The organism is Polynucleobacter sp. UK-Gri1-W3 (assembly GCF_018881595.1).
Classification (GTDB): Bacteria; Pseudomonadota; Gammaproteobacteria; order Burkholderiales; family Burkholderiaceae; genus Polynucleobacter.
Map to the genome: position 1 here is coordinate 168,854 of NZ_JACVQA010000006.1, position 112,983 is coordinate 281,836.

Below are 112,983 nucleotides of genomic sequence, written 5' to 3' on the forward strand. Positions count from 1 at the left end.
GCCTCTGCTGGCAACGGCACTATTAGTCATTTATTGGGCGCCATGCTCAATGCTAGCGCTGATATCGAGATGCAGCATGTTCCTTATAAAGGAGTGGCTCCAGCTATCAATGATGTACTGGGTGGACAAGTACCTTTGGCATTTGCAAGTTTGCCATCTGCATTGAATTACATCAAAGCGGGTAAGTTACAAGCAATTGCAATTAGTTCTGCAAAGCGATCAAGTGCTGCTCCAGACATTCCGACTATTGCAGAAACTTATCCTGATTGTGTGGGTGAGGTATGGGTGGCGATGTTCGCACCTAACGGCGTAAGTGCAGATGTTGTTAAGAAAATTCAGATGGCAATGGATAAGACTATGTCTAAATCGGAGGTGCGTGAAAAGCTAACTGCACAGGGCTTAGATCTTGCCTCCGTACCGACCGCTAAGTTAGGTACTTTACTTAGAGATGAGTTGGTAAAGTGGGCAAAAATCGTGAAAGCATCTGGCGCTCAGTTAGATTAACCAAATCCTGCCGCTTGACCTAAAATAGATACATGACAATTGCTGGCCTTGCCCCCACGTTAACCCCTTTAAAGCAGATTGATCAGGCTTTGCGTAATGACGGCTTTGCAGTGGTGTCTGCTGAGACAGTTGCTGAATTTAGTCATGTTTCATTAGCTAGTCTTCAAAGTCTCACACAGTTTTGGGAAAATTTACCGCGTGACCCCTATTTGAAGGATGGTGGACGCTATCGTTTTCGTCGTCATGCTAGTTATCAGATTAAAGGTAATGACCTTGCCTTAGTTCCCCACCGTGCGCATTGGCAGTCGCTTGATTACAACGCATTGCATGGTGGTATCGAGCGCTGGTTTGAGCCTATTCAAGGTGAGTTGTTAAACAATCCGGCCTGGCAAGCTGTATTACTTGGGCTTGCTCATATCCTCAATGGCCTCAAGCCGGTAAATACCTGGTTTGTTGAGGCGCATCAATTTCGGATTGACACTACTGATGGAATCGGACGTCCAACACCCGAGGGTGCGCATCGTGATGGCGTTGATTTTGTAGCAGTCTTTTTACTGGATCGTTCAGGCATTAAAGGTGGCGAGACAAGAATATTTGATACCTCTGGTTCTGCAGGCTTGCGCTTTACACTGTCTCAACCCTGGTCTGTATTGTTGATGAATGATCAACGCATGATTCATGAATCTACGCCCATACAGCCTATAGCAAATTATGGCTATCGAGATACCCTAGTTCTTACATACCGCTCTAACGGTTTTCAAGACTCTCCGAATCGCAGTCAGCAATAATCCCTTTGGGTTTACTCTGGCTCCATGCCAGCTTCTATAATAGCCTTTGCCCACTTCGCAGTTTCTAGCTTAATTTTTTGTCCGAGCGCCTCAGGTGTGCCGGGCTGAGTTTCAAAACCATTTGCGGAAAGTCTCTCGACGAGATCTTTTGATTTGGCGGCATTATTAATGGCTTGATTGAGTTTGAGAATGGCATCCTTTGGCATACCTGCCGGCCCAAATGCTGCAAAGAAGGCAATCAGCTCATAGCCTTTAGTGCCAAGCGCCTCATTCACCGTAGGCAATTCAGGAATCGCTGGAGAGCGCTTCAATGAAGTAACTGCTAGGCCGCGGATCTTTCCCGCTTGCACTTGCGGTAAAGAGACTCCAAAGTCAGATGTAAACATATTGACTTGACCACCTATTAAATCAGTCATTGCATTAGGGCCACTCTTGTACGATACCCCAGTCATTTTGATACCAGCAAAGCTCGCTAACATTTCTGAAGAAACACGTTGCGATGTACTTGCATAAGCAAAAGTCATTTTTCCTGGATTGGCTTTAGCTAGCGATACAAATCCATTGAGTGACTTTACGGGCACATCATTGTTGACGGCAACAATAAGTGGAGCTGACCCAAAGTAGCCAATGGGGGTAAATGCAGTATCTTGGTTGTAGGGTAGATTTTTGACCAGACTTTTCAGGGCTGCATTGGTGCTGTTGGTGCCAAACAATATCGTGTATCCATCTGCGGGTGCTTTGGCCACAAAATCTGCGCCAATGAGTCCATTTGCTCCAGGTCGATTTTCAATAACGACGGGCTGACCTAATGTCTCAGACATTTTTGCAGCAAAAGCGCGGCCAATTTGATCTGTAGTGCTACCAGGGGCAAAAGGGACAATCGCTTTGATGGGTTTTGAAGGGTAGTTATCAGCAATAGCTAGTGGACTTATAAAGCCGATAAATAGACTGATACCGATCTTCAGTAGGCCGCAGGTAAATATTTGACTGTTCATGCTGTTTCCATCTTATTTTTTAGTAGTGTAACGGGTCTCTTTTGTTCTGGGCGAGTAGAATGAGTTCACGTTTCTACTGACTATTTATGCGCTTTCGTTCAGCAGGTTATACCCCTCTTATGCTTATGGCACAAACCTGTGCTTTATTGGGCTTTGCTTGCTACGCCGTCGTATTAACCACTTTGCAAGATGAGTGGCGCCTCAGTAATTTGCTGTCCGGTTTAATTGCTAGTGCCTTTTTCTTTGGCTATATGCTTGCCGTCCCTCTGGCAACAGCATTAACTGATCGGGTTGATGCTCGTAAGGTCTATTTAGTAGGCGGCATCACTGCTGCTTGTGGGCTTTTAGGCATGGGCTTATTGGCTTATAACTTTTGGACTGCACTAATTTTTATGGCTTTAAATGGTGCTGGACTTGCCGGCACCTATATGCCCGGCCTCAAAATTTTGTCAGATCGGATTCAGTCTGGTGAGTTAACGCGTCACATCGCTTTTTATACCGCCTTCTTTGGTATTGGTACTGGCTTTTCGTATTTGTGCTCAGGATGGATTCTGAATGCGCTTGGTTGGCACTATGTATTTGGCCTCATTGCCTTAGGTCCATTTATCGCATTTCTAATTGTCTTGCTATTAATTCCAGCCCTGCAGCATGAGAAATGGAAGGGCCCCATTCAAATTCGCTTGCACGATGTTTTTCCTGTAGATAAATGGAAATTGGTTTTGCAAGACAAGAATGCATCTGGCTATATTTTTGGGTATACCGCTCATACGCTAGAGCTATTTGCCTCTAGAAGTTGGATTGTTGCTTTCTTTGCTTTTTGTGCAATTGCCTCTGGAGAAGTATTCTTTTTGACAGCCACTACCTTGGCGGGCGTGATTAACTTCTTTGGCGTGCCCGCTTCCATAATGGGGAACGAAATTGCCTTAAGAATCGGTCGTCAAAAATGGGTATGTTTTGTGATGCTGACTAGTGCTGTTTTGGGTATAGCATTTGCATGTTCTACAGGCCAGTCGTGGTGGTTAATTGTTGCCCTAGCTATTGGTCACGCTATTTTCATCATGGCAGATTCCTCAACGCTCACAGCAGGCTTGGTAATTAGTGCACAAGAAAATATCAAGGGAGCTGCTATGGGTCTGCACTCCTTGATGGGTTTTGGTGGTGGCTTATTGGGCCCGGCTATTTTTGGTTTCGTTTTGGATATCTCTGGCTCTCGCGCTTCACAGCTTGCTTGGGTATGGGCGTACGTTGCTGTAGTCATGTGGGGGGTCCTATTTGTGATTTACGAGCGTCGCAGGGGCTGGGGCAGTTCAGTGCGCCCATGAGCCATTAGATGAATCAAATGAATCAGAAACCTTCCTTGATTTGCTATCACTGCTCGAGCCAGATTCTTCCGGGCGAATTAATCGAGGCCGAATTGGGTGGAGTACCCAGAGCATTTTGTTGTCCAGGTTGTATGGCGGTTGCACAAACCATTCATGGCGAAGGCTTAGAAGTTTTTTATGCCAGGCGTTCTCAGTCCGGTGACAAGCCTGCTGCTTATCTCGCTAGCAATGACATTCCTGAAAAACTCAGGCCTTATGATGATCCATCATTACGGGGTCGCTTTACTCGCTCCTTTGGTGAGGCGGGAGGTCTTGAGACAACACTGCGCCTAGAAAAAATCCGCTGTGCTGCATGCGTATGGTTATGTGAGCAACATTTGCGTCGCAATCCAGGTGTCCAGGACGTGCAAATCAATTACGTCACGCAAAAAGTGATGGTACGTTTTTCACCGGATAAAACGAGCTTAGCAAGATTACTTTTTGAAATTGAGCGCATTGGCTATGAAGCTTGGCCTTTTGAGCCCTCTCAATCTTTGGATAGGGCAAAAAAGGAACGACGTAGCCTTCTTCTACGGCTTGGTGTAGCGATACTAGGCATGATGCAGGTCATGATGTACGCATGGCCGACTTATGTTGGTGCTGATATCACTCCTGAATTTGAGGTCCTTTTGGGGTGGACGAGCTGGGCCTTAACGGTGCCAGTAATGGTGTATTCGGCAGGACCAATATTCCAAGCGGCTTGGCGTAGCGTGCAATCATTCAAACAAACCCATATGTTGGGTATGGATGTTCCAATCGCATTGGCTCTTGCTCTGGCATTTACTGCGGGCACAATTAATTTAGTTGCTGGCGCAGGCCATAGCTATTTTGATTCCATCACGATGTTTGTTGCATTTATCTTAGGAGCAAGATACGTCGAATTGTTAGCAAGACAAGATGCGCAGGGTGGAGCAGAGGCTCTAGCAAAGCAATTGCCTGCAACGTGTGAGCGTGCATTGCATTACCCGACCTCCCTAGAGATTGAAGTTGTCCCTGTTGTTAATTGCAATCCTGGTGAGGTGCTGCGTGTTTCCCCTGGTGAAGTTTTGCCTGCGGATGGCGTTTTGATTGAGAACCCTAGCGCCTTAGATGAATCTTTGTTGACTGGCGAGTCCAAGCCTGTTGAGAAAAAGATTGGGGATCGCGTATACGCTGGAACCCATAACATTCTTAATCCATTATTCATGAGAATCGAGGCGGTTGGGCAGTCTACGCGCATTGCGGGTATTGCTTCATTGTTGGATCAAGCATTACTGGCTAAGCCGGTGATGATTAGTCTTGCAGAAAAGTGGACTGCATACTTTGTTGCTTTCTTATTGTTTGGGGCATTTGCTTCCTCAGCTATTTGGTTGTACTTTGACCCCAGCCGTGCATGGACTGTTTTAGTCTCCGTTTTGGTTGCTAGTTGTCCTTGTGCTTTATCACTTGCAGTGCCTACTGCCATGGCTGCAGCACAAGGTGCGGTAACTAAATTAGGCTTACTCATCGTACGCGGACATGTGATGGAGGGTTTGGTAAAGGCAACTGATTTAGTGCTGGATAAAACAGGCACCTTAACGATGGGTCAACCAGAATTACAAGAAATCATTAATTTACGCGTGGGCTATCGTCGTGAAGATGCTCTGGCTTTAGCTGCTGCTTTAGAGGCTGGGCAAAGGCATCCACTTGCACTTTCTTTGTTGCGCGCTGCGGAAGTTGAAAACATTTCATTACCCTTTTTGCAAGAGCCAGTGATTAATCAGCTAGGCAAAGGTTTGAGTTCGGGTGCCTATCGCCTAGGAAGTGCTTTGTGGATTGGGGTAGGGCAGAGCACCCAACTAGGTCAATTCGGTCAAGTGCATTTAGCGGATGCGCGAGGCTTGATAGCCAGTTTTATTTTTTTAGACACACCAAGACCAGGACTAGAACAGTTTTTAAAAGTAGTGAAGTCCAGAAACATTGCAGTGCATTTGGTTTCGGGTGATGATCGCGCTACCGTTGCATGGTGGGCTAAGCAGGTTGGTATTGAGCATTATCAAGGCGGGTTTATACCTGAAGATAAATATGATTACATCGAGCGTCTACAAAAAGAAAATCATTTTGTCTGGGCCATTGGCGATGGTGTGAACGATGCACCTTTTCTTGCACGTGCCGATGTTTCTATCGCGGTTGGTGCAGGTGCGCCTTTAGCTGCAGCAGGAGCGGATGCCATTCTGACTGCCATTTCATTAGAGTCTCTAGCTAAAACTTTGCAGCTGGCCGATAAAACACAAACCATCATTAAAGAAAATTTATGGTGGGCCTTAGCGTATAACTTACTAGCCATTCCTGCTGCAATGATGGGTTTAGTCAATCCCTGGGTTGCTGGAATTGGTATGTCGCTTTCTTCCCTTGCTGTGACTTTAAATGCCTGGCGTTTGCGAAAAGCTTAGACTATAGGAATGGAAAGTCTATTTCTCCTCATCCCTCTGTCGCTAGTTCTAGTCGGCATCTTGGTATGGATTTTGCGTTGGTCCATTAAGAGTGGGCAATTTGATGATTTAGATGGTCCTGGCCATGCCATTTTGATGGATGACGATACCCCGGAATCCAAATAAGTTAGTAACAGCTAACTAAAATAGCCATATAAAACAATGGCTCATGAATTCTGGGCATTATCTTCGGGGCCAGTCTGAATATGCCCCAACCTTTTTGATATAGATCAAAACCCCCTGATAGCCTTACTTTGATAATCAATTCAGTCTATTTGGATTATGTCGCTGTTTGGTCACAAAAAAGGAGAAACCATGGGACTTACCGTGGGGAGTAATCAAGATACCTTCAATTACAAGGTTGTCAGCCAATTTGCCATCGTTACTGTGCTTTGGGGAATTGTTGGCATGCTCGTGGGGGTTATCCTCGCAGCTCAGCTCATCTGGCCTGAAATCACTTTTAATATTCCTTGGTTAAGCTATGGTCGTTTGCGTCCACTGCACACCAACGCGGTGATTTTTGCTTTTGGTGGCTCTGCACTGTTCGCAACGTCCTATTACATCGTGCAACGCACCTGTCAGGTACGACTCTTTTGTGACAAGTTAGCAGCATTTACCTTTTGGGGTTGGCAGGCAGTGATTGTTTCTGCTGCTATCACATTGCCATTAGGAATTACTACTTCTAAAGAGTACGCTGAACTTGAGTGGCCAATCGACTTATTAATTACGGTTGTTTGGGTCGCTTATGCCGTTGTGTTCTTTGGCACCGTGATCAAGCGCAAGACTAAACATATTTACGTTTCTAACTGGTTCTTTGGTGCTTACATCCTGACGATTGCTGTATTGCACATTGTTAACAATATGGAAATGCCAGCAAGTCTCTTCAAGTCTTACTCGGCTTATTCTGGTGCTCAAGACGCGATGATTCAGTGGTGGTATGGTCATAATGCAGTAGGCTTCTTCTTGACAACCAGCTTCTTGGGCATGATGTACTACTTCATTCCAAAGCAAGCTGAGCGCCCAATTTATTCATATCGTTTGTCTATCGTCCACTTCTGGGCTTTGAACTTTACTTATATGTGGGCAGGTCCTCACCACTTGCAACACACTTCATTGCCAGACTGGACACAGTCCTTAGGAATGGTTTTCTCATTAATCCTGTTGGCGCCATCATGGGGCGGCATGATCAACGGCATCATGACTTTATCTGGCGCTTGGTACAAATTACGTCGTGATCCAATCTTGAAATTCTTGGTAGTGGCATTGTCCTTCTACGGTATGTCTACCTTCGAAGGTTCGATGATGTCTATCAAGACAGTGAACAGCTTGTCTCACTACACTGACTGGACTATTGGTCACGTTCACTCCGGCGCTTTAGGTTGGGTAGCCATGATCACCATTGGCTCCTTGTATTACCTCATTCCACGCTTGGTTGGTCAAAGAGATATGTACAGCACAAAGTTAATCGAATTGCATTTTTGGATTGCAACGATCGGCGTGGTGATTTACATCGCTGCCATGTGGATTGCTGGAGTAATGCAAGGTTTGATGTGGAGAGCATTTGAGCCAGACGGTACCTTGACTTACAGCTTTGTTGAGTCTGTTAAAGCAACTTATCCATTCTATGTCATTCGTTTGATAGGCGGCCTGTGCTACTTAAGCGGCATGTTTGTAATGGCTTACAACGTCTACAAAACAGTGATCGGTAAAAAATTCATTGACGCCGTAATTCCACAAGCGTCTGTAGCAGCTCATTAAGGATAAGAACATGTCAGAACAACGTCGATTTTTCTCCCACGAAACGCTTGAGCGTAATGTTGGTTGGTTGATCATTGCTACTATTGCTGCAATCTCGATTGCCGGCTTGGTGCAGATCGTGCCTTTGTTTTTCCAACACTCAACTACTGAACCAAGTCCAGGTGTTGAGCCTTATTCAGCTTTGCGTTTAGCTGGTCGCGATATCTATCAGCGCGAGGGTTGTATGGGTTGCCATTCGCAGCAGATTCGTACTCTACGCTCTGAAGTAGAGCGTTACGGTCCTTACTCTTTAGCTGGTGAGTCTGTATATGACCATCCATTTTTATGGGGTAGTAAGCGCACAGGTCCTGATTTGGCTCGTGTAGGCGGTCGCTATTCCGATGATTGGCATCGCATCCATTTACGCAATCCGCGTGATGTGGTGCCTGAGTCCAATATGCCTGCTTATCCATATTTGCAAACGCCTGCTGCTGCAGATACGATTTCCTCGCATATGACAGCAATGCGTCGCTTAGGCATTCCTTACTCTGACGAGCAAATCGTAAATGCACCTAAAGAGTTGGAAGGCAAAACTGAAGAAGACGCGCTGATTGCTTATCTACAGGGTCTTGGTGTAAATCGTAGATACATTATTGTGGATGAGGTGGTTGCTAAGTAATCCTTAGTGACAGAGAACTATGCAAAATATTGCCCCTTATCTCTCAGCAATTTCTACCGTGCTTGGCTTGGTATTTTTTATAGGAATCGTTTGGTGGGCTTGGTCTGCAAAAAGACAGCCTGCTAATCAAGAGTCCGCCGAACTTCCGTTCGATCTTCCCGATGAATTCAGTAAGGATAAATCATGAGTGACTTTCTTGGTGCTGGTTGGAGTGCCTATATCGCCTTAGTAACATTAGTCGGTATCTTTTGGTGCATCTGGCTACTATTTTCTCAACTCAAAGTTAAAGTTAAGCTCAAGCCAGATGGTGAAGTAGCAGACACTGGTCACGTATGGGATGATGATTTGCGTGAACTGAATAACCCATTGCCACGTTGGTGGATGTGGATGTTCTTACTCTCATGCATCTTTGCTTTGGTTTATCTGGTTCTGTATCCAGGTCTAGGATCCTATCCTGGCATCTTAGGCTACAGCACTGACGGTGCTTTGATGCAGTCCATGACAAATGCAAATGATGAGTTAAAGCCTGTCTATGCTAAGTACGTCAAGATGGATATTGAGCAAGTTGCTGCCGACCCAAAAGCACGTGAAATGGGCCAGCGTCTCTTCTTGAATTCTTGCGCACAGTGCCATGGCTCTGACGCTGGTGGTGCTAAAGGCTTCCCAAATCTGACTGATGGTGACTGGCTCTATGGCGGTTCACCAGAAAATATCAAGGCATCGATTGTTAATGGCCGTGGCGGTGTAATGCCTCCTTTCCCGCAATTGGATAATAAGCAAATTGTGGATGTTGCTAATTATGTTCGTAGCCTTTCTAGCTTGCCAAATGACGAACAAAAATCGGCTCGTGGGGCAGAAGTATTTAAAGCAAACTGCGTAGCTTGTCATGGTGCTGACGGCAAAGGCAACATTGCTTTAGGTGCACCGAATTTGACTGATAAAACTTGGCTATATGGTAGTTCAGAAGCAACCATTGTTGAGACTATTACTAAAGGTCGTATGGCAATGATGCCTGCTCAAGATAAGGTATTAAGTCCTGAGAAAATTCAGTTGTTAACTGCATATGTATGGGGTTTATCTAACAATAAACAACCTGCAGCTGCTAAGTAAGAAGTAAGCTAAGTAACTAGTGTCAGATATTTCGCCGGGTGGAAAGCCTGTTCCAATAGAAGTTATTGAGGAGTCTCTTTACGAGGTCCGGCGAAAGATTTACCCTCGTTCTGTATCAGGGCTCTTTGCTCGTTGGCGCTTCATATTGGTCTTTGCAACGCAATTGCTATTTTATGGCTTGCCTTGGTTAAGCTGGAATAACCGTCAAGCAGTTCTCTTTGACTTAATTCAGCGTAAGTTCTATATCTTTGGTCTCGTGCTTTGGCCACAAGACGTGATTTATCTCACGCTCTTATTAATTCTCTCCGCGTTAGCCTTATTTCTATTTACAGCAGTGGCTGGCCGTTTATTTTGCGGTTATGCCTGCCCGCAAACGGTCTATACCGAGATCTTCATGTGGATCGAGCGCAAGGTTGAAGGGGATAGATTCGCACGAATTCGCTTAGATGGTGAGGAGTGGCCTTGGGGTTTTCGTAAATGGCGTTTAAAGATTACTAAGCATTTCCTCTGGCTATTAATCGCCTTCTGGACTGGCTTTACCTTTATTGGTTATTTCACCCCAATCGAAACTTTGGGCGCATCACTAATCCATCTTTCGCTTGGGCCATGGCAAATTTTTTGGCTGTGCTTTTATAGCTTTGCTACTTGGGGTAACGCTGGTTTTATGCGTGAGCAGGTTTGCAAATATATGTGCCCATACGCACGTTTCCAAAGTGTAATGGTCGATAAAGATACCTTCTTGGTAACTTACGATAAAGTGCGTGGTGAGCCTAGAGGTAGTCGCAGCAAGTCTGCCGACCATAATTCCTTGGGCTTGGGCGATTGTGTTGATTGCAGTATTTGCGTACAGGTCTGTCCTACCGGTATCGATATTCGTGATGGCCTGCAATATATGTGTATTGGTTGCGGTGCTTGTATTGATGCTTGCAATCAGGTCATGGAGAAGGTGAATTATCCCAAGGGCTTGATTCGTTATACGACTGAGCGTGCAATCGAAGATAAAGAATCCAATCAAAGTGCGATTCGTCATATCCTGCGTCCGCGCGTATTAATTTACACAGCCTTTATTACGGTTTTGACCTCAGCATTTCTCGTTTCCTTGGCAACGCGCAATCCATTAAGGGTTGATGTGATGCGTGATCGTGGTGCTTTAGCTCGTGAGGTTGAGGGCGTCCGCATTGAGAATATTTATCGTATTCAGATTATGAATGCCTCCGAGCATCCAATGAAGGTTCGGATAAAAGCTGTAGGCTTGGATGATTTGAGTGTTTTGAACTCACAAGGCAGAGAAATTCAAGAAATTGAAGTTGCGCCAGCAAGTAACCAGTTGCTACCAATTAAGGTCAGCACTACCATTGGTAAAAATGAATCTGGAAATTACCCGATTCACTTTGATGTGATTGCTCAAGAATTATCTGGTGATGAAATTAATATTAGAACTCGCGATGAAAAATCCACTTTTATTATTCCCCGTTAAGCTAAAACAATGGAGAGAAAGCATATGAGAGAAGAGCAAACTACTAAACCCTGGTTTAAGCAGTTATGGCCGTGGTTATTAATCAGTGGTCCTGCGGTTGCCGTGATTGGTTGCATCATCACCATTTACCTGGCGGTAAATTTATACGCTGATAAACCTTTACGCGAAGGTGTAGTCAAGCAGGGCTTAAAGGTAGAGCAGCTTCAAGACGTGCAAGCAGATGGGCAGGCAAAAAAATGAAGTTCCGCCTGCTCATTTGGATTTTGTGGCCATCCTTCTTGGTGGCCGGCATGGCAGAAGGTCTTTTGTTTACCGTAATAAACCCACAGGATCTTTTATTCTTTGGACATCATCCAGAGATTTCCGATGAAGGTATCTACACTATTGGATTCTTTGTGATTTGGATTTTTTGTGCAGCATCCAGCGCACTTACCGCTTATATCCTGCCGGGTATTGAAGCGCCTGATAGTAATGAAATCGATCGCGGCTTAATTTAAGCGTGCTTTACAGGGATGTCAGCGCTGACGCAGACCGCTCTATCTGGATTCGGAACTCCAGCGAGTTCATATAGACCATCCATATCAATGAGTTTGATATGGCGTTGCTTAATTTGAATGAGGCCTGACTCGGCGAAGCGTGACAGCATGCGACTGACGGTTTCAATTTGAATACCGAGATAGCTGCCAATATCATTACGGCTCATACGTAAATCAAATTCATTATTGAGATAGCCACGCGCTGCTAAGCGTTGTGAGAGACTCAATAGAAATACTGCCAATCTTTCTTCTGCGCGCATTGTGCCAAGAGAAAGTAGGTGACGCTGATCTTGAGTCAATTCTCGACTCATGATTTTATGAAATTGATTTTGTAGGGCTGGAATCTGGCGCGCCAAGTCTTCAAAGGCTTCGTAGCGAATGATGCAAACTTCACTTTCTTCAAGGGCGATTGCATCGGATTGATAGTGACCTTCACCGATGCCATCAAGACCTAAAATCTCACCAGGAATATGAAAGCCGATGACTTGTTGTCGACCGTCTTGAAGACTAAATTCTGTTTTGAGGGTGCCAAAGCGAACGCTATAGACAGAGGTAAGTGGGTCACCATGACGATAGAGGCTTTCCCCTTTTTGTAGGTGAACTCGCTCTTTTACTAAGGTATCAATTTTTGAAACTTCAGTGCTATTGAGGCCTACTGGTAAGCAAAATTGACCCAGTACGCAGACTGAGCATTTGCTGGCTGGACTATCGGTAGGTTTGTAATTCATATTTGATTGGGTCTATAAGAGCAGTTTATTCTATTAATATGAAAATCATCGCTTTCACCTACTTTTTGCCGATTTCATGCTAACAACCAGTCTGCTGCTTGCTGTATTTCTAGGCGCCCTAGTTAGCGGCTGGCACTGCGCTTTGATGTGCGGTGGTATAGCTGCTGCCATTGAGCGACCTATAGCCTTGGAGACCCCTTTAAGAGCTAAATCTGAGCTGTTTTACCTGCAGTTGATTATGCATTTGGGGCGCGTAACGACTTATGTCTTATTGGGCACTTTAGCTGCTGCTGTAGGGGTTGTGGTTTGGCAACAAAGCCTGATTCCTATCCAGCGACCCTTATTCGCTCTGACCTCTCTCATCTTGATTTTTATGGGTATCCGTTTGCTGAGAATAGGGAAGTCAGAGGGCTTGCTTGGAGGTAAATGGCTAAGCGCCAAAATTGCGGCTTACTGGGCTAAATACTTAGGCCGTATGGCTAGCGGCCCTTCACGTTGGTTTAGTGGCATGTTGTGGGGTTTGGTTCCCTGCGGATTGGTTTATAGCGTTTTACCACTCGCTTTTTTATCGGGCGATGTGCTTACCGGTGCCGCTCTCATGTTGGCATTTGGTTTAGGCACATTACCTAATTTATTGCTGATCTCTAAATTTTCCGCAGCACTGACTCAATTTGGGCAATATCTTTGGGTACGCTATTTAGCAGCCTCGCTGCTGTTGATTGCTGGTGGCTTTGGTTTGTATCGCGCTTGGGTTTTGCCTGGAGCGTTGCTAAAGGGCGGTTTCTGTATTTCTTAATCCATTTAATCAGTTCTTAAGTTACTGCCGCTTCTATTCCAGAGGCAAGATCTGGGTAAAAGGAGCCTTGAGGTAGTGAAGCAATAAAGGTGCTGCGCTCTGCCATCTCCAGAGGTTGATGTGCCAGGCCACAAATGATTAATCGAATGTTCCGAATCTTACAAAGATGGGCTAGTTCCATAATCGTATCCATGCCAGAAGTATCAATGTAAATCACATTCTTTAAATCGAGTAATAGCACTTGGGAAGGTAGATTTGCCTCAATTTTCTCCAGAAGTTTTACCGCTCCAAAAAAGATGGCGCCATGTATGCGGTAAGCATCAATTCTTCCTTGTTGATTACTTAGTCCTGGGAAGTCGCTGACTAAAGCAGTCTCACAACGCGACAAACTGGAGATGCGATAAATGAAAGTGATGAAGGCTAGTAATAAACCCACTTCAACTGCGATGGTGAGATCCAAGACCACGGTGAGAGTGAAAACGCTCAAAATAGTAATGCGATAGGGTAGGCGGAACTGTTTGAGATCGATAAACTTCTGCCACTCACCCATATTCCAGGCTACATACATCAAGATGGCAGCAAGGCTGGCTAAGGGAATATTTTTAGCAAGTGGTGCCGCAAATAAAACGATGATCAGTAGGGTGGCCGAATGGACAAGACCAGCTATTGGTGTTGATGCGCCACTTTCTACATTAGTGACCGTACGAGCAATCGTGCCTGTAGCAGGCATGCCGCCAAAAAATGGAATAGTGAAATTGGCGATGCCCTGAGCAATGAGTTCTTGATTGGATTCATGGCGATCATGAATGAGGCCATCAGCAATGCGTGCGCAGAGTAAAGATTCAATTGCGCCTAATAAGGCAAGCGTTAAGGCTGGCGCAACCATATATTGAGCGCTACCCCAGCTAACTGGAATCCATTCAAAAGAGGGGAGTCCCGATGGGATACCGCCAAAGCGACTGCCAATCGTATCTACAGGCAAGTTAAGAGTGCTAGTAATGATCGTTGCTACCACCATGGCCACTACTGTGCCTGGCAGGTGAGATAGCCAACCCAGGCGATTCTGAAATAATTTCCAGAGAATTAATAAAGCCAGACTTCCACAAGCTATGCCTAGTGCAATTGGGTTAAAGGTATCTGCCGCCAAGTAGAGTGTATGAACGGATTGAAAAAACTGTGCAGGCATTTTTTCAATCTGAAGACCAAAAAAGTCTTTGATTTGAGATAGGCCAATCAAAAAGGCAATACCGTTGGTAAAGCCAATAATGACTGCAATTGGTATGAAGCGCACTAGCGTTCCAAGTCGAAACACTCCCATCAGAAATAAAAATACTCCCGACATAGCCGTAGCTAGTAATAAGTTGGGGACGCCATAGCGCTCGACAATGCCATAGACAATCACAATGAAGGCGCCAGCTGGCCCGCCTATTTGAACGCGGCTTCCACCGAGTAGAGAAATAAGACCACCAGCAATAATCGCAGTGAATATTCCGGCTTCAGGCTTTAGTCCACTAGCAATCGCAAATGCCATCGCCAAGGGAAGTGCGACGACGCCAACCGTTAGCCCAGCAAAAACATCCTTTGTGAAAAGCGTGCGGTTATAGCCTGCAAAGGAATCTAGAAGCCGAGAGCGAAAAAACATGGCTATGTCTTAATGAATTAAGAGGTGTTTATTCAAGAGATACGGCTACCAACCCAGTAGGCAAAGCTGGCGCATAAAGCGGTAACAAAGCTACCCCATGCAATATCAATGAAGGCTAGTTGTATTGGAAAGTTTCTGACCACTGCCAAATTAGTGAGGTCGTACGTCATGTAACAAAATAGACCAAACAAGGCGCCATATTGCAGTGCATATATCCATGACTGTTTTGATAGCGCCGGCACTATTACAAAGATACAGACACCTACCGCGTAAAGGAGGTAGAACGCGAGTCCAGCAAGAAGTTTAGGTTCACTGGCCATCAAATCGCCCATCTCATTGCGATAGAGGTTTTTTGCGATACCCAAGAGCCATACCAAATCGATTGCAATTAGGGCAGCTAAAAATGAGAGGTAGATAGCAAAATTCTTGATCAATTTAGTTACCTTTATTCTTTTATAGACTAATAATAGGCATTATGATGGAAAGAGTAGATTACTAGTTCAATTTAAGAGGAGTCAATATGTTTAAGCATTTATTAGTACCGGTAGACGGTTCAGATGTCAGCAAAAAATCCTTGAAGAAAGTAGCGGCACTTGCAAAGGCGGATGGCGCTGCGGTGACCCTGGTATATGTTTCTGATCCAACGCCTCCAATGGTATATTCAGATAGCACTATGGGCTATGGAATTTCAAAGAAGCAGCATACAGAAGCTTGCCAAGCATATGCGCTGGATGTATTTAAGAAGTCGACAACAGCTTTGGGGCTTGGCGCCAAAGTGAAAAGCCTTCATATTGAAAATAGCAATCTATCTGAAGGCATTTTGGCTGGTGCGAAAAAAGCAAAAGCAGATGTGATTGTGATGGCATCTCATAAGCGCACCGGGATTAAAGGTATTTTGTTGGGTAGCGAGACTCATGAAGTGATCGTCCATGCAACATTGCCAGTTTTAGTTCTTGGTTAATTTAATCAGCGCTTAACAAAAAGGGTCCAAGCGGACCCTTTTTTATTGCAACGAAATAAATGCGAACTAAGTAGCCGATTTAAGGAACTTCATTGGTTAGATTTGATCGGACTACCCAGTAGGAGTATTTCTCTAGTGAGCTGTCCGCTCTCGCTATCGCGCATAGACCATAAATCAAGCTGTGTCTTAGAGCCATAAGGATCTACATAAATCCCATTTTTTCGTAATTCAAAATGAAGGTGTGGTCCAGTCGATCTACCAGTGGTTCCTACATAGCCAATTTCTAAGCCGCGTCGTACTTCATTTCCAAGCTCAAGTTCAACGTTGTAATTACTTAAGTGAGCATAGTAGGTATGGTAATTACCTGGGTGTTCCAAAATGATCAAGTTACCAAAGGCGCCGCTGTAGCCAATATGTGCCACTCTGCCATTGGCAACACTAAAGACTGGTGTGCCAATAGGCGCAGCGTAATCAATGCCCATATGGGCGCGATATCGTTGCTTACTTCCTGGCGCTTGGGTGGGGGCTGCTGGCGCAGGACTCTTGCTACGCTTATTCGAAGAGGCTCTGACCATACCAACACCGCGTGAGATACGGCGATAGCTCAATGGGTTAGTCCAGAAGGAGCGCTCAAGAGATTCGCCAGTTCCTGTAAAGAAGCCCCCGGGGATATCATTGCGCTCCATCCAAAAGCCGTTTGCATAAACCTCTTTAGTGTTGGGATCAATAATTTCAACTGCCCAAATTTGCGCCCATTTTTCTCGATCACCAAAATCAACAATCAAGCGCACGACGCTGTTTGTATTCTCGAGCGAATTATTTTCTTCCGGATAAATTTGCTTGATCAGAGAATTTAATTCCCAGACAAGTTCAACAGGTAATTGATCGCTGACTTTGCGTGGATCATATAAAACATCTCTTAGGGGGATGCGAATCTCAGTTAAGCGTTTGGACTCATCTTTTAGATAGTCTTGTTGAATCAGAAAGCCGCCAACGGCTGAAGGTGTAAATGTCCACACCTCCGTTTTACTATCCTGTATGGGACCATTCATGATGCTCAATGAATCGAAGCGATTTCGACTACCAAATGCAACTGCGTAAGGAATGCAATCTCCACGCATGCGGTCAAAAAAAGTTTTGGTCTGATTTTTGAAGAATTCAGAAAACTGGCGGTTATCAATACCAATGCTTGCGGGTAGATTGTTTTCATTAAAGTTGCGTCGTAAGCAGCCTTGAGCAACCCGGTAGTCTAAATTGGCATCGCTATCAAGCATGAGCTCATCCGGAGCTTTGCGCTGAAATAGGGATGGGTTTAGGCTCATGCTGTTGGTTTTTGAGCCAGCGCCTCCGGATTTATCTTTGAACCCAACCTGCTTGGAGGATTGAACAATGACCTTTTGACGGTTTTGGTTGGCGCCTTGGGCTGCAGATGCCAAGCCCGGGGTTGAGCTAAGAAAGGCGCAACCAGACAAAATAATTATTCCCCTAGTGAGCAGGGAGCCAAGGGATGCTTTTTTATTCACCCCTCAATTATCTAATAATGTGAGGGCGAACCCGAATAAATATGTTGTACTGCAGCAATATAAATTCATTCTTGATCTGGGGCTATCTTCAGAACTGCAAAAGCTGCTTTTAGTCTTTCTTCGTAATTCTGCTTCATGATGGCCGCCTCATCGGGAGACCAGTCTCTAAATCCAGCGCCTTTGGCTATGCCAGTTTTGCCACTTTTTACCAAATTAGTGACACAGCTTGGGGGTGCTGAGATATTGGATAAAGATGGGTAAATCAACTCAGCGGCTAGGGTCATTCCCTCCCAGCCGGAAATCTCTTTTTGAGTCATAGGCCCAACGGCCGCATAACGAAAGCCAAAGCTATAACGAACTGCTGTATCTATGTCGTCTGGCGTGGCGATGCCTTCCTCAACAAGTGAAAGTGCTTCACGCATTAAGGCATGCTGAATGCGATTTGCTAAAAACCCAGGGATATCTTTTTTTACAAGCGCTGGTTTTTTGCCGTGGGCGCGATAAAACTCACAAACTTTTTCTGCTAAGGCAATATCCGATCGTTGTCCAGCAACAATCTCTACAAGTGGCACGATATGCGCAGGCATAAAGTAATGTGTATTAAACATGCGGCGCGCTGTAGCTAAATCTTTTGCAATCTCGCTAATCGGAAAGCCAGAGCTATTGCTGCCAATCGGAATATGAGGGGGTACACGTTGATCTAGCGAAGTAAATATTTCACGCTTCAGTTGCAGATGTTCAGAAATCGTCTCAATGACAAGATCTACCCCGGACCAATCCTGCCACTCATCAATACTGCCGCTTTGGAGTTGAGGGTTTGACTTGGGCCATTCTGGATTGATTGAATGTGCGCATGATCGAATAGAGTCTAGGCAGGCTAATGCCTTTTCAGTACTACGCCCAAGGATGACGGTATCGGCGCCGCTAGCTAAAAAGCCTACGGCTATTCTAACTCCCATGGTGCCTGTCCCGATAACAACAACCTTGCTCATTTTTGACCTATTGGATCTGTAAATTCATAAAGGAATGATTGGATTATTCCTTATTCATACTCCCGCCGGCAAATTAAATTCTCGATACAATCAATTTTTGATTAAGGAGTTTAGATGCCGATTATCGAATCCGTCCAAGTTGCTTCAGTGGCAGTACCTTTAGATAAAGTCACCTCATTTTCTACCCGCACTGTTTCTGAGCGTCACTACTGCCTTGTAAAAGTGCGCGGTAAGGATGGTAATGAAGGTATCGGCTTTTGCTACGTTGGAAGTGCTGGTGGAGATATCGCCAAGATTGCTGTGGAGCAATTGCTGGCTCCAAAATTGATTGGTCAAAATAGTCACCGCAGCGAAGGTCTCTGGATGGAGATGTACAACGAGTCCATTCTCCAAGGTCGTGCAGGTGCGGTAATGCGTGGCATCTCGATTTTGGACACGGCCATATGGGATTTAAATGCGCGTTCAGTCGGCTTGCCCTTGCACCAATACTTAGGATCAGTTGTGGATGATCGTGTACCAGCCTACGCCAGTGGCGGCTACTACTTAGAAGGTAAAACACCTGCCAAGTTAGGTCAAGAAATGGAGTCTTACGTAAAGCAGGGTTTTAAGGCAGTCAAGATGAAGGTAGGGCGCCTATCTCCTTCTGAAGAAGAGGCACGCGTGAAGGCGGCTCGTAAAGCAGTAGGTGACGATGTATTGCTAACGCTGGATGCCAATAATGCTTGGCGTGACTTGCCGACCGCCCTTGAGTATGTGCGTCGCTTTGAGGCTTATAACCCCTATTGGATTGAAGAGCCATTCTCTCCAGATGCGATTGATTTACATGCGGCATTAGCACGTCAAACAAAAATCAATGTGGCTACCGGTGAAATGGAAGCAGGTCGCTGGCGCTTTAGAGAATTAATTGATGCTGGTGGCGCTGCTATTTTGCAATCAGATGCTGCGGTCTGCGGCGGCATTACTGAGTGGAGAAGAATTTCTGCATATGCGGATTTAAAAGGCGTCATTGTCTGCCCTCATTGGATGCATGATTTACATGCGCCCTTGGTAGCAGCTACACCTAATGCGCGCTTTGTCGAATTCTTCTTAGACGACCAAGTGCTCAACTTCCGCAGATTAATCAACAAACAACTCACCTTCAAAAATGGGGATTTGATTTTGCATAAAACCCCCGGCTTAGGATTCGAGTTTGATGAGGCTGCTGTGAAGAAGTACGCAGGCAAAGCTGCTTGGAGCAAGATCTCTTAAGGTAAGTCATTGCCAGAAACAATAAGGCCCGCTCAAGCGGGCCTTATTGTTTTTAGGATGAGATCCACCCTCTTATCAGCTGCGCCTTAAGAAGTCCGAGGGTTTAATTTGAAATGGGTAATCGTTTGGGTTATCAGCACCAAACCAAATCCAACAAATCCAACTAAGTCTGCCTCTGTGGAGGGGTAGGCAAGGGCAACGCCAGAGACCACCATGATTACGCGTTCAAAGATCTTGGTTTTCTCAATGAACCAGCCTTGCAGTCCTCCAGCTAAGCAGATGATGCCAACAACAGCTGTAAAGGAAACCCAAGCGATTTGCATCCAGTCGGCTTGCTCTAATGCGCTGGTAGAGCCCATCAAAAGCAAACTCACGCCCGATTTGTCTAATACAAACATGAACGGGACTAGGATGGCAGGGGCAACATATTTCCAGGTTTGCAAGGTCGTCTTATAGGGATTGCCTTTGCAAATTGCAGCCGCCGCAAATGGTGAGAGTGCAGTCGGTGGCGAAACTTCAGAAAGTACAGCGTAATAAAAGATAAACATGTGGGCAGCAAAAGCAGGTACACCTAAATTAATCAAAGCAGGAGCTGCGATCACCGCGCAAATAATGTAAGAGGCTGTCACAGGGACGGCAAGACCAACCACCCAAACTACAAGGGCGGTAAAGATGGTCGTTAGTAAGAGCGAGCCGCCTGCGTACTGAATCACAATCGAGCTAAATTTCAGACCAAGACCGGTTAAGGTGACCGTACCCACAATGAGGCCAGCACCAGCACAGGTGGCGGCAATAGCCAGTACACCGGTTGAACCAGTTGCAAGTGCCTTTGTCAGGTTGGAGTTGTATAGCCCAGAGAGAATCGGTTCTTTGCCTTTAAACCATGCCCAAGGAATGATGGCTGTATCTTCACGCAACATACTTGAGAGGGCTGAGACCACTGTCGCCCAGAATACGGACATGACAGGAGAGAAGCCCATCAGCATAAACACCACAATCGAGATGAGAGAGAAGAAGTGAAACCAATATTTCTTAGTCAGCTGCCAAGCTGTTTCGGAAGACTCAAAGTGAATATTTTTCATGCCATATTTGCGTACATCAATTTCGACCATCACAAATAAGCCAAGATAAAAAAGGATAGTTGGGATGGTTGCCATTAGCAGCACATCTAAATAGGAGATCTTGAGAAAATCCGCAATCAAGAATGCAGCTGCACCCAGTACTGGAGGCGAGATGATGGCACCAAGGCCACCTGCCGCCAAAAGTCCACCAGCAGCATTTTTCTCGTAACCTACTTTATCCAACATGGGGGCTGCAACTGAGCCAACCGTAACGGTGGTAGCAACACCTGATCCAGAAGGGCCGCCGAGTAAGAAGGAGGACATTACGATAGTTCTGCCAACCCCAGAAGATTTTCCACCCATTGCCGCGAATGAGAAATCAATAAAGAATTTTCCTGCACCAGTAAATTGCAAAAAAGCGCCGAAGATGGTGAAGAGAATGATGAGAGTTGCAGAAACATCAACAGCAGTGCCATAGATGCCCTCAAGTGTCATATACATATAGCCTACTAGACGATCAAGATCGTAACCCTTGTGAGTCCAGGGTGCTGGTAAGTAGTTACCAAATAACGCATAGAGCAGAAACAGGACTGTTACTGTAACCAAGATCATGCCATTGGTTCTTCGAACACTTTCTAAGATGAGGACAATTAATGCAATGCCCACCATGACATCGGTAGAGTTAGGCGCAGTATTGCGATCCATAAAGTCATCGCCACCACTCAGAATGTAATACGCGATGGCTACCGAGATAAGTGCGCAGACAATATCCCAAGGCATGAGCCTGTTTTTAAAGCGAGCCGCAATAGGGAAGCTTAGAAATACTAGAAATAAAACCAGAGCAACGTGAATGACCCGTAACTCTTGTGTGGGAACGATTGAATACGCGGCATATAAATGAAAGAGTGACATACCTACAGCCACTAAGGTGATGAACTTGGCCAGTAGGCCCTTGTAGTCATTAGAGTCACCTTCTTCTTGCTTGATAAAGGCGTCTAGTTTTTCTTGGGTTTCGTTATCTATAACGTTTTGATTCATGTCTCAACCTCTGTAATTATTTTTATGCACTACTTTATGGATTCACTGCCGTAAAAGGAAAGGGGTGAGACTGGCTCACCCCCTATAGAGTATCAAATTAATTTAGTTTGACGTTCTTTTCTTTGAAGTACTTGAGTGCGCCTGGATGAAAATCAACAGGGGTTGATTTTGTTTTTTGGTTTTCTAGGCTGACGCTCATAAATTCCTGATGAGTACGCACCAATTCCAATTTGTTATCAAAGATTGCCTTAACAATCTTATAAGCTTGATCGTCAGGCATATTGGCATTGACTACCAAGATATTGGCGACTGCTGCGACTTTATTGTCTCTAGCCATGCCGCTATAAGTAGCCTTTGGAATGGTAGTTACAAAGTAAAGGTTGCCATATTTTTTATTCATGGCAGCTACCTCTTCGCCGGTGTCGACCATCACAATCTTGGTTCCTGGCGTATTGGCTAAGTCAGTTACGGCTGCTGTTGGTAGCCCACCCACCCAGAAGAATGCATCAATTTTGCGATCTTTAATGGCATTAACGGATTCGGCAACGCTCAATCGCTCACGCTTGACATCCTTGTCTTTATCAATCCCAGCAGCTTCCAGTAGGCGAAATGCCATGACTTCCGTTGCGCTACCAGGGGCGCCGGTACTAATACGCTTGCCCTTGAGGTCTTTCATAGACTTGATACCAGTGGAGTCCACTGTCACTAAGTGCATGAGGTTTGGATAAAGAACTACCAGAGTGCGTAAGTCCACTTTTTTGCCAGCAAACTTACCTTCGCCAATCTGAGCATCTTTAGCGGCATCAGCCATCGAAAAGCCGACATATGGCTTACCAGTGCCAATGAGATTTAAGTTATCTACTGAGCCACCAGTAACTTCTGCTGTAGCGGACATTCCTGGAACTTTGCTCGAGAGGACAGAAGCTAGGCCACCACCCATCGGGTAGTAAACACCGCCTGTACCACCCGTTGCGATGGAAATATTTTGAGCGCTCACACTCGCACAAAGAAAGCTAAGCGATAAAGCAATGACTTTAAGTAGTTTCATTGTTGTCTCCTAATTATTTTTTTAGTTTTTTAAATCACAAACCTGGCATGCTGAAGTTAATCGCCTGCAACTCGCTGAGAAGTTGGGCTTGTTGCTCGGCACTTAATTGCATGAGTGGTGGGCGTACTCTGAGCCACTCAGGATCTTTACTGTAATGCGCAACGGCAGTCTTCATTCCTGCAATCATTTGGTACTTGGCGAAAATTCCTCGCACCTGATCTAAGCCTGCTTGACGTTCATCCGCATTAGATTCTGTCCAGTGACTTGCTAAATCCGCAATTGCCTTAGGGTTCACGTTGGCGGTAGCGGAGATGCAGCCAACGCCACCAGCACGTAGGGCGCGCATCAGAAACACTTCGCTACCTGCATAGACGCGGAAGCCCGAAGGTGCTAGTAATTTAATGACCGATTCTGTATAAGCCCAATCACCTGAACTATCTTTCATGCCCACAACTGTCTTTGGATATTCTTTTGCTAAGCGCTCAAGCAAAGAGAGGCTTAAGGTTACTTTGGTGACAGGTGGAATGTTGTAGATATAAACCTGTAATGCTGCGCTACCGACTTTTTGAATTACTTCAGAAAAATAAGCAAATAGGCCGTCATCAGTAACGTCTTTGTAATAGAAAGGTGGCAGCATCAATACGCCCGCACACTGATGGTTCACTGCGTGACGGGTCATGTTCACAGTCGCATCGATAGATGTTGCGCCAGTACCTGGCATCAAGTGCTCAGGCTTTAATCCACCTTCAATTAATGCAGTTAATGTGCTCATCTTCTGTGGAGCGGACATTGAGTTCGCTTCTGAGTTGGTTCCAAAGATGGCTTGGCCAACGCCATTGGCTTCTAGCCATTTGCATTGCTTTAGTAATTTAGGAGCATCGGGGCTACCGTCCGCCTTAAATGGTGTGAGTACAGGGGACAACACCGCAGGTAAGGTGGAAGGGTGCAAGGAAATTGTCATACTAGCTCCGTTGTTTTAATTATTTACTTCCGATGGAAGTGCTTGTTGGTTAAAAAAGGCTTCTAAATTATCTACAGCTAAGTTGGTCATAGCTATCCGCGTTTCCGAGGTAGCGCTCCCAATATGCGGTGTTAACAATACATTATCAAGTGCTAAAAAAGCATGACTTGGGTTAGGTTCATTCTCAAAAACATCTAAAGCCGCACCAGCAATCTTTTTATGTTGCAGTGCATATAAAAGGGCATCCTCATCAACTACGCTTCCGCGGGCAATATTAATTAAATATCCAGAGGATCCCAAAGCCTCGAGCACCGCGGCGTTAATCATTTTGTCGGTATCTGGCGTTGCGGGGCAGGCTAAAAATAAGATGTCACAGGCCTGTGCCAATGATTGAATATCTGGGTGGTGGGCGTAAGGTAAGGATTTTTTATTGGGCCCTGAATACGCTATCTCAACCTTGAAGGGTTCTAAACGTTTAGCAAGATCCTGTCCAATGCGACCCATCCCAGCAATACCTACACGCTTGCCAGCCAGGGTGGTGGTGAGTCTAAAAGGCGCCTTCGACCAGGCAGTGCTTTTAACGTATTCCTGTGCCTCAGGTAGCTGGCGCAGAAGGGCGAGCATCATGCCAATGGCGAGCTCGCAAACCGCATCATTTAAGACGCCCGGGGTATTGCTTGCTTTGATGCCTTGTTCTTTTAAATAGCCTAAGGGCAGATTGTCATACCCAACCCCACAAGTAGCTACCATGCGAATACTGGGGATCTGCTTAAGGAGTTCTTCAGGAAGCTTGGTATTGGAGCGAATCAAGATGGCTTGAAAATTGCCAGCTGGGGGAGGCGCTTTAGGATCTAGATGGTGAAAAGGGGTGAAGCGTCGATCTATCTCTGCCTGCATAATTTCAGGGAAATGGCCGACCTGTAGCACCGAATTGACGGGGATCATGTCTCACTAACTTTTTTATTGAAATAATGACTTCCATTGTAAGAGGATTTTTTAGAAAAAGTCCGCCCCCATTTAGGAGAGTATTCATGTTATTTACCCCAGCAGAAACCAAGGTAGTGATAGTTGGTGGTGGCACGATGGGCGCAGACGTAGCAGCCGTTTGCGCGCGTGGCGGTTGCGCTGTCCAAGTAGTTGAGCCAACGACTGAACGAAGAGCGCTCTTGCCTGATTATTTTGCAAATACCATGACTGAACTTGGATATGAGCATCGCATTCATTTGCTTTCAGTTGCTGGCTCGCTTGAAGAAGTCGATTGGTCTGATATTGACCTTGTGATTGAGTGTGTGCCAGAGCGCTTAGATATTAAGCGCGAGTTATTTACCAAGCTTGAAAAATACGCAAAACCTGAAGCGGTTCTAGCAAGCAACAGTACGAGCTTTCCTATCAGTGAAATTGCTAACGGGCTGAAAACTTCCGCACGAATGATTGGCTTGCATTTTTTTATGCCTGCACATTTAGTTCCTTGCGTCGAGGTGGTGTACGGCGCAAAAACTTCACCAATGGTTGGAGAAAGCCTCTCCCGTTTAATGACCGCATGCGGCATGGTGCCCGTTACTGTCAAAAAAGATCTTCCAGGGTTTTTAGCCAATCGCTTACAGCATGCCTTATCGCGTGAGGCCTTTTCGATGGTTGATGAAGGTATTTGTACGCCTGAAGATATTGATAAGGCTGTTCGTTTTGGTTTTGGCTTTCGCTACATCGCTGCAGGCCCAGCCATGCAACGAGATCATGCGGGCTTAGAGGTCCATGGGGCGGGAGGAGCAACTATCTATCCAACGTTAAACAACTCACCAACAATAGCGAAATGCTTAAGCGACCGGATTGCTAGTGGCAAGTTTGGCATGAAAACTGGCGAAGGCTTTTATACATGGACTGCTGAAACTATTAAGGCGGAGCGTGAGCGTTATCAAGAGGCTTTACGTGCTGGCTTAAAGATTATTCAGAAAGATCTACCGGAAATTAAGTAGCAGAAAGGTAATAAGAGGATAAGGGAAATAAGGCAAGCAGTCTTAAGAGATATCTTTCAGATGTAATTTGGCAAGGTGTGGGGCGAGTCGATAAGTGATTAGGACGATAGCAATCGTCGCAGCCCCACCAAAGACGATGGAGGGTACTAGACCCATCATGCTCGCGGCAATGCCGGACTCAAGTGCGCCTAATTCATTGGATGAGCCAATGAAGATGCCATTAATAGCGCTAATTCTGCCACGCATGTGATCTGGAGTTGTGAGCTGCATGATGCTGCCTCGAATCACTACGGATATCGAATCAAAGCAACCAGAGACAAATAAGAAAAAGGCGCATATCCATAAATTGCTGGAGATACCAAAAGCAATAATCGCTGCGCCAAATCCCGCAACTGAGATCAGGAGATGTTTTCCGGAGTCAGTTAGTATGGGTCGTCTGGCTAGGTAGATGCCTGTAATGACGGCCCCGGCCGCAGGCGCAGCACGCAAAATACCAAGGGTCTCTGGACCTGCATTGAGTACCTCTTTAACAAAGGCGGGAAGTATGGAGACTGCGCCACCGAAGAGGACGGCAAACATGTCGAGCGCCATGATTCCCAAAATGAGTTCATGCTTTCTGACGTAATGAAAGCCTTCTAAAAAACTCTTCAGGAAGTGTCCAGATAAATTGCTCGACTTTTCTTGAACAGCAGTAATAAAGGTAATGCCATACAAGCCGATCGCTCCAAAGAAGGCAGCTAGTAAATAGGTCCATTCAAGACCAGCAAAGCCAATCATGAGTCCACCCAAACCTGGGCCGGCTACTACACAAATCTGAAAGGCAGAAGAGGCGTATGCCGTGTAGCGTGGAAGTTGGTCTCTTGGAATGACTTGTCCAAAAAGCGCTTGGTAAGAAGGTCTTAGTAAGGCGCGGCCAACACCAATAAAGGCTACTGCGGTGTATATCAGTGGTACAGGTGGAGAAAGCCAGCCCAATGCAATCACCGTCAAAAATAAGCCCACTGCAATATGAATCATGCAAGCTATTGCGGCAATCCACTTACGTGAGTGGTGATCAACTGCATGTCCGGAATAGAGTGCGAGTGCAAAGTAGGGGATAAGCTCTGCCAGGCCAATCAGTCCGAGTGAAACCACGCTATTGGTGATTTCGTAGAGATGCCAGCCTACCGCTACCATCGTAATTTGGTAGCTGAGAGTTGCGCCGATGCGATACAGGAGCAGAGTTCTAAAGGCTTTGGCGGGATTCATGAATTCCCTCCATTTTAGTGGAGAAGAGCATTATTCTTAAAGAATGAAGAAAATTATTCGCGTATGGGACTTGCCAATCCGTTTATTTCATTGGTTGTTAGTAGTTTGTATAGCAGGTAGCTTTGTGACTATCAATTTGGGTGATGAATTCATTCAATGGCACGCCTACTTTGGTTACAGTATTTTGACTTTGTTGATTTTCAGAATCATCTGGGGATTTGTTGGATCTACCCATGCACGCTTCTTATCATTCATTCCAAGAAAACAAGCAATTTTCGATTACTTGCGGGGGCGCTCACCCCACGTTCTTGGTCACAATCCAATAGGCGCACTTTCTGTATTCGCTCTACTGTTTGTCTTAAGCATTCAGGTATTTACAGGATTATTTGTTGATGATGAGGTCTCTTTTCAGGGGCCCTTGGCAAATTATGTATCTGGTTCGATATCTTCATTTTTATCGGAGATTCACGAAGGTAATCAAGTGGTAATACTGACGCTGATTGCCATTCACATTGCTGCCATTCTTTTCTATAAGAAATTCAAAGGTGAAGATCTGATTAAGCCAATGATTAGTGGCGATAAAGAAATTGACCCAAGCGAGGAGGCAAAATATTTGCCATCTGACTTGGGTCGGGCCTCCAAGGATGGAGTGCTGCAGCGCGGTTTTGCTTTGGTGTTACTAAGTGTGATCGCGGTAGCAGTGGGTTACTTGATTACGAAGTAACTCTCAATAACAGTAGTTATAAAGGTAGTCACTAAAGCTGGTTATAAGATAGTTATTTCTTTTTGAAATCGTCATGACAACCTTTGCAGGTTGAGCCTACTGCGCCAAAAGATTTCTTGATGCTATCTATATCACCCGACTGAGCTGCTTTATTGAGGTCAATTACCGCTAACTGCATTTTGTCTGCAGCAGCCTTAAACTTTGCGCTGTCTGACCACACTTCAGGTTTTGCTTTACCGCCTTCAGTGCCAGGACCAAAAGCTTGCCAAGGTAAGGTAGACATCATAGTTATGATCTCAGCATTTTTACTCACATCGTCTTTATTATACGGTGCAGCACCTTTAACTACAGCTCCGATTCGTCCGAAATGAGTGTTAATGATCGTCATGACACTTTGACGATATTCAATAGCTTTTTCTGCATTTTGAAATTGAGCAAATGCAGAACCTGTGCCAATCGCTAAAACAATTGCAGTACCTGCTAAAAAAAATTTCTGTAATTTCATGATGGTTCTCCGTTAATCAGGTGGGCAGCGTTGTTTAAGCATATCCCAGACCAGTATTTCTCGCTTAAAAAATCATCCTTAAAGGAGTCATTAGAAGATTGATGATCCCTAAAAAGAGGTTGCTTAGGGGCTCCATCCATAAGGAGCCAATAATTCCTGTAAAGACGAGGCCAAGTACGATGAAGAATCCCCATGGCTCAAGCCGTCCAAGTGCTATTGATTGACGAGCCGGTAGCAGGCTAGCCAAAATTCTGCCGCCATCGAGCGGCGGTAGTGGGAAGAGGTTAAAAACCAATAGGCCAATATTCCACATCACACCTGCTTTTGCCATAGAAGTCAGAAAGGGCTCATCTATGCCAATCCCTTGGATTAGTACCCAAAAAATTGCCCAAATGACGGCCTGCACAAAATTCGATCCCGGCCCTGCCAAGGCAACCCAAATTGAGTCGATTCTTGGATTTCTGAGACGTCCAAAATTAACAGGTACAGGCTTGGCATACCCCACCAAAAAGGGGGATCCCGTCAGAATTAAGACAAGTGGAATCAATAGGGTGCCTACTGGGTCTATATGTTTAACAGGGTTCAGGCTTACCCGACCAAGCATATAAGCAGTGTTATCACCAAATTTGCGGGCTGCATAACCATGGGCTGCTTCATGGATGGTGATGGCAAAAATCAGGGGAATCGCATTAATGGCGACAGCTTGGATAGAATAGTCAGTAATCATGGCAATATGATATCCATAGGAGCTCAAAGTGACTGAAGAAAAGAAACCCGATTCAAAAACCCCAGCAAAAGCGGTTGTAGCTAAGCCGCCAGCACGTCCACCCGTTCCAAAAGGACCCTCGGGACCGGCAGGAAGGCCTCAGGCAGGCTTTGGCGGGGGAAAAGGCATGATGCGCAAGGCCGGACGCGGTCGATAGTGGATAATTACTCTATTCATTAATGTGTTTACAGAGGATTTAGCAATGAACGAGTGGCATAACGAATCTAAAGAAGAAATCAACAAAAAGATCATTACATTGGTCGTGATGTTGGCAGGCGCTACCAGCTTGGCTATTTTGTTTGCCTTAGTTGCGGCTCACATAGGTTACGTATTCGGTTAATCTGCATTAATGACTAGCCATCGCCAACCTGCAATATTTGCTGGCCATGGCAGTCCAATGTATGCCATAGAGCCCAACCGCTACACAGCGGCTTGGTCGGCTCTTGGAAAATCCTTAAAGCGTCCTGACGCTATATTGGTGATCTCGGCGCATTGGGTAACTCGAGGCACCTGGGTTACTGCAATGCCAAAACCAAAAACGATTCACGACTTTGGCGGCTTTCCACAAGCGCTATTTGATATTCAGTATCCAGCACCTGGCAGCCCTGCCCTTGCGGATCGCGTACAAGAATTATTAAGCGTCTCTGTAGTGCTAGAAGAAAATGAGTGGGGCATCGATCATGGTGCTTGGTCTGTTCTCAAATATATGTATCCAGAAGCTGATGTACCAGTAGTGCAATTGAGTCTCGATGGTTCTATGACGGCGCGTGAACACTACGAGCTTGCTAGGCAGCTACGCCCTTTGCGTGATGAGAATATCTTGATCCTCTCGAGTGGTAACGTGGTGCATAACTTACGCACGATCCATTGGCAAGAGGGTGCCGAGCCTTATCCTTGGGCAATAAAATTTAATGATTTTTTTGTGTCAGAAATGTGTGCCAATCATCACGATTCTTTGATTGATTGGGAGGGTTATGGTGATGTAGCGCATCTTGCTATTCCAACTGCTGAACACTATTGGCCTGCTTTATATACCTTGGCTTTACAAGAAGAGGGTGAGCAAGTAAAAGTCTATGCAGATGGAATCGAGATGAGTTCTATTGGCATGCTGGGTTTTTCAATTCAATAAAGAGTCGATTATGTGGCTACCTATCTTTGCAATCTTCTTCGGTGCGGGCTTCGGTGCTTTATTAAGGGCAGGTTTTAATTACGCCACCGTAGGGATGGCTTCTTCACTGCCATTGGGCACTTTTATATCGAATATGGTTGGCGGATATTTAATCGGTATTGCAGTTGCATTCTTTGGTAACAATCCACATCTTTCTCCCGAGTGGAAGCTCTTAGTAGTTACTGGGTTTTTGGGAGGTCTCACTACTTTCTCAAGCTTTTCAGCTGAAGTAGTGGGTTTTATGCAGCGCGGTGAATTTACCTGGGCTTTAGGTACAGCGCTACTAAATCTTGTTGGTTCACTTGTGCTGACCTTCTTGGGTATCTTGACCTACCAGGCTCTCAAATAAAATTGGGGGGCACTAAGCCCCCCAATAGCATTCAAAATTGAATTCTTTACTCCGGCTTGATATTGGCTGTTTTTACAACAGCACTCCATTTGGCACTTTCAGCTTTAATCAGGCCAGCAAATTCAGCTGGGCTTCCTCCGCCAATCTCATTGCCTTGAGAGAGCATGAGCTCGCGTAGTTGTGGATCCTTAAGTGCTTCATTTGCAGCGGCATTTAATTTATCGATGATAGCTTTTGGCGTTCCCTTGGGCGCAATCAAGCCTTGCCAATTGAGAACTTCAACCTTGGGATATCCTGCTTCAGCAAAAGTAGGCACGTTCGGTAAAAGAGGAGAGCGTTTCTTGCTAGTAATAGCAATGGGGCGTAACTTATCGGCTTTGATGCTTGGCATCGCTGAATACATTTGATCAAACATCATGGTGACGTTACCGGCCATTAGATCGGTTAAGCTAGCGGATCCACTCTTATAAGGTACGTGAATCATATCGATGCCGGCGCTTTGTTTAAAGAGCTCACCGGATAATTGATGGCTTCCTCCAATGCCGCCTGATGAGAAAGTGAGAACACCCGGCTTAGCTTTGGCGGCCGCAACAATTTCTTGAACAGTTTTATATGGGGAGCTTGGGTTAACCACCAGTACTAGAGGCCCTTTTTCAACCAAAATGATGGGTGTGAGATCTATTTCTGGGTCGTAGCGCAAGTTGCCAAAGAGTGTTTTATTAACAGCCATGGGCGCGAAGTTGCCCATTCCAATGGTGTAGCCGTCCGGAGCGGCTCTAGAAATGAATTCTGTACCAATGTTGCCGCCAGCCCCCGGTTTGTTATCGACGATGATGGGTTGCTTCAGAATGACACTCATTTTTTGGGCAATCTGACGACTACGTGAGTCTGCGCCACCACCGGCACCATAAGGAACAATAAAATTAATGGGTTTGCTGGGGTAGTTGTTTTGCGCAAAAGCGCCGGCAGAAAATAAGGTGCTCAGACTTATTAAACAGGCTGAAAAGTTCTGAATGAGTCGCATATCTATCCTAAGAAAAATGATTTAAATAAAACCCAGAATTCCTAAAGCGCCGCCAATTGCAATGAGGTAGAGCGGATGCCAGCGTGTAAACAAGGTAATAGCAATCGTGCCAAAGGTCAACAAGTATGCGGCTGTGCTGCTATTAATCTGGAGCGCTATTCCCCAAGCCGCAGATAAAACTAAGCCTACCGCTAAAGCGCCGGCTGCCGCTTGGATGATTTTCTGCTTCCGAATATCCTGCATACCCATAATAGAGCGCTGCAAGAAATAAATCATGATTGAGGATGGCCAAGCAATTGCTAAAGTGGCAATTGCTGCACCAATCACGCCGCCCACTTTCCAGCCAATCAATGTAACCGTCATGAGGTTGGGCCCGGGCGCGGCCTGGGCAATGGCAAAGTAATCGGCGAAGGTTTGGGAGTTAATCCAATGCTCTTGATTTACCGATAACTCGTATAGTGTGGGGAGGAGCGCATTAATACCTCCAAATGCCACCAAGGAAAAAGCGGACAGTTTCAGAAAGAGACTGATGAGAGTGCCCATCATGCTTTAATCTTCTTCCATGCTAAAAAGAAAGCCAAAGGCGAGGCAAGTAAAACTACCCAACCCAGACCTAAATGAAAGTAGGTTGCAGCCAATACGGTCAAGAGGATGACGGACAGCATGGGTGGGTATTTCAGTTCTGAACGCATCATTTTGAAGCCGGTGCTTGCAATTAGACCTACACCTACTGCAGAGATACCTCTTAGCAATCCCTGGACAATCGGCATATAGCTGTAATGTTCGTAAAGAATACCCAGCAGAATGACGATAGCTACAGGTCCCAACATTAAACCGAGTACCGCGGCAAAAGCGCCCGGCACTCCGGCAAAGCGACTGCCTACACAAACACCGAGATTGACGATATTGGGTCCTGGAACAATTTGGCAGATCCCCAGCATGGCACTGAACTCTTCAGCAGTTAACCACTTCTCTTGCTCAACAAGCATGCGGCGCGCCCAAGGGAGTACGCCGCCAAACCCAGACATCCCGATTTTGCTAAACCCAATAAAGAGTTGCTTGGGTGTCAGTGTTTTAGGCTGGGATGACATCTTTTAATAGAAATCGCTTACTGTGGTTTAAAAGGATGTGGCACAGGTTTATTTTCTAGCCACGCTTCTAGTGTTTCGGTAATACCTTTTGAGAAAGTTGCAAAAATAGGTTCTGCAATAAATCCTAGGTGCGGCGTTACGAGAAGATTTGGGGTGTTGCGAAGTGCATCTTTTTCTGGAAGAGGCTCTACATCAAAGACATCGACCGCTGCTTGACCTGGTCTGCCTGCGGTCAAGGCCTTTTGCAGATCCGGCATATTAATGAGGGCAGCTCGTGAGGTATTGATGAGAATAGAGTCAGGTCGCATGAGTGCTAATTGATCCGCGCTAATTAAACCTTTAGTTCCGGGGCCGGCCACTAAGTGCATAGAGACGACTTTGGAAGTTTTAAGGAGTTCATCAAGACTGACCGCCTTTGCATTTTCAGCGGCGGCGCGTTCAGGCGTCATGCGAGGGCTCCAAGCAACCACTTCCATGCCAAAGGCAGCGCCAACACGCGCTACACGACTACCGATAGCGCCTAAGCCCATGATGCCTAAACGTTCGCCAGAGAGCATTGGCAGTAAAGACAAGGCATCACGCCAGCCACCAGAGGCAATGAGTTTATTTTCTTCAATAAGACGCTTAGAGGCACCCAGGATTAAGGCCCAAGTAAGTTCTGCAGTTGTTTCTTTGGAAGGTCCGCCAGGAGTACATGCCATGGGGATATTTCTAGAAACTAAGGCTGATGCTTCAAGGGTGCCATTGCGTTCACCAGTAAACATTAAGAACTTGAGCTTGGGTAAGCGTGCAATCATCGCCTCATTAAAAGGCGAGCGATCTCGCACGATAGCAATTGCATCAGCATCTTTGACTGCTTCATATAAGGCCTCATCTCGAAGCGGCTCATGATGAATGGTGAGCTTAGCCTGTTGATCTAATTTTTCCCAATTGGAAAAACGGCGCAACGCACGCTCATAGTCTCCGAGAATAACGATATTAGGTAATGAGGCCATGGATGAAAATCTTTCAGTTGAATATTAGTCTGGTGTACAAAGGCTCAGGATTTGCTTGAGATCAGGCGCTTGTCCTAATTTCCAGATTGCAGAAATTAACTGAATCGTTTTCTCTTTGCCAATTACTGGCTCTGCCAAGCTTGTGAACTTTTGTTCCAAGTTAGCATCACTCATTGGGTTCCCTACTGAGCCAATTGCATTCTTCACGAAGATATGTACTTCCTTACCATTCTTCAGGAAGGCTTTTACGTCTACCGATGCTTCGCTAATGGAGGTGTCGGTAGTGGCATTTACTTTGGCGCGCAAGGCTACAACATCTGGGCGGTTCACGATGTCATCGGCATATTCACCTTCGCCAGCTTGACCAAACATCAAACCTACGGCACAGCCGTGATATACGCTGAATTTACCTTCTAAACCATCTTTAGGGGTTTTCTTGCCGGTAAGCTCCAGCACTAGTGGGTGAACGCGCAGTTCAATACGTTCTACATCTTCTGCATTAACACCTTGGGCGCGTAATTGAGCGCAGGCATCAATGGCTGGGTGAATCACAATGCCGCAAGCAAAGGGCTTGTATGTATTTAAAGAAATCTCAAAAGACTTTCCTAGGGCGCGATCAATTTCTGACCAGTCGCATTTAGTAGAAACTGTTTGCATGTAGCCCCGTCCAGCTTCAAGCGCTTTGGGGCTTGCAGTAAAGCCATGTTTGGCTAGCAATGCAGAAAGTTGACCTGCACGTGCAGCGCCACCAGGATGAAATGGTTTAGTCATCGTGCCAAATTGCTCGCGCATACCAACCGGTTGTGAAGCAGCAATGCCCAGGGCCATAGTAGTTTTTTGTAGATCAAGACCCATTAAGCGAGAGCATGCAGCAGCAGATCCCAGCATGCCAGTGGAACCAGTGATATGCCAACCGCGATGGTAGTGGTCTGGATACATTGCGTTACCAACACGGCAGGCAACATCGATTCCGAGAACGAGAGAGTCAATGATTTGACGACCATTGGCACCAATGTGCTCACCTAGCGCTAGGATTGCAGAAGCTACTGGACCTGCCGGGTGGATTACGGTCTTTAAGTGGGTGTCATCAAAGTCAAATGTGTGGGAACTGATGCCGTTAATCAGTGCAGCTCCGCCCATATCGACTTTGTCCTTACGACCAAGGATGCTGGCTTGTGGCGCTGGCTGAAATTCACGGATAGCAGCTAAAGAGGATTCAACACTCTCGTGATTAGCTGCGCCAATGGCGCAACCAAGCCAATTTAAAAATGTGCGATGAGCCTCATGCTCGACTTCCGGAGTCCAGCCTTGGCTTGGATGAGCATTAACAAACTCAGCCAATATTTTAGTAACTGGCGGTGCATTGAGATCGGCTGCTGCGGCAATAGCATGAGACATATAAAGGTTCCTATAAAAGAGTGGAGTGCTTAATAATTAAAATTCAAATATATAAATTCAGAAAGATTAGTCAATTTCAATATTGCGGTCTTTAGCAACCTTGGCCCAGCGAGCAATATCTTCCTTAATGTAATTGGTAAATTGAGGGGGCGTCATTGGCATTAGGGTCATCGCTTCATTAGTCATTTTTTCTGAAAAGTCCGGCAAAGCAAGAACTTTATTTAACTCTGCATTCAGTTTGGTGACGATGGCAGGGGGTAGATTTGCTGGACCTACTAGGCCGTACCATTGCTGACCATCAAAGCCGTTGTAGCCCAACTCTTTAAATGTGGGGATATTGGGCGCAGCTGAACTACGCTTAGAGCCAGTGACTGCTAGGCCGCGAACACGATTGGTATTGATATAAGGAAGTGCTGCAAATAGAGTGGGGAACATCGCTTGGGTTTGGCCTGCTAATAAGTCCGTATATGCTGGGCCTACACCACGATAAGGTACATGCACCATAAATATTCCTGCAGCTAGCTTTAGTTGCTCCATACCTAGATGGGTGAGTGTGCCCGGGCCAGCAGAGCCGTAACTTAACTTAGCAGGATTCTTTTTCGCATAATCAAGAAACTCTTTAAAACTCTTGATTGGCAGATCGGGATTAATGATGAGTACATTTGGAGTTGCGCCAATCATGCCAATCGGCGTGAAATCTTTTAGAGCGTCATAGGGTAATTTGCGGACGGCAGGATTAGTGCCATGCGTCCCAACATAAGCAATCATCAGAGTATAGCCATCAGCCGGCGCTTTAGCAGTTGCTTGCGATGCGATGGATCCACCACCACCACCCATATTCTCAACAACAACCGTTTGACCAAGTGAGCGAGAGAGTTTTTCCGCAACAGCACGCGCAATATTATCGAGTCCGCCACCAGCAGCTACTGGTGCAATCAGTTTGATGGGTTTGGTTGGGTAAGCAGGCGCTGCACTTTGAGCTTGTGCATTGCAGTTGATTGCCACTCCCAGAAATACGAAGAGAAGGGAGGATAAAAAAATCGGCTTTTGCCGATTAATTACTGTAGACATGTCTCGAGTCCAAATTATTGTTTTATGAAATTTTGCAGCTTGGTAATTCTACTATTGATGATCCCAGCCCTATTTAAGCTGAGCTGGCTTTGAGCTTTTTCCGAATGGAGTGTTCTATGGGGATGGAATCCAGGTTGGGCTCTAACGCCTCGCGTTCATCAAAGACAAAACAACTGCCTTGGTAATGTGCAGAACCGACCTCCTCAAAGTATTTCAAAATACCGCCTTCTAGCTGATAGCTATGCTGCATGCCAATCTCACGCATGTACAAGCCAGATTTTTCACAGCGAATGCCGCCGGTACAAAAGCTGACCAGCGTTTTATCTGCCAACTCATCTTTATGAGCAGATATTGCCCCTGGAAACTCGGTGAACTTGTCGATATTGAAATGCAAGGCATTTTCAAAAGTGCCGTAATCAACTTCAAAGGCATTGCGGGTATCTACCATCACCACGGGGCGACCTAAATCATCCGTACCTCGATCTAACCATTCCTGTAATTTTTTCGGGCTAATGAAGTTGGCGCGACCCTCCTCTGGACGAATCGCTGGATGGTTCATGCGGATAATTTCATTTTTCAGCTTGATGAGCATTTTTTTGAAAGGCTGCTCTTCAGACCAACTTTCTTTAGCTTGAAGCGGGGTAAAACGAGGATCGGTGCGGAGCCAGTCCAGGAATGCACGTAACTCATCTGTTTTGCCGGCAAGAAACATATTGATGCCTTCCCCGGTCAGCAAGATGGTGCCCTTTAGTTGGTGAGCATTGCACTTTTCAAGCATTTTGGCGCGCAGCTCTGTCAGGCCATCTAGGCTGACAAATAAATAGGCGGCAATATTTAGAATCGACTTCATTTTTCTCTCACTGGGCTACAAGAGCATTATCGAGCAAATGGGCCGTGGGAGTGTTAATCTTGAGTTCTTATTTATAGGAGACAAATCCATGCAGGATTTAGCGAAAATGGCTAAAAAAGCCTTTAAAAACAGAATCTTAGCCGCTTTGGCGGTCTTGGGCGCAAGCAGTTTTGCTTTGGCCCAAAACGCGGGTGTTGGCATATGGCCCACCCAAAAGCCGATTCGTTTAATTGCGGTGTTTCCGCCGGGTGGCTCAGTTGACCAGGTTGCCCGTGTATTGGCACCAGCTTTGCAATCAGAGCTCAAGCAAAACGTGATTGTGGAAAACGTTGGCGGCGCCTCTGGTGTGATTGGCACCTCTGCAATGACACGCTCAGATCCAGATGGATACACCTTTGCGGTGGTATTTGATACCCATGGCGTTAATCCAAGTCTGAAAGATAAGCTTCCCTACGATTCTATTAAAGATATTGCGCCAGTAATTTTGGTTGGCACATCACCAATGGTCTTGGTTGCTAGCAAGAAGTCAGGCATCACTAGTTTCAAGCAGTTGGTAGACCTCTCTAAAACGGGCAAGCAATTTAGTTATGGCTCTATTGGTATTGGAAGTCTTGGACACTTAGCGATGGCTCGCCTTGCTAAACAGGCTGGCTTTGATTGGAATCACATTCCCTATCGTGGCGGTGGCCCTTTGATGCAAGACGCTTTGGGCGGTCAAGTTGAATTGGCTATAGGCTCTGAGTTTTTAGTGAAGCCCCATGTAGATAGCGGTGGCGTAATTCCATTGGTCATTACTACGGCTAAGAGATCACCATCTCTCCCGAATGTACCGACGATTTCTGAAAGTGGCTTCCCAGGCTTTAGTGCTCCAGCATGGTGGGCAGTATTGGCTCCAGGCAAAACTCCTCCAGCAGTTATAGATGCGATGAACAAGGCCTTGAACAAAGCTTTGAAAACACCAGCAGTGGCTGAAAAGTTCAAAGCACAAGGCATTCAAATTGTTGGCGGCACCCCTGCAGCTGCCCAAGAGTTTATTGGTAAGCAGATTGGTATCTGGGGTAAGTTTGTTATTGAAAATAACATTAAAGAAACTGCTCAGTAAGCGGTATTAATAAGAACTATTAATCAGAAGCATTAATCAAAGGTATTTATGTCAGAACGTTTAATTCCGTATCAACCCATGGATTTGGCTGAGCCAGCTGAGTTAGTTGCAGCCATTCGCAAGAGACGTGGGGGCCAGTTTATTAATTTGGACCGCATGCTCTTGCATAGCGTTCCTATCGCAGAGGGCTGGAATCACTTCATTGGGGAGATTCGCAATAACCTTTCTTTAGATCCTAAGTTGCGTGAGTTAGCGATGTGTGGGGTAGCTGTTCTCAATGGCGCTGAGTATGAATTCTTTCATCATGCGCCCCCATTTAAGAAGGCGGGCGGCACTGAGGAGCAAGTTCAAGGCTTACGTCTTATCGGCCAGCCAAATTTCCCAAAAGAGTTGTACTCGCCATTAGAGAATGATGCTGCTGATTTAACTTTTCAAATGACGCGCAATATCAAGGTGGATCCTGACTTGATGAAGCGTTTGCAAAAAGAGTTGGGAAGCACGGATACCGTTGAGTTAGTAACCGTAATTGCTGCTTACAACATGGTTTCTCGTTTCTTGATTGCGCTTGACGTTAATCCTGAAGACCATCCTCCGGCTTAAAGACAAAACTTAGTCAAAGCCAAGTCAAGTCAAAGCATTCATCAACATGATCCGAAATATCCAAACCATCATTCCTGGCATTGCCACTTCTGATGGTGCGGGTGTCAAATTGCGTCGTAGCATTGGTGGTCAAAATCAAGTTAGGCTTGACCCTTTTTTGATGCTCGATGAATTTTCTTCTAATGATCCGAATGATTACGTAGCAGGTTTTCCTGCGCATCCTCATCGGGGTTTTGAGACTGTGACCTACATGCTCGAGGGTCATATGTTGCATGAAGATCATCTAGGCAATCAAGGACACCTCAAAACAGGCGGCGTTCAGTGGATGACAGCGGGGCGCGGCATTATTCACTCTGAGATGCCTCAGCAGGTAAGCGGCGCTATGCGTGGCTTTCAGTTATGGATTAACTTGCCCGCTAAAGAAAAGATGAAGGCGGCTGGGTATAAAGATATTCAAGTCGAAGACATCCCCAAGATCACATTAGCCAACGGCGGCTCAGTAAAAGTCATTGCGGGTACATGTAGTCAAGACGGTAAAGAGGTGCAAGGTCCGATTCAAGGGATTACCACCACACCTTTATTTTTGGATGTGCACTTGCCAGCTAATGCTCAATTCGAGCACCTTGTTCCTAAAGAACTCAATGCCTTTGTTTATTTATATGCAGGCGATCTTGAGGTAGGGGGTCCAATGCGAGAGATACCAAAACAAGCTGCAGTCGTACTTGGTGATGGTGATCGCCTCAAGGCTAAATCAGGACCTGCGGGGGCACAATTCATTGTTCTTGCAGCCTTGCCACTGCATGAGCCTATCGTGCAGTATGGCCCTTTTGTCATGAATACCCGTGCGGAGATTGAGCAAGCTATAGATGATTATCAAAACAATCGGTTTGTGGTTTCATAGGTGACTCAACCAGCAATCCTTCAGTGGGAAGATGAGGGGCAAACCCATAGCGCCAAGTGGCACTCAGAAAATGGTATCGCGCCCCATAAAAAGATTCAAATCGTTGATGACACTCTGACGGCTGACGTTGCTTATCGCCTGGCTTGTGAAGGTACGGCGATGCTTTACAAGGGCGACTTTCAGAATGCACGACAACTATTGCAGGCTTTAGTTCGAAGGGTAGATAAGCCTTCTAAGAAATCCAAGCGAGTTGACCGAGTCGAAAATGAGAAAACCAAAAGTCCTCTAGATACATTCAACCTTCATCGCCTTGCTCAATCACAGCGTGCTCGTATTTTAGGGATGATTCTGATACAGGTAAATGCTGATCACAGCATCTCATTAAGGCGCGCTCCAGATGTTGCCAAAGCTTGCTCTGAATCTTATGGAGAGCAGGCTGCACCTTACATCATCTCGCTGCGTGAACTACTCGGTGTTATTAGTGCTCATGAGTGGCGCAAGACAGGTGTTCAAGTTCTCACTAGAGATGATGAAGAGGTCCGCATGCATCCTCACTATGGGGTTTTCTCTCCAGTGCGCAGTGAGTATGTTGATTTAGTGCTGAAAGCTCCGCTGCCAAGTGCAATCAAGCAAAGCTCTCTAGCCTTTGATATTGGTACGGGCACTGGAGTTTTAGCTGTTGTTTTAGCTTTGCGAGGCATTCAGAAGGTCGTTGCGACCGATCTTAATGATCGAGCAATTACTTGTGCAAAAGAAAATATCGATCGCCTAGATCTACATTCCCAGATTGAAATTTGTAAGGCCAATCTTTTTCCTGAAGGCAAAGCTGCACTCATTGTCTGCAATCCGCCTTGGCTTCCGGCTAGACCAAGTTCCTTACTAGAGCATGCTGTATATGATCCTGAGAGTCAGATGCTAAAAGGCTTTTTAAGTAAGCTCAAAAATCATTTGCTTGATAGTGGCGAAGGTTGGCTTATTCTTTCTGATTTGGCTGAGCATCTGGGTTTAAGAACAAGGGCTGAGCTTCTCAATTGGATTGAGCAAGCGGGTTTGAAAGTTATCGCACGTTTGGATACGAAGCCAACACATCAAAAAGCATTTAATAAAGCAGATGCTTTGCATGCAGCGCGATCTAAAGAAGTGACATCACTTTGGCGTTTAGCTTCAAAGTAGTAACACATTAAATAGCCCTACAAGTCCCGTCCCCATTGGGGTCATGGTTGTTTGTCACAGACATCCTCCTTAAAATCCTGAAGAGCAATAGTTCATTACTGCACGTTACGTCGGTAAAAGGACTTGAGCATTTCTCTTTTTTCTTTTAAGGAAGTCATTTGCCCTGTAGTTTGTTTGCTCGAAATGGTTTTCTCATTTCAGGTGTAGTGATCTCTCATGTATTGGTTTTGTTAGGGCTTCTTTATGGATCTCTTGGCAGAGAAGCATCATCTGCACAGGGAGTTCTCATGGTGAACCTGGTGGGCGAACGCGCAAACTCACCCAAAAGCAACAAATCCTTTGCACCACAACAAACCACTTCACTCCCGGGTGCAAAAAGTGCAAGCCTAATTCAGGTGGATGAATCTTCTGCTGCAACTGGTATCGAGGGTACAAGCCGTCTGGCGGTTGGTGTGGCTAGAAAGGCTATACATAGCCCTAAACCCCATTACCCATTGGTAAGCAGGCAGCTTCGGGAAGAGGGTTTGGTTGTGGTGAGGCTCTGTGTAAACCAGCAAGGTATTGTCGGTGATGTTGGTATTTCCAAGAGCTCAGGCTTTCAGAGCTTGGATCACTCGGCTCTTAATGCTTTAGCAAAGTGGAGATTTGACCCCATTGCATTAAATTCCACCAATCTTTCCGAGCAATGCTTTCAGACCCCCATTCAATTTACTTTAGAGGGTTAGCAGATGAGTCAGAAAAACACCTCCGTCTTGATCCCGATTTACGTTCGATCCCGCCATCTTTTGCCGAAAACGATTTCTAGTGAGGCTCTATTGGGTGAGATGAAGCAAATTCTTATTTTGCATGAAGGACATTCATATCAATTGCGGATTACTAAATTAGGCAAGCTCATTTTGACTAAATAGAAATTCAATTAGTTACTAGCCAGCAAGAGCATTTTCATATGCATATAGCCAGCGATTTTTTGTTGTTATCACTGGAGATGGTATATGAAGCATCAAGAATTTTTTTGTTCTAAAAATAAGCTTGCCTGGATTTCATCGCTGGCATTTTTGTATGGAGGCTCATTTTCAAACTGGGTCAAGGCTCAAGACATTGACTTACCTAGAATTGATATCGTTGGTCGAGAGGAAAACGCCCTGAGCAAAATTCCTGGAACAGTCGATGTCATTAATCAAAAGATGATGGAGGAGCTGCAACCTCAATCATTGCAGGATGTATTGAAGACCATTCCTGGTGTCAATGTTCGTGGGGATGAAGGTGGATTAGGGTCCATACCAAATATTGGTATTCGGGGTTTAAATCCGAGTCGCAGCTCTAAAGTACTGCTTTTAGAGGATGGCGCTCCAATCCAGCCATCACTATTTATTTCTAACGCTTCCTATTACAGTCCGCCGGTTGAACGCATTGGTGGAATTGAAGTTTTAAAAGGAGCTTCAGGTCTAAAGTATGGGCCATCCAATATTGGTGGGGTGGTGAACTACCTGAGCAAAACACCATCACAGGGTTTTAAGTTAACTGGCAAAGTTGGTAACTATGGGTATCGTTTGGCAGAGATTGAGGCAGGGGGAAGGTCCTCGACAAATGGCGCCATTGGAGGAATCAACTTGATTCAAGCTGAATCCAACGGATATCAGGGAAATGGTTTCAAGATGTATGACATTCTCATGAAGGGCGGAATTGAAATTGCCCAGAATCAGTGGCTAAGCTTGAAATACACTCACTACGATAACAATATCAATACGTCGTATGTGGGTCTTCGCCCCACTCAGTATGCGAACCGCATGATGGATAACCCGGCACCTAATGATCGTTTTATTAACCAACGAAATGCCGTAGATCTGAATCACTCGATTGAAATTAATGCAGATACCAAGATCAATACTTTGCTGTATTGGAGTAAGTTGAGTCGGGATTACTGGCGACAAAGCATTTTGAAGCGAACACAAGATGCGACTGTTTTTAAGCCTTGCAATGTTGGTACCGAATGTTTGGTTGGTCGTAATCGCGAGTTTCAGATGCTGGGCTTAGATTCGCGAATCAGCCATGCTTATAAGGCATTTGGTATTGCGAATGAGGCAGAGCTTGGTATTCGCTTGCATACTGAATCTCAAATCAATCAGCTCTCAAACTCTAAAACTGTAGCCTATTCTGGTCGCATTTCTTATCATGAAGAGAACAAGGCGAACTCACTGGCAATGTATGCCCAGAATCGTTTCTTGTTAACAGAAGACTTTGCTGTAATACCTGGCGTGCGTGTTGAAAGTTATAACCAGACTCGCTCGAATGTCATTACCGATAAGATAGGAAGCGCTAAAAATATAGAAACTGTTCCGCAGATTGGCGCAACCTGGCAATTGATACCTCAAGCTCAGGTATATGGCAGTATTTACAAGGGATTTGCTCCAGCACAATTGGCAACAGCGATTGATGACAAGGGGGTAGATCAGCAGCTGGCACCAGAACGCTCAACCAATATGGAATTAGGTTTACGTGGTCGATCAGGGGCTTTCTCATACGACTCTGCAGTTTTTAGTATGGACTTTAGCAATCAAATCGTAAATCAAAGTTTGGCTGCAGGCATTTCTAAAGCCAACGGCGGCAAAAGTTTGCATCAGGGGGCTGAATTGGCGCTGGCTTATACGCTTGGCTATGGCTGGGGTATTAACGGCAATGCAACCTATATCCCAGTAGCCAAATTTGTGGGCACTAGCTCCTTAGGTAGGGATGGCAATCGCATTCCATACACACCTAAGCTGACCTCCAACTTAGGTATTAGCTATGAAAAGAATGGCTTTAATACATTGGTTAGTCTAAATTATGTTTCTGCCCAGTTTGCCGATTCCGCAAATACTGCTATAGAAAATACCATTGGCACTTTAGGTGAGATCCCTGCATTTACAACAGTAAATTGGAGCGCTAACTACGCTATCAATAAAGACTGGAAAGTATTTGGGGTAATCAATAACGTGTTCGACAAGCGATACATCTCCAGTCGCAGTCCTGATGGAATATTTGCTGGAGCACCACTCAATTTTCAGGCCGGTATGAGCTATCAATTTAATTGACACGCATCATCTATTTAGTTTTTGATCAAAGAAAAACGCCACCCTCGCAGGTGGCGTTGGACTGTTACATAATTCAAAATGGTGGAGTCGGCGTCTACTTAACCCAAAGATATGCCTTGTGAGGCTTTGGGTCTTCCTGAGTAACTATGTCCTTGCTATTAAAAGCCTGCGATAGCAAAAATCGGCAATAAGTACCAACTTATCTGTACCCAATAAATCCAAGACATTACTTTATCAACCTAGACCTCTTACGGCTAATCACGCATTGTGTGTGGGGAAGTGTGGGGAAGCGACTTTAAAGGAGTATTGATGAAAACTGGATTTACGGACCCCTATATTAAAAACCTGCGTGCTGCGGGTAGGTATACAGATTTAGTTACAACGGGCTTAAACTTAAATATTAAGAGGAACGGCGGTAAGTACTGGGTATTCCGTTATTTATTGGCTGGGAGGCGTCGAGACCTATCGTTGGGCGTTTACCCTGATGTAAGCCTAAAAGAGGCACGTAAAAGGGCTGTAGCCTGCCGTGATGAGTTATCTCAAGGCGGAAAACCAATAGCCTATTGGAGGCACAGTGAACCCGCTATTTTCGATAAGCCGCTATTCAAGGACTACTCCAAGCAATGTATTGAAAGCAAGAAGCCCTCAGCCTATTCGGGCGCGAACATCAACATTGGGAGCGCCATTGGCTAGCGCAGGCAATCCCATGGATCGAATTGCCCAGCATCTAGGAAATATGGGGATATAGATAGCTGTGAATTACATGCCACTTAAAACTAGTGGCGTGTAGACATAAATGTCTTTAGACACCTAAATCGCCTCATTTTGTCTACAAAACTGCCGATATAGTCATTTTTCGTCAACAACTTAGCTTATATCGTGAGGATCAAGCAATTGATGCTGTGAGGGGTTGTCTGTAAACGCGTTACAAGCCTTCATTTTTTCCCAAAGATTCGGGAAGTTCGAATAATCAAATCCAGCAGTCCAACGCCAGGCGCGAGTCATGGATCGGATAAAAGGACTGGGATCATTATTTTGAGACAGCGCTTTTAATGGCAGTAAATATTCCTCACGATAAGCTGTGGGAATAATGATGCGAGAGGCGGAGTGTTGAGTTAAGTATGCATTCATCGTGAGGCGCGCAGTTCGGCCGTTACCATCCATAAATGGGTGTACTTCAGTAACTACAAACATCGCCATCAATGCGCGCGCAAATGGATCTTCCAGTAAAGCGACACGCTTGAATCCTTCGCGCAAAGTACCTTTTACAAGCTCTGGGTGAACAAAAATGGTATTGCCCGCTTGGTTAGTTTGCTCTTTCCATTCGCCTGGATTTTTATCTGGACGACTAGAGAGTATTTGGAGATTACATTGCAAAAGCCATGCTAAGAAATCATCTTCATCTTTTGGGGGCTTAGAGCGAAAGGGTTGCTCCATGATTGCTTTAAAGGTACCAAGTACATCATGTGAATCTTCATTTCGCTTTGGAATGATTTTCCCATCGAAAATAATCTCGGAGGCCTCTTCGACGGTGAATGTAGTTCCTTCAATGTAGTTCGAAAAGTATGATTCAAAGAATGCGAAATTAAAGGCGCTTTTACCCGTTTTTGCCTGATCTTCAATAATGGGAAAAGGTTTTCTTAATGCAGAAAACAAAGTTTCGAAGATCTCAATGCGATCAGGATCATAAGGCTTACCAGCTGCGCGCGCTAATGCATCAGCTGCCCTTAAAGAGCGAGCCTTACCAGTTTGCATTAAGGCTGAAACAATCGTGTTCAGTGTTTTAAATTGAACCTCTAGACCTAATTGGGGGGCAATAGCTTTAGCATCATCACGTAGTGCATTGAGCTTATGTTCACCACGAATAGTGCATAGCTTACTTAAATAAGACTCAACCCAAGGGCGACCCATAGTGCGAAGATCTGAGCCTTTGCGGCTATAGAGATTCTCCAGTAACCGCCTAGCCTCCGAGGATATAAAGAGTTTTCCATAAGGGGTATCGTTTAGCGAATCTTTGTGCGATTGAACTGCAGGAGGACCTGGCAAGATATTGAGAGTCAGCCCCGGAAATTCTATTTGACGTGCTCTATTGCCAGATACTAAAAATACATTGCCGCTATCATCTGGTTTACAAAGATGAGCAGAACGGTAAGCTATTACAGAGCCTGGATAAAGATATTCGGTAATTTGCCGCCAATTGGGCCGAATGATTTGTTCGAGCGGGCTGGTGATGTCGCTGGTGTAAATGCCGCGATAAATTTGACGCAAACGCCCAGACCTAGCCAAGCGGGAAATTCTCTGGGCATTGGTTTTGTCTTCTCTCGAACTAAAAAGCAAGAGGGGCAGCTGGTCAACAGAAGTGCTCATAGGGCCTCAATTTATCCATTAATGTCAACAACTATGTATATATTATAGTTTAATGTCAACAAAAGTGCGTATAGAATCAAAATAACCCTATTTTTAGGTATATAGATACGGCTATTTCAAAGCCTTGGCATCGTTTACCAGTTGATATATCCGATTGTGTCTGCGAAGGATTTCAAAGAAAAGCCTCAAGGTATTGAGAGCATCAACATCTGCTCTATGTGGACTGCCTTCAAATTGAAGCTTAAAAGAACCCAGACCTGAGGATAGACCGCCACTGGGTTTTTTGCCCATGGCAAGCATGTGCAGGCTATACCAAGTTTTGACATCGATCCAGCGACGACCAAAATGGGGAAAGCTGATACCTCGATCTTTAAATTCAGATTTCAGTTCAAGTGAATCGCCACCGCCCCAGGTAATGGGATTAACAAAGCAATTACGCGTAGTAATAATTTCCCCAATTTCTTTAGCTACTTGTTCATGTGGAACTGAATAGTCAGAAATATCCTGATTGCAAATGCCCGTTAATTGGGTGATGAACTCAAAAATAGGCTCTTTAGGATCTAAGAACCATTTATACGTAGATAGGGATTGATTGACATAGTCATGGTAATTGCCAACGGCTATGCCGACCTGAATGATCTTTGGATTTACTATGGAATTATCTTGGGCATTATTGAGTTCTAAATCAAGCGAGAAATAGTTTTGTTCTTGATGCATTTTTGATGAACGCGGTTTTTAGTAGTGTGTTGATAATGTAGAGTCCCCCAAGGCTAACGTCAATGCCAAGCTCGATTCCTTGTAAGACGTCATGGTTAATTTATTGACTACACTAGATCTCAATATCAAGATCATCATGGCGACATATCTAAATTATGAAAATTCATGTACTAAGTGATTTGCATTTAGAATTTGCTGACTTTTCACCTACATTAAATGCGGCAGATGTTATTGTCCTGGCCGGTGATATTGGCCTGCGCTCAGAGGGTATAACTTGGGCTAGAAAATCGTTTCCAAATCAAGAGATTATTTATGTGGCTGGCAATCATGAGTTCTATGGCTCCCAGCGTGGTCATGCCATTGAACGGATGAGGAACGCATCCACTGAGTACGGAATTCATTTTCTAGATGATGATGTGCTGCAACTACAGGATCCTACATCAAATACTCCCGTCCGCTTCTTGGGAGCTACGTTATGGACTGACTTTTTATTATTTGGTCAGGTTCTAAAATCTAAATGCCTATCGTATGGCGAGCTTTACTTAAATGACTTTAGAGCAACACGCGATGGAGGAAGAAATTTTTCCCCGAAAAAATCGATTCAATTACATGAAAAATCATTGGCTTGGCTCCAGCAGGAGCTAGAGAGCCCATTTGATGGCAAGACGGTAGTGATTACGCACCATCTACCCTCAATGAGCTCAGTTGCAGAGCGCTATAAGCAAGATTTATTGTCCGCCTGCTTTTCTTCGGAGTTGGCGCACCTCTTTGGCAAGATGTCTCTATGGATTCATGGGCATACGCATGATTCCTGCGATTATGAAATGAATGACACTAGGGTGGTTTGTAATCCTCGCGGTTATGTTCGATCTAACCACGCCGAAAACCCAGAATTTAATCCATCGCTTATTGTTGAAATCTAGTTTCCTAGCAAGATCTTCTCAATAAGTGATTAGCCTTTAGCTAGAGTCTTGATTAATTCAGGACTACAAATATCATCAATGTGTCTAAAGGCCCGGGAGATTCCTTCAATTTGATCTGCAGGAATTCCAAGGCTTTCGAAGTGTGTTTTCCACTGCCTAGTTACTCGCCATACACGATCGATAATGGAGCTTGCTTGCTGCACAGATAAACCAAAGCGCTCTTTAGCCCCATAGGCATTATCTAGGGTTGCTAGCTTGCCTTGAGGTCCAATGCCTAGATGTTGATAGCGTTCACTTGCGATGACTGCATGTGGCATCACATCATAGAGTGGGCTTAGGCTCCAGCCTTTAAGCTCCTGGTTCCATAAGAAGGCATGATTGCGTAGATGATCATCATCGTTACTGACAAAAAGGTTAAAGATCATGCGTGCATATAGTTCTTCTACATCTGATTTGACTGTTTGAACCAGGCAATATCTGCGTATAGCATCTGCAATATCCATATAGCTTTTTGTATTGGACTCTGATTCGTGGCAAGCAACGAGTGTGAGGGCACTAATCACATGATGACGAATTTCTACTGAGCGAGCTGAAGCGGTCCAAGAGCGATCAAAACGTTTGACCATTAACACCTTTTTCTTGCCAACTTGCTCTAATTGAGTTTGCGCTACATTGAGGCCAGCTAATTCTGCAAGTTTGAGGGTGGCGTATTCAATGCTTGGTACATCTAAGACTCCATCAGTGTTGCCTGGGAACTTGGCCATCCATAAAATATTGTCATCATCACGTACGCTTGCCTTTGGGCGCATACCCCCTAGGCCGCTACCCACAATCAAAATTCTGGATAGTGCTTCTGATACTGGCAAGCCCGCCTCAATCTTCTGCGCACCCTCGAGTACGTATGACAGATTGTGAATACTTTCGTGAGCAGGGCGCTCCTCTTGATCTAAAGAAGATCGAATGTCTAAAGCCCCAACACGATCACTGCCTGCTTCGACTAGATAGGTTGATTCTGGCAGGCTATTAGCTGGAACCTTAAGCCTAGCTTCAATCACTCTTCTTCCCCAAGAATCAGGAGCAGCATCACGAATTCCGCCAAAAGCTTCTAGACCATTTGGTGGAACGAGGCGCTTGCCTTTGATCTCGCTTTTATTCTTAAGGCTAAGGGCGACAGGATCAATTTCCTGTGCATTGCCCCTATCTAGGTAGCGCAGGCCATAAGCAAATGAAGAGGCAATAAGTCTTGAGCCTTCCTCATCTACTTGTAGTCGTCCTGCTGGTACAAATTCACCATCAAGATTGGCAAAGACAAACAGGTCTTTAGTTGTGTTTGCCATCAGAAATCAAGCGCTTTCATTTCAGCCGTACTTAAGTCACGGACGCGTTGAGGGCGCGAGCGACGCTCCAAGGCAGCGATCGCAGGATCATTGCCGCTTAAGAGTTGCAATAAGGTCATGCCTGGAGCGATTGCATCTAAGTAACGTAGCAGTGCGCCAATGGCAACGCCAGGATCACCCTTTTCAATGCGTTGGGCAGTTGCACGAGACAAGCCCGCGCGAACCGCAGCCTCACCTTGGCGAATATGACGGGCAAGGCGTAAGGACACTAGGCATTGCGCTATTTCAGCGGATTGGCCAAGTTGCTTTGATGCTAGAGATAGCTGTTGATCTACGCGCATAGTTGCCTCATGCTGTTCATTAAGTACAAGGCACTAATATACCTGTTTAAACCTGATTGGTCAATAAAAATGACTCATAAATAAGTCCTTAAGTGAATTAATGACTTATTTATGAGTCATTTAATAATTTAAACTAGTAGAATATAAGCGGTCTATTTGCGTCAAGGGCACCTTGGTCGGCGGCATGTCAATAAAAATGCATATATCACGCTATATTGAGTCAATATGTCAACAAAACTGCACATAACTGGCTTTATTGTCAACAAAACTGCATATTGCAGTTGAATTCATATCTTTTGGGCTGTTTAGCAAAAATTGCCTAAACGACTATTTCGTAAGAAAAAGTGAGGATATGTTTAAAAACGTAGGAATCTATTGAAATATGTAAGAAAAAGTGTGTAAATATGTGTAATCGTAAGAAAAAGTGTGCATATGTAAGAAAAAGTGTGGGAAAATAGCCATTCGAACGAAAAAGTGGGCTTAAGGGAAATATGGGCGATATAGGCTATTCACAGGTAAAAAGTCAGCTTGATCTCAGTGCTTTTGACCCACTTGTACCTGCACGCCTTGCCTCGGTAACCAGTGTAACGCCCACCCAGGGCGCATTGTTGATACCCGCAAAGGTAGCTCCCAAAGATGATCGCCCACTAAGCCACCTGTTGTTTGCGCTAAAGCATGAAGGAGTTAATCTCCAATTGTTATCGCAGGCCTTAAGAAAAATCCCAGCCCAAGAGATGCTGGCCGCAATTAGCGAATCGCCAACAGGCGTTTACATTCGTACAGCTTGTTTTTTGTGGGAAGCCTTTAATAAGCAAGAGTTAAAGGGTGCGCCAGTAATTACGGGGCCAATGGTTAATTTATTTGACCCCAAAAAATACATTACAGGACCAAGCATACGCAATGCCAAATGGCGAGTTAACTTCAATGGCTTGGGTTCTTTGGATTACTGCGTAACTGTTGAGCGAACCACACGTATTAATAGTTTGCTTGAATCTAATATCCTCCAGAAAGCAAATGAATTTCTATTAGAACTAGGTGGGGCCGCATCCGATAGGGCAATGTCTTGGGCTTATTTAAGTGAGACCAAAAGCTCTTTTGAGATCGAGCATGAGACACCGAGTGCCACGAAATCGGAGGCATTTGTAGAGCTACTCAAAAAAGCCCACCTGACTACCCAGTTAGATGAAGAGTACTTTGTTGGCTTGCAAAATACCGCCATTACCAATCCTTTGGATAGAGCGGTTAACTATCGCCACCAACAAAACTGGTTAAGCAGTCCATTGCGTGGTGCTGCTGGCGTAACGTATATTCCACCGCCACCTGAAATCGTTAATGACTTGATGAAAGGTTTGGTAGATTTTGCCAATACCGCACCAAAGCAGATCGATCCTTTAATTGCTGCTGCGATTGTTTCCTTTGGATTTGTTTTTATCCATCCATTTATGGATGGCAATGGGCGCTTATCACGCTTCTTATTTCATCATGCTTTGTGCCAGTCGGGTGCTTTAAAGAATGGCTTGCTATTGCCAGTATCTATTGCGATGAAGCGCAATGAAGATTTATACCTAGCTGCTCTAAAGAGTTTTTCTGAGCCTGCTCGCAAGCGCTGGGAAGTCATCTGGATTGATGGCGATGAATATCAAATGGTATTCAAATCAGATGATTCCTTATATCGTTATTGGAATGCCACTGCCTGTGTTGAGTTTGGATTGGAGATGGCCAAGCAGGCGCTAGAAAAGGACTTAAGAGAAGAGACTGAGTTCTTGGCAAAGTACGACCTCATTTACCGCGCTATTGATGGGCAGTACGACATCAGAGGCAAAGATCTCAATTCATTAATTCTGGCTTGCATGGAGCAAAACGGAAAACTATCGGCTAACCGTCGTAAGAAATTTACAACAACAGTACCTGAAGAAATATTTAATGCTATTGAGGTTGAATATGCGAAGGTAGTGGGCTGATTCAAAAATCCTCAGAGTAATTCTGTCAAGGGCACCCCAAAGGGGTGGCTTGCGAACCCTTGACGGCCACGATTAAAGTAACGCTCTTTTATGCCCAAGGTGGCAGAAAGACACATTGGGCATAAAGACACAAAGCGAGTTCATTTAGTAACTCAACAAAAACCCCACAAATATCCCGAGCCTATATCTACCGCCCCAATAATTGATCTCAGTGCTTCACGCCTATGCGTTAAAGCTAGAGTCGCACCTAGTAGCGTAGCAATGGATGGGTTCACGCTCCATCACCAGGTATTGAAGCCACCAATTTATTAAATAACTATTGATGGGGTGGCATATGCCAATTTCAAATACAGACTTGCAAGAGTTAGCTAAGGTTTCCTTAGATGAGTACTTGCGTAATCTACCGGTCGATCAAATCGCTGTAGAGAGGCCTTTCCTTAAAAAACTGATGGAAGGGCGTAAAAGCCTATTAGGCGCAAAGCAGAACGTAGTCGAGAACATCCGCAAAGAACACGGTAGTAACTTTAGCTGGGCCTTTGGAGAAGAGACGGTTAAGTTCAATAAACGCAACACCACAGAGCAGGCTTCCTTCCCGTGGCGCAGAGCGGTTGATGGTCTCTATATTGACTATGACCGACTCTTTAGTAACGGCATCAAAGTGCGTGAGGGTGGGGCGCGAGGTTTTCAGCTGGAATACAACGAGCGCGTACAACTAATCAATCTCTTAGATGAGCAGCTCGAAGTCTTAAGAGAAGGCTTTCTGAATAAGTTGGACTTAGAGCTTCACCGCGACGGCTCGCACGGCGCCGATGCGGTGGTTGGCTTAGATAGCCTTGTCAGCTTAGCGCCAGATGCCGGTACGGTAGGCGGTATCGATCGAGCCAAGGCAAGCTACTGGCGTAACTATGCCGTTAAAAACATTGCCTCAACATCGCCAGGTAACTTGGTAGGTGAGATGGAGACCGCATGGCGTCAATGTATTAAACATGGCGGTAGCCCTGATTTCATCATCGCAGGTGGTAAGTTTATTGATACCTATCGTAAGCAAGTGACGGTGACCCATATCGCTGGGTCAGGTGAAACCAAGTACATCGATGCTGGCGTAGGAGCAGGCGTAAATACAGGTCTAGCTTTTAAAGGTGTTGAGATCATCTGGGATCCGCAGTTTGATGAGCTTGATGCCATGGCAAATCGCACGGTGGAGTGGAGCAAGCGTTGCTACTTCTTAAACACTCGCTTTATGAAGCTGCGTGATGACGATCTAGACATTGTTGCCCCAATTCGCCCGCACGACACGCTAGCCATGTATGCCATGGTGAACCTACGCTGTGCTTTATCCATCTCACGAGCGAATGCCCATGCGGTATTGGCTATTCAATAAGGAAAAGCAAATGAATACCAAAGAACTCATTCATAGTGACTTCCAAATTAAAGAGGTGGAAGCAGTCGTACGCAGGGATGCCTTCACAACCATCCATGTGTATGTGCCGCCTTATGAGACCAATATCCTTCGCAACCTCTTTGGGCGCGAGAACGTCACTGTGTTCGAGCGCCCATCAAAGACCACGATTACACCAGAGCAAGAATACGACCGTCTCTGTGCCAAGTATGGGCATGAGGTCGTAGCCAAAGTCTTTGGTGAGGATGATGGTGATCGCCTAATGGGGATAGTGGAAGAATTGATGAAAGAAGGTCAGCTTCCACTACAAGAGAAGGCATTGGAAGGAGCACTTGAGCAAGCAGCACCTCATCAAGAGCCACTAGAAACCAAAGGAGCCAAGAAACGCTAGCAGTAGGGAAGGCCACCGCTAGCTGCAGGTGTTTGGGTGCGGCTGCGGGTGTTGAAGTAACCATGGTGTGTGGGCGCGCGTAACTGCGCCCCACTGCCAACACCAATTAAAAGCCTAGGCGGTAGTGGGGCGGTGGACTTCCATATCCCAAGCATCAAGAAAAGAACTTATTACATGCTTCCAATCATCACCTCTCTAGTGCAAACCTTGGCCGTCAACGGCCTTGGCTTACTTGCGGGCGCAGTCCAAGCCAAAGGCAAGGAATTCATTGAGAGCAAGATTGGGGTGAGAATTCCCGACAATCCTAGCCAGGAAGATCTAATTAAGCTCAAGCAGCTAGAGATTGAGCAAGAGCAGTTACTACTGCAATACACCCTCAAACAGAAAGAGCTTGAGATAGAGGAATCGAAACTTCTTGCAGAGATGCATCGAGCTTCACAAGACAATTCCACTAATCGTTGGCAATCCGATATGGGTAGCGACTCTAAGCTATATAAGAGCATCAGACCGGGAACACTGGTTTATATCCTCACGGCATATCTCTTATTTGCATTGCTCTCAGCCATGGGTATAGATATCAATGAAGCCTATGTAAAGCTTCTGGGCGAATGGGGCCAGCTAGTCATGCTCGCTTACTTTGGTGGTAGATCAGTTGAGAAGATCTTTGAGATGCGTATGCATGGATCAAATAAAAAAGAAGAGCAATGAGTGGTCTAGTAAAGAAGCAAGCTGCATTCTTGATCGACGTTAGCAGACTGATTCAGTTTGCAACTGCTGAAGGGTGGGTTATTACAGGAGGTGAGCTCTGGCGTTCACCAGAGCAGCAAGAAATCTACTTTAGGACAGGCAGATCAAAGACCATGAATAGCAATCACCTAAGACGCTGCGCCATTGATCTGAACTTCTTTTGGAATGGAAAGCTAATTTGGGATAAAGAGCTAATACGAACTGTAGGTGAATACTGGGAAAGCCTAAGTCCGAAGAATAGGTGGGGCGGGAATTTCAAGGTCTTTGTAGATGTTCCACATTTTGAGAGGGAGATTGAGAGCTAAATGGAGGTGATGCATTGAGTCAATGGAGTGATTATGAGTAGTGTCTAGATCTCTAAATAAATGCATTCAAAAAGGTAGAGAAGCTTTTGAGATGATTTTTTTGCAAGAATCTATTGTGAATTTGATCAAAATATTCCTTAGATGCAACAATAGTGGGATTGGATTTGGAGTAAGTCCTATTTTTTCCTTTATCTGCAATCATTTTTCTTAGATACGCCAAAGAGAATTCAATGCGGCTCATATTTTTATAAGGTGGAAGCTCTTCAGGGTCATTAATTAGTACATCAAAGAAGCGACGATACTCAATGAGAGTTACATGGTTAGGATTTCTGGGACCTAATTTCAAATTACCAAGCGCCCATGTTTCAAAACAAAAATATTGAATAACTATTGAATAGTTGAGGGCGCTAAACATGTGATCATGAATTGCTGACTCAACTTCAGTGAACTTATCTTCAAGCGTTTGCTCTTCAGCATCTAAAATTACAACTAGTTTTACAGGATTTAGATTTGCTCCTATATCGGCTATTGCATTCACAACTATTTTTTCATATTGCGGGTACCCGCCAGCACTAATGATGTAGTAATTGTCTTTCTGAAGTAAGTGTGGGTAATCTACTAGATTTAATTTAGGGTTGACAAACTTAATCCAGTTTTGGTAAACAATTTTTTCTACCTGGCCTTCGACAACGACGTAGTAGTTCATTGAATCTTAAATTCAGGATCGTTAATTAGCTGTAAATACCTTTCTTGTTTTGACTTGCTATATCTATCCATCAGAATTGCACCTTTAGTTGTCGAGATGGTGGATCCTTTTCTTGTAAAGACGATCCAGTCATTTGTTTTGATGCCATTAATTAAAGCTGGGTGATGGGTAGTTATTAAGAATTGGCGCTCTTCGCAAAATTCGGATAAGAATGATGGTAGAAAATTAATTGCATTCATGCCCAACGAATTCTCATATTCATCAATCATATATAGAGAGGATTTTGGGCTAGTAAGAATGTCAGTAATAATAAGCAATACTTTAATCATTCCTGATGAGATATCGGTGAGAGGAGTCGCCTTAGAAACATGTTTTTCTTTAATTAAAACTACCGCTCCATCAACTCCAATATGCGGCATTACTGAATTACTTGATGCAACAATAATATCCTCTACAAATGGAAATACAAATTTGTATTGATTCAGTATTTCTTGAAAAGTTTTTTTACAAAATTTATGCAGAAGATATAAATTTGTATGTAAATTAAATTCATGCTCATATAGTGAATGAGCAAATAACTTCTTATCTTGAAATTTTTGAATAATCCCCTTTGGGTAGGCAGATATTGTTACCGCCAAAACTAGATCTGATCCAGAAAAAGTCCTTCTTTTTATTTGTGTGAGTCCATTGAATGCATTTTTAATAGAAGACTCATCTTTGTATACGTTTATACCGCTCAGGTTGGAGGATATTTTTGGGGCGGAAGTACCGTTAAAGATGTTATTTGATAGCGTTCTCTCGAATATTTTGGATTCGGCGTTTTCTTTAGTCCCGCTGTAAAGACACTCATAAGTTATTGCTGCTTTTGACTCAGAGTTTTCATCAATCTCCTCCGCTTCAAATAACCATGTATAGGTTTTTTCATCATGACTGAAAACCATCTTCCATTTTCCGGTTGATATTCCTCGGCCGCCAACAGCCATTGAGGCGGTATTGAAAATCATATTGAAAAGTCTAGTTTTTCCTGATCCCGATTCGCCGACCATCAAATTTATCTGCGAGTTAAATAACAGGGAGTTCATCACTAGCTGTGATTTGGTTGGATCCGAAAATTCAAATGAAATTAGTTTCATATATGCGGGGGTTTAATCAGTCTTTAGCCATACTATATGGCAATTATAAATTTGACAATTTATAAGCAGTCAAATATCTTTTTGTATTGAAATTAGGCTACCTTCTTAGATAGCTCAATAACCTCAGCTCCATTCTGCGTATGGGTTAGTTTTTCGCCCCACCACTTATATAGCTCAACCCTCTGGGTAAATCGCTCTCCACGATCATAGGCGCGCACCACTTCATTCCCATGCGCATGATCTAGCGCTAACTCTACAACATCCTGCTCAAAGCCGTTATCTCTGGCAAGTGTAGAGAAGGCGCTACGCCAGCCGTGTGGCGCATGCTTGCCTGCCATATTGAGTGTCACTCGATATGCCTTCTCAAGACTTTCTCTACTGATGTATTGATTACCAGTAGGCGAAGGAAATACATAACCTCGTCTGCCAAAAAGTTTCCCCCATGCCTTTAACTCTGCAGTGATTTGTGGGCTCAGAGGAATTCGGTGATCACCAATACGCGTGTGATCTTTCATCTTGGCTCGAGGTATTACCCAAATCGGAATATCTGCATCAAGATCAAACTCTTTCCACTCAGCTTGCACGACGTTACTAATACGTGTTGCACTAAATGCGAGAAGGCGATGAGCCGCTCTAACTGATGGTGAGAGACGTGCGGCATCTGCAGCACGTAAGAGGGCGCCTAAAGAATTCCAATCCAGTAATGCAGGCATCCGTCCATTGGTTTTCTTTCGAGGAAGAATTTCCTTCACTGGTGCAGCAGAATTACCCTCACACAAACCTTTTGCCTGTGCATAACGAAAGACACCATTGAGATGCTGCAAAATTCTTGTGGCAGTTTCTAGAACATCTCGTTTATTGATGGTCTCAATTGCCTTGGCAATAACGGATGGGGTGATGCTTTCAATAGGAAGCGCCCCCAGCGATTTATAAACATCTCGCTCAAAAGCCCTTTTGGATTTCGTGAAGTGGGTTGCACTCCATTCTTTCTCTTTCATGGAGAACCATTCTTCAGCTACAGCCTTGAAGGTGCTATCACTTTGAGATGCGGCATTGGCTCTATTAAGGCGCCTGGAGATGACTGGATTCTGGCCTTTGGTAAGACAGGCTTTGACCTCGTTTAGCTCTAGTCTTGCTTGTGCCAAGCTGTTTTGTGGATACCCGCCTATGGAATAACTTTTTTCTTTGCCTTCGATGCGATATTTGATGCGCCAAATAGCAGTTTGGGTCTGGGTGATAAGTAAATTAAGGCCTCGGCCATCTGCAAGCTTGCTGCCTGGGGCTGAGCGGTTGATGAAGCTCTTGATCCCTTTATCCGTAAGCTTTCCAGAAATACCCCCAACCATGTTTTTGACCCTGTTCGATTTTGCTCCGATACCCCCAATAATACCCCCAGCGTATTTGGATACAGCAGAATCTAGAAAGACCACAATGGGCGTACAGCCCTTTATCTACAAAGAAAAACGCCACCCTAGTGGGTGGCGTTAGACTGTTACGTACTTCAAAATGGTGGAGTCGGCGGGAATCGAACCCGCGTCCGCAAATCCTCTACAACAAGTTCTACATACTTAGTCATATCGTTTAATTTAGCCAGCTAGGCACAGATTGACATGTTCCACGCTGACGATTCACTAAGTTTTCGAATCATTCCCCGTGACATGAAATGATCTTATCTCTTGTATATGACCCTGATCTAGCTTGCGCTAGCTGACCCAAGAGAGAATCAGTTCAGGGGCAACCGCAATTAAGCGGCTAGTGCGAAACGTTCGTCGTTTGCAGTTATTACATTCCCATTGATTTACGAGATAACGGGTCCTCGGTATGCCCTTGATGCTTTGTAATCCACGTCGAAACCATGTCGACCCCAGAGTTCATGCATAAGAAACCCTATTTTAAGGCCGCCGACCTTAATTTGCTTAATATCTTTTGGCTTATTCCCTATTCGGGAAGATGATTTGTAGTAATTCGAGCGGTTTATTGATGATGTAATCCGCCCCCCAGGCTTCAGGCGGCTCTTTGCAGCCACAATATCCGTAAGCGGCTGCCACAGTCTTCATCCCAGCTGCTTTGCCTGCGAGAACATCTCTAATATCGTCTCCAACATAGATTGATCTCATGGGGTCAATATTCATCGATCTGGTGGCATGCAGAATAGGTTCGGGATGTGGCTTGGAATAAGGGGTGGTGTCTCCAGAAACAGTAGAAACAGCGCGCTGGCGCAGCCCCATCAGATCTGTCAGTGGGTTGGTAAAGCGCTCACTTTTGTTGGTAATAATTCCCCAGGGCAACTTTGCTTCATCCATTTGATCGAGTAAACGATCTATTCCCTCGAACAATTTGCTCTCCACTAGCAGTGCTTTTTCATAATTACTGAAAAACTCATCTCGCAGTGGGATGAAATCAACATGATCAGGAGCAATTCCAAAGGCTCCTTCTAGCAATCCACGGGCGCCAGCTGAGGCGTAAGGGCGCAGAAATTCATAAGGCTTAGGCGCTAGATTGCGTGCAATCAGCAATTTATTGGTTGCTGCCACTAAATCTGGTGCGGTATCGGCTAGCGTGCCGTCTAAGTCAAAAAAGATGCCTGCATAAGGACTTGAAAGATTGTTCACTGTTGCATTACTTTCGAACGGCAATCATGTAATTCACATCCACATCTTCACCTAGGCTGTATACCTGGGTAAGTGGGTTGTAGCTCATCCCTTTCATGCCAAGCATGTCTAGGCCTGCGTGACGCGTAAAGGTCACTAACTCGGAGGGCTTGATGAATTTAGCGTATTCGTGAGTGCCCTTTGGGAGTAGTTTCAGAATATATTCAGCGCCAATAATGGCGAATAAGTAGGATTTTGGATTGCGATTCAGCGTGCTGAAAAATAAAGTTCCACCCGGTTTACAGAGTTTTGCGCACGCACGCACTACTGATGCAGGGTCAGGAACGTGCTCTAGCATCTCCATGCAAGTCACTACGTCATATTGTTCTGGCTGCTCATCAGCCAGAGCTTCAGCTGAGATAGAGCGATAAGTAAGGTTTGCGCCCACTTCTAATGCATGTAATTCAGCAACCTTTAAGGCTTTCTCTGATAAATCAATACCAGTGGTGTCTGCACCTGACTGAGAAATAGACTCAGCCAAGATGCCACCACCACAGCCGATATCCACGACTTTTTTGCCTTCTAAATTCACAAAGGATTTAATCCAATTAAGGCGTAGCGGATTGATTGCATGGAGGGGCTTAAATTCGCTATTGGGATCCCACCAGCGATGGGCTAGGGCGCTAAATTTGGCGATTTCTGATTGGTCGACGTTCATATGGGTTGGCTAATTGTGAGGCAATAGAAGAAGTCTATGAATATAGCGGAAATAAAAAAGCCCGCTAGAAGCGGGCTTTTTTACAAGTAAAGTGAATTACTTAGCTGCTGTACCAACAACTTCGATGTCAGTACGGCGGTTCTTAGCGCGGCCTTCAGCAGTTGCATTTGATGCAACTGGATTGCTCTTGCCTTTAGATTCTGTGTAGATACGGCTACCGTCAACACCCTTGCTTACGAGGTATGACTTAACGGATTGCGCACGACGCTGACCGAGGGCCATGTTGTATGCATCTGTACCAACGCTGTCAGTGTTACCTACAGCGATGATTACTTCTAACTTGATCTTGCTTAAGTCAGCAGCGATCTTGTCCAAAGTAGCTTTACCTTCTGGTTTCAAGTCAGACTTGTTGAAGTCATAAAGTGTGTCAGCTTGTAAAGTGATCTTGCTTTGGCTAACGCCAGCAGGAGCAGCAGCAACCAATGCACCATCACAACCTTTAGCTGCAGTAGCAGGTGTCCAGTTGTTATCGCGCCAGCACAATGTGCCATCGCCGTTTTTCCAATTCAAGCCAGAGCTGTTTTCCCAGTTATCAGAAGCAATTGCTGCAGAAGCAGAAACAGTGATAACAGAAGCCAGCAACACTTTTAGGGTTTTGTTCATTTTTAGTCCTCAAAAATCTCTTTTTTAATTAAAGTCAAACTTAAATGTAATTCGCCCTACCTTGATGCAAAAACTGCAAAGCGACACATCTCAATTTCGTACAAACTGACAGAATCTTAGCATAGGGCCTACCTGTCATCAAAATGATATTATTTCTAGATGGAACAAGCCGCTAAAGAAACACTACCAATATCCCTCGAAGACGAAATGCGGCGGTCCTATTTGGACTACGCAATGAGCGTCATAGTCGGCAGAGCCCTGCCAGACGTACGTGACGGCCTCAAACCGGTTCACCGCCGGGTCTTATTCGCTATGTATGAATTAAACAACGATTGGAACCGAGCTTACAAAAAATCTGCCCGTATAGTTGGCGATGTAATCGGTAAATACCACCCGCACGGTGATTCTGCGGTGTATGACACGATCGTTCGGATGGCTCAGGACTTCTCTCTGCGCTATATGCTGGTTGACGGACAGGGTAACTTTGGCTCCGTAGACGGCGATAACGCTGCTGCGATGCGATATACCGAGATCCGCCTTCGCAAGATCGCACATGAGCTTTTGGCCGATTTGGACAAAGAAACAGTCGATTTTGGGCCAAATTACGACGGTAGCGAGAAAGAACCCCTGATTCTGCCTGCCAAAGTGCCTAATTTGCTCATAAATGGCAGTTCTGGCATTGCTGTAGGTATGGCGACCAATATCCCTCCCCATAACCTGGACGAGGTGGTTACAGCCTGTTTACACGTGTTGCACAACCCAGAATGCACGATTGATGAGCTCATCGAGATCATTCCAGCCCCGGATTTCCCGACCGCCGGCATTATTTATGGCGTTCAAGGAGTCCGTGAGGGCTATCGCACTGGCCGTGGTCGCGTGGTCATGCGTGCGAAGACTCACTTTGAAGATTTGGATAAGGGCGCACGTCAAGCCATCATCGTTGACGAGTTGCCATACCAAGTGAACAAAAAGAACTTGCTCGAGCGTATCGCTGAGTTGGTGAATGAGAAAAAAGTAGAAGGCATTTCTGATTTGCGTGATGAATCAGATAAATCCGGTATGCGCGTTGTGATTGAACTTAAGCGCGGTGAAGTGCCTGAAGTTGTTCTCAATAATTTGTATAAGAGCACTCAACTACAAGATAACTTCGGTATGAACATGGTGGCGTTGGTAGATAACCAGCCACGCCTGTTGAACTTGAAGCAAATGCTTGAGTACTTCTTGCAACATCGTCGTGAAGTAGTTACCCGTCGCACGATTTTTGAATTGCGCAAAGCTCGTGATCGTGGTCACGTTTTAGAGGGTTTAGCTGTTGCGTTAGCAAACATTGATGAGTTTATTGCGATTATTAAAGCCGCAGCGAACCCAGTTATTGCGAAGCAAGAGTTGATGGGTAAAGCTTGGGATTCATCGATGGTCCGTGAGATGTTAGCGCGCGCTGAGACTAATACGCCAGGAGGCCGTAACGCCTATCGCCCAGAAGGATTGCTACCTGAGTACGGCATGCAAACTACTGGTTTGTATCGCCTCTCTGATAGTCAAGCGCAAGAAATTTTACAAATGCGTTTGCAGCGCTTGACTGGTCTTGAGCAAGATAAGATTGTTAACGAATACAAAGAAGTGATGTCTGAGATTTCAGACTTGCTTGATTTGTTAGCAAAGCCAGAGCGCGTAACTCAAGTGATCGAATCTGAGTTGAAAGAAGTTCAAGCGGAGTTTGGTATTGCTGGTGGTGATACAGGTCGTCGCTCATTCATTGAAATGAATGCAACAGAACTCTTCACAGAAGATTTAATTACACCGCAAGATATGGTGGTGACTCTTTCTAATACTGGTTACATGAAGAGTCAGCCGCTGAGCGAATACCGCGCACAAAAACGTGGTGGACGTGGCAAACAAGCTGCAGCTACTAAGAATGAAGATTGGATTGACACACTCTTCGTTGCGAACACGCATGACATCATTTTGTGCTTCTCCGATCGCGGTCGCATGTATTGGCTCAAAGTTTGGGAAGTTCCACAGGGAAGTCGTACCTCGCGTGGCAAGCCAATCGTCAATATGTTCCCGCTAATTGAGGGTGAGAAGATCACTGTGATTCTTCCGATTAAGGGCTATCAAGACGATCATTACGTATTTATGGCTACTAGCCTGGGTACTGTGAAGAAGACTCGCTTGTCTGACTTCTCTAATCCACGTAAGGCCGGAATTATTGCTGTTGACCTTAATGAAAATGACTTCTTGGTTGGCGCAGCGATTACTGATGGCCAGCATGATGTGATGTTGTTCTCAGATGCTGGTAAGGCAGTGCGCTTTGACGAGAACGATGTTCGTCCAATGGGTCGTACGGCTCGTGGTGTACGCGGTATGAATTTAGCTGAAGGTCATCAAGTGATTGCCATGTTGGTTGCGCCTGCAGAAGCTGCAGAAGGCGCCGAGGCAGCTGTGGTTGATGCAAATGGAGTTGCTATTCCAAGTAGCGTATTGACTGCGACAGAGAATGGATACGGTAAACGCACGCCTATCGCTGAATACACTCGTCATGGTCGTGGCACTAAGGGCATGATTGCGATTCAGACTTCGGAGCGTAATGGCAAAGTGGTTGCTGCTGCTCTGGTGTCGCCAGAAGATCAAATCATGTTGATTACTACCGGCGGTATTTTGGTACGTACTCGTGTTTCTGAAATTCGTGAAATGGGCCGCGCTACTCAAGGCGTTACTCTGATTAACGTTGATGAAGGTACACGCCTGTCTGGCCTGCAGCGTATTGCTGAGAGTGATTCCGATGACGAAGGTGATGTTGATGATGCAGAAGAAGGTGATGTCACTGCTGATCCAACAGCGGACTCTAATTCTGATACGGCAGGTGACGCGTAAAGCGTCGCCATACGAGTAACTAACATCATGACTTTTGACCGCCGCATTTTTAATTTCGCAGCGGGGCCTGCTACTTTGCCTGAAGAGGTATTGAAGCAGGCTGCCGATGAAATGCTCAATTGGCGTGGGCTCGGTACGAGCGTGATGGAGATCAGTCACCGTAGTAAAGAGTTCATGCAAGTGTATGAAGAGGTGGTGCAAGATTTGCGCACCCTCATGAATATTCCTGATGGCTACGAGATTTTGCTCTTGCAAGGCGGTGGTCTTGGACAAAATGCAGCTATCCCAATGAACCTGATGCCTTTGGCTAAGAATGGACCAAAGGCGGATTACATTGTTACTGGCGTCTGGTCAGAAAAATCTTATAAAGAAGCGCAGAAGTACGGAATTGCAAATTTAGTTGCTTCATCTGCTGCAGAAAAATTCAACACGATTCCTTCAAGAGATGCATGGAAGCTATCGAGTGATGCTGCTTATGTTCTTTACTGCGCTAATGAAACCATCGGTGGCGTGGAATTTCCAGATGTACCTGATGTTGGTAGTACTCCACTGGTTGCTGATATTTCTAGCAACATCCTTTCTAAAGAAATGGATGTCAGTAAGTGCGCCGTTTGGTTTGGTGGTGCGCAGAAAAATATCGGTCCTTCTGGCGTGACGATTTTGATTGTGCGTAAGGACCTCATTGGCCACAGCATGGGTATTACCCCAACGATTTGGGATTGGGCTGTGCAGTCAAATACTCAATCCATGATTAATACGCCCCCAACATTCTCGATCTACATGGCTGGCCTAGGCTTTAAATGGCTGCTTAAGCAGGGCGGCGTCAAAGCTATTGAAAAGCGCAATCAAGAAAAAGCAGATTTGCTCTACAACTTCTTAGATCAAAGCGGTTTGTATGAGAATCGCGTCACCAAAGAATATCGTTCACGTATGAACGTGACTTTCTTCTTAAAAGATGAGAACCTAAATGCAGCGTTTTTGGCGCAATCAAACGCAGCTGGTTTGGTTGCTTTGCGTGGTCATAAAGCTGCAGGCGGTATGCGTGCGAGCATCTATAACGCTATGCCCATTGAAGGCGTAAAAGCCTTGATTGAATTTATGCGCGACTTTGAAAGGCGGGCTTAATGAGTACTGAAGAACAGCGCTTAGCTCCCTTGCGGGAAAAAATTGACGCATTGGATGCGCAAATTTTAGATTTACTCACTCAGCGTGCAAAAGCAGCGCAAGAAGTGGGTCATGTTAAAGGTGGCTTTGCCTCACCTGTGTTCCGTCCTGAGCGAGAGCGTCAGGTGATTGCATGTTTGCAAGATATCAACGCTGGTCCATTGCTTCCGGATGGTATTGCCGCAATTTGGCGTGAAGTGATGTCGGCGTGTAGGGCGCTAGAGGCTCGCCAAACGATTGCTTATCTTGGTCCAGTAGGAACATTTTCTGAGCAAGCAGCACAAACCTATTTCGGTCACTCAATTGCCGGCTTACCTTGCGCAAGTTTGGATGAGGTGTTTAAGGCGGTTGAGAAGGGCGCGGCTCAATTTGGTGTAGTGCCTGTAGAAAACTCAAGTGAAGGCGCTATTTCTCGCACATTGGATTTATTGCTCGACTCCTCTATGCGTATTAGCGGTGAGGTAGTGCTACCAATTCGCCATCATTTATTGACTAAAAGTGGCAGCTTAGATGGTGTAACTACAGTTTGTGCTCATGCTCAAGCATTGGCACAGTGTCAACAATGGTTAAGCGTACATGCTCCGCAATTAAAGCGTCAGGCAGTCAGCAGTAATGCAGAGGCCGCTCGTATGGCGGCGAGTGATCCTACTTTGGCCGCTATCGCTGGTGATCCAGCGCAAGAAGCGTATGGTTTGCAGGTAGTGGCTGCGCAGATTCAGGATGACCCTCATAACCGCACACGCTTTGTTGTAGTTGGTAACTATGCATGCCAGTCAACCGGAAAAGATCAAACTTCTCTAGTCCTCTCGGTTGATAACCAGCCGGGCGCTGTACATCGCTTGTTAGCTCCTTTGGCAAAGCATGGCGTTTCGATGAACCGCTTTGAGTCCCGCCCAGCTCGCAAGGGCACTTGGGAATATCACTTCTACATTGATATTGCTGGCCATTCAGATGATGACAAGGTAGTGAAAGCGCTTGATGAGCTCAAGGGGGTTGCCGCTTTTTATAAGAACCTGGGCTCCTATCCGCATTCGGCTTAATCAAGTTAAAAGTTATCCTCAAACTTAATAAAACATTAACTAAACCAAATGACTTCTAAGATTGGTCTAAAACACATTCACGCGATTGCCCCTTATGTTGGCGGGCGACCTATTAGTGAGGTTGCACGTGAATATGGTTTGGATGAAAGCAAGATTGTGAAGCTGGCTTCCAATGAAAACCCATTGGGTATGCCTAAGTCTGCGCAAGATGCGATGCTGAAAGCGGCGAGTGATTTAGGTCGCTACCCCGATTCCAATGGTTTTGAATTAAAGAATGTATTAGCCAGTCGTTTAGGTGTGCCAACGGATTGGATTACCTTGGGTAATGGCAGTAACGATATTTTGGAATTGGCTGCACGCGCAGTAGCGCAGGCGGGCGATGAAGTTATTTTCTCTAAACATGCATTTGCTGTTTATCCGCTGGCTACGCAGGCTGTTGGCGCTAAAGCAATTGAAGTTGCTGCTACGGATATCTATGGCCATGATTTACCGGCCATGTTGGCGGCAATTAAAGCCTCTGGCGATAAAGCCAAGCTGGTGTTCGTAGCTAACCCCAATAATCCTACTGGTAGTTATTTAACGGCCAAGGAAATTGAAGATTTCTTGGTGGCGGTTCCTTCTAATGTGGTGGTGGTGCTTGATGAGGCTTATAACGAGTACCTGACTTCTGAGCAGCGCTACGATGCAATTGCCTGGGTAAAGCGTTTCCCGAACATGATCTTGTCAAGGAGCTTTTCCAAGGCCTATGGCTTGGCAGGCTTGCGCATTGGTTATGGCGTAGCCCAGCCTCACCTTACCGATCTCTTAAATCGTATTCGTCAGCCATTCAATGTCAATAGTCTGGCTCAGGCTGCAGCGATTGCAGCCTTTCAAGATACAGAATTCTTGCAGCAAGGTTTTGAGCTCAATCGCGCAGGCTATGCCCAGCTTACTAAAGCCTTTGACGCATTAGGTTTGCGCTATCTGCCATCCGCAGGTAACTTTGTTCTTGTCAAAGTTGGTGATGACGACCAAGCTGGCGCACGTATGAATTTGGAATTACTCAAGCGCGGCATTATTGTTCGTCCTGTGGGTAATTATGGCTTGCCACAGTGGCTACGTATTTCAATTGGTCTGCCAGAAGAGAATGCGGCATTCATTGCGGCCCTAAAAGAAATAAGTTCAGAAATACTTTCCTAATGAGCATCATTAACCCATCAAGTAACTACGGCACTGTCACTATCGTAGGTGTTGGCTTGATTGGCGCCTCCTTAGGTTTAGCGCTCAAGCAGGCCGGTGTAGTAACCAAAGTTCTAGGCGTGGGTCGCAGTAAAGAAAATTTGGATCAAGCTCTAAAGATGGGTGCGATTGATGATGTAGTAGATTTGGATGAGGCTGCCAAGCAATCCGATGTGATAGTGCTGTGTGTGCCAGTCGCACAAATGCGTACTGCATTTGAAGTGATTGAGCCTCATCTGGAGCCTCGCACCATGATTACTGATGCGGGTAGCACTAAAGGGGATGTCATCCTAGCTGCTAAAGAGGTATTGGGTAAGAAAGCATGCCAGTTTGTTCCTGCCCATCCGATTGCAGGTGGCGCTCAGCATGGAGCAAGCGCTGCTAAGGCTGATTTATTTCAAGGCAAGCAAACCATTATTTGCCCATTACAAGAGAACTCTCCGCAGGACACTGATTTAATCACTGGCTTTTGGGAAAGTGTTGGCTCTGAGGTGAAAAAGATTGGTGTTGTGCAGCATGACGCAATTTACGCAGCTGTTTCACACCTCCCGCATCTCTTATCCTATGCCTTAATGGCCAGCGTTGTGAACTCTGAAGATGCTGATCAAAAATTAAGTCACGTAGGCGCCGGCTTTAAGGATTTCACGCGCATAGCTGCTTCTAGTCCTGAAATGTGGCGCGATATTTGCTTGGGCAATCGCACTGCTATTTTGAAAGAGTTAGATCAGTACCTATTAATCGTCAATCACATGCGCAAACTCATAGCTGAAAATGATGCCGCTGGATTGGAGAAGTTATTTAATAAGGCCAGCAAGGCGCGTCAAGATCTGGATGTGCTTTGATGAGTGGTTTGCCAGACATTACGATTGGGCCGTTTAAGCAAGCGCAAGGCGAGATTGTGTTGCCGGGATCGAAAAGCATCTCTAATCGTGCACTGTTGCTTGCAGCTCTTTCTTCCGGCACAACTACTCTCAAGAACTTGTTGGATGCTGACGATACCCAAGTAATGCGTAATGCTTTGCGTCAGTTAGGCTTATCTGTCACAGATAAGGCTGACAAGGTTTGTGTCGTCGAGGGTTGCGGTGGCAAATTTCCCGTGCAGAATGCAGACCTCTTTATGGGTAATGCTGGTACTGCAATTCGTCCTCTTGCTGCAGCATTAGCCATGCAAGGCGGCAACTATCGTTTGTCTGGCGTAGCGCGCATGCACGAAAGGCCGATTCGCGATTTAGTCGATGGATTGCGTCAAGTGGGCGCGAAGATTGAATACGAGTTACAAGAAGGTTATCCTCCAATCAAAATCATAGCGGCAGATATTCAGATTAAAGATGTCGTTAAAGTGCGTGGCGATGTATCGAGTCAGTTCTTGACTGCATTGCTGATGGCTTTACCGCTAGTGGCAAATGAGCCTGTTCGTATTGAAGTGATTGATGAGCTCATCTCTCGTCCTTACATTGATATCACTCTGAAATTGATGGCACGTTTTGGTGTCACAGTTGCATGTCCTGATGCGCAATCATTCATCATTCCTGCAAAAACATCAGGCGCTGTATACAAAAGTCCTGGCGAGCTATCTGTAGAGGGAGATGCATCTTCAGCCTCTTACTTCTTAGCGCTCGGTGCTATTGGTGGCGGCCCTGTGAAAGTATTGGGTGTTGGTAAAGACAGCATACAAGGTGATGTGGCGTTCGCAGACGCACTTGCGCTAATGGGTGCAAAGATTAATGCCGGTGAAGATTGGATTGAAGTATCTGGCGTGAAGAATGCCAACGGCAAACTCAATGGGATCACAATTGATTGCACTGAAATTCCGGATGCGGCGATGACACTGGCCGTTGCTGCATTATTCGCAGAGGGCCCAACGCGCTTGAATAGTATTGCTAGCTGGCGAGTGAAAGAAACTGATCGTATTGCTGCAATGGCTAAAGAGTTAAAAAAGGTTGGCGCGATCGTTGAAGAGGGCGTTGATTACATTGTTGTACAAGCGCCCACTTCTCAAAGTGATTGGAAGTCACCGACTGAAGGTATTGATACTTACGATGACCATCGTATGGCGATGTGCTTCTCACTCGCTGCATTTGGTCCAAATGCACTCAAGATCAATGATCCTAATTGTGTGGCAAAAACTTTCCCTACCTATTTCGCGGAATTTGCGAAAGTAGTCAGTTAACTCCATTACTACTAATGAACCTGCCACCAGTCATTGCAATTGACGGACCAACTGCTTCAGGCAAAGGGACGGTTGCTTCACTTGTTGCTGAAAAGTTGGGATTCCATTACTTGGATAGTGGCGCCCTCTATCGTTTGGTTGCTCTAGCAAGCGAAAAACAGGGAATTGATGTCAAAAACGGCCCAGAATTGGGCCTTTTAGTTCCTAAATTATTGATTTCATTCAAAAATGGGCAAATTTTTCTGAATGGCGAGGACGTCTCCGAGGCTATTCGCAAGGAAAATATCGGTTTAAGAGCCTCTGCTCTAGCGGTTCACCCCGAAGTAAGAGCGAACTTAGTGGGCCTGCAGCGTAGTTTTCGGCAATCCCCAGGCCTGGTGGCTGATGGCAGGGACATGGCCAGCGTCATATTCCCGGATGCTGTTTTGAAGGTTTTCTTGACGGCAACAGCCGCCGCCAGAGCTGAACGTCGCTATAAGCAATTGATAGCTAAGGGAATTTCTGCTAAACTTGAGGACTTGCTGCAAGATTTGCAGGAGCGCGATGCCAGAGACAGTAGTCGATGTACCGCACCCTTGTTAGTTGCAGATGGTGCAAAAGTGCTTGAAACATCAGATTTGTCGATAGATCAAGCAGTTAAGATAGTTTTGGATTGGTATCAATCTGCGATTGCTTAGTTTTGTAAGTTTTAGGTAGTTGGTTGTAAGCAGTAGTTTTGGTGTCTTAAGAAACTCCACAACGCGACTTTTCATTAGCGTGTTTCTTGAAGACTTTTTTAACCTAACCCGTCAGGCCTTCTGGCGGCACAAAGTGAATACACATGTCTGAATCATTTGCAGAATTATTTGAAGAATCATTAACCCGATCGAATATGAAGACCGGCCAAGTTATTTCGGCTGAAGTTCTTCGCATCGACCATAACTTCGTCGTTGTTAACGCTGGCTTGAAGTCTGAAGCGTTTATTCCTGTTGAAGAATTCCATAACGACGCTGGCGAGATTGAAGTAGCTCCTGGCGATTTCGTTTCTGTTGCTATTGACGCTCTTGAGAACGGCTATGGCGACACAATCCTTTCCCGTGACAAAGCTAAGCGCTTGGCTTCATGGATGAACTTGGAAAAAGCTCTCGAGCAAGCTGAGATCGTTACCGGTACTGTTACTGGTAAGGTTAAAGGCGGCTTGACTGTAATGGTTAACGGTATCCGCGCATTCTTGCCTGGATCACTCGTTGATACACGTCCAATCAAAGACACCAGCCCTTACGAAGGTAAGACGATGGAGTTCAAGGTTATCAAGCTTGACCGTAAACGTAACAACGTAGTGTTGTCACGTCGCGCTGTTGTTGAAGCTAGCCAAGGTGAAGAGCGTGCTAAGTTGATGTCTAACCTTAAAGAGGGCGCAGTGGTTACTGGCCTCGTTAAGAACATCACTGATTACGGCGCATTCGTTGACCTCGGTGGTATCGATGGCCTCTTGCACATCACTGACTTGGCATGGCGTCGCGTGCGTCACCCAAGCGAGATGTTGACTGTTGGTCAAGAAGTTACCGCTAAGATTTTGAAGTTCGATCAAGAGAAGAACCGTGTTTCACTCGGCGTGAAGCAATTAGGTGATGATCCTTGGGTTGGTATCGCTCGTCGTTACCCACCGAACACCCGTTTATTCGGCAAAGTAACCAACTTGACTGACTACGGCGCATTCGTTGAAATCGAATCTGGTATCGAAGGTTTGGTACACGTTTCTGAAATGGACTGGACTAACAAGAACGTTGCTCCAAGCAAAGCTACTGCATTGGGAACTGAAGTTGAAGTAATGGTTCTGGATATTGATGAAGACAAGCGTCGTATTAGCTTGGGCATCAAGCAGTGCAAAGCAAATCCATGGGAAGAGTTCTCACGTGCACAGCAAAAAGGCGACAAATTGACTGGCGCAATCAAGTCTATTACTGACTTCGGTGTGTTTATTGGCTTGCCTGGCGGTATCGACGGTTTAGTTCATCTCTCAGACCTCTCATGGAATGAGCCAGGCGAAGAAGCTGTTAAGAAATACAAAAAAGGTGATGAAGTTGAAGCCACTGTATTGGCAATTGATGTTGAGAAAGAGCGTATCTCTCTCGGTATTAAGCAATTGTCTGGCGACCCATTCAACAACTACACATCTGTCAGCGACAAGGGTAGCCTCGTTACTGGTACTGTGAAAGCTGTTGACGCTAAGGGTGCAACTATTCACTTGGCTGATGAAGTTGAAGCTTACTTACGTGCTTCTGAGATCTCAACAGATCGCGTTGAAGATGCACGCAATGTATTGAAAGAAGGCGACAGCGTTACTGCAATGATCATTAATATTGATCGTAAGTCACGCGTTATCAATCTTTCAATCAAAGCAAAAGACAGCTCTGATCAACAAGATGCAATGAGCAAGCTCCAAGGTGATGCGCAGTCTGGCACTACCAATTTGGGCGCTTTGTTAAAAGCAAAATTGGATAATCAAGGCTAATCAATATCGCCGCTTTCCATTAGGAGGGCGGCGATTTTTTATTGATAGATCATGACAGATCAAGAGCAACAAGCAATTACCCGCTCCGAACTAGTAGAGAGTCTCGCGGAACAGTTTCCGCAGCTTTTGCCTAGGGACGTGGAGTTAGCGGTAAAAACTTTGCTGGACACAATGACTCATGCTTTGGCTGAGGGTAAGCGTATTGAACTGCGCGGTGTGGGAAGTTTTGTACTTCACCATCGTCCTGCGCGTACAGGTCGCAATCCAAAGTCTGGCGAGAAAGTATTGATTCCAGAAAAGCGCGTGCCACACTTTAAGCCTGGCAAAGAGTTGCGTGAGCGAGTAGATTACAAGCCTTTGAAGCAGGCGGGCCCCAAAGAGGGTTCTGGTGCCTAAGATTCAGGCTCAACCTCAGTGGTCCATTCGGGCCATTTTTTTATTTAAATTCTGCACGCCATGATTCAGATAGCAACCGCTTGGCTATTACTCTTGCCAGTCATGTTTGGCATTGGTTGGCTAGCCGCCCGTTGGGATTTACGTCTTGAGAATCGCATGGATGAGCGCGAGCGCATGCGTCAGCAACGCTCAACTTTTAAAGGCTTAAGTCTTTTACTGAATGAACAGCCTGATCAAGCTATTGAAACCTTGGTCAAAATTGCACAGCTAGACCCAGAGACCATCGAGCTTCATTTCTCATTGGGTAATTTATTTCGCCGTCGTGGCGAGACTGAACGTGCTATTCGGGTGCATCAACACTTAGCTAACCGTGATGACTTAAAGCCTCGCGATCGTGATCATGCTGCCTATGAGCTAGGCCGCGACTTTTTACGCGCGGGATTGCTTGATCGAGCCGAAGCATCATTAAATCGTGTGGGCAATGGCAAGTACGCCGAGCCGGCAAAAGAAAGTTTGTTGCAGATGTATCAGATTGAGCATGATTGGCAAAAAGCCATCATTGCTGCTAGTGAGCTTGAAAGCATACAAGGCAAATCACACAATACTGAAATCGCACAATTTCACTGCGAGCTTGGTCAAGAGGCTTTACGTCGCAAAGACTTGGTTGAAGCTGAGCAATCGATACAGCGCGCTTTGCAGGCCGTGCCAAATCATGCACGTGCTTTAATTTTGCAAGGCGATTACCTGATGGCGATGGAGCGGCCAACTCAAGCGATCGAGGCGTGGAGTGTGATTGCTAGAACACATCCTGCCTATATGCATTTATTGGCAGATCGTTGGATGCTTGCACATGCAGCCATCGGTAAAGAGAGCGAAGGTTTAGATAGTCTCTGTGCATTGCTTAAAACCCAAGCTACAGGTGAGTTACTTGATATTGTGCATAAGCACTTGATGAAAATTCGCGGTCCTGAGGCCGCTAATGCGATGTTGTCTGATGTAATGCAGCATTCACCGACTTTGATTGCGTTATCTAAGCTGGCTGAAACACGTTTGGCACTAGAAGAAGGAAGCGCCAATCCCGAAAGATTATTGGAGTTGCAATCAATTTTGAGTCTCTTGCGCCAGCGCACCACCAGCTTGGCTCGCTACACTTGTGGTAACTGTGGCTTTAGGGCAAGAAGATTTTATTGGCAATGCCCTGGTTGTAATCATTGGGAGGCATACTCACCAAGACGAAGTGAAGGTGCTGCACCTAGCGGCCCTTCAATGTAAAGAAATTTGGAGATAGATTGAAAGTTACCATCATCGGCAGTGGCTACGTAGGTCTCGTGACAGGCGCATGTTTGGCTGAACAGGGCAACAATGTCTTTTGCGTTGACGTAGATCCTAAAAAGATTGAGATTCTCAATTCTGGTGGGGTGCCTATTTACGAGCCTGGTCTTAAAGAGATGATTGAACGTAACAGAGCTGCTGGCCGCTTGCAGTTCTCAACTGATATCGCTGCTTCTGTTGCTCACGGCGATATTCAATTTATTGCTGTCGGCACGCCTCCGGATGAGGATGGATCGGCTGATCTTCAGTATGTAGTGGCAGCTGCCCGCAATATTGGGCGCCATATGACCACTCCTAAAGTGATTGTTGATAAATCGACGGTTCCAGTCGGCACTGCAGATAAAGTATCTGACGCGATTACTGAAGAGTTGGAAAAAAGAAATCTCTCACCAGAACTTTGCTCTGTTGTTTCAAATCCTGAGTTCCTTAAAGAAGGCGCCGCAGTTGAAGACTTTATGCGTCCTGACCGTATTGTGATTGGCACTGAGGCTACTCCTGCAGGAATGCGTGCTAAAGAGCAAATGCGCAAGCTCTATGCTCCATTTAATCGTCACCATGAGCGTACGTATTACATGGATGTCAAAAGTGCAGAGCTTACTAAATATGCAGCCAATGCCATGTTGGCAACTCGCATTTCCTTTATGAACGAGTTAGCTAATTTGGCGGACTTAGTGGGCGCTGATATTGAAGCGGTGCGCCAAGGCATTGGTTCAGATACTCGTATTGGCTATGGATTCTTATATTCTGGTACCGGGTATGGCGGCTCATGCTTCCCTAAGGATGTATCAGCCTTATCAAAGACTGCTAAAGAGCATGGCCGAGATCTCAAGATCCTTGATGCCGTAGAAGCGGTTAATGAATTGCAAAAGTACATCTTGGTTGAAAAAATCGAGAAGCGTTTTGGCGCCGACCTTACGGGAATGAAGTTTGCTTTATGGGGACTAGCCTTCAAACCAAACACTGACGATATGCGCGAAGCACCTAGCCGCGTGATTATTCAAGAATTGGTTAAACGTGGCGCCCAGGTAATCGCTCACGATCCAGTAGCGATGCCAGAAGCTGGGCATTGCCTAGAGTTAGACTTTAAGGGCAACCCGGAAGGGCTCAAGCAAGTGTCAATGACTGATGACCCCATGAGCGCCTTAGATGGTGCTGATGCTCTCATCATTGCGACTGAGTGGAAAGCCTTTAGAAGTCCAGATTTTGATGAAGTGATGCAAAAACTTAAACGTGCGATTATTTTTGATGGCCGTAATCTCTATGAGCCTGCTTCTATGCAAGAATTGGGTATTGAGTACCACGGTATTGGGCGACATAATTAAGCAGTATTAGATTAATTGGCATTAAAAATAAAATAAAAATACATAAAGTATTCAAATGGAAAAAGCGAACCGAGAACAGTTTTCTAAAGCCCGCCTACTGGTGGTAGGTGATGTCATGCTGGATCGTTATTGGTTTGGCGATACCAATCGTATCTCTCCAGAAGCGCCAGTGCCAATTGTGCAAGTGGGCAAGATTGATGAACGTCTTGGTGGTGCCGCAAACGTAGCCCGTAACGTTGCAGCGCTTGATGCTAAAGCGACTATTTTAGGTATTGTTGGTAACGATGAGCCCGGTAAGCGTGTAGTTGAGTTATTGAAAGCAGGCGGAGTAGATAGCCAACTAGAAATTGATGCTGATGTTCCCACCATTGTGAAGTTGCGCGTGATTGCTCGTCAGCAACAGCTCATTCGCTTGGATTTTGAAGAGGCTCCCAGTGCAAAAGCGCTGGCCCATAAATTAGAGCGTTTTGAAAAGCTCGTTGGTGACGCTGATGTGGTGATTCTGTCGGATTACGGCAAAGGCGCTTTAGGCCAAGTTGCTTACATGATTAAGCAAGCTAGAGCTCAAAATAAAATGATCTTGGTTGACCCTAAGGGCGAGGATTATGAAAAATATCGCGGCGCTACTGTCTTAACGCCTAATCGCAGTGAGTTGCGTCAGGTGGTTGGTCAATGGACAAGCGAAGAAGATTTAACCAAGAAAGCTCAAGACCTCAGAAAGTCTCTTGATCTACAGGCCTTGCTTTTAACGCGTTCTGAGGATGGGATGAGTCTGTATACAGAATCAGGCGTGAGTCATGTCAAAGCCCAAGCGCGCGAAGTTTTTGATGTGTCTGGTGCCGGTGATACCGTGATTGCTACCTTAGCAGTTGCCTTGGCTGCCAAATGGCCTTTAGAAAAAGCAATGGCATTAGCAAATCGTGCAGGTGGCATTGTTGTTGGTAAGTTGGGAACTGCCACCGTTACTTCAGGGGAATTACAGTGACTATTATCGTAACCGGCGCAGCTGGATTTATTGGCGCCAATATTGTTCAAGCACTTAATGCCCGTGGTGAGAAAAATATCATCGCAGTAGATGATTTACGCCCCGCTGATAAATACCGCAACCTCGCAGATTTAGACATCATTGATTATCTTGATAAAGATGAATTTCTAGAGGCCTTTAGAAGCGGTCGTTTAGGTAAAGTAAGGGCAGTATTTCATGAAGGAGCTTGTTCTGACACCATGGAGACAGATGGCATTTTCATGATGGCGAATAACTATCGCTACACCATGGACTTGTTGGATATCTGCACCACTCAAAAGGTGCAACTGCTCTACGCTTCATCAGCTGCTACTTATGGCGGCTCAGATGTTTTTGTGGAAAGCCGCGAACATGAGAAGCCGCTCAATATTTATGGATACTCTAAGTTCTTATTTGATCAGGTGATGCGTAAGCGCTTTGCTGAAAAAGCGAATACAGCGCAGGTGGTTGGTTTCCGATACTTTAATGTCTATGGTCCGCGCGAGTCCCATAAGGGCCGTATGGCTTCCGTTGCATTTCATCAATACCACCAATACAAAGCCAATGGCTATGTAAAGCTCTTTGGCGAGTACGATGGCTATGGTCCTGGCGAGCAAAGTCGTGACTTTGTATCTGTTGAAGATGTGGTCAAAGTAAATCTCTTCTTCTTGGATCATCCAGAGATCAGCGGCATCTTCAATTTGGGTAGCGGTCATGCGCAACCTTTCAATGATGTCGCACATGCTGTTGCTAACTCTATGCGTAAGCTCGATAAAGCAGCTTCTGCAAGCCTGCAAGAATTGGTTAAAGAAAAAGCAATTGAGTACATTCCATTCCCGGATGCTCTCAGGGGTAAATATCAATGCTTTACTCAAGCAGACCTCACTAAGCTTAGGGCTGCGGGCTATGCCGAGCCTTTCTTAAATGTTGAGCAAGGTGTAGGAAAATATATTGAGTGGTTAGAGGCCAATTCTGGTTTCTTGGCCAACCCTTTGTAAGCCAGTCAACAGAAGTAGTTTCTCCTCGTTGTAAATCATCCACGGGCACTAAGTGCGCGTGGATTTTTTATTTATTACAGGAGAAAGCATGACAGATCATTTAAATCTAGATAGATGTTGGAGTTTGGTTCGAGCTGCAGCAGTAGCATTCACGGTATGCATTTCGAGTATGGGGGTAACGTATGCATCACCCATTAACGTCAATACTGCGACTCAAACTGAGCTAGAGAGCATCAAAGGCATTGGCCCATCCAAAGCCAAAACCATCATTGCGGAGCGCTTGGATGGCGGGCATTTTCAGGATGCGAATGACTTACAAAAGCGAGTGCGTGGTATTGGTATGAAATCAGTAGAAAAAATGGTCGATAACGGCTTAACAATCGAGGCTCCTAGTTCCTTTCGGGAGCCGAACGGCCGGACCAAGAAAGAGGGCGGCGCCTCTGGTCGACGTAGTTCTCGTAATCAAGCTAATCCTCGCAATCAGCCGGAACGTTCGGGAGCAGGTCGCCGAAATTAAACCCTTTCGTGTGTAGGCTTGCTTATGGCTAAAATGGCTTCATGAGCAAACCTTCCTACCTTACTATTTCGCAGACTGTGGGCAATACGCCTTTGGTGCGCTTACAGCGTATCCCTGGTCTTGAGAATGAGAATCGCAACAATGTGATTTTGGGTAAGTTAGAAGGAAATAATCCAGCCGGGTCGGTAAAGGACCGACCTGCGCTGTCGATGATCTCACGCGCACAAGAACGCGGTGAAATTAAACCTGGTGATACTTTAATTGAAGCAACTAGCGGTAATACAGGTATTGCTCTGGCAATGACTGCTGCGATGCTCGGTTACAAGATGATTTTGGTGATGCCAGAAAATCAAAGTATTGAACGCCGTCAAAGTATGGCAGCTTATGGAGCTGAACTCATTCTGACGGCAGCCTCGGGTGGCATGGAATTTGCCAGAGATTACGCCTTGCAATTGCAAAGAGAAGGTCGCGGCAGATTACTCGATCAATTTGCTAACCCAGATAATCCTAGAGCACATATCGAGACTACGGGCCCTGAGATCTGGCGCGATACAGATGGGCAGGTTACCCATTTTGTTTCTGCGATGGGCACTACCGGAACGATTACTGGTGTCTCAACCTATCTCAAGTCTATGAATCCTGCGATTCAGATTATTGGAGCGCAGCCTGAAGAAGGCTCTCAAATTCCCGGCATTCGGAAATGGGCGCCAGCATATTTGCCTAAGATTTATCAAGGTGATCGCGTTGATGCGATTGAGTATGTCTCTCAAGCGGATGCTGAAGAGATGGCACGCCGCCTAGCTGCACAAGAGGGCATCTTCTGTGGCATCTCCGCTGGAGGCGCCTTGGTTGTGGCCTTACGTATAGCGCGTCAAGTTGAAAATGCGACGATTGTCTTTATTGTCTGCGACCGTGGTGACCGCTACCTGTCTACTGGGGTTTTTCCAGCTTAAGAAGATTTCACTTTTTTCTTTGCGCTGGTTTTCTTAGGCTTTGATTTATCGCCCGCACTTTTACTGCTATTGGCCGGCTTGCTATTATTTTCTACTGGCACAACGCTCTGATTTTTATATCCCAAAGCTTCTGCAAACTCCGCAACACTTTGGGCGTAGAAGTAACTGCGGTTGTACTGAACAATCGTCAGAAAATTATTCAAGCCCACAAAATACTGCGCTTGGTCTGAACCATCTTTATCAGGGTAGGGTAGATCTACGATGAAGGCCTTGCTTTGAGGTTCTACACCGCCACTTTGAAGGTCGCCTTGCTGCTTATTCAAAATACCTTTATCAATAAGCTCTTGTACCGTGTATTTGAGTTGTGGCTCACCATCCGCCAATGCTTTAGCAGCATTAATGCCGCTTACCTGGACTTGAAAAGAAATCGGCATGCCTGTCTGCCAGCCGTGCTTTTTCATGAAGTTAGCAACACTGGCTATAGCGTCTTTGGGACTTTGTTTGAGGTCGATTTGTCCATCCCCGTCACCATCCACTGCAAAGCTGCGAATGCTGCTTGGCATAAACTGCGGTAGACCTATAGCACCCGCATAAGAGCTGTTCTGATTCAGGCAGGCACTAAAGCGTGCACTACTGATGCCTTGACTACTATTGCTTGAGGGCAGCTTACCGCCTGCTTCAGTCCAGCACATGAGAATGAGTTCTTTGAGTTGATCCTTAAAGAGTTGCTCTCGAGCTGATTTATTAGGGGTATCTGGGTAACTAAAGGCTAAGGTAGATAGAACGTCCTTAACCCTGAAATTACCAGTTTGGCGCCCATAAATGGTTTCGATGCCAATAATGGCCACAATAATTTCTGCGGGCACCCCTGTATCTTGCTCAACTTGACTCAAATAGGCCTGGTTTTGCTCCCAAAAAGCCCTGCCAGCCTTGAGGCGAACCGGTTCAATAAAGCGTTTGCGGTAAGCCAGCCAATTTTTCTTGAAAGTGCCCGATGGGGGTAATACCAATTTTCGAATCGAGGGAATCGTTTTAGCATCTAGGAAGCCCATTTCTAGAGCTGGGAGCGGGATTTCTTGGGTCTGAGATACTTGCCCTAGTAGTTCATTGAGTTTTTGGCTAAAACGCGCCTCGGTGACTGCATCATCAGTCTGGTTTACGATGGACTGTTGTGATTGGGGTGGCTGTGTGGGGGTGCTGGAGCATCCCGCTAGCGCAAGAGCAAAGAGTAAGCAGGGGATGCGAAAGTTCATACAGATGGTCTCGGATTTTTGAATATTGAGCACGTTTAATTAGATTATAAAAATTACAAATTTGCTATTAAGGATTTTGAGTAATGACAACAGGATACATAACTCACCCAGACTTTCTGAAACATGAGATGGGTAGTCATCACCCAGAGTGTCCAGAACGAATTCAGGCGATCAACGATCAGATGATTCGTAGCGGTATTGACCGCCTCGTGCATCATTTAGATGCACCCTTAGCAACTGAGGATCAGTTGGAGTTAGTCCACAGTCCGGATCATGTTTCTTTTGTGCGAGATCGTGCTCCTGAGAGCGGCTATTTCATGCTCGATGGTGACACCATTATGAATCCCCATACCTATAGAGTGGCGCTTAGGGCTGCTGGTGCAGCGATTGCTGGTGTTGATGCTGTGATGAAGGGTGAGGTTGAGAATGTCTTCTGTGCGGTAAGACCACCGGGACATCATGCCGAGCCAACTCGCTCCATGGGTTTTTGTTTGTTCGATAACGTCGCTATTGCAGCGCGTTACGCAATGGAGACTTACGGCATTGAGCGTGTCGCCATCATTGACTTTGACGTTCATCATGGCAACGGCACAGAAGCAGCTTTTTTTAATGATCCCAATGTCTTGATGTGTAGCTTCTTTCAGCATCCTTTCTACCCGTATAGCGGCTTAGATCATGCCAACAATATGGTCAACGTGCCTTTGCCTGCGGCAACCCGCGGTGATGTGGTGCGTTCGATCGTAGAGGAGAGATGGTTGCCAGCTTTGCGTAATTTTGAGCCTGAGCTCATTATTATTTCAGCAGGCTTTGATGCGCATCGCGAAGATGATCTAGGGCAAATGGGCTTGGTGGAAGATGACTACGCTTGGATTACCAAGCGTTTAAAAGAAATCGCCAATGACTATGCGCAAGGCCGCATTGTGAGTTGTTTGGAGGGCGGCTATAACCTCTCTGCATTAGGTCGCAGCGTAGTGGCTCACATTAAGGCATTAGCAGAAATTTAAATCAAAGGCTGAAGATGGCAAATATTTATGAACAAGGCTTGGATCGTAATCCTGCCAACTACACCCCAATCACTCCACTCCTGTTTTTAGAGCGTTCGGCGCAAATTTATCCGAATAAGACTGCCGTCATTCATGGAAAGTTACGCCAAACTTGGAAGCAAACCTATGAGCGTTGCCTTCGTTTGGCTAGCGCCTTGCAAAAGCACGGCATTGGTTTGGGTGACACAGTAGCGGTAATGTTGCCAAATACACCCCCAATGGTAGAGGCCCACTTTGGTATTCCGATGGCAGGCGCGGTTTTGAATGCCTTAAATACCCGCTTAGATGCAGAGACTATCGCATTTATGCTCAATCATGGTGAAGCAAAAGTAGTGATTGTGGATCCAGAGTTTTCAGCGGTAATGAAAAAAGCGCTTGAGATTGCCAAGAAAGAATCTGGTCGTGATTTCTTGGTGATCGATGTTGAAGAAAGTGAGTTTGATGTTCCTGGTGAGAAGCTAGGCAATCTGACTTACGAGAAATTGCTTTCTGAAGGCGATCCGAACTTTGCATGGCAAGTGCCAGCAGATGAATGGCAAGCGATTTGCCTGAACTACACTTCAGGCACAACTGGCAATCCTAAAGGCGTGGTATATCACCACCGCGGCGCTGCCATCAATGCCGTGTCAAACGTATTGGACTGGGACATTAATAAGCATCCGGTATACCTCTGGACTCTCCCAATGTTCCATTGCAATGGCTGGTGTTTCCCATGGACAATTGCTGCCCGTGCCGGCGTCAACGTCTGCTTAAGACGCGTTGATGCGCAACATATTTTTGCAGCTATTAAAGAGCATGGTGTGAGTCACTATTGCGCTGCCCCTATCGTGCATAACTTATTAGTCAATGCACCAGACGAATTGAAAGCGGGCGTTCCTACGGGTGTAAAAGGCTTGATTGCTGGTGCTGCGCCACCTGCATCGATTATTGAAGGTATGGAAAAGCTGGGTTTTGATTTAACCCATGTATACGGTTTAACAGAAACATATGGCCCGGCAGCTGTCTGCGTTAAACAAGATGAATGGAATGATTTGGATATTGGTGAGCGCGCTCGTTTAAATGCTCGCCAAGGTGTGCGTTATCACATGCAACAAGCAATCGCAGTTTTTGATCCAGAAACAATGCAGCCAGTTCCGGCTGATGGTGAAACCATGGGTGAAATCATGTTCAAGGGCAATATCGCCATGAAGGGTTACTTAAAGAATGAAAAAGCAACTCAAGAAGCATTTGAGGGTGGCTGGTTTCACTCGGGTGACTTGGCTGTGATGAATCCAGATGGCTACGTCAAGATGAAAGATCGCAGCAAAGACATCATCATTTCAGGAGGTGAAAATATCTCTTCTGTAGAGGTTGAAGATGTTCTCTATCGACACCCTGCAGTGAACGCCGCCGCAGTAGTTGCCAAACCAGATCCTAAGTGGGGTGAGACCCCTTGTGCTTTCTTGGAGATTAAGCCCGGTTCAGAGGTGACTGCCGAGGAAATCATTGCTCATTGCAAACAGCATTTAGCTGGCTTTAAGGTTCCTAGAGCGATTGTCTTCTGTGAATTACCAAAGACCTCGACCGGTAAGATTCAGAAGTTTGAGCTTCGTAAGCAGGCGGGTTCAGCTGCCGCAATTGATGTTTAATTTGGCAAATAATCGGGTAAAATAAAACGATCGTGCTTTTTATTGAGGGTTTATCCTCGATATATACATATTGGAGAGGTTCGTAGGATGAAGATCTTAGTAGCTGTAAAACGTGTTGTTGATTACAACGTCAAAATTCGGGTGAAATCAGATAACTCAGGCGTAGATTTAGCCAACGTCAAAATGAGTATGAATCCCTTTGACGAAATCGCTGTTGAAGAGGCGGTGCGTTTAAAAGAAGCAGGTGTAGCAACTGAGGTGCTTGTAGTGACTGCTGGTGCTACTCAATGCCAAGAAACTTTGCGTACTGCATTAGCTATTGGCGCTGATCGCGCAATCTTGGTAGAGACGGATGCAGAGCTACAACCTTTAGCGGTTGCGAAGATTCTAAAAGCGCTCTCCGATAAAGAGCAGGCGCAAATCATCATTCTTGGCAAACAAGCAATTGACGATGACAGCAATCAAACTGGCCAGATGTTGGCAAGCTTGTTAGATATTCCCCAAGCTACTTTTGCATCTAAAGTAGTGGTTGCAGATGGCAAGGCTACTGTCACTCGCGAAGTTGACGGCGGTCTAGAAACTATTGCACTTACATTACCTGCAGTGATTACGACTGACTTGCGTTTGAACGAGCCGCGCTATGTGACTTTGCCAAATATCATGAAAGCGAAGAAAAAGACGATTGATATCGTCAAGCCTGAAGACTTGGGTGTGGATATTGCTCCGCGCCTCAAAACACTCAAGGTAGAAGAGCCGCCTAAGCGAAGCGCAGGCGTGATGGTTGCTGATGTAGCAGCCTTGGTAGAAAAACTCAAAAATGAAGCGAAGGTGATCTAAATGGCTGCACTTGTTATTGCTGAACACGACAATCAATCTTTAAAAGCAGCAACCCTCAATGCGGTAGCAGCTGCTTTGCAGTGCTCCCCAGAGGTAGATGTACTGGTTGCTGGCAGCGGCGCAGATGCAGCCGCAGCTGCGGCTGCTCAAATCGCTGGCGTGCGTAAAGTCATTCAAATTGATGCGGCTAATTTGGCTGATCAATTGGCTGAACCTTTGGCTGCACAGATCCTCTCCATAGCGAATGGCTATAGCCATATCCTCGCTCCTGCAACTGCTAACGGCAAAAACGTATTGCCACGTGTTGCGGCTAAGCTCGATGTAGCTCAGTTATCTGATATTACTAAAGTGATTTCTGCGGATACTTTTGAGCGTCCGATTTATGCGGGTAATGCGATTGCCACCGTGCAATCTGCTGATCCAATCAAAGTCATCACAGTTCGCACTACTGGTTTTGATCCTGTAGCGGCCACAGGTGGTTCAGCTGCTGTAGAAAAAGTAGCTGCTGCCAACAGTAAGGCGCAATCCTCTTTTGTTGGTCGCGAGCTGACCAAATCGGATCGTCCAGAATTGACTGCTGCCAAGATCATCGTATCTGGTGGCCGTGGTTTGGGTTCTGGTGAAAAGTATCAAGAACTCATTGCCCCATTAGCTGACAAGCTAGGTGCTGCTTTGGGTGCGTCTCGCGCTGCTGTTGATGCGGGTTACGTTCCGAATGACTATCAAGTAGGTCAGACCGGTAAGATTGTAGCCCCACAGCTTTACATTGCTGTAGGTATCTCAGGCGCCATCCAGCATTTAGCTGGCATGAAAGATTCCAAAGTTATTGTGGCAATTAATAAAGATCCAGAGGCGCCAATCTTTGGTGTAGCTGACTATGGTCTAGTGGCAGATTTAAATACTGCCGTACCTGAGTTAACCAAAGCGCTTGGTTGATTCACTTAGCCGTTGAATTGAGAATCAAATCGAATAAAGAGGAGTTGTAATGCCATACTTAGCCCCAGTGAAAGATATGTTGTTTGTCATGAATGAACTAGCTGGGCTATCGGATGTTGTTGCCTATCCTTCTTATGCTGAGGCGGGCGCTGATGTTGATCTTGCTCCGGCTATTTTGGAAGAGTCTGCTAAATTCAATCAAGACGTTGTTGCGCCCCTTAATTGGGCTGGTGATCAAAACCCAAGCTCCTTAAAAGACGGTGTAGTAACCACCACTCCTGGTTTTAAGAATGCTTTTGAGCAATACGCTGCTGCAGGGTGGCAGGGTGTCATTCATCCAGCAGAGTTTGGTGGACAAGGTTTGCCAAAATTGATCTCCACTGCTTGCTTAGAGATGGTAAATGCAGCCAATCTTTCTTTTGCGCTCTGCCCATTACTTACTGATGGCGCTATTGAGGCTCTTTTAACCGCCGCTAGCCCAGAACTTCAAGAGCAATATGTGCCGAAGATGATTTCTGGTGAGTGGACTGGAACAATGAATTTGACAGAGCCACAAGCTGGCTCTGATCTGGCGATGGTGCGATCACGTGCTGTTCCTGAAGGTGATGGTACTTACAGAATATTTGGCACCAAAATCTACATCACCTATGGTGAGCACGATATGGCTAAGAATATTATCCATTTGGTGCTAGCAAGAACACCTGATGCACCAGAAGGCGTGAAGGGCATTTCATTATTCGTGGTACCGAAGTTTATGGTGAACAAAGATGGTTCATTAGGTGAACGTAATGATGTGCATTGCGTTTCGATCGAGCATAAGCTCGGTATTAAAGCGAGTCCAACAGCGGTTCTACAGTTTGGCGATCATGGTGGTGCAGTTGGCTATTTAGTGGGCGAAGAAAACCGCGGTCTTGAATATATGTTTGTGATGATGAATGCGGCTCGCTTTGCAGTAGGTATGCAAGGGATTGCAGTGGCAGAGCGCGCTTATCAAAAGGCAGTGCAATATGCTAAAGATCGTGTACAAAGCAGAGATTTGGCTGGTTCACCTGGTCCGGTAGCAATTATTCATCAACCCGATGTGAAGCGCATGCTCATGACAATGCGCGCTTATACCGAGGCATCACGTGCTTTGGCTTACTACGCTGCTTCTGCTTATGATACCCAGCATGCTGCTCCTGATGAAGGAGTGCGTAAAGCTAATCAAGCAATTTATGAATTCTTGGTGCCGATTGTTAAGGGCTTCTCTACAGAGATGTCAATTGAAGTGGCAAGCTTAGGTGTGCAAGTGCATGGCGGTATGGGCTTCATTGAAGAGACTGGTGCAGCGCAGTACTACCGTGATGCGCGTATTTTGACGATTTACGAAGGTACTACTGCGATTCAGGCGAATGACTTGGTCGGTAGAAAAACAGTGCGTGATGGTGGCGCGATTGCAAAAGAGTTATCCCAAAGAATCGCGGCTACTGAAAAAGATTTGGCTGCAAGTGGAAGTGATGACGCTAAAGCTGTACTCAAGCAACTTACATTGGCGCGTGCTGCATTTGAGCAAGCGGTTGCTTATGTCGTGGCAAATGCAAAGACTGATATCAAGGCTGTCTATGCAGGCAGCTTTGCCTACCTTCGCTTATCTGGTTTGGTCTTAGGTGGTTGGCAGATGGCGAGGGCACTTTTAGCTGCTGAACGCTTACGTGATAGCGATCCAATGTTCTATGATGCCAAGATTGCTACTGCGCGATTCTTTGCAGAGAATCTCATGCCCCAGGCCCAAGCTCTTGCTACCTCAATTGTGGAAAGTGGCCACTCTACAAACGCTTTAGAAGTAGAGCAGTTCTAAAAGAGTTAGGGAAAATAAAAAACCGCTCTAAAGAGCGGCTCTTGCATAAGAAAAGCTATCTGCAATTATTGGGATAGCTTTTTTGCCTCGTGGATTTGCGAGATAAAGAATTGCTCAAAGGAGATTGCTAAAAAAGTCATCATCACGCCAGCACCAAAGACGAGCGAGAAAATGACTGTCAATATTACTGGCCATCCAGAGCGACTGCGACGATGTTCTTCAATCCCAGGATTAAATTGGGCATCCCATTTTTCATCAAGGCGAAGTCCGAATGCAATGGTAGTTAGCCAGCTTGCTTCAATGGCAATAAAGCCAAAGGTAATGAGTATCCATCCTGGCGCAGAATGAAAGTGAGCATCTTTAAGAATGATCCAGCCAGCCGCACCCCCAATGAGGGCGAATAGCTGCACCCATGCCCAAAAAGATTTCAGTCCTTGCAAATAGAAGCAGTTGAGACCGCTGCCTGGAAAGAATAATCCGAGTGCGCAAAAAAGAAGTTTAGATTTTTTCATGAGTCTTTCAGTGATATCGCGAATGAATTGTTAAAGGCTTATTTATTAGTATTTTGTTTTTGAGTAAAGCTGAGCACTTCACGATCGGTACCAATCATGAGTAGTTGGTCGCCATTGCGCACAATGTTGCGATAGTCATTCAATTCGTAAAGGAAATCATTCTCTAATTCCATACGTTGTGGACTGCAAGCCATCTTAGTGCTGACGATTTGTTTGAGGGAAAATCCGCGACCGTCTTCATCAATTGTTGCGGTAAAGCGATTGCATCCTGTCGAGCCACTCAGACGTTGCCCACTGGCATCAAAAATGATTTGTATAGGGTTACTGGCATCGCCCTGGGGAATCTGGCGTGTACGCACCTCGCCATAGCTATTGGGAGGTAGGTTCCAGCGGGTGAGCTCCCATTTAGTATTTTTGAGCTCACTGCTTGGTGGGCTGATTTTGGCGCCGCAAGGGGGAATAACGTCGGCGCAGCCGACTAAAAACCCAAGACTTAGGCAAGAAAGTATCAGAAAGAGCCTATTTAAGGATATTCCGATCGAGTCTGAAAGGTTAGATTTAAGGTCCATATTTACCTAAGTTATTGTTTTTAATGTAAAATTTAATAAAGTACGCGTTCTATTCTACTGTCTATGATGCTTAAATAGGTGGAAGAAGTAGGGGTTTTCGTCTAGAATATGAGGTTTTCCGCTCTACCTTATCTTTATTTGGTGAGCTGGAGCCCAAGGTTTTTGTAGAAATTTCATTGGGTTGTAATCAACCTGTTTTCATTTTAGATTTTAAGGAATAAGTATGGTCGTCATTCGACTGGCACGCGGCGGTTCTAAGAAGCGCCCTTTTTACAGCATCGTTGCTACTGATAAGCGCAACCGTCGTGACTCGAACTTTATCGAGCGTATTGGTTACTTCAATCCACAAGCAGCGGCAACTGAGCAAGCAATGCGCATTGCTCAAGATCGTTTGACTTACTGGACTGGTGTTGGCGCGCAAATCTCTCCAACAATAACTCGTTTGATCAAAAACAATCCAGCTGTTTAATATTCAATTACTAAAAGCTTCGTCGATGTGATGAAGCTTTTAGTGACAGAATTTCTAGTAGTTCTATCTTGGAAAAATAAGGTGTCTTAAAAATGAGTACGCCTTCCATAGATGAATTGATTGAACTTGGCGCTATATCTGAGGCACAAGGATTGCAGGGTCAAGTGAAGGTTAGACCTCACTCATCAGAGCCTGTAGCACTTCTTTCTTCTAAGTCAATTTGGCTGTCCTTGATCCCTCGTCGGGATGCGGGCGTTTCTGCGTCTCAAGCACAAGCCTCACTGACGCAGTACAAAGTTAAAAACGCCAAGATGCATAGTGGTAACGTTGTCATGACACTTGAGGGTGTCAGTGATCGCGATCAAGCATTGGCATTAAAAGGTTCACGCATCTTAGTGGCACGTGATGCTTTTCCAAAGGTGGAAAGCGATTCGTATTACTGGGTAGACCTCATTGGATGCAATGCAGTGAACTTGCAAGGCGAAGCACTTGGTGAAGTGATTGATGTCACTGAGAATGGCGCACATGGTGTTGTCGCTATCGGCGATGCGCAAACAAAGACGATTAAATACTTAGTGCCATTCGTAAAAGAAGTGGTGCAAAACGTCGACCTACCAAATAAAACGATTACCCTCGATTGGCAGTCTGACTGGCAATAGCCCTTCATAAATAGCTACGAATATGCGCTTTGATGTCGTAACCTTATTTCCAGAAATGTTCGCTGCTTTAACGAAGTGGGGCATTACCGGTCGCGCTTGTGAACATTCACTTGCTAGCGTTCACCTTTGGAATCCCCGTGATTTTTGCTCAGATCCTCGCAAAACAGTAGATGACCGTGCTTATGGGGGCGGACCTGGCATGGTCATGATGGCCAAGCCCTTAGAAGATACCGTTGCTGGAATTAAGGCCTCCCACCAGGAGTCAGGTATTCAAAGTGGCCCCATTTGCTTGTTGGCACCCCAGGGTGAGCGTTTTTCCCAGAAGATAGCGACAGATATCCTAAATTATGGCAATTTAAGCTTTATTTGTGGTCGATATGAAGCTATTGACCAACGTTTTGTTGATCGAAATGTGGATTTACAGCTTTCTATCGGTGATTTTGTGGTTTCTGGGGGCGAAATTCCCGCTATGGCTATGATGGATGCGGTGATTAGGTTGATTCCAGGAGCCCTTGGAGATGGGGAATCTGCTTCCCAGGACAGCTTTATGAACGGTCTTTTGGACTATCCGCACTACACCCGCCCAGAAATATATGAAAATTTATCTGTCCCGGACGTGCTTTTAGGCGGACATCACGCTAAAATAGCGGATTGGCGTCGGCAGAAGTCTTTAGAGCTGACGTTCAGGTTAAGGCCGGACTTAATTGAATCGGCTAGAGCCAAAGGGTTGCTAACCCGAGAAGATGAACAATTTCTTCGCTCTCTGTAAATACTTTCATTAGTGTGCAGTAGTGAATAAGTAGTTTGGTTTTTGGTTTAGTGAAATTGTTTTAACTGCATCCTCTATTAGGTCCGTTGATTTATATCTCGGAATTAAACGCTAATAAGATGTTTAAGGATTAAAAATGAATTTAATTGAAAAAATTGAGCAAGAAGAAATTGCTCGCTTAAGTGCTAACAAGGTTTTGCCAAGCTTTGCTCCTGGCGATACTGTAGTTGTTAGCGTAAACGTAGTTGAGGGTACACGTAAGCGTGCCCAGGCCTTTGAAGGCGTTGTGATTGCTAAGCGCAATCGCGGACTCAATTCTAGCTTTATCGTTCGCAAGATTTCATCTGGCGAAGGTGTAGAGCGTACATTCCAAACTTACTCACCATTGATCGCTGGTATTGAAGTGAAGCGTCGCGGTGATGTGCGTCGTGCTAAGTTGTACTACTTGCGTGATCGCTCTGGTAAGTCTGCACGTATTAAAGAGAAGCTTCCTGCGCGTAAAGCCGCAGTGGCAGCTCCAGCCGCGGTATAAATTACGGCTTGAAGTAAAAAAGGCGGCTTAGGTCGCCTTTTTTGTTGCCTTAGAATATGAACATGCCCAAGACACCTAGCCCAGAAGACAATGCAATTAACGTCGCTGCGCCTTTAGGATTTGATGCGCAAGCAATCCCGATTCATCAAGTGTGCGCTCACGAAAAAAAGGTGGCAAAAGAATTTTTGGAGCCAGCTGGTTTAAAGGCCCGTCTGCAATCGCCGCCGCAATGGCAGCCAGAAATTACAGATGAAAACCGTCATGTGATTGCGTCTGACATTATTGCGAAGCGTCAAGCTGTTGGAAAAGTGACTAAAGCTGCAGTGCTCATTCCCCTTCTATTGAGGGAAGAGGGTTTGTCGGTGTTGCTAACGCAAAGAACCAATCATTTACGCGATCATGCGGGGCAGATTAGTTTTCCAGGAGGCCGCATGGATCCTGAAGATCAAAACCCGAATGACACTGCCTTACGTGAAAGTCAGGAAGAAATCGGATTAGATCCTGAGCGAGTCGAGATTATTGGTCATCTGCCACAGTATTTGACAGTTTCTGGGTATAGCGTCACTCCAGTAGTAGGATTGGTTCAAGCTCAGGCAGAATATGTCTTGGATGAGTTTGAGGTGGCCGATGTATTTGAAGTGCCGCTAAGTTTTTTGCTGGATCCCGCCAATCATCAGGTCAGATTGTGGCAAAGTGAGCAGGGTGGGCGACGTTTTTATTCAATGCCCTATGAGAACCGCTTTATTTGGGGTGCTACTGCGGGAATGTTGCGTAACCTATATCATTTATTAAAAGTATGACTTTCTTTTCTATTCTCTTCGCCCTCATTGCTGAGCAATATCGCCCAGTCACTTCAAGCCATTGGATTGCGCGTGTCTGTGCTCGCTGGTTAGATTGGGTTGCTGCTGAGTTCGGTGGCAAGACTGAAGATGGTGCAAGTCCTGTGGGCGCTCGTATAGCCTGCTTAGTCGCTTTCATACTGCCTACCTTTTTAGTCTTTATTGTGTACGTCACTTGTATGGTGACTTATCCAATTTTGGGCTTCATTTGGAACATCGTCATTGCCTATTTGTTCTTTGGCTTTCGTCAGTTCAGTCATTCCTTTACTGCTGTTCACGAAGCAATCGAAGCGCATGATTTACCAGCGGCTCGCCTTGCTCTAAGTGATTGGTACGGTCCTGAGTTAGATACGTCTAATCTTACTGAGACAGAAGTGATTTCCTTGGCCTTAGAGCGCGCCATCATCGGTTCACATCACCATGTCTTTGGTGTGTTGTTCTGGTTCATGATGCCAATGGGTCCTGCTGGTGTTGTGCTCTATCGCTTAGCGGATATCGCTGCGCAACGCTGGTCTGAGCGTGGCGACTACAACCTCAGTGAGTCTGCTCGTCATTTTTTCTATGTTTTAGATTGGGTTCCTGCACGCATTACCGCAATGGGCTTTGCTATTGTCGGTAACTTCGAGGGCGCTGTATACGGCTGGCGTTATCTCACGCAAAAATGGTCCGACTCTTTGTCAGCAGTGATTTTGGCTGCGGGCAGTGGCGCATTGGGTGTTCGCCTGGGTGAGCCAATGAGTGAGCCAGATAGCGATGAAGCTTTGCGTATGGCTGAGGCTGGTGAGCCGGTTGTCTATGAGGTAGGTCTTGAGCCTACTGAGCGCACCATGCGCTCCGCGGTGGGATTGGTGTGGCGCTTAGTTATCGCTTGGATGGCTTTGTTGCTAATGCTGACCATCGCTCTTTGGCTTGGCTAATTCCCTGAATTTGTACATCAGCTGTTTTTGAATCTGAGTGCAATTGTCTAAATAGCGTCAGTCTTTCTGGCGCTATTTCATTTTTGTCTACCGCTTCACGAACGGCGCAATCTGGCTCCGATAAATGCGCACAATTGTGAAAGCGACACTTTCCAAGCAGGTCTTTAAATTCTCTAAAGGCATGTTGCAATTCACTCACGGACATATGAGCCAAACCAAACTCCTGAAAGCCTGGTGAATCAATCAGGGCGCCAAGCTTACCGGTCTCATCTCTACCCCAGGACTCGGGTAATTCAAAGTAACGACAGGCAGTAGTCGTATGTTTGCCAGTATCTAAACGTACAGAATATTCTTGGGTCAATGCTGCAGCATTCGGTATCCATGCATTTAAAAGGCTGGACTTGCCCATCCCAGATTGACCGACAAAGACTGAGACCTTACCTTGCAGAGCTGTGCGTAAAGAATCAATCGAGGTTGGATCAAACTTGGCTGAGACTTCGCTGACCTGATATCCCATCCGAGCGTAAGGCGCAATGATTTTGCGTGCATGCTCTAAGTTATCTTTGAGATCACATTTATTGAGCAAAATATGAAGGCCAATTTGATTGGCTTCTGCGGCTACTACTGCCCTTCCTAAAAGATCTGGTGAGAAAGCAGGTTGTGTTGCGAGCACTACCAAGATCTGATCAACGTTAGATGCAATCAGCTTGCTCTTAAAGGCATCAGAGCGATAGAGAAGGTTTTCTCGGGGTTCAATTTGAATGATGCGGGCTTGATCGGCTGAAGTCATTTCTAATAGCATGCGATCACCAACGGCACCAATATGTTGCTTGGCAGGTGTACTTACCTGAATCAATGAGCCAGCGGGTGATTCACAACCTTCAGCATCTGCTACCAAACGCTGCGCTAAATAATGCCTTCCGTAGGAGGCAATTAGTAGCGCATGAAACTGTTCCATCGTTATGAACTAAACCGTTGCAAATTAGCAATGCGCAGTGGCGCAGGCGGATGCGAGCTATAAAAAGCTGTATAGATTGGATCCGGTGTTAAGGTTGATGCATTGTCTTGATACAGTTTGACTAGCGCAGTAATCAAATCTTTTGCTGAAGATTTTTCCGCAGCAAATCCGTCAGCCTCATACTCATGTTTGCGTGATGCCAAACTAGAGAGCGGTGTGAAGAAAAAGCTAAACACTGGTGAGACGAGCATGAAGAGTGCCAAAGCTAGGCCGCCGTTATAACCATTGAGATTAGGCATGACGCCTAAATCTGTATAGAACCAAACCTTGGTGCTAATCCAGCCTAAGAGGGCGAACATCGCAAAGCTCAGGGCAAATGAGACCAAGAGGCGTTTACGAATATGCTTGCATTTGTAGTGACCAAGCTCGTGTGCGAGTACAGCCTCCACTTCGCCTGGGTTAAGTTTTTCAATTAAGGTATCAAAAAATACAATCCGCTTTGCCTTGCCCATGCCAGCGAAAAAGGCATTGCCATGGGCGCTACGTTTGCTGCCATCCATGACAAATAGGCCCTGACTCGCAAAGTCACAACGTGCAAGCAATGCTTCAATCTGCGTCTTCAAAGGACCTTCATCTAAGGCTTGAAACTTATTAAAAAGGGGTGCAATAAAGGTTGGGAAGATCCACTGCATGAGCAAGCTAAAAATGGTCAGTACTAACCATGCCCACAGCCACCATAAGTCTCCTGTCTTAGCCATCAAGGTCAAAATAACCCAGAGCAGCGGAATGCCAATGGCACCCCCTAAACCTAGCCCTTTGAACATATCAGAGAAAAAGAGCGTCTTATTCATACGATTAAAGCCAAAGCGCTCTTCCAGATGGAACTGTTTGTACCAAGAGAAAGGAATATCAATAATGCCGGAGATGATCGCGATGGAAACTAGCAGGGCAATTTGCTGAGCAATGCCTTCGCCCAAAAATTGCAGTAATGCCATGTTCAGAATCTGTAGCCCACCCAATAAGGTGAAGCCAATTAAAATGATGGCGCTAACCCCATTCTCTAAAATACCTAGGCGTAATTTGGCGATAGTGTAGTCAGCTGCTTTTTGATGCTCGGCGAGAGTCACTTTTTCAGCGAAATCAGCTGGTACAGCATCGCGATGCTGCGCTACATAGCGAATTTGACGTTGGGACAGCCAGTGGCGCAAGCCAAAACTAGCAATAAAGGCGATTAGAAAAACAATTGTGAATGTCATGAGATCATTATAGATATGAGCGAGCAAACTAACATTACAGCAACCACAGCAAGCGCAGCAACTTCAGCAACTTCAGCAACCAAGGCGGCACCAGCCAATGAACGCCTGATATGGGTTGACATGGAAATGTCGGGCCTAAACCCAGAAACAGAGCGGATTCTAGAAATTGCCATCATTGTGACCGACGCCCATCTCAATACTATCGCTACGGCGCCAGTTTGGGTGGTGCATCAAGAGGATGCACTTTTAGACGCAATGGACGCCTGGAATAAGGGCACCCATGGTCGTTCTGGCTTGATTGAAAAAGTAAAGGCATCCACTCTGGATGAGGCAACAGTTGAGGCCGAATGTATCGCTTTTCTGAAGAAATATATTAAGGCAGGCATTGCGCCCATGTGTGGCAATACGATTGGGCAAGACAGGCGCTTTATGGCAAAGTACATGCCAAAACTAGAGGCCTACTTTCATTATCGAAATATTGATGTGTCGACTTTGAAAGAGCTATGTAAACGTTGGCATCCTGAGTTGGTCAAAGGCTTTACTAAGAACCAGGCTCATACAGCATTAGCGGATATCGAAGAGTCTATTGAAGAGCTTAAGTATTACCGTGAGAAGTTTATTGTGCCGTTACCGCAGTGAGCGGATCGAAAAGCAAGATGCAATAGACGGAGTAGTCGGAATAAACAAGGCCCACAGTGTGGGCCTTTTCTTTATGAGTTCAAAAGAATCAAATTCCAGATTTCTTAATGGCACTTTTCGGTCTAAAGACTTTAATGACCGTTTCATCGGTTTCAATATAGGGGCCGCCGATTAAATCGATGCAGTAAGGTACCGCAGCAAAGATGCCTGGAACAATCGATTTGCCATTTTCATCCTTAAGACCTTCCAATGTTTCAGCAATCGCTTTAGGCTGTCCCGGTAGATTGATCACCAGGGCGGCATGATCTTCAATCTCCCTGAGGACGGCAGTTTGTCGAGAGAGGATTGCAGTAGGTACAAAGTGCAGGCTAATTTGACGCATTTGCTCACCAAAACCTGGCATCTCCCGGGTTCCAGCTTCGCGAGTTGCCTCTGGGGTGACATCTCTTCTGGAGGGGCCTGTACCACCTGTACTAAGGACTAAGTCACAACCTAGCTCATCTACTAGCTCAACGATCGTCTCAGTAATGATTTCTAACTCATCGGCAATGAGCCGTTCATGAAAGACGCAGGGATTGTTGATGGCCTTCACAAGCCATGTTTGCAGGGCGGGGATGCCTTCGTCCTGATAAACGCCTTTACTGGCACGATCTGAGATGGAAATGAGGCCGATTTTGACCTCATTTGGGCTATTTCGTTTTAGGGCTTCTGTATGCTTCATGTTTCTATTCTAGCTATTATTGAGGCATGTTTACATACACATCCAACCAGTTTCAAGAAATCATCGATTTCATGCTCAAAGAGGCCAAAAGAAGGGGTGCCTCAGATGCCGTTGCTGAAGTTTCCGAGGGGCAAGGTCTTTCCGTTACCGTTCGTAAAGGAGAGGTTGAGACCATCGAGCAAAGCTTGGATAAGCAAGTCGGGGTTACTGTATTTTTGGGTCACCATCGTGGCAACGCCAGCACGAGTGATTTTTCTAAAGAATCTTTAAAGGCCACGGTAGATGCTGCTTATCACATTGCCCAACATACGGCAGAAGATCTTTGCGCTGGACCTGCAGAAGCTGAGCTCCTAGAAAAAAATCCACTCGATTTAGATTTATTTCATCCATGGAATTTGGATGCAAGCCGCGCTGTAGAAATTGCTCGCATTGCAGAAGGCGCTGCTTTTTCTGTCAGCAAACAAATTCAGAATAGTGATGGCGCATCAGTATCTGCACATCATGCCCATTTCATGATGGGTACCTCCCATGGTTTTATGGGCGGCTATCCATTTTCTCGTCACTATATTTCTTGCGCACCGATTGCAAGCTCAGGTGGGAAGAAGGCTCACATGCAGCGGGATGATTGGTACTCCAGCTCTCGTATTCCTGAAGAGTTAGCTGATCCTGCAGCAATTGGAGTGTATGCAGCTCAAAGGGCCCTATCACGCCTAAAGGCAAGGTCTTTAAGTACTCGGCGTTGCCCGGTCATCTTTGAAGCTCCTTTGGCGGCAGGCTTATTGGGTGGACTGGTACAGGCGGTTTCGGGTGGCGCACTCTATCGTCGCTCTAGCTTTTTGCTCGATAGTTTAGGTAAGCAGGTATTGCCAAAACATATCAGCTTATTTGAAGATCCGCATCTAAAGGCCATGACTGGTAGTGCGCCGTTTGATGAGGAGGGTGTCAAAACATCTGCTCGTACAGTGGTAGATAAAGGAATACTCGAGGGATATTTTTTATCAACTTATTCTGCGCGTAAGTTGGGTATGAAGACTACTGGCAATGCTGGTGGATCACATCACCTTACTTTACAGAGTAAGAAAACGCCGAAAGGTGGTTTACCAGCATTGCTAAAGGAAATGGGTACCGGCTTACTGGTCACTGAGTTAATGGGGCAGGGTGTTAATTATGTAACGGGTGATTATTCACGTGGTGCATTTGGCTACTGGGTGGAGAATGGAGAAATTCAGTACCCAGTTGAAGAAGTTACGATCGCTGGTAACTTGCGCGATATGTTGATGGATATTGAGCTGATTGGTAGTGATACATTGATTCGTGGCACTAAAGAAACCGGATCTATCTTGCTAGGCTCGATGACGGTTGGCGGAAAATAAACAAGTAAATAATACAGACCGATGATTTTTAAAGGGAGACGGTAATGCAAAGACGTTCATTTTTAAAGCAAGCCACTATTGGAGCGGGAGCCGCAGCCTTAGCCGCGCCATCCATTGCTCAAAGTCTGCCAACATTAAATTGGCGCCTAGTATCCAGCTTCCCCAAATCCTTAGATACCTTATTTGGTACTCCTGAAGTATTTGCCAGCGCTTTGCGTAAGGCGACTGATGGTAAATTTAACGTCAAAGTATTTGCAGCCGGCGAAGTGGTACCACCACTTCAAGTATTGGATGCTGTCCAAAACGGTACAGTTGAGTGTGGACATACCGCTAGTTATTACTATCTAGGTAAAAACAGCGCATTTATTTTTGATACTGCCGCTCCATTTGGTATGACGGCTCGCCAGCAATCTGCATGGATGCTTCATGGTAATGGTATGAAGTTAATGCGCGAACTTTATGCCAGTTACAACATTGTTAATTTTTTGGGCGGTCAAACTGGTACGCAAATGGGCGGCTGGTTTCGAAAAGAAATTAAATCTCCAGAAGACCTCAAAGGACTGAAATTCCGTATTGCTGGCTTTGCTGGCCAGGTGCTCGCAAAACTGGGTGTTCTCCCACAACAGCTTCCTGCTGGTGAGATTTATTCTGCCTTAGAAAAGGGCACGATCGATGCTGCTGAATTCGTTGGACCATACGATGATGAGAAATTGGGTCTAGCTAAGGTAGCGAAAAATTACTATTACCCAGCCTTTTGGGAAGGCGCTGCAGGACTTTCTTTCTTGGTCAACAAGAAGCAGTGGGATTCACTACCGCCTTCCTACCAGGCTGCATGGGAAGCGGCTTGTTTTGAAGCGCATACCGATATGTGCGCTAAGTACGATGCGCTTAATCCACCTGCGTTACAACGCCTTTTGCAAAATGGCGCCGTACTACGCAAGTTCAATACTTCAGTCCTAGATGCTTGTTTTAAAGCCAGCCAAGATACTTATGCTGAAGAGTCTGCTAAGAACCCCCAATTCAAAAAGATTTTTGATGACTATCGCGCTTTTAGAAACATGGAAGCACAGTGGTTTAATGTTGCTGAGCAAGCATTTGCTCAATACAGTTTTACTAAAAAACTTTGAGAAAAAATTCTCAGCAGATGACTTCCATACTCTTGCAGCCCAAATGAATCTCTCTGAAGTTTGGGTTCGCATTAAACGACATCCCTTGTCTCGTGTGGGGCCAGGATTAGTCACCGGTGTTGCAGATGATGATCCCAGTGGGATTGTTACTTACTCTCAAGCGGGGGCGCAGTTTGGTTTAAACATGCTGTGGACTATGCCATTTGCATACCCTTTAATGTCGACTATTCAGGTCTTGTGTGCACGTATGGGTAGAGTAACGGGGCGTGGTCTGTCTGCCAATATGAAGCTCGCCTTCCATCCGGCGGTACTTGTAACTCTTGTATTGCTTCTGTTGGTTGCAAATGTTCTGAACATTGCTGCTGATATTGCTGCGATGGGTGAGGTTGCGCAGCTGGTTACTGGCATTAATTGGCACATCATGACGGGCCTCTTCGTCTTGTTGACCTTAGTTTTGCAGATACTCATCCCATATCGTCACTATGTATTCTTTTTGAAATGGCTGTCCCTCTCTTTATTGGCTTATGGCGCAGTGCTCTTTACCGTTCATATTCCTTGGGGTGATGTCATTTGGAGTACCTTCTTTCCTCAAATCTCGTGGGGTGCGGATTCTGCTGCAGTAGTGGTTGGTATCTTTGGCACCACTATTAGCCCCTATTTATTTTTTTGGCAATCGTCTCAAGAAGTAGAGGATATGAATTTGCATGGGCAGCCAAGCCTACTTGAGCAAAAGAATCCTGCAGAGACAAGTGCGGAGCTTCGAAGAATTCATTGGGATACCTGGAGCGGTATGCTGTACTCAAATGTCGCTGCGTACTGCATTATTCTTGCGACAGCAGTCACTCTTCATGCCGCTGGGATAAGGGATATCAATACTGCCGCTCAAGCTGCATCGGCATTGAGACCTCTTGCAGGTGAATTTACCTTCCTATTGTTTGCACTAGGGATATTGGGCGTGGGTCTGATGGGAGTTCCTGTGCTTGCAGGTTCAGCTGCCTACGCCTTATCTGAGGTGTTTGGTTGGCGCTCAAGCCTGGAGGATTCGGCTGCTCAGGCAAGTAAGTTTTACGCCATTATTGCTTTTAGCGTATTAGTTGCCCTTGCTATTCAGTACTCGCCCATTAGCCCTATGAAAGCCTTGTTCTGGAGTGCGGTGATCAATGGCATTGTTGCTGTGCCCTTGATGGTGGCAATTATGATCTTATCTTCCAAGCAATCTGTCATGGGTATTTATGTGGCCTCCTTAAGCATGAGGATCCTGGGTTGGTTGGCGACAGGCTTTATGGCTGTGGCTGCTGCCTATTTATTCATAGCTTGGTAAGATCTTTGGATGCTTGATTTATTCTTTACCTCCTTAACGCAGTCTTTTCATGCCCATTCACTTATATTTTTTGTGTGTGCAGTGATCAGTGTGATCATTGTTGGTATATCTAAAAGCGGCTTTGGTGCCGGACTGGGTATTCTTTCTCTGCCTTTGATGGCAAGCCAATCCAGTATTAATGAAGCATTGGCAATTCTGTTGCCGCTGTTAATCGCAATTGATTTAGTGGGCTTACGTCGCTTCATTCGCAATGCTGATTGGCGCATTCTGAAGATCATTATTCCGCCAGCAATAGTGGGGCTTTTATTAGGGATGATTTTCTTTACTGCCATCACACCCCAGGTCTTAACTCTGTCGATTGGGATTTTTACCCTACTCTTTTTGATTCAGAATCTTGCCATGTCTCGCATGGATGTGAAAGAGACTAAATCCTATCCCTGGCTTGGGCGTGCAATGGGATTGACATCTGGCTTCACTTCTTTTGTTGCGCATATTGGCGGTCCGCCGATCACGGTATATATGCTCAGAGAAAAGCTCTTGCCGATGGTTTATACCTCGACCTTAGGGGTCTTTTTCACGATCATTAACTTTGGGAAGCTAGGTCCTTATGCCTACTTAGACCTACTAAATTACCGGCAGCTGGCAACCTCCATTATCTTGTTGCCTTGTGTGCCGGCAGGGGTCTACTTTGGTTTTTATCTAGCCAAAAGAATCTCAATGAAATGGTATTACCGAACAGTGAGATTCTTTTTGTTAATTGCCAGTATCAAATTAATTTCAGATGGACTTATTTAGCCGCCAATACTTCTTGTAAAAAGCGCGAGATATCCATTAGCTCTTCATGATTTACCGAGTGCTCCATCGGATATTCATTCCAGTCCACTTGATAGCCCATATTTTCTAACAAGGCATGGGATGCTTGGGCGCGATCAAGTGTCACCACTGGATCATAGGTGCCATGCGCCATAAAGATGGGCGTATTGGAATTGGCTGAATGCTTTTGAACATTAGCCGTCATCGCCAGAGGTAGATAGCCAGATAAAGCCATAATGCCTCCAAGTTTGTGCGGAAAGCGCAAGCCAATATGTAAAGCCATTGCACAGCCTTGTGAAAATCCCGCCAAAACAATCTTGTCGTATGCAATGCCGCGGCTAGCTTCTTTTTCAATCAATTCAACAATAGACGCTGCTGATTTTTGAATGCCAGCAGCATCCTCTTGATCCATGAGATTTCTGCCGACAATGTCATACCAGGCTGGCATGACATAGCCACCATTGACAGTGACTGGCATGCTTGGTGCACTCGGAAATACAAAACGAATACCAGGGCATCCGCTTAGCTTGAGTTCAGGGACGATGGGTACAAAATCGTTGCCGTCGGCTCCTAGGCCATGTAGCCAAATAACGGCAGCGGTTGGATTTGGGGCGGTTTCCAATTCAATACACGGGAGCATATTCATATCCTCTAAGGTAGGTCATTTCAGCATTATCGACCCATCTACCCTTGCTGGTTATGTCTGAATGCCTGGCGGGGTCTAAAGATGAGTAGAATCACCAAATACCCCTCATTTATACAGGTCATACATGAACTCTAAAAAGCTAACCAACTTCATCCTGGGGTCGATGGTCCTGGGCGTATTCGTTGGCTACCTTGTAAATCTGTATGGTGCAGGCACTCCTTTCCCTGATCAATATGTCATTTATATTTCCATCCTGACGGATGTCTTCTTGCGTTTAATCAAGATGATCATCGCTCCTTTGGTATTTGCCACTCTGGTAGTTGGTATAGCCAAAATGGGGGATGCCTCGACTATTGGTCGCGTGGGTTTAAAAACCTTCTCTTGGTTTATTTCTATGTCGCTTGTTTCTTTACTGCTTGGCTTAGTGATGGTTAATATTCTGAAGCCTGGCATTGGTGTGGAATTAGCGCTACCTGCGATCGAGGCAAGCACGGGCCTTAATAAGGCTAGCTTGAATCTTCCTGATTTTGTACGTCATATATTCCCTGTCAGCATCTTTGATGCGATGGCTAAAAATGAGATCTTGCAGATTGTTGTTTTTGCCGTTTTCTTCGGTGTTAGTGCGGCAGGCATGGGCGCTAGGGCCGATGAGTTTATTCGCAATTTGGATATGCTCTCGCACATCATGCTCAAGATCACGACAGCAGTGATGAAGCTTGCTCCTATAGCCGTCTTCTCTGCTGTTTCAGCTGTCATTGCTGAGAATGGCGTGAGTATATTGATGACCTATGGCAAGTTCATGCTTAGCTTCTATGCTGCCATTTTCACCCTATGGATCGTCATTATTTTAATTAGTTCCTTGGTGCTGAAAAATCGTACTTGGACTTTGGTGAAGATGTTGCGTGAACCAGCCTTACTGGCTTTCACGACTGCCAGTTCTGAAGCGGCCTATCCAATGACTTTAGAGAGAGTAGAGCGCTTTGGTTGTAAAAACAAAATTGCTTCTTTTGTCTTACCTGTGGGATATTCATTTAACTTAGATGGATCAATGATGTATTGCACATTTGCTGCACTCTTTATTGCACAGGTATACGGTATTGAGATGGCGCTCAGTCAGCAGCTCTTAATGTTACTGGTGCTCATGATTACCTCTAAGGGTATAGCTGGTGTGCCGCGTGCCTCACTGGTGGTGATTGCCGCGACTTTATCGCAATTTAATCTGCCAGAAGCAGGCGTTCTATTAATTCTGGGGGTAGATCACTTCTTGGATATGGCGCGTTCTGCGACTAATGTGTTGGGTAACGGTCTGGCAACCGCTGTGATCTCGAAATGGGAAGGCGAGTTAGAGGGGTAGGTAAATAGCCTCAAATGAATCCCACTTTCACAAGGCTTGGGTGTAAGATGGTTTCAATTATTTAAGTTGGATAGAGAGGGTTGCAATGAAGCCGTTTTATATCGACTATCCCCAGGAAAAAATTGAAGAGCATCAACATGCCTATCGTTGCCTGCATTGCAAAATTTCAACTACTATCATTTTTGGCTTGTTAGAGAATCACGCTGAAGATTGCAGTTACCGCATCCTTCAAAGCAAGTCCACACAGCTAAAAGCAAGGGCTACATCTAATAAAGTACATTTTGATGAACCCCATATTGACGAGGTGGATTAATGAGGACATATCCGATTGCCCTGGAACTAACTATTTGGGAAGATCTCGGCCTTAATCAGTATGAAGTGACTATTGATGAAGTCTCTAATATTTCCATTAAGCGCACAGATGATGTGCTGCGTACGCGAGAGCTAACAAGCAATGAGGTGAGTACATTAATTGCCGCTATTGAATCTCTGAGAGTGCCAGTTAGCGAAGAGCCTAAAGGGGATGAGAATATTAAAGTGTCGACAAGCTATGAGCTCATCGTTGAGTCTGCTCACTTTTCTCTGGAATTTAACTGGGAAGATGTTGATGCAGGTGGTGTGAATGCAAAAGCATTTACTTCGGTTTCGGCATTGGCGGCTGTAGTGGTAAGCCTAGACTTGGCTCACTGAAATCTGACTAAGCTTTCATTACAATAAATTCTCGTAGCAAGACTTTTTCTCTACATTGCGAGAAGGAAAATTGTGTACTGAGTTTTCGGGTATTCGTCGCTACAATTTTCCATCTGGTATGAGATTGGTCTAATCAGGTTATTTAAGTCGTGCGCTTTTTCGAGTCCTCTCATAAAACGCACCTGGTTTAGATGCTACCCAATGAATAAATTTCATCATTTCTGGATGCTCTCTCAAGATCTGGACATGATGATATTTTTGGGCCAATTCCGACTCAGTAAACAGAGCGTGAATTTGCTTATGGCAAATACGGTGGAGATATTCAGTAGTTTTGCCGCCCTTGGACTTGGGTATAAGGTGGTGGGCATCCTTTTGTGAATTTGGAATTACTCGATCGCAAATTGGGCAAATGAGCGCCTCAGCCTGTTGTGAAAGGGGCTGATCTAATGCAATCAGTTTTTGGCGAATTTTTCCAATCATGGGTTCAAGCTAGTTTATTAAATAAGTCTTAAACTTGCAGGGTGTCAAAACCGACCCCCAAAACCCTCGTAGAGCCAGATTTATCTCGCCTCATTGAAATGGCTTGGGAAGACCGTACGCCATTTGATGCCATTGAAGAAACCTTCGGCCTGGGTGAGCCTCAAGTGATTGCCATTATGCGTAGAGAGCTCAAGCGCAGCTCCTTTGAGCTCTGGCGCAAGAGGGTGACTGGAAGGGCAACCAAACATAGTGCCTTGCGCAGCGAAGAAGTCACTCGCGCATATTGCCCTACCCAATACAAAAATAAATGAAGCAGCAAGTGAAGTCTTCTGGGCGCTTATTTCTGATTCTGGGAGATCAACTCGACTTGAATAGTTCCGCCTTGCGAAACTTTAATTCACAGTCTGATGAAATCATCATGATTGAGTCAGCCAATGAAGCTCAGTACGTCTGGACTCATAAAGCCAAAATTGCCTTATTTCTCTCAGCAATGCGTCACTTTGCGAAGGCCATTGAAAAGCTGGGCTACCCTCTTACGTATATTCAAGATTCTTCGTTATCGATTGTAGAGACTCTTAAAGAACATATTCTGAAGAGGAATATAGGCCACTTAGTTTGTATCGAGCCAGGTGAGTGGCGCTTAAAGCAGGCAATTGAAGCATTGGCTACAGAGCTCAACATTGAGCTCGAGATGCTTGAGGATGATCATTTCTATTGCTCGCGCCAGGAATTTGTTGAATGGGTTGCCAATAAAAAAGAACTTCGGCTTGAGTATTTTTACCGCTTGATGCGTAAGCGCCACAATATCTTAGTAGACGGGGAGGGCAACCCTGAGGGTGGCCAATGGAACTTTGACCAAGACAACCGTAAGCCTTATCCCAAAAAGGGGCCAGGCATCATTGATGCTCCGGCAGCGTTTGAGGCTGACGCTATCACGCAGGGCGTGTTGGTATTTGTTGAAAAAACTTATCCAGATCACCCCGGATCATTAGAGTCATTTAATTGGCCGGTAACTAGAGATCAAGCCATACAAGCACTGGAGTATTTTGTTGAATATCGCTTAAGAAACTTTGGCGTATATCAAGATGCTATGTGGACCAAGACTCCATTCGGATGGCATTCTATTTTATCGAGCGCTCTCAATCTCAAGTTACTCAATCCCCGTGAGGTAGTCGATGCAGTCATCATCGCTTGGAAAAAGTATTCTCTAGATCTATCGACAGTTGAAGGCTTCATTCGGCAAATATTAGGGTGGCGTGAGTTTGTACGTGGCATGTATTACCTAGATATGCCCCAGATGGCACAAGATAATTATTACGATCACCAGAATCCATTGCCTAAATGGTATTGGACTGGACAGACCCAGATGGCCTGTATGAAAGATGCGATTGGCCAAACACTGCAATACGGCTATGCACATCATATTCAGCGCTTGATGGTGACTGGCAACTTTGCGCTCCTAGCAGAAATTCTGCCTCAGGAGGTATGTGAGTGGTATTTGGCGATCTATGTGGATGCGATTGAATGGGTTGAGCTGCCCAATACAGCAGGCATGGCTTTATTTGCAAATGGTGGTCGGTTTACCAGTAAGCCCTATATAGCGAGCGGTGCATATATCAAGCGGATGAGCAACTATTGCGGTTCTTGTAAATACAAGCCTGAGGTTCGTTATGGCGATGAGGCATGTCCTATGACTACCCTATATTGGAATTTCTTGATCAAGCATCGAGAGCAATTTGAAGCTAGCCCGAGGACCAAGTTAATGACTGCCAACCTCAAAAGAATCAGCGATGAGGATCAGCAACAAATAACACTTCATGCCAAACACATTCTGAGTCAATTGGATGATCTGTAGTCAATATGAAGACATCATTCAAGGGAAATAAAAGTTTTCTACCAAGCAAGATCTGCGTGGTCTGCAATAAAGAAATGACTTGGAGAAAATCCTGGGCTAAAAACTGGGAATCAATCAAATACTGCTCTGATGCTTGTAGGGCTAAAAAGTCTCCGGATGGTTTAAAAAGTATTTAATTTTGAAGTGTCAACCCACTATAAACCTGACCCGTTATGTAGGAAAGGATGGAGTTCCTTTATGACTGGGAGGTCTGCATGAAGAAGATGCTCGTTTGTTTGCTTACAGGTGTAATGCTAGCTGGACTGGTTACATCGGCCAGTGCTCATGGCTGGAGAGGTGGGTATTACTATGGTGGCGGTTGGCGAGGCGGCTGGGCCCCATTTGCAGTAGGTGCAGTTGCAGGTGTTGCTGTGGCTCATGCGTACTATAGGCCTGCCCCTATTTATTACACCCCACAGTATGTTTATCCTTCGCAACCTCAAACTGCTGCGTATTGTCCAGAAAACGGGCTTTACTATCCGCAAACTCAAGCTTGCCCTAGTGGCTGGCAAAGAGTGAATTACTAGATATAAGCAATAAGGCCACTCAAAAGTGGCCTTATTGACTGGATTGCTATTGCTGCTAAATACGATTTATTTTCCGCAAGGAAACCTACCTGCCAAGAAACGCAAAATGGTATCTGCAGCTGGTTCAGTTGCATATTTGGTATTTGCTTCCGCCCATTTAACGTATTCCTGAATCACTTCTTTGCGAGTTGGCGCAGGTTGATTTACGCAAATAAATTCTGGAGCTGACTTTGGGTTGCGAGTCACCAAGTAAGTGTCATATACAGCTTGACCATAAATTTCACAGGTAATAAAAGTACCATTAGTACCTTTGCAGTCTTGCAAGAGTTCTTGAGTACTAATCATATTGGCCGCCTGAGATCCGCTTGAGAAACCTAAAACTGCGCTAGTAAATGCCATTAATAGAATTTGCTTTTTCATGTTTGTTCTTTCGTATTAGTCTTTAATAAATTTAAATTCGTATTTTCCTAGCGGCGACCTCTAAAGCCACCGCCAAAATGTTCTCCGCCTGCGCGGGCGCCACCACCGCCGAAGCGATCACTGCCACCATTAAATTTAGCGCCACGTGCATCACCAAAACCACTAGAGTCGCTTCTAAAGTTACTTGGTGAGCTATCGCGATTCATTGGAGCTCGATCACTAGAGCGATCATTTTGCCCATAATTTCGATCGCCATTGTTCTTAACGCTGCGATCCCCATCATGATTGCCTAAGTTGCCGCGATCATCGCTGTTGATTCCATTTTTTTGCAAATTCTGACGCAGCTGATCACGCTCGGCATTACGATTTGCGCCACCACCACCCACATTGTCGTTTCGACGCTGTTGATCTGGCTTCCAGTTACTAGTGCCGTTTTTATTACCATTCCAATTGTTATTAGTATTGCGATTGAAGTTGTTATAGGTGTTGTTATTAACGGTAAGTGAGTTGCCGCCACCGTAACCGCCCCAATGGCAACCGCCCCAGAGCGCTGCTCCTACAGCCATACCAACACCAAATGAGAGAAGTGCTGTGCCAGCTACATATCCGGGCGGATAGTAGGCAGCTGGCGGATATGCGGGATAAGGCCATGCACCATACACCACAGTTGGATTGTAAGAAGGCACGTAAACCACTTGTGGGTTAGTTGGTTGAATGATGATGGTCTCCGATGAGCCGCCACCTTGAGTGGTTACAGTTTGCTGAGCGTTAGATTGCAGTGAGCCGGATTTCTTGGCCTTAGCGCGGAGTGCTTGAATCGCGGCCATCGTATCGGATTGTTGGGCTAATACAGCATTACCTAAATTTTGTGTCCAACTGAGTTGTGAGCCCATCATCTCCAAAACAGGCGGAAAGGAAACTAAAGACTTGACGCTGGCATCCCAATTTTGTTGTTGCAAAGCATTATTTAATGCATCGCCTTTGAGATTGCTATTGGCTCGCAACCAATTGGTTGCCTCTGAAACTTCTAATGGATAAGTAGAGGCCATGAGAATTTGTGAGACTAAGGAGTCTGGGTATAAGGCAATTGGCGCTACTAGCGCTTCTAATTGCGCCTGAGATTGCTTGCTTGCTTGAGTTTGACTATTGCCTTGTGCATAAGTAACTGGTACCACAGCCGGCAGACTGAGTACGGTAACCAGCATGCCTGCCAGTAATTGAGAGGGAATCCCTCGCTTTTTTGGTACCAACATTAGCGCATCCTTATGATTGAGTAGAGAAAATATTCTACTCAATGTTAGATGGTTAATGGCTATTTCAATGGAGGAAATGCTTGCAAAGGGGTAGCTGAGTCTTTAACAGTGGGAATATTGGACAATATCAACATGAAGCCTGTTTTGTACTCCTATCGCCGGTGCCCCTATGCAATGCGCGCACGTATGGCATTGAAATATGCTGGGATTGATGTTGAGCATCGCGAAATCGAGTTGCGTAACAAGCCTCAATCAATGTTACTAGTATCACCCAAGGGAACTGTTCCAGTGCTCTGTCTTGATGATGCGGTGCTAGATCAAAGTCTAGACATCATGCTTTGGGCTATTGAGCAATCTGATCCAGATGGTTGGATAGATGTAGATGATGCAATCGCCCAAGCATGGATTGAGAAAAATGATGGTCGATTTAAGGTTTTATTGGATCAATATAAATATCCCAATCGATTCCCAGAGCTAGACCCGCAAGCTGTTCTCGATGGGGCTTTGGAATGGATGTTGCTTCCTATGGAGAGATCTTTACAAAACTCCCAATACTTGTTGGGCAACAAGATGTCTTGGGTAGATATCGCTCTCTTTCCTTTTATTAGGCAGTTTTCAATGGTTGATGCAAATCAATTTGAGCAGCTCTCATTACCGGCAACTAAGAGATGGCTCACACAACATCTGGAATCAGAGTTATTTAATGCCGTAATGCAAAAGCATCCTGTTTGGCAAGATTAGATAGAAAGAAGCTTTTCAGTAAGCTCTAGGGATTGCAATGATGGCACTTCGATGGATCTGCAAGCTTAAACATTTTCATTCCTTCTGTTAGCTCATGATCGCATTTGAGACAACCCCAGACCTTGGCAATCTCCTGATCGGTTGCTAACCCACAGGCGTTGCAGGGCAAACCGCGCTTCACATCTTTAATCCAAAATCCAGGTGTTTGACATTGGGGGCATGGAGAATTCATCTTATTGGCAAGATCAATTGCGGCCTTGCGGATATTCTCCATTCTGGTGGGGTTAGCAAAAGCCCGTAAATCATTTTCTACGTATATAACGCCTTTTGAAGATAAGCCTTTCGCCCATTCAAAAGCTACTTTTAGTTCAGCGAGATCTTTGATGCCCTTTTTGGATTGCGGATGATATTCATCAGTAGGTTTAATGACTAAATAGTGCGATGGAAAGAGGGCGTTATCAGCAAATTTTTCTAACTCTTCCCAGTGACTAAGGCATGTATTGTTGTTTTGGGCTGGAGCACTAGAAAACCCAGTGATTTCTAATTGATGTTTCTGATCGACTAACAGTAGCAATTCGTTATTCCAGGGAATCATTCCAGAATGGGGATCATTTACAAATGCGCCTTCATTGGCGATTCCTAAGTCAAGCTTGAGAAGATCCATCCCAATCGCAGCTTTCTTGCGCACAGCATCTAATTGGGAGCCGTATCGGGGGGTCTCTTGCGTAAAGGTGCCCAATAGGTCGGTGTCGTATGCATCTGTTTGTTGTACAAGGCAGCCAACTTGCGTATTAAGTACATCAGCGATTACCTTCTCTTTGCCATGCTTGGTCAACAAGCTCACTGATCGATTGGAAAAGATGCTCATTTTCTTAAGAACTTATAGGTGTTGAATCTCTACAGAAATTGCTTTGCTATCAGGGTGTAGAGCGGGATGCCTAAAATGATATTAAAAGGGAAGGTAATTCCTAGGGACATACCCATATATAGCGCTGGATTTACTTCAGGCAGCGCATGACGCAGCACAGCTGGCACTGCAATATACGAAGCGCTAGAGGCAAGTACCATCAACAAAATCGCGTTGCCTAGTGGAAGTCCAATGAGTTTACAAAGCACAAGCGCAAGTAGGGCATGCGATAAAGGTGAGCCCATAGCATAGAGCAGCGTAATGAGCGGCTTTCCCCTTAGTCCCTTGAAGTTTCTGGCAGCCATCAGCCCCATGTCCAACAGGAAGAAGGCCAGCATCCCTTTAAATAAATCAATGGAGAATGGCGCCATGAGTTTTTGGCCGGAGTCTCCACTAATGAGTGCAACGGCCATAGATCCCAGCAGTAGAAATTGCGCACCATCGGTAAAGGATTCATGCAGAATTTTGGTAATGCCTACCGGCTCTTGCTTGGATACAGAGTCCATCGCCATAGAAGCTCTTGCCTTATTGGCAAGCACAATTGCCAGAATGATTGCAGGTGATTCCATGAGCGCCATAGCAGCTGCCATGTGACCACCATAGGCGATATTGAATTGGTCTAAGTATTGTGTTGCGGTAATAAAGGTAACAGCGCTAACTGAACCATAGGTTGCTGCAACTGCTGCTGCATCAAATGCACTCAACTTTCTTCGTAAGATCCAGTAACCAATGATGGGAATGATAGTGGCAAGAAATATCGCCAATCCTAGCGAGAAAGCAATTTCACTGGTGAATCCAGATTTATGCAGCGCAAAGCCGCCCTTCAGCCCTAAGGCCATCAATAAATAGAGCGATAAGAATCGAGAAATTTGCGGGGGAATTTCTAGGTTGGATTTGACTAATCCTGCGAATACCCCAAAGATAAAAAATAGTATGGCGGGGTCAAGGAAATTGGTCATAAATTTATTTTAGGTCTTACTTAGGAATTATTCTTACCCCCACGGTTTATGGGTAAATTAAGCCTCCAATGTCTAATGATTACCTACCCCTACAGAATGCGTAGGATAGGTCTTAAAATAGCAATTAAGTCATAACAAAGCAGGGTAACTGTGCATCGATGCATATTTTGGGGAAAGCAATGGAGCCTTTGGCAAATCTAAAAGTGGTTGAAATGGGGCAACTCATTGCTGGCCCATTCGCTGCTAAAACGTTAGCTGATTTTGGAGCAGATGTTATCAAGATCGAGCCGCCTAAGGTGGGGGATGCACTGCGTAAGTGGAGATTATTAAAAGATGGCACATCCATTTGGTGGCAAGTGCAGTCACGCAACAAGCGCTCACTTTCTTTAGATTTAAGAGAGGTTGAAGCTCAAGACATTGTCAGGACCTTAGTGAAGGAAGCGGACATATTGATCGAAAACTTTCGCCCTGGAACATTAGAAGGCTGGGGTCTTGATCCAGAAAAATTACTGGAACTCAATCCAAAACTGATTATCCTCCGAATTAGTGGTTATGGTCAGACTGGTCCATACAGAGATAAACCAGGATTTGGGGTCGTTGCTGAAGCGATGGGTGGCTTACGTCATCTCACTGCAGAACCTGGCAGAGTGCCAGTGCGTGTGGGTATCAGCATTGGCGATACCCTGGCATCCTTGCATGGTGTGATTGGTATTTTGTTGGCATTGCAAGAACGACATAACAGTGGCAAGGGTCAAATTATTGATATTGCTTTGTATGAAGCTGTTTTTAACTGCATGGAAAGCTTGCTTCCTGAATACAGTGCATTTGGTGAAGTGCGCCAAGCAGCAGGTAGCGCCTTGCCTGGCATTGCGCCAACCAATGCCTACCAGTGTGCTGATGGTGGTTACGTATTGGTTGCGGGCAATGGAGATAGCATTTTCAAGCGCCTCATGACGGTCATTGGGCGCGAGGACTTGGGTAATGACCCTCAATTAGAGAATAACGATGGTCGGGTTAAGAGGGTAGTAGAGCTTGATCAAGCGATTGGTCAGTGGGCTAAAACAGTCGGCACTACTAAGGCTGTAGAAATGTTGGATGCAGCTGCAGTACCAGCAGGCCGCATTTATACCGTTGCTGATATCGCTAGCGATCCGCACTATAAAGCTAGAGAAAACATTCAGACTATTCAGATGCAAGATGGCAGCAAACTGGATGTCCCTGGTGTGATCCCCAAGTTATCACGTACTCCGGGATCTATTAAGACCCTCGCACCTGAGATTGGTCAGAACACCGATGAGATCTTAAAGAGTATTGGTCTGAGCGATGATCAGGTTGCCTCTTTAAAAGAACGCGGAATTGCATTTACCAAGTAAAAATAGAAGCAAAGAAAAAATAGAGAACCCAATGACCCGAATTTATTTTAATGATGTTGTGATGAGGGATGGCTTTCAGATTGAAGCTAATTTTGTGCCAACGGACGATAAGGTAAAGTTGGTAGATGAGCTCAGTGAATGCGGTTTTGCCAAAATTGAGGTGACTTCATTTACTTCCCCTAAAGCTATCCCGATGTTGCGAGATGCTGAAGAAGTCATGGGACGGATTAAACGAGTTCCTGGGGTGGAATACACTGTATTAGTCCCTAATCTCAGGGGTGCAGAGCGTGCCTTTGAATCTAAGGCCGATGAATTTAACCTTGTGATGTCAACCTCAGAGACTCATAACCTAGCAAACCTGAGAATGGGCAGAGAAAAGAGCTTTGCAGGATTATCTGAAGTAATTCAGTTTGTTGGCGGCAGAACGCCTATCAATGTTTCTTTATCTACATGCTTCGGTTGCCCTATAGAGGGTGAAGTTCCTCAAGCGGTAGTAGAGGGATTTGCACAACGCTTTGCTGATCTGGGTGTAAGAGGGATAACGATTTGCGATACGACAGGCATGGCAAATCCAGATCAAGTAAAAAAGATGAGCGAAGTATTACAAAAACGCTTTCCCAACTTGCAGCTTACTATGCACTTTCATAACACCAGGGGGATGGGTTTAGCTAATGTGCTGGCTGCTGTGCAATCTGGCATTGTGCGCTTTGATGGTTCACTAGGCGGCTTAGGTGGATGTCCATACGCACCTGGAGCGAGCGGCAATATTTCTAGTGAAGACGCTATTCATATGCTTGATGCCATGGGTTATGACACCGGAATGAACATTCCCAAGCTTTTGCAGCTAGCGAGGGAGCTGCCAGCAATAGTTGGGCATGCGGTGCCGGGGCAGGTAGCCAAGGCGGGTAGTACTTACACATTGCACCCTGAGCCTGATTACGTTGATGAATTGCGTCGCGCTCAATAAACGGAAAGAGTGTGATTAACCATTTAGACCACTTGGTGCTCACAACCGCTAAGGAAGTGGAGTGCATAGATTTCTACACCCGCGTGATGGGTATGAAACTAGAATCGTTTATTGGCGGTACCCCACCAGTAGAGCGCAAGGCATTTAAGTTTGGCAATCAAAAGATCAACTTGCACACTAAAGGTAAGGAGTTTGAGCCTAAGGCCGATATTCCAACCCCTGGTTCACTTGATCTTTGTTTTATTGCTGATCGCCCACTTGAGCAAGTAATTGAAAAGCTCAAAGCTGAGAATTGGCCAATTATTGAAGGCCCAGTTATCCGCACTGGCGCTACACAAAAGATTAACTCAGTTTATGTCCGCGACCCAGATCAGAATTTGATTGAGATATCTGAATTAATTTAAATGTCTTAGAACGGTATGTCCTAGAGTCTCTGTGTATTTAAGAGTTGCAACGACCTTCTTTCACACTATTAGAAGCAACCGTGAAATTCTTTGGATCAAGATAGGGGCTAGCGTATTAAGTCTAGGTGGCCTATCCTTAATATTGCGCTCAATATTAATATCTTAATGGCTTTATGCGGCCGCTTTTGTATATCAATCAGCTTGCTTGAGATTGGTTAAACTGATATTTCGTATTCGAACTTACTATAAAGAGATACAGCTATGAAGTACTTGTTAACTCTAGTTTCAGCGGCAGTATTACTTGGCCCATTACCAGTCTATGCTGACCCCTTTATATATCAGTGCCAAGTGATAGGCGATGCTTATATTAAGGCGGATGGATCTCTAGATGTATTGCAAGATAGCCCAAGAGTCGGACAGAAATTTACGGTAATGAAGAAAACCGGTGATGTCATTGGGGATGTTATGGACTCTTTAAAAAATCCTAAAGTGCTTTCATCTGGTGGTGTAAAAAATTCTTATAAAGTACTTTGGGAACAGAAGTCTTCCGATAAAAGTAGGCTCTATGTCGATTACTTGAGCATCGATGAATTTGTAAAAGGCATGCAGAAGCCTTTTGGTTTCTTTTCTGGAAGCTTGCTCTTAACAGGAATTTGTGAATAGTGAATAGCATTCAGTCTGAAGACTCTAGCGACTTGCCGCTCGATACCTTAAGGGTATTGGTGGTGGCTGCCTTCGCAGGAGCCTTGGTTGGAATAGTGGGCGGCGCTTTCAGGGCTGCACTAAATTTCATCACTAGCCATTTCCTTGCTTTTTCTGCCTATCTTCACAGTATCGATGGTGAATGGTTCGTTCCTGGATTTATTGTGGTCGGACTAATTACTAGTATTTGCGTCGGAATTTCTCGGATGTTGGTGCGCTTGGAACCCTCAACAATAGGTAGTGGCATCCAGCACGTCGAGGCGGTCATGCATGGAGTGGCTAAACCTAGTCCTTTTAGAGCTTTGCCAATTAAATTCTTTGGCGGTTTGCTATCCATTGGATCGGGTATGGCCTTAGGCAGGGAGGGGCCAACGGTGCAGATGGCTGCCATTATTGGCTCTGAATGTGGAAAATTAACTCGGCTTAAAGTCGTCGAGCAAGCTCTTCTGTATACAGCCGTTGCTGGTGCAGGATTATCCGTTGCCTTTAATGCGCCACTATCAGGAATTGCATTCTCATTTGAAGAGATATCTAAAAAAATCTCTATTAAGAGATTAATGGTGTCATTTGCTGCAGTTACTTCCGGAATGATAGTTTTCCGAAGCTACTTTGGAAATTCTATCGAATTTGTTGTCGGTGATCTATTGCCAGATTTAAGTATCAGCCTATATTTTTATATTCTCTTTTCAGTATTGCTCAGTTTTATAGCTGTTCTTTATAGCCGAACGATTATTGGCACCTTAAATCTCTCAGATTCATTTCCTGCTATTTCACCAGTGAATAAAGCAATGATGATCGGCTTTGGGTTAGGTGCACTGGCTTATTTTTATCCAACACTAGTGGGTGGGGGAGACATACAAGTTCAATCTCTCTTGAGTGAGGACTATTTTTTATTTCCTCTGATGCTGCTGATGATCGGACGCTTCTTTCTTGGACCCATTAGTTATTCCACTGGGGTTCCAGGCGGAATATTTTCACCAATTCTATTGATGGGCTCGGGTATTGGAGTGCTGTTTGTATTAGCTGTCAATCCACTATTAAGCCATATGGCATTGGGCCAGCTAGACCCCATTTCGTTTGCTTTGGTAGGCATGGCAGCATTTTTTACAGTGGTAGTCAGAGCGCCCCTTACTGGAATTTTGCTCGCTATAGAGATGAGCGGCAAAGTTGGTTTAATGATTCCCTTATTAATAGCTAGCGTTATCTGCACCACTATTCCTGTCTTGTTAAAACA

Annotated in this window: 120 protein-coding genes, 1 other RNA gene and 1 pseudogene (2 of these 122 only partly in view); 79 read left to right on the forward strand and 43 right to left on the reverse strand. The window is 45.4% G+C overall.

Features of this window, described 5'->3' with window-relative positions:
* Both ICN36_RS06145 and ICN36_RS06150 read left to right on the forward strand, forming a co-directional pair.
* Positions 1–504 carry the 3' portion of a tripartite tricarboxylate transporter substrate binding protein gene (locus ICN36_RS06145; RefSeq protein WP_216227481.1) on the forward strand. Its footprint begins 462 nt before the window's first position, so the window shows 504 of its 966 coding nt (coding positions 463–966); its start codon lies off the left edge, out of view; the stop codon is at positions 502–504.
* A gap of 32 nt (positions 505–536) precedes the next feature.
* A complete protein-coding gene (locus ICN36_RS06150) occupies positions 537–1,292 on the forward strand; it encodes a 2OG-Fe dioxygenase family protein (protein WP_216227482.1) in 756 nt (251 codons plus the stop codon).
* Positions 1,293–1,303: 11 nt separating this feature from the next.
* Here ICN36_RS06150 and ICN36_RS06155 read toward each other — a convergent pair whose 3' ends face one another.
* Positions 1,304–2,287 carry a tripartite tricarboxylate transporter substrate binding protein gene (locus tag ICN36_RS06155; protein ID WP_216227483.1) on the reverse strand — a complete coding sequence of 328 codons (984 nt, stop codon included), beginning with the start codon at positions 2,285–2,287 and terminating at the stop codon, positions 1,304–1,306.
* A 119-nt stretch (positions 2,288–2,406) separates the two neighbouring features.
* Here ICN36_RS06155 and ICN36_RS06160 point away from each other — a divergent pair, with 119 nt between their 5' ends.
* The 10 genes from ICN36_RS06160 to ICN36_RS06205 all read left to right on the forward strand — a co-directional run bounded on the left by ICN36_RS06160 (position 2,407) and on the right by ICN36_RS06205 (position 11,598).
* Positions 2,407–3,609, forward strand: a complete 1,203-nt coding sequence (locus tag ICN36_RS06160; protein WP_255531263.1) for an MFS transporter — start codon at positions 2,407–2,409, stop codon at positions 3,607–3,609.
* A gap of 17 nt (positions 3,610–3,626) precedes the next feature.
* The gene (locus ICN36_RS06165) at positions 3,627–6,059 is read left to right on the forward strand and encodes a heavy metal translocating P-type ATPase (RefSeq protein ID WP_216227485.1); all 2,433 of its coding nucleotides are present in this window, start codon (positions 3,627–3,629) and stop codon (positions 6,057–6,059) included.
* Between the two features lie 9 nt (positions 6,060–6,068).
* Complete coding sequence (ccoS, locus tag ICN36_RS06170) at positions 6,069–6,224, forward strand: cbb3-type cytochrome oxidase assembly protein CcoS (RefSeq protein ID WP_216227486.1); 156 nt, start codon at positions 6,069–6,071, stop codon at positions 6,222–6,224.
* Between the two features lie 189 nt (positions 6,225–6,413).
* Positions 6,414–7,856, forward strand: a complete 1,443-nt coding sequence (ccoN, locus tag ICN36_RS06175) for a cytochrome-c oxidase, cbb3-type subunit I (protein ID WP_216227487.1) — start codon at positions 6,414–6,416, stop codon at positions 7,854–7,856.
* A gap of 10 nt (positions 7,857–7,866) precedes the next feature.
* Positions 7,867–8,514 (forward strand): cytochrome-c oxidase, cbb3-type subunit II, encoded by a 648-nt coding sequence (ccoO, locus tag ICN36_RS06180; RefSeq protein ID WP_216227488.1) that lies wholly within the window; start codon positions 7,867–7,869, stop codon positions 8,512–8,514.
* A gap of 19 nt (positions 8,515–8,533) precedes the next feature.
* Entirely contained in the window at positions 8,534–8,701 is a 168-nt protein-coding gene (locus ICN36_RS06185; RefSeq protein WP_216862047.1) for a CcoQ/FixQ family Cbb3-type cytochrome c oxidase assembly chaperone, read from the forward strand.
* Positions 8,698–9,624, forward strand: a complete 927-nt coding sequence (ccoP, locus tag ICN36_RS06190; protein WP_216227489.1) for a cytochrome-c oxidase, cbb3-type subunit III — start codon at positions 8,698–8,700, stop codon at positions 9,622–9,624. Before ICN36_RS06185 ends, ccoP begins: the two co-directional genes overlap by 4 nt.
* A 19-nt stretch (positions 9,625–9,643) precedes the next feature.
* A complete protein-coding gene (ccoG, locus tag ICN36_RS06195) occupies positions 9,644–11,101 on the forward strand; it encodes a cytochrome c oxidase accessory protein CcoG (protein ID WP_216227490.1) in 1,458 nt (485 codons plus the stop codon).
* A 24-nt stretch (positions 11,102–11,125) separates the two neighbouring features.
* Entirely contained in the window at positions 11,126–11,341 is a 216-nt protein-coding gene (locus ICN36_RS06200) for a FixH family protein (RefSeq protein WP_216227491.1), read from the forward strand.
* On the forward strand, positions 11,338–11,598 hold the full coding sequence (locus ICN36_RS06205) for a hypothetical protein (RefSeq protein ID WP_216227492.1): 261 nt from the start codon (positions 11,338–11,340) through the stop codon (positions 11,596–11,598). The genes ICN36_RS06200 and ICN36_RS06205 overlap by 4 nt, the downstream gene beginning before the upstream one ends.
* Here the strand turns inward: ICN36_RS06205 and fnr are convergent.
* Positions 11,595–12,365: a fumarate/nitrate reduction transcriptional regulator Fnr gene (gene fnr, locus ICN36_RS06210; RefSeq protein WP_216227493.1), complete on the reverse strand. Its 771-nt coding sequence runs from the start codon at positions 12,363–12,365 to the stop codon at positions 11,595–11,597. The genes ICN36_RS06205 and fnr overlap by 4 nt on opposite strands.
* Positions 12,366–12,441: 76 nt before the next feature.
* Between fnr and ICN36_RS06215 the strand changes: the two genes are divergently transcribed.
* Positions 12,442–13,161, forward strand: a complete 720-nt coding sequence (locus ICN36_RS06215) for a sulfite exporter TauE/SafE family protein (RefSeq protein ID WP_216227494.1) — start codon at positions 12,442–12,444, stop codon at positions 13,159–13,161.
* A 16-nt stretch (positions 13,162–13,177) separates the two neighbouring features.
* Here the strand turns inward: ICN36_RS06215 and ICN36_RS06220 are convergent, their stop codons facing one another.
* A complete protein-coding gene (locus tag ICN36_RS06220; RefSeq protein ID WP_216227495.1) occupies positions 13,178–14,803 on the reverse strand; it encodes a SulP family inorganic anion transporter in 1,626 nt (541 codons plus the stop codon).
* Between the two features lie 32 nt (positions 14,804–14,835).
* Positions 14,836–15,237, reverse strand: a complete 402-nt coding sequence (locus ICN36_RS06225) for a DUF2177 family protein (RefSeq protein WP_216227496.1) — start codon at positions 15,235–15,237, stop codon at positions 14,836–14,838.
* A gap of 86 nt (positions 15,238–15,323) precedes the next feature.
* On the opposite strand from ICN36_RS06225, the gene ICN36_RS06230 reads away from it, so the two are divergent.
* Positions 15,324–15,764, forward strand: a complete 441-nt coding sequence (locus ICN36_RS06230; protein ID WP_216227497.1) for a universal stress protein — start codon at positions 15,324–15,326, stop codon at positions 15,762–15,764.
* 89 nt (positions 15,765–15,853) lie between these two features.
* On the opposite strand, the gene ICN36_RS06235 is transcribed toward ICN36_RS06230, so the two are convergent.
* Together ICN36_RS06235 and ICN36_RS06240 are read right to left on the reverse strand one after the other, a co-directional pair.
* Complete coding sequence (locus tag ICN36_RS06235) at positions 15,854–17,287, reverse strand: M23 family metallopeptidase (RefSeq protein WP_370623441.1); 1,434 nt, start codon at positions 17,285–17,287, stop codon at positions 15,854–15,856.
* A 65-nt stretch (positions 17,288–17,352) separates the two neighbouring features.
* Positions 17,353–18,279: a 3-hydroxyacyl-CoA dehydrogenase NAD-binding domain-containing protein gene (locus ICN36_RS06240; protein WP_216227498.1), complete on the reverse strand. Its 927-nt coding sequence runs from the start codon at positions 18,277–18,279 to the stop codon at positions 17,353–17,355.
* Positions 18,280–18,393: 114 nt separating this feature from the next.
* Here ICN36_RS06240 and ICN36_RS06245 point away from each other — a divergent pair, with 114 nt between their 5' ends.
* Complete coding sequence (locus tag ICN36_RS06245; protein ID WP_216227499.1) at positions 18,394–19,527, forward strand: mandelate racemase/muconate lactonizing enzyme family protein; 1,134 nt, start codon at positions 18,394–18,396, stop codon at positions 19,525–19,527.
* Positions 19,528–19,613: 86 nt separating this feature from the next.
* Here ICN36_RS06245 and ICN36_RS06250 read toward each other — a convergent pair whose 3' ends face one another.
* From ICN36_RS06250 to ICN36_RS06265, 4 genes are all read right to left on the reverse strand, one after another.
* A complete protein-coding gene (locus ICN36_RS06250) occupies positions 19,614–21,626 on the reverse strand; it encodes a TRAP transporter fused permease subunit (RefSeq protein ID WP_216227500.1) in 2,013 nt (670 codons plus the stop codon).
* A 97-nt stretch (positions 21,627–21,723) separates the two neighbouring features.
* Entirely contained in the window at positions 21,724–22,674 is a 951-nt protein-coding gene (locus tag ICN36_RS06255; RefSeq protein WP_216227501.1) for a TAXI family TRAP transporter solute-binding subunit, read from the reverse strand.
* A 34-nt stretch (positions 22,675–22,708) separates the two neighbouring features.
* The gene (locus ICN36_RS06260; protein ID WP_216227502.1) at positions 22,709–23,635 is read right to left on the reverse strand and encodes a dihydrodipicolinate synthase family protein; all 927 of its coding nucleotides are present in this window, start codon (positions 23,633–23,635) and stop codon (positions 22,709–22,711) included.
* Positions 23,636–23,650: 15 nt separating this feature from the next.
* Positions 23,651–24,580: a 2-hydroxyacid dehydrogenase gene (locus ICN36_RS06265; protein WP_216227503.1), complete on the reverse strand. Its 930-nt coding sequence runs from the start codon at positions 24,578–24,580 to the stop codon at positions 23,651–23,653.
* 86 nt (positions 24,581–24,666) lie between these two features.
* On the opposite strand from ICN36_RS06265, the gene ICN36_RS06270 reads away from it, so the two are divergent.
* Positions 24,667–25,608 (forward strand): 3-hydroxyacyl-CoA dehydrogenase family protein, encoded by a 942-nt coding sequence (locus tag ICN36_RS06270; protein ID WP_216227504.1) that lies wholly within the window; start codon positions 24,667–24,669, stop codon positions 25,606–25,608.
* 42 nt (positions 25,609–25,650) lie between these two features.
* On the opposite strand, the gene ICN36_RS06275 is transcribed toward ICN36_RS06270, so the two are convergent.
* Complete coding sequence (locus ICN36_RS06275) at positions 25,651–26,856, reverse strand: MFS transporter (RefSeq protein ID WP_216227505.1); 1,206 nt, start codon at positions 26,854–26,856, stop codon at positions 25,651–25,653.
* 43 nt (positions 26,857–26,899) lie between these two features.
* Between ICN36_RS06275 and ICN36_RS06280 the strand changes: the two genes are divergently transcribed.
* Positions 26,900–27,580: a cytochrome b/b6 domain-containing protein gene (locus ICN36_RS06280; RefSeq protein WP_216227506.1), complete on the forward strand. Its 681-nt coding sequence runs from the start codon at positions 26,900–26,902 to the stop codon at positions 27,578–27,580.
* Between the two features lie 52 nt (positions 27,581–27,632).
* Here the strand turns inward: ICN36_RS06280 and ICN36_RS06285 are convergent, their stop codons facing one another.
* Positions 27,633–28,085, reverse strand: coding sequence for a cytochrome c (locus tag ICN36_RS06285; protein WP_216227507.1), 453 nt, complete (start codon positions 28,083–28,085; stop codon positions 27,633–27,635).
* A gap of 64 nt (positions 28,086–28,149) precedes the next feature.
* On the reverse strand, positions 28,150–28,812 hold the full coding sequence (locus tag ICN36_RS06290) for a site-2 protease family protein (protein WP_216227508.1): 663 nt from the start codon (positions 28,810–28,812) through the stop codon (positions 28,150–28,152).
* Between the two features lie 28 nt (positions 28,813–28,840).
* Here ICN36_RS06290 and ICN36_RS06295 point away from each other — a divergent pair, with 28 nt between their 5' ends.
* Genes ICN36_RS06295 through crcB form a run of 4 tightly spaced genes read left to right on the forward strand, consistent with a single transcriptional unit; the run spans position 28,841 to position 30,368 of the window.
* Positions 28,841–29,008, forward strand: a complete 168-nt coding sequence (locus tag ICN36_RS06295) for a hypothetical protein (RefSeq protein ID WP_216153476.1) — start codon at positions 28,841–28,843, stop codon at positions 29,006–29,008.
* A gap of 45 nt (positions 29,009–29,053) precedes the next feature.
* A complete protein-coding gene (locus ICN36_RS06300) occupies positions 29,054–29,191 on the forward strand; it encodes a hypothetical protein (RefSeq protein WP_216153475.1) in 138 nt (45 codons plus the stop codon).
* A 9-nt stretch (positions 29,192–29,200) separates the two neighbouring features.
* Positions 29,201–29,980 carry a 4,5-DOPA dioxygenase extradiol gene (ygiD, locus tag ICN36_RS06305; protein WP_216227509.1) on the forward strand — a complete coding sequence of 260 codons (780 nt, stop codon included), beginning with the start codon at positions 29,201–29,203 and terminating at the stop codon, positions 29,978–29,980.
* 10 nt (positions 29,981–29,990) lie between these two features.
* Entirely contained in the window at positions 29,991–30,368 is a 378-nt protein-coding gene (gene crcB / locus ICN36_RS06310) for a fluoride efflux transporter CrcB (protein WP_216227510.1), read from the forward strand.
* 46 nt (positions 30,369–30,414) lie between these two features.
* Here the strand turns inward: crcB and ICN36_RS06315 are convergent, their stop codons facing one another.
* The 7 genes from ICN36_RS06315 to ICN36_RS06345 all read right to left on the reverse strand — a co-directional run bounded on the left by ICN36_RS06315 (position 30,415) and on the right by ICN36_RS06345 (position 36,797).
* Positions 30,415–31,392, reverse strand: a complete 978-nt coding sequence (locus tag ICN36_RS06315; RefSeq protein WP_216227511.1) for a tripartite tricarboxylate transporter substrate binding protein — start codon at positions 31,390–31,392, stop codon at positions 30,415–30,417.
* Between the two features lie 21 nt (positions 31,393–31,413).
* Positions 31,414–31,938 carry a chromate transporter gene (locus ICN36_RS06320; RefSeq protein ID WP_216227512.1) on the reverse strand — a complete coding sequence of 175 codons (525 nt, stop codon included), beginning with the start codon at positions 31,936–31,938 and terminating at the stop codon, positions 31,414–31,416.
* A complete protein-coding gene (locus ICN36_RS06325; protein WP_216227513.1) occupies positions 31,935–32,483 on the reverse strand; it encodes a chromate transporter in 549 nt (182 codons plus the stop codon). Before ICN36_RS06325 ends, ICN36_RS06320 begins: the two co-directional genes overlap by 4 nt.
* 17 nt (positions 32,484–32,500) lie before the next feature.
* Positions 32,501–33,478, reverse strand: coding sequence for a D-2-hydroxyacid dehydrogenase family protein (locus tag ICN36_RS06330; RefSeq protein ID WP_216227514.1), 978 nt, complete (start codon positions 33,476–33,478; stop codon positions 32,501–32,503).
* A 24-nt stretch (positions 33,479–33,502) separates the two neighbouring features.
* A complete protein-coding gene (locus ICN36_RS06335; RefSeq protein WP_216227515.1) occupies positions 33,503–34,876 on the reverse strand; it encodes an MmgE/PrpD family protein in 1,374 nt (457 codons plus the stop codon).
* A gap of 66 nt (positions 34,877–34,942) precedes the next feature.
* A complete protein-coding gene (locus ICN36_RS06340) occupies positions 34,943–35,947 on the reverse strand; it encodes a tripartite tricarboxylate transporter substrate binding protein (protein WP_216862048.1) in 1,005 nt (334 codons plus the stop codon).
* A 73-nt stretch (positions 35,948–36,020) separates the two neighbouring features.
* A complete protein-coding gene (locus ICN36_RS06345; protein WP_216227516.1) occupies positions 36,021–36,797 on the reverse strand; it encodes a sulfurtransferase in 777 nt (258 codons plus the stop codon).
* An 88-nt stretch (positions 36,798–36,885) separates the two neighbouring features.
* On the opposite strand from ICN36_RS06345, the gene ICN36_RS06350 reads away from it, so the two are divergent.
* The 8 genes from ICN36_RS06350 (at position 36,886) to ICN36_RS06385 (ending at position 44,337) form a co-directional block, all read left to right on the forward strand.
* Positions 36,886–37,899, forward strand: coding sequence for a tripartite tricarboxylate transporter substrate binding protein (locus tag ICN36_RS06350; protein WP_216227517.1), 1,014 nt, complete (start codon positions 36,886–36,888; stop codon positions 37,897–37,899).
* Positions 37,900–37,947: 48 nt separating this feature from the next.
* Positions 37,948–38,499, forward strand: a complete 552-nt coding sequence (locus tag ICN36_RS06355; protein ID WP_216227518.1) for a carboxymuconolactone decarboxylase family protein — start codon at positions 37,948–37,950, stop codon at positions 38,497–38,499.
* A gap of 46 nt (positions 38,500–38,545) precedes the next feature.
* A complete protein-coding gene (locus ICN36_RS06360) occupies positions 38,546–39,400 on the forward strand; it encodes a pirin family protein (RefSeq protein WP_216227519.1) in 855 nt (284 codons plus the stop codon).
* A complete protein-coding gene (locus tag ICN36_RS06365) occupies positions 39,401–40,573 on the forward strand; it encodes a methyltransferase (protein WP_216227520.1) in 1,173 nt (390 codons plus the stop codon).
* 158 nt (positions 40,574–40,731) lie between these two features.
* The gene (locus ICN36_RS06370) at positions 40,732–41,298 is read left to right on the forward strand and encodes an energy transducer TonB (protein ID WP_216227521.1); all 567 of its coding nucleotides are present in this window, start codon (positions 40,732–40,734) and stop codon (positions 41,296–41,298) included.
* A gap of 3 nt (positions 41,299–41,301) precedes the next feature.
* Positions 41,302–41,481 carry a hemin uptake protein HemP gene (hemP, locus tag ICN36_RS06375; RefSeq protein WP_216227522.1) on the forward strand — a complete coding sequence of 60 codons (180 nt, stop codon included), beginning with the start codon at positions 41,302–41,304 and terminating at the stop codon, positions 41,479–41,481.
* Positions 41,482–41,565: 84 nt separating this feature from the next.
* The gene (locus tag ICN36_RS06380; RefSeq protein WP_216227523.1) at positions 41,566–43,644 is read left to right on the forward strand and encodes a TonB-dependent receptor domain-containing protein; all 2,079 of its coding nucleotides are present in this window, start codon (positions 41,566–41,568) and stop codon (positions 43,642–43,644) included.
* Positions 43,645–43,953: 309 nt separating this feature from the next.
* Positions 43,954–44,337: an Arm DNA-binding domain-containing protein gene (locus tag ICN36_RS06385; protein ID WP_216227524.1), complete on the forward strand. Its 384-nt coding sequence runs from the start codon at positions 43,954–43,956 to the stop codon at positions 44,335–44,337.
* Between the two features lie 174 nt (positions 44,338–44,511).
* Here the strand turns inward: ICN36_RS06385 and ICN36_RS06390 are convergent, their stop codons facing one another.
* A complete protein-coding gene (locus ICN36_RS06390) occupies positions 44,512–46,011 on the reverse strand; it encodes a Fic family protein (RefSeq protein WP_216227525.1) in 1,500 nt (499 codons plus the stop codon).
* Between the two features lie 111 nt (positions 46,012–46,122).
* Positions 46,123–46,728, reverse strand: a complete 606-nt coding sequence (locus tag ICN36_RS06395; RefSeq protein ID WP_216227526.1) for a 3'-5' exonuclease — start codon at positions 46,726–46,728, stop codon at positions 46,123–46,125.
* A 155-nt stretch (positions 46,729–46,883) separates the two neighbouring features.
* On the opposite strand from ICN36_RS06395, the gene ICN36_RS06400 reads away from it, so the two are divergent.
* Positions 46,884–47,651 (forward strand): metallophosphoesterase, encoded by a 768-nt coding sequence (locus ICN36_RS06400; RefSeq protein ID WP_216227527.1) that lies wholly within the window; start codon positions 46,884–46,886, stop codon positions 47,649–47,651.
* Positions 47,652–47,680: 29 nt separating this feature from the next.
* On the opposite strand, the gene ICN36_RS06405 is transcribed toward ICN36_RS06400, so the two are convergent.
* Complete coding sequence (locus ICN36_RS06405; protein ID WP_216227528.1) at positions 47,681–48,988, reverse strand: type II toxin-antitoxin system HipA family toxin; 1,308 nt, start codon at positions 48,986–48,988, stop codon at positions 47,681–47,683.
* On the reverse strand, positions 48,988–49,329 hold the full coding sequence (locus ICN36_RS06410) for a helix-turn-helix domain-containing protein (protein ID WP_215332300.1): 342 nt from the start codon (positions 49,327–49,329) through the stop codon (positions 48,988–48,990). Before ICN36_RS06410 ends, ICN36_RS06405 begins: the two co-directional genes overlap by 1 nt.
* Before the next feature lie 491 nt (positions 49,330–49,820).
* On the opposite strand from ICN36_RS06410, the gene ICN36_RS06415 reads away from it, so the two are divergent.
* From ICN36_RS06415 to ICN36_RS06435, 5 genes are all read left to right on the forward strand, one after another.
* A complete protein-coding gene (locus ICN36_RS06415) occupies positions 49,821–51,290 on the forward strand; it encodes a Fic family protein (RefSeq protein ID WP_216227529.1) in 1,470 nt (489 codons plus the stop codon).
* 334 nt (positions 51,291–51,624) lie between these two features.
* Positions 51,625–52,671 (forward strand): phage major capsid protein, encoded by a 1,047-nt coding sequence (locus ICN36_RS06420; RefSeq protein ID WP_216227530.1) that lies wholly within the window; start codon positions 51,625–51,627, stop codon positions 52,669–52,671.
* Between the two features lie 10 nt (positions 52,672–52,681).
* Positions 52,682–53,080: a hypothetical protein gene (locus ICN36_RS06425; RefSeq protein ID WP_216227531.1), complete on the forward strand. Its 399-nt coding sequence runs from the start codon at positions 52,682–52,684 to the stop codon at positions 53,078–53,080.
* A 69-nt stretch (positions 53,081–53,149) separates the two neighbouring features.
* The gene (locus ICN36_RS06430) at positions 53,150–53,788 is read left to right on the forward strand and encodes a hypothetical protein (RefSeq protein WP_216227532.1); all 639 of its coding nucleotides are present in this window, start codon (positions 53,150–53,152) and stop codon (positions 53,786–53,788) included.
* The gene (locus tag ICN36_RS06435) at positions 53,785–54,132 is read left to right on the forward strand and encodes a M15 family metallopeptidase (RefSeq protein WP_216227533.1); all 348 of its coding nucleotides are present in this window, start codon (positions 53,785–53,787) and stop codon (positions 54,130–54,132) included. The genes ICN36_RS06430 and ICN36_RS06435 overlap by 4 nt, the downstream gene beginning before the upstream one ends.
* 52 nt (positions 54,133–54,184) lie before the next feature.
* Here ICN36_RS06435 and ICN36_RS06440 read toward each other — a convergent pair whose 3' ends face one another.
* From ICN36_RS06440 to ompA, 7 genes are all read right to left on the reverse strand, one after another.
* Complete coding sequence (locus tag ICN36_RS06440) at positions 54,185–54,838, reverse strand: hypothetical protein (protein ID WP_216227534.1); 654 nt, start codon at positions 54,836–54,838, stop codon at positions 54,185–54,187.
* On the reverse strand, positions 54,835–55,971 hold the full coding sequence (locus ICN36_RS06445) for an AAA family ATPase (protein ID WP_216227535.1): 1,137 nt from the start codon (positions 55,969–55,971) through the stop codon (positions 54,835–54,837). Before ICN36_RS06445 ends, ICN36_RS06440 begins: the two co-directional genes overlap by 4 nt.
* 92 nt (positions 55,972–56,063) lie before the next feature.
* The gene (locus ICN36_RS06450; protein ID WP_216227536.1) at positions 56,064–57,317 is read right to left on the reverse strand and encodes an integrase arm-type DNA-binding domain-containing protein; all 1,254 of its coding nucleotides are present in this window, start codon (positions 57,315–57,317) and stop codon (positions 56,064–56,066) included.
* 161 nt (positions 57,318–57,478) lie between these two features.
* Positions 57,479–57,837: a transfer-messenger RNA gene (gene ssrA, locus ICN36_RS06455) on the reverse strand.
* 65 nt (positions 57,838–57,902) lie between these two features.
* Positions 57,903–58,583: an HAD-IA family hydrolase gene (locus tag ICN36_RS06460; RefSeq protein ID WP_216227537.1), complete on the reverse strand. Its 681-nt coding sequence runs from the start codon at positions 58,581–58,583 to the stop codon at positions 57,903–57,905.
* Positions 58,584–58,590: 7 nt separating this feature from the next.
* The gene (gene ubiG, locus ICN36_RS06465) at positions 58,591–59,280 is read right to left on the reverse strand and encodes a bifunctional 2-polyprenyl-6-hydroxyphenol methylase/3-demethylubiquinol 3-O-methyltransferase UbiG (RefSeq protein ID WP_216227538.1); all 690 of its coding nucleotides are present in this window, start codon (positions 59,278–59,280) and stop codon (positions 58,591–58,593) included.
* Between the two features lie 96 nt (positions 59,281–59,376).
* Positions 59,377–59,943, reverse strand: a complete 567-nt coding sequence (gene ompA / locus ICN36_RS06470) for an outer membrane protein OmpA (RefSeq protein WP_216227539.1) — start codon at positions 59,941–59,943, stop codon at positions 59,377–59,379.
* A gap of 159 nt (positions 59,944–60,102) precedes the next feature.
* On the opposite strand from ompA, the gene gyrA reads away from it, so the two are divergent.
* From gyrA to cysM, 15 genes and pseudogenes are all read left to right on the forward strand, one after another.
* Positions 60,103–62,817 (forward strand): DNA gyrase subunit A, encoded by a 2,715-nt coding sequence (gene gyrA / locus ICN36_RS06475; protein ID WP_216227540.1) that lies wholly within the window; start codon positions 60,103–60,105, stop codon positions 62,815–62,817.
* Positions 62,818–62,844: 27 nt separating this feature from the next.
* A complete protein-coding gene (gene serC / locus ICN36_RS06480) occupies positions 62,845–63,942 on the forward strand; it encodes a 3-phosphoserine/phosphohydroxythreonine transaminase (RefSeq protein ID WP_216227541.1) in 1,098 nt (365 codons plus the stop codon).
* Positions 63,942–65,021 (forward strand): prephenate dehydratase, encoded by a 1,080-nt coding sequence (gene pheA / locus ICN36_RS06485; RefSeq protein ID WP_216227542.1) that lies wholly within the window; start codon positions 63,942–63,944, stop codon positions 65,019–65,021. The genes serC and pheA overlap by 1 nt, the downstream gene beginning before the upstream one ends.
* 48 nt (positions 65,022–65,069) lie before the next feature.
* Positions 65,070–66,200: a histidinol-phosphate transaminase gene (gene hisC, locus ICN36_RS06490; RefSeq protein WP_216227543.1), complete on the forward strand. Its 1,131-nt coding sequence runs from the start codon at positions 65,070–65,072 to the stop codon at positions 66,198–66,200.
* On the forward strand, positions 66,200–67,081 hold the full coding sequence (locus tag ICN36_RS06495; protein WP_216227544.1) for a prephenate dehydrogenase/arogenate dehydrogenase family protein: 882 nt from the start codon (positions 66,200–66,202) through the stop codon (positions 67,079–67,081). The genes hisC and ICN36_RS06495 overlap by 1 nt, the downstream gene beginning before the upstream one ends.
* Before the next feature lie 8 nt (positions 67,082–67,089).
* Positions 67,090–68,409 carry a 3-phosphoshikimate 1-carboxyvinyltransferase gene (aroA, locus tag ICN36_RS06500; RefSeq protein WP_216227721.1) on the forward strand — a complete coding sequence of 440 codons (1,320 nt, stop codon included), beginning with the start codon at positions 67,090–67,092 and terminating at the stop codon, positions 68,407–68,409.
* Between the two features lie 14 nt (positions 68,410–68,423).
* Entirely contained in the window at positions 68,424–69,086 is a 663-nt protein-coding gene (gene cmk / locus ICN36_RS06505) for a (d)CMP kinase (RefSeq protein ID WP_216227545.1), read from the forward strand.
* A 143-nt stretch (positions 69,087–69,229) separates the two neighbouring features.
* The gene (gene rpsA / locus ICN36_RS06510) at positions 69,230–70,903 is read left to right on the forward strand and encodes a 30S ribosomal protein S1 (protein WP_068324328.1); all 1,674 of its coding nucleotides are present in this window, start codon (positions 69,230–69,232) and stop codon (positions 70,901–70,903) included.
* A 51-nt stretch (positions 70,904–70,954) separates the two neighbouring features.
* Positions 70,955–71,293: pseudogene (locus tag ICN36_RS06515) on the forward strand (integration host factor subunit beta); the annotation flags it as partial.
* A 66-nt stretch (positions 71,294–71,359) separates the two neighbouring features.
* The gene (gene lapB, locus ICN36_RS06520) at positions 71,360–72,571 is read left to right on the forward strand and encodes a lipopolysaccharide assembly protein LapB (RefSeq protein WP_216227546.1); all 1,212 of its coding nucleotides are present in this window, start codon (positions 71,360–71,362) and stop codon (positions 72,569–72,571) included.
* A gap of 17 nt (positions 72,572–72,588) precedes the next feature.
* Entirely contained in the window at positions 72,589–73,953 is a 1,365-nt protein-coding gene (locus tag ICN36_RS06525) for a UDP-glucose/GDP-mannose dehydrogenase family protein (protein ID WP_216227547.1), read from the forward strand.
* A gap of 55 nt (positions 73,954–74,008) precedes the next feature.
* Positions 74,009–74,938 carry a D-glycero-beta-D-manno-heptose-7-phosphate kinase gene (gene rfaE1, locus ICN36_RS06530; RefSeq protein ID WP_216227548.1) on the forward strand — a complete coding sequence of 310 codons (930 nt, stop codon included), beginning with the start codon at positions 74,009–74,011 and terminating at the stop codon, positions 74,936–74,938.
* On the forward strand, positions 74,935–75,954 hold the full coding sequence (rfaD, locus tag ICN36_RS06535) for an ADP-glyceromanno-heptose 6-epimerase (RefSeq protein WP_216227549.1): 1,020 nt from the start codon (positions 74,935–74,937) through the stop codon (positions 75,952–75,954). Before rfaE1 ends, rfaD begins: the two co-directional genes overlap by 4 nt.
* Positions 75,955–76,042: 88 nt before the next feature.
* Positions 76,043–76,471 (forward strand): helix-hairpin-helix domain-containing protein, encoded by a 429-nt coding sequence (locus tag ICN36_RS06540; RefSeq protein ID WP_216227550.1) that lies wholly within the window; start codon positions 76,043–76,045, stop codon positions 76,469–76,471.
* 41 nt (positions 76,472–76,512) lie between these two features.
* Positions 76,513–77,424: a cysteine synthase CysM gene (gene cysM / locus ICN36_RS06545; protein ID WP_216227551.1), complete on the forward strand. Its 912-nt coding sequence runs from the start codon at positions 76,513–76,515 to the stop codon at positions 77,422–77,424.
* Here cysM and ICN36_RS06550 read toward each other — a convergent pair.
* Complete coding sequence (locus ICN36_RS06550) at positions 77,421–78,677, reverse strand: lytic transglycosylase domain-containing protein (protein WP_216227552.1); 1,257 nt, start codon at positions 78,675–78,677, stop codon at positions 77,421–77,423. The genes cysM and ICN36_RS06550 overlap by 4 nt on opposite strands.
* Positions 78,678–78,760: 83 nt before the next feature.
* Here ICN36_RS06550 and ICN36_RS06555 point away from each other — a divergent pair, with 83 nt between their 5' ends.
* The 5 genes from ICN36_RS06555 (at position 78,761) to ICN36_RS06575 (ending at position 84,958) form a co-directional block, all read left to right on the forward strand.
* Positions 78,761–79,681 carry a histone deacetylase family protein gene (locus tag ICN36_RS06555; protein ID WP_216227553.1) on the forward strand — a complete coding sequence of 307 codons (921 nt, stop codon included), beginning with the start codon at positions 78,761–78,763 and terminating at the stop codon, positions 79,679–79,681.
* 14 nt (positions 79,682–79,695) lie between these two features.
* Complete coding sequence (locus ICN36_RS06560; RefSeq protein ID WP_216227554.1) at positions 79,696–81,348, forward strand: acyl-CoA synthetase; 1,653 nt, start codon at positions 79,696–79,698, stop codon at positions 81,346–81,348.
* Between the two features lie 87 nt (positions 81,349–81,435).
* Positions 81,436–82,185: an electron transfer flavoprotein subunit beta/FixA family protein gene (locus tag ICN36_RS06565; RefSeq protein ID WP_216227555.1), complete on the forward strand. Its 750-nt coding sequence runs from the start codon at positions 81,436–81,438 to the stop codon at positions 82,183–82,185.
* Positions 82,186–83,121 (forward strand): electron transfer flavoprotein subunit alpha/FixB family protein, encoded by a 936-nt coding sequence (locus ICN36_RS06570; protein WP_216227556.1) that lies wholly within the window; start codon positions 82,186–82,188, stop codon positions 83,119–83,121. It abuts the gene before it with no gap.
* A gap of 49 nt (positions 83,122–83,170) precedes the next feature.
* Positions 83,171–84,958 carry an acyl-CoA dehydrogenase gene (locus ICN36_RS06575; RefSeq protein WP_216227557.1) on the forward strand — a complete coding sequence of 596 codons (1,788 nt, stop codon included), beginning with the start codon at positions 83,171–83,173 and terminating at the stop codon, positions 84,956–84,958.
* Between the two features lie 65 nt (positions 84,959–85,023).
* Here the strand turns inward: ICN36_RS06575 and ICN36_RS06580 are convergent, their stop codons facing one another.
* The gene (locus ICN36_RS06580; RefSeq protein WP_216227558.1) at positions 85,024–85,470 is read right to left on the reverse strand and encodes a hypothetical protein; all 447 of its coding nucleotides are present in this window, start codon (positions 85,468–85,470) and stop codon (positions 85,024–85,026) included.
* A gap of 38 nt (positions 85,471–85,508) precedes the next feature.
* Positions 85,509–86,039: an META domain-containing protein gene (locus tag ICN36_RS06585; RefSeq protein ID WP_216862050.1), complete on the reverse strand. Its 531-nt coding sequence runs from the start codon at positions 86,037–86,039 to the stop codon at positions 85,509–85,511.
* A gap of 223 nt (positions 86,040–86,262) precedes the next feature.
* On the opposite strand from ICN36_RS06585, the gene rpsP reads away from it, so the two are divergent.
* From rpsP to ICN36_RS06615, 6 genes are all read left to right on the forward strand, one after another.
* Entirely contained in the window at positions 86,263–86,508 is a 246-nt protein-coding gene (gene rpsP / locus ICN36_RS06590; RefSeq protein ID WP_216227559.1) for a 30S ribosomal protein S16, read from the forward strand.
* A gap of 92 nt (positions 86,509–86,600) precedes the next feature.
* A complete protein-coding gene (gene rimM, locus ICN36_RS06595) occupies positions 86,601–87,167 on the forward strand; it encodes a ribosome maturation factor RimM (RefSeq protein ID WP_216227560.1) in 567 nt (188 codons plus the stop codon).
* Between the two features lie 22 nt (positions 87,168–87,189).
* Entirely contained in the window at positions 87,190–87,936 is a 747-nt protein-coding gene (gene trmD / locus ICN36_RS06600; protein WP_216227561.1) for a tRNA (guanosine(37)-N1)-methyltransferase TrmD, read from the forward strand.
* A 136-nt stretch (positions 87,937–88,072) separates the two neighbouring features.
* A complete protein-coding gene (gene rplS / locus ICN36_RS06605) occupies positions 88,073–88,468 on the forward strand; it encodes a 50S ribosomal protein L19 (protein WP_216227562.1) in 396 nt (131 codons plus the stop codon).
* Between the two features lie 62 nt (positions 88,469–88,530).
* A complete protein-coding gene (locus tag ICN36_RS06610) occupies positions 88,531–89,268 on the forward strand; it encodes a CoA pyrophosphatase (protein WP_216227563.1) in 738 nt (245 codons plus the stop codon).
* Entirely contained in the window at positions 89,265–90,224 is a 960-nt protein-coding gene (locus tag ICN36_RS06615) for a CobD/CbiB family protein (RefSeq protein ID WP_216227564.1), read from the forward strand. Before ICN36_RS06610 ends, ICN36_RS06615 begins: the two co-directional genes overlap by 4 nt.
* On the opposite strand, the gene rsgA is transcribed toward ICN36_RS06615, so the two are convergent.
* Positions 90,169–91,182, reverse strand: coding sequence for a ribosome small subunit-dependent GTPase A (gene rsgA, locus ICN36_RS06620; protein ID WP_216227565.1), 1,014 nt, complete (start codon positions 91,180–91,182; stop codon positions 90,169–90,171). The two genes, ICN36_RS06615 and rsgA, sit on opposite strands and share 56 nt — an antisense overlap.
* A gap of 2 nt (positions 91,183–91,184) precedes the next feature.
* Positions 91,185–92,438, reverse strand: coding sequence for a M48 family metallopeptidase (locus ICN36_RS06625; protein ID WP_216227566.1), 1,254 nt, complete (start codon positions 92,436–92,438; stop codon positions 91,185–91,187).
* Positions 92,439–92,453: 15 nt separating this feature from the next.
* On the opposite strand from ICN36_RS06625, the gene orn reads away from it, so the two are divergent.
* Positions 92,454–93,077 carry an oligoribonuclease gene (gene orn, locus ICN36_RS06630; RefSeq protein ID WP_216227567.1) on the forward strand — a complete coding sequence of 208 codons (624 nt, stop codon included), beginning with the start codon at positions 92,454–92,456 and terminating at the stop codon, positions 93,075–93,077.
* A gap of 88 nt (positions 93,078–93,165) precedes the next feature.
* Here the strand turns inward: orn and mog are convergent, their stop codons facing one another.
* Positions 93,166–93,798: a molybdopterin adenylyltransferase gene (gene mog / locus ICN36_RS06635; RefSeq protein ID WP_216227568.1), complete on the reverse strand. Its 633-nt coding sequence runs from the start codon at positions 93,796–93,798 to the stop codon at positions 93,166–93,168.
* 26 nt (positions 93,799–93,824) lie between these two features.
* Here mog and pmbA point away from each other — a divergent pair, with 26 nt between their 5' ends.
* The 4 genes from pmbA to ICN36_RS06655 are packed head-to-tail and all read left to right on the forward strand — an operon-like array spanning position 93,825 to position 98,414.
* On the forward strand, positions 93,825–95,171 hold the full coding sequence (pmbA, locus tag ICN36_RS06640) for a metalloprotease PmbA (RefSeq protein ID WP_216227569.1): 1,347 nt from the start codon (positions 93,825–93,827) through the stop codon (positions 95,169–95,171).
* Positions 95,172–95,215: 44 nt separating this feature from the next.
* Complete coding sequence (locus ICN36_RS06645; RefSeq protein ID WP_216227570.1) at positions 95,216–96,298, forward strand: TRAP transporter substrate-binding protein; 1,083 nt, start codon at positions 95,216–95,218, stop codon at positions 96,296–96,298.
* Positions 96,299–96,341: 43 nt separating this feature from the next.
* On the forward strand, positions 96,342–97,619 hold the full coding sequence (locus tag ICN36_RS06650; RefSeq protein WP_216227723.1) for an NRAMP family divalent metal transporter: 1,278 nt from the start codon (positions 96,342–96,344) through the stop codon (positions 97,617–97,619).
* A 9-nt stretch (positions 97,620–97,628) separates the two neighbouring features.
* Complete coding sequence (locus tag ICN36_RS06655) at positions 97,629–98,414, forward strand: sulfite exporter TauE/SafE family protein (protein ID WP_216227571.1); 786 nt, start codon at positions 97,629–97,631, stop codon at positions 98,412–98,414.
* Here the strand turns inward: ICN36_RS06655 and ICN36_RS06660 are convergent.
* Positions 98,407–99,072 (reverse strand): alpha/beta hydrolase, encoded by a 666-nt coding sequence (locus ICN36_RS06660; RefSeq protein WP_216227724.1) that lies wholly within the window; start codon positions 99,070–99,072, stop codon positions 98,407–98,409. The genes ICN36_RS06655 and ICN36_RS06660 overlap by 8 nt on opposite strands.
* 130 nt (positions 99,073–99,202) lie before the next feature.
* Here ICN36_RS06660 and ICN36_RS06665 point away from each other — a divergent pair, with 130 nt between their 5' ends.
* The 3 genes from ICN36_RS06665 (at position 99,203) to ICN36_RS06675 (ending at position 101,122) form a co-directional block, all read left to right on the forward strand.
* Positions 99,203–100,432 (forward strand): dicarboxylate/amino acid:cation symporter, encoded by a 1,230-nt coding sequence (locus ICN36_RS06665; RefSeq protein ID WP_216227572.1) that lies wholly within the window; start codon positions 99,203–99,205, stop codon positions 100,430–100,432.
* 85 nt (positions 100,433–100,517) lie between these two features.
* Positions 100,518–100,745 (forward strand): hypothetical protein, encoded by a 228-nt coding sequence (locus ICN36_RS06670; protein WP_216227573.1) that lies wholly within the window; start codon positions 100,518–100,520, stop codon positions 100,743–100,745.
* Complete coding sequence (locus tag ICN36_RS06675) at positions 100,745–101,122, forward strand: hypothetical protein (RefSeq protein ID WP_216227574.1); 378 nt, start codon at positions 100,745–100,747, stop codon at positions 101,120–101,122. Before ICN36_RS06670 ends, ICN36_RS06675 begins: the two co-directional genes overlap by 1 nt.
* A 138-nt stretch (positions 101,123–101,260) precedes the next feature.
* On the opposite strand, the gene ICN36_RS06680 is transcribed toward ICN36_RS06675, so the two are convergent.
* The gene (locus ICN36_RS06680; protein WP_216227575.1) at positions 101,261–101,602 is read right to left on the reverse strand and encodes an HNH endonuclease; all 342 of its coding nucleotides are present in this window, start codon (positions 101,600–101,602) and stop codon (positions 101,261–101,263) included.
* 41 nt (positions 101,603–101,643) lie between these two features.
* Between ICN36_RS06680 and ICN36_RS06685 the strand changes: the two genes are divergently transcribed.
* From ICN36_RS06685 to ICN36_RS06700, 4 genes are all read left to right on the forward strand, one after another.
* Positions 101,644–101,913, forward strand: a complete 270-nt coding sequence (locus ICN36_RS06685) for a TIGR03643 family protein (RefSeq protein WP_216227576.1) — start codon at positions 101,644–101,646, stop codon at positions 101,911–101,913.
* Complete coding sequence (locus tag ICN36_RS06690; protein ID WP_216227577.1) at positions 101,910–103,457, forward strand: cryptochrome/photolyase family protein; 1,548 nt, start codon at positions 101,910–101,912, stop codon at positions 103,455–103,457. Before ICN36_RS06685 ends, ICN36_RS06690 begins: the two co-directional genes overlap by 4 nt.
* A gap of 5 nt (positions 103,458–103,462) precedes the next feature.
* Entirely contained in the window at positions 103,463–103,633 is a 171-nt protein-coding gene (locus ICN36_RS06695) for a DUF2256 domain-containing protein (protein WP_216227578.1), read from the forward strand.
* 78 nt (positions 103,634–103,711) lie between these two features.
* Positions 103,712–104,023, forward strand: a complete 312-nt coding sequence (locus ICN36_RS06700) for a hypothetical protein (RefSeq protein ID WP_216227579.1) — start codon at positions 103,712–103,714, stop codon at positions 104,021–104,023.
* Positions 104,024–104,089: 66 nt separating this feature from the next.
* Here the strand turns inward: ICN36_RS06700 and ICN36_RS06705 are convergent, their stop codons facing one another.
* A complete protein-coding gene (locus ICN36_RS06705; protein ID WP_216227580.1) occupies positions 104,090–104,443 on the reverse strand; it encodes a Rap1a/Tai family immunity protein in 354 nt (117 codons plus the stop codon).
* Between the two features lie 47 nt (positions 104,444–104,490).
* Positions 104,491–105,696 carry a DUF3300 domain-containing protein gene (locus tag ICN36_RS06710; RefSeq protein WP_216227581.1) on the reverse strand — a complete coding sequence of 402 codons (1,206 nt, stop codon included), beginning with the start codon at positions 105,694–105,696 and terminating at the stop codon, positions 104,491–104,493.
* Positions 105,697–105,828: 132 nt separating this feature from the next.
* Between ICN36_RS06710 and ICN36_RS06715 the strand changes: the two genes are divergently transcribed.
* A complete protein-coding gene (locus tag ICN36_RS06715) occupies positions 105,829–106,437 on the forward strand; it encodes a glutathione S-transferase (RefSeq protein ID WP_216227582.1) in 609 nt (202 codons plus the stop codon).
* Between the two features lie 25 nt (positions 106,438–106,462).
* On the opposite strand, the gene ICN36_RS06720 is transcribed toward ICN36_RS06715, so the two are convergent.
* Positions 106,463–107,305, reverse strand: coding sequence for a DUF6671 family protein (locus tag ICN36_RS06720; RefSeq protein ID WP_216227583.1), 843 nt, complete (start codon positions 107,303–107,305; stop codon positions 106,463–106,465).
* 29 nt (positions 107,306–107,334) lie between these two features.
* Positions 107,335–108,303, reverse strand: a complete 969-nt coding sequence (locus ICN36_RS06725) for a sodium-dependent bicarbonate transport family permease (RefSeq protein WP_216227584.1) — start codon at positions 108,301–108,303, stop codon at positions 107,335–107,337.
* Between the two features lie 179 nt (positions 108,304–108,482).
* Here ICN36_RS06725 and ICN36_RS06730 point away from each other — a divergent pair, with 179 nt between their 5' ends.
* The 5 genes from ICN36_RS06730 to ICN36_RS06750 form a co-directional block, all read left to right on the forward strand.
* Positions 108,483–109,676, forward strand: coding sequence for a CaiB/BaiF CoA-transferase family protein (locus ICN36_RS06730; protein ID WP_216227585.1), 1,194 nt, complete (start codon positions 108,483–108,485; stop codon positions 109,674–109,676).
* A 31-nt stretch (positions 109,677–109,707) separates the two neighbouring features.
* On the forward strand, positions 109,708–110,643 hold the full coding sequence (locus ICN36_RS06735; RefSeq protein ID WP_216227586.1) for a hydroxymethylglutaryl-CoA lyase: 936 nt from the start codon (positions 109,708–109,710) through the stop codon (positions 110,641–110,643).
* A gap of 11 nt (positions 110,644–110,654) precedes the next feature.
* Positions 110,655–111,047 carry a VOC family protein gene (locus ICN36_RS06740; protein WP_216227587.1) on the forward strand — a complete coding sequence of 131 codons (393 nt, stop codon included), beginning with the start codon at positions 110,655–110,657 and terminating at the stop codon, positions 111,045–111,047.
* 261 nt (positions 111,048–111,308) lie between these two features.
* Entirely contained in the window at positions 111,309–111,710 is a 402-nt protein-coding gene (locus tag ICN36_RS06745) for a hypothetical protein (RefSeq protein WP_216227588.1), read from the forward strand.
* Positions 111,710–112,983, forward strand: partial view of a ClC family H(+)/Cl(-) exchange transporter gene (locus tag ICN36_RS06750; protein WP_216227589.1) — the 5' portion only. It continues 43 nt past the right edge of the window; the window shows 1,274 of its 1,317 coding nt (coding positions 1–1,274); its start codon is at positions 111,710–111,712; the stop codon falls past the right edge of the window. The genes ICN36_RS06745 and ICN36_RS06750 overlap by 1 nt, the downstream gene beginning before the upstream one ends.

Excerpts from the sequence above, each read along its gene's own strand:
- ICN36_RS06150 (WP_216227482.1), top strand. The coding sequence starts at position 537 with ATGACAATTGCTGGCCTTGCCCCCACGTTAACCCCTTTAAAGCAGATT.
- ccoP (WP_216227489.1), top strand. The coding sequence starts at position 8,698 with ATGAGTGACTTTCTTGGTGCTGGTTGGAGTGCCTATATCGCCTTAGTA.
- ICN36_RS06390 (WP_216227525.1), bottom strand. The coding sequence starts at position 46,011 with ATGAGCACTTCTGTTGACCAGCTGCCCCTCTTGCTTTTTAGTTCGAGA.
- ICN36_RS06565 (WP_216227555.1), top strand. The coding sequence starts at position 81,436 with ATGAAGATCTTAGTAGCTGTAAAACGTGTTGTTGATTACAACGTCAAA.
- rpsA (WP_068324328.1), top strand. The coding sequence starts at position 69,230 with ATGTCTGAATCATTTGCAGAATTATTTGAAGAATCATTAACCCGATCG.
- rpsP (WP_216227559.1), top strand. The coding sequence starts at position 86,263 with ATGGTCGTCATTCGACTGGCACGCGGCGGTTCTAAGAAGCGCCCTTTT.
- mog (WP_216227568.1), bottom strand. The coding sequence starts at position 93,798 with ATGAAGCATACAGAAGCCCTAAAACGAAATAGCCCAAATGAGGTCAAA.
- ICN36_RS06300 (WP_216153475.1), top strand. The coding sequence starts at position 29,054 with ATGAACGAGTGGCATAACGAATCTAAAGAAGAAATCAACAAAAAGATC.
- ICN36_RS06435 (WP_216227533.1), top strand. The coding sequence starts at position 53,785 with ATGAGTGGTCTAGTAAAGAAGCAAGCTGCATTCTTGATCGACGTTAGC.
- ygiD (WP_216227509.1), top strand. The coding sequence starts at position 29,201 with ATGACTAGCCATCGCCAACCTGCAATATTTGCTGGCCATGGCAGTCCA.
- serC (WP_216227541.1), top strand. The coding sequence starts at position 62,845 with ATGACTTTTGACCGCCGCATTTTTAATTTCGCAGCGGGGCCTGCTACT.
- ICN36_RS06185 (WP_216862047.1), top strand. The coding sequence starts at position 8,534 with ATGCAAAATATTGCCCCTTATCTCTCAGCAATTTCTACCGTGCTTGGC.
- ICN36_RS06425 (WP_216227531.1), top strand. The coding sequence starts at position 52,682 with ATGAATACCAAAGAACTCATTCATAGTGACTTCCAAATTAAAGAGGTG.
- ICN36_RS06550 (WP_216227552.1), bottom strand. The coding sequence starts at position 78,677 with ATGAACTTTCGCATCCCCTGCTTACTCTTTGCTCTTGCGCTAGCGGGA.
- ICN36_RS06315 (WP_216227511.1), bottom strand. The coding sequence starts at position 31,392 with ATGCGACTCATTCAGAACTTTTCAGCCTGTTTAATAAGTCTGAGCACC.
- ICN36_RS06400 (WP_216227527.1), top strand. The coding sequence starts at position 46,884 with ATGAAAATTCATGTACTAAGTGATTTGCATTTAGAATTTGCTGACTTT.
- ICN36_RS06720 (WP_216227583.1), bottom strand. The coding sequence starts at position 107,305 with ATGAGCATCTTTTCCAATCGATCAGTGAGCTTGTTGACCAAGCATGGC.
- cmk (WP_216227545.1), top strand. The coding sequence starts at position 68,424 with ATGAACCTGCCACCAGTCATTGCAATTGACGGACCAACTGCTTCAGGC.
- ICN36_RS06155 (WP_216227483.1), bottom strand. The coding sequence starts at position 2,287 with ATGAACAGTCAAATATTTACCTGCGGCCTACTGAAGATCGGTATCAGT.
- rplS (WP_216227562.1), top strand. The coding sequence starts at position 88,073 with ATGAATTTAATTGAAAAAATTGAGCAAGAAGAAATTGCTCGCTTAAGT.
- ICN36_RS06445 (WP_216227535.1), bottom strand. The coding sequence starts at position 55,971 with ATGAAACTAATTTCATTTGAATTTTCGGATCCAACCAAATCACAGCTA.
- ICN36_RS06495 (WP_216227544.1), top strand. The coding sequence starts at position 66,200 with ATGAGCATCATTAACCCATCAAGTAACTACGGCACTGTCACTATCGTA.
- ICN36_RS06165 (WP_216227485.1), top strand. The coding sequence starts at position 3,627 with ATGAATCAGAAACCTTCCTTGATTTGCTATCACTGCTCGAGCCAGATT.
- ICN36_RS06275 (WP_216227505.1), bottom strand. The coding sequence starts at position 26,856 with ATGAATCCCGCCAAAGCCTTTAGAACTCTGCTCCTGTATCGCATCGGC.
- ICN36_RS06240 (WP_216227498.1), bottom strand. The coding sequence starts at position 18,279 with ATGAGCAAGGTTGTTGTTATCGGGACAGGCACCATGGGAGTTAGAATA.
- ICN36_RS06585 (WP_216862050.1), bottom strand. The coding sequence starts at position 86,039 with ATGGACCTTAAATCTAACCTTTCAGACTCGATCGGAATATCCTTAAAT.
- pheA (WP_216227542.1), top strand. The coding sequence starts at position 63,942 with ATGAGTACTGAAGAACAGCGCTTAGCTCCCTTGCGGGAAAAAATTGAC.
- ICN36_RS06570 (WP_216227556.1), top strand. The coding sequence starts at position 82,186 with ATGGCTGCACTTGTTATTGCTGAACACGACAATCAATCTTTAAAAGCA.
- ICN36_RS06645 (WP_216227570.1), top strand. The coding sequence starts at position 95,216 with ATGCAAAGACGTTCATTTTTAAAGCAAGCCACTATTGGAGCGGGAGCC.
- ICN36_RS06405 (WP_216227528.1), bottom strand. The coding sequence starts at position 48,988 with ATGGCAAACACAACTAAAGACCTGTTTGTCTTTGCCAATCTTGATGGT.
- ICN36_RS06230 (WP_216227497.1), top strand. The coding sequence starts at position 15,324 with ATGTTTAAGCATTTATTAGTACCGGTAGACGGTTCAGATGTCAGCAAA.
- ICN36_RS06745 (WP_216227588.1), top strand. The coding sequence starts at position 111,309 with ATGAAGTACTTGTTAACTCTAGTTTCAGCGGCAGTATTACTTGGCCCA.
- ICN36_RS06395 (WP_216227526.1), bottom strand. The coding sequence starts at position 46,728 with ATGCATCAAGAACAAAACTATTTCTCGCTTGATTTAGAACTCAATAAT.
- ICN36_RS06215 (WP_216227494.1), top strand. The coding sequence starts at position 12,442 with ATGCTAACAACCAGTCTGCTGCTTGCTGTATTTCTAGGCGCCCTAGTT.
- lapB (WP_216227546.1), top strand. The coding sequence starts at position 71,360 with ATGATTCAGATAGCAACCGCTTGGCTATTACTCTTGCCAGTCATGTTT.
- ICN36_RS06280 (WP_216227506.1), top strand. The coding sequence starts at position 26,900 with ATGAAGAAAATTATTCGCGTATGGGACTTGCCAATCCGTTTATTTCAT.
- ccoO (WP_216227488.1), top strand. The coding sequence starts at position 7,867 with ATGTCAGAACAACGTCGATTTTTCTCCCACGAAACGCTTGAGCGTAAT.
- ubiG (WP_216227538.1), bottom strand. The coding sequence starts at position 59,280 with ATGAACGTCGACCAATCAGAAATCGCCAAATTTAGCGCCCTAGCCCAT.
- ICN36_RS06355 (WP_216227518.1), top strand. The coding sequence starts at position 37,948 with ATGTCAGAACGTTTAATTCCGTATCAACCCATGGATTTGGCTGAGCCA.
- rfaE1 (WP_216227548.1), top strand. The coding sequence starts at position 74,009 with ATGGAAAAAGCGAACCGAGAACAGTTTTCTAAAGCCCGCCTACTGGTG.
- ICN36_RS06250 (WP_216227500.1), bottom strand. The coding sequence starts at position 21,626 with ATGAATCAAAACGTTATAGATAACGAAACCCAAGAAAAACTAGACGCC.
- trmD (WP_216227561.1), top strand. The coding sequence starts at position 87,190 with ATGCGCTTTGATGTCGTAACCTTATTTCCAGAAATGTTCGCTGCTTTA.
- ICN36_RS06730 (WP_216227585.1), top strand. The coding sequence starts at position 108,483 with ATGGAGCCTTTGGCAAATCTAAAAGTGGTTGAAATGGGGCAACTCATT.
- ICN36_RS06560 (WP_216227554.1), top strand. The coding sequence starts at position 79,696 with ATGGCAAATATTTATGAACAAGGCTTGGATCGTAATCCTGCCAACTAC.
- ICN36_RS06575 (WP_216227557.1), top strand. The coding sequence starts at position 83,171 with ATGCCATACTTAGCCCCAGTGAAAGATATGTTGTTTGTCATGAATGAA.
- ICN36_RS06660 (WP_216227724.1), bottom strand. The coding sequence starts at position 99,072 with ATGCTCCCGTGTATTGAATTGGAAACCGCCCCAAATCCAACCGCTGCC.
- pmbA (WP_216227569.1), top strand. The coding sequence starts at position 93,825 with ATGTTTACATACACATCCAACCAGTTTCAAGAAATCATCGATTTCATG.
- gyrA (WP_216227540.1), top strand. The coding sequence starts at position 60,103 with ATGGAACAAGCCGCTAAAGAAACACTACCAATATCCCTCGAAGACGAA.
- ICN36_RS06290 (WP_216227508.1), bottom strand. The coding sequence starts at position 28,812 with ATGATTACTGACTATTCTATCCAAGCTGTCGCCATTAATGCGATTCCC.
- ICN36_RS06715 (WP_216227582.1), top strand. The coding sequence starts at position 105,829 with ATGAAGCCTGTTTTGTACTCCTATCGCCGGTGCCCCTATGCAATGCGC.
- ICN36_RS06270 (WP_216227504.1), top strand. The coding sequence starts at position 24,667 with ATGTTATTTACCCCAGCAGAAACCAAGGTAGTGATAGTTGGTGGTGGC.
- ccoS (WP_216227486.1), top strand. The coding sequence starts at position 6,069 with ATGGAAAGTCTATTTCTCCTCATCCCTCTGTCGCTAGTTCTAGTCGGC.
- ICN36_RS06705 (WP_216227580.1), bottom strand. The coding sequence starts at position 104,443 with ATGAAAAAGCAAATTCTATTAATGGCATTTACTAGCGCAGTTTTAGGT.
- ICN36_RS06735 (WP_216227586.1), top strand. The coding sequence starts at position 109,708 with ATGACCCGAATTTATTTTAATGATGTTGTGATGAGGGATGGCTTTCAG.
- ICN36_RS06320 (WP_216227512.1), bottom strand. The coding sequence starts at position 31,938 with ATGATGGGCACTCTCATCAGTCTCTTTCTGAAACTGTCCGCTTTTTCC.
- rsgA (WP_216227565.1), bottom strand. The coding sequence starts at position 91,182 with ATGGAACAGTTTCATGCGCTACTAATTGCCTCCTACGGAAGGCATTAT.
- ICN36_RS06410 (WP_215332300.1), bottom strand. The coding sequence starts at position 49,329 with ATGCGCGTAGATCAACAGCTATCTCTAGCATCAAAGCAACTTGGCCAA.
- ccoN (WP_216227487.1), top strand. The coding sequence starts at position 6,414 with ATGGGACTTACCGTGGGGAGTAATCAAGATACCTTCAATTACAAGGTT.
- ICN36_RS06540 (WP_216227550.1), top strand. The coding sequence starts at position 76,043 with ATGACAGATCATTTAAATCTAGATAGATGTTGGAGTTTGGTTCGAGCT.
- fnr (WP_216227493.1), bottom strand. The coding sequence starts at position 12,365 with ATGAATTACAAACCTACCGATAGTCCAGCCAGCAAATGCTCAGTCTGC.
- ICN36_RS06350 (WP_216227517.1), top strand. The coding sequence starts at position 36,886 with ATGCAGGATTTAGCGAAAATGGCTAAAAAAGCCTTTAAAAACAGAATC.
- orn (WP_216227567.1), top strand. The coding sequence starts at position 92,454 with ATGAGCGAGCAAACTAACATTACAGCAACCACAGCAAGCGCAGCAACT.
- ICN36_RS06580 (WP_216227558.1), bottom strand. The coding sequence starts at position 85,470 with ATGAAAAAATCTAAACTTCTTTTTTGCGCACTCGGATTATTCTTTCCA.
- ompA (WP_216227539.1), bottom strand. The coding sequence starts at position 59,943 with ATGAACAAAACCCTAAAAGTGTTGCTGGCTTCTGTTATCACTGTTTCT.
- ICN36_RS06160 (WP_255531263.1), top strand. The coding sequence starts at position 2,407 with ATGCTTATGGCACAAACCTGTGCTTTATTGGGCTTTGCTTGCTACGCC.
- ICN36_RS06340 (WP_216862048.1), bottom strand. The coding sequence starts at position 35,947 with ATGTCTACAGTAATTAATCGGCAAAAGCCGATTTTTTTATCCTCCCTT.
- ICN36_RS06700 (WP_216227579.1), top strand. The coding sequence starts at position 103,712 with ATGAAGAAGATGCTCGTTTGTTTGCTTACAGGTGTAATGCTAGCTGGA.
- ICN36_RS06690 (WP_216227577.1), top strand. The coding sequence starts at position 101,910 with ATGAAGCAGCAAGTGAAGTCTTCTGGGCGCTTATTTCTGATTCTGGGA.
- ICN36_RS06335 (WP_216227515.1), bottom strand. The coding sequence starts at position 34,876 with ATGTCTCATGCTATTGCCGCAGCAGCCGATCTCAATGCACCGCCAGTT.
- ICN36_RS06680 (WP_216227575.1), bottom strand. The coding sequence starts at position 101,602 with ATGATTGGAAAAATTCGCCAAAAACTGATTGCATTAGATCAGCCCCTT.
- ICN36_RS06380 (WP_216227523.1), top strand. The coding sequence starts at position 41,566 with ATGAAGCATCAAGAATTTTTTTGTTCTAAAAATAAGCTTGCCTGGATT.
- ICN36_RS06360 (WP_216227519.1), top strand. The coding sequence starts at position 38,546 with ATGATCCGAAATATCCAAACCATCATTCCTGGCATTGCCACTTCTGAT.
- ICN36_RS06420 (WP_216227530.1), top strand. The coding sequence starts at position 51,625 with ATGCCAATTTCAAATACAGACTTGCAAGAGTTAGCTAAGGTTTCCTTA.
- ICN36_RS06670 (WP_216227573.1), top strand. The coding sequence starts at position 100,518 with ATGAAGCCGTTTTATATCGACTATCCCCAGGAAAAAATTGAAGAGCAT.
- ICN36_RS06200 (WP_216227491.1), top strand. The coding sequence starts at position 11,126 with ATGAGAGAAGAGCAAACTACTAAACCCTGGTTTAAGCAGTTATGGCCG.
- ICN36_RS06725 (WP_216227584.1), bottom strand. The coding sequence starts at position 108,303 with ATGACCAATTTCCTTGACCCCGCCATACTATTTTTTATCTTTGGGGTA.
- ICN36_RS06220 (WP_216227495.1), bottom strand. The coding sequence starts at position 14,803 with ATGTTTTTTCGCTCTCGGCTTCTAGATTCCTTTGCAGGCTATAACCGC.
- ICN36_RS06675 (WP_216227574.1), top strand. The coding sequence starts at position 100,745 with ATGAGGACATATCCGATTGCCCTGGAACTAACTATTTGGGAAGATCTC.
- ICN36_RS06330 (WP_216227514.1), bottom strand. The coding sequence starts at position 33,478 with ATGGCCTCATTACCTAATATCGTTATTCTCGGAGACTATGAGCGTGCG.
- hisC (WP_216227543.1), top strand. The coding sequence starts at position 65,070 with ATGACTTCTAAGATTGGTCTAAAACACATTCACGCGATTGCCCCTTAT.
- ICN36_RS06345 (WP_216227516.1), bottom strand. The coding sequence starts at position 36,797 with ATGAAGTCGATTCTAAATATTGCCGCCTATTTATTTGTCAGCCTAGAT.
- ICN36_RS06625 (WP_216227566.1), bottom strand. The coding sequence starts at position 92,438 with ATGACATTCACAATTGTTTTTCTAATCGCCTTTATTGCTAGTTTTGGC.
- ICN36_RS06440 (WP_216227534.1), bottom strand. The coding sequence starts at position 54,838 with ATGAACTACTACGTCGTTGTCGAAGGCCAGGTAGAAAAAATTGTTTAC.
- ICN36_RS06555 (WP_216227553.1), top strand. The coding sequence starts at position 78,761 with ATGACAACAGGATACATAACTCACCCAGACTTTCTGAAACATGAGATG.
- ICN36_RS06285 (WP_216227507.1), bottom strand. The coding sequence starts at position 28,085 with ATGAAATTACAGAAATTTTTTTTAGCAGGTACTGCAATTGTTTTAGCG.
- rimM (WP_216227560.1), top strand. The coding sequence starts at position 86,601 with ATGAGTACGCCTTCCATAGATGAATTGATTGAACTTGGCGCTATATCT.
- hemP (WP_216227522.1), top strand. The coding sequence starts at position 41,302 with ATGAGTCAGAAAAACACCTCCGTCTTGATCCCGATTTACGTTCGATCC.
- ICN36_RS06665 (WP_216227572.1), top strand. The coding sequence starts at position 99,203 with ATGAACTCTAAAAAGCTAACCAACTTCATCCTGGGGTCGATGGTCCTG.
- ICN36_RS06385 (WP_216227524.1), top strand. The coding sequence starts at position 43,954 with ATGAAAACTGGATTTACGGACCCCTATATTAAAAACCTGCGTGCTGCG.
- ICN36_RS06615 (WP_216227564.1), top strand. The coding sequence starts at position 89,265 with ATGACTTTCTTTTCTATTCTCTTCGCCCTCATTGCTGAGCAATATCGC.
- ICN36_RS06650 (WP_216227723.1), top strand. The coding sequence starts at position 96,342 with ATGAATCTCTCTGAAGTTTGGGTTCGCATTAAACGACATCCCTTGTCT.
- ICN36_RS06655 (WP_216227571.1), top strand. The coding sequence starts at position 97,629 with ATGCTTGATTTATTCTTTACCTCCTTAACGCAGTCTTTTCATGCCCAT.
- ICN36_RS06255 (WP_216227501.1), bottom strand. The coding sequence starts at position 22,674 with ATGAAACTACTTAAAGTCATTGCTTTATCGCTTAGCTTTCTTTGTGCG.
- ICN36_RS06450 (WP_216227536.1), bottom strand. The coding sequence starts at position 57,317 with ATGGTTGGGGGTATTTCTGGAAAGCTTACGGATAAAGGGATCAAGAGC.
- ICN36_RS06265 (WP_216227503.1), bottom strand. The coding sequence starts at position 24,580 with ATGATCCCCGTCAATTCGGTGCTACAGGTCGGCCATTTCCCTGAAATT.
- ICN36_RS06415 (WP_216227529.1), top strand. The coding sequence starts at position 49,821 with ATGGGCGATATAGGCTATTCACAGGTAAAAAGTCAGCTTGATCTCAGT.
- ICN36_RS06610 (WP_216227563.1), top strand. The coding sequence starts at position 88,531 with ATGCCCAAGACACCTAGCCCAGAAGACAATGCAATTAACGTCGCTGCG.
- ICN36_RS06325 (WP_216227513.1), bottom strand. The coding sequence starts at position 32,483 with ATGTCATCCCAGCCTAAAACACTGACACCCAAGCAACTCTTTATTGGG.
- cysM (WP_216227551.1), top strand. The coding sequence starts at position 76,513 with ATGAGCAAACCTTCCTACCTTACTATTTCGCAGACTGTGGGCAATACG.
- ICN36_RS06710 (WP_216227581.1), bottom strand. The coding sequence starts at position 105,696 with ATGTTGGTACCAAAAAAGCGAGGGATTCCCTCTCAATTACTGGCAGGC.
- ICN36_RS06245 (WP_216227499.1), top strand. The coding sequence starts at position 18,394 with ATGCCGATTATCGAATCCGTCCAAGTTGCTTCAGTGGCAGTACCTTTA.
- ICN36_RS06205 (WP_216227492.1), top strand. The coding sequence starts at position 11,338 with ATGAAGTTCCGCCTGCTCATTTGGATTTTGTGGCCATCCTTCTTGGTG.
- ICN36_RS06260 (WP_216227502.1), bottom strand. The coding sequence starts at position 23,635 with ATGACAATTTCCTTGCACCCTTCCACCTTACCTGCGGTGTTGTCCCCT.
- ICN36_RS06695 (WP_216227578.1), top strand. The coding sequence starts at position 103,463 with ATGAAGACATCATTCAAGGGAAATAAAAGTTTTCTACCAAGCAAGATC.
- crcB (WP_216227510.1), top strand. The coding sequence starts at position 29,991 with ATGTGGCTACCTATCTTTGCAATCTTCTTCGGTGCGGGCTTCGGTGCT.